Below are 115,343 nucleotides of genomic sequence, written 5' to 3' on the forward strand. Positions count from 1 at the left end.
AGTTGAAAACTTTTTGCACATGCCCAAGCGCGTACAGACTTTGCGCCAGCGTGTTCGGCAGCGGTTCTCCGGCGAGATTGACGACCCGCACGCTCGGCGGTATCGCGTTCATCCGCACCAGTTCCTTGGCCGCAGATGGCACGGTATTGATCAAAGTCACCTCTTTTGCCGCTGGCAGGCTTGGCAAATGCAAGGCGTTGTCCGCCAAAATCACTTTGCCGCCGCAGCTCAAGGTCACGAATATTTCATACACGGACAAGTCGAAGCAAATCGAAGTGGACGCGAGCACGCCGCTCATTTCTTCAGCCGAGAAGACGGTTTTCGCCCAGAAAATGAAGGCAATGACGCTGCTGTGCTGAATCGCCACCCCTTTTGGCAGACCTGTCGAGCCGGATGTGTAAATCACGTAAGAAAGGTTGGTTGGAGCAGCCAGATTCGGCACATTTGCTTCCGGCTGGGCCGCCATGCACGCCCAGTCGCGATCCAGGCAAATCACTTGTGCTGTATGCTCAGGCAACATCGCCAGCAAGCGTTCTTGCGTCAGCACGATCGCCGCCTGCGAATCATCCAGCGTGTAGCCAATCCTGTCTTGTGGATAGGCAGGATCAATCGGCACGTACGCACCGCCCGCCTTGATAATTCCCAGCAAGGCGACAATCATCTCGGCCGTCCGCTCCATCAGGACAGCGACCAATACTTCCGGTCCGACGCCCTGCGCCCGCAGGTAATGTGCCAGCTGGTTCGCCCGTTTGTTCAGTTCCGCATATGTCAACCGCTCGGTTCCGACGACCAGAGCTTGCGCGTCCGGCGTTGCCTCCACTTGCGCCTCGAACAGCTGGTGCATCACCAGGTTGCGCTCGTACGGCATGTCGGTCGCATTCCATTCCACCAACAGCTTGTGGCGCTCCGCTTCCGTGATGATGGACAAGTCTGCGAGCTGTTCGTGCGGCTCACGCATGATTGCTTCCAGCACACTGCTCAACTGGGCCAGCACCTTGTCCATGGCTGGCTGCTCGAATCGGCCCGTTTCATAAATCAGTTTGAGCATCAGTTCTTCGCCGGGCGCTACCACGAGCGTCAGCGGATAGCTCGTCTGCTCGACCGCTTTGACTTCCCCGAGCAACATGCCGGATTCGGAATCCACACTTGTGCCGGACAAGTAGTTCTCAAAGACGAAAATGCTGTCAAACAACGACTGGCCGCGCGGCACCTCGCTCCAGCTCTGGATGTCCACGAGCGGCGTAAACTCGTACTGGCGCATCTCGCTTTGGGCCTGCTGCAAGCTTTGCAGCCAGTCGATGACCGTCATCTGTTCCGGGAAAAGCACACGGACAGGCAACGTGTTGATAAACAGCCCCACCATCGCTTCTGCGTCAGGCAAGTCGGTTGGCCGTCCCAGATTGGTCGTGCCAAAAACGACTTCCGCTTCGCCTGCATAACGCGCCAGGATCAGCGCCCAAGCCCCTTGCACAACCGTATTCAGCGTCAACTGGTGCTTGCGGGCAAAAGCGAGCAAGTTCGCTGTCGCCCGTTCGGACAAAAGCAGCTTGTGGTCTGCGTATTCTTTTGGCTGACCCGCGCTGCCACCCGATTTCCCCATGCCAAGCGGCGTCGGCACGCCAAAGCCCTGCAAATAGTCGCGCCAATACTGCTGCGCTTCTTCCAGGTTTTGTCGTTTCAGCCAGGCAATATAGGCTGAAAACGGAGGAATGGCGGGCAAGCTCGCTTCCTTGCCATGCGAGGCTGCGGCATAAAACGCCTGCCAGTCCTGGAACACAATCGGCGTGCTCCAGCCATCGAGCAACATGTGATGGAAGCTCCATACAAACTGGAACGTGCTCGCATCCAGGCGAATCAACGTCCAGCGCATCAGCGGCGGACGGGCGAGATCAAAACCCCGCTTGCGATCTTGTTCCAAATACGTCTGCAAGCCCGCTTCCTGCTCAGCCGCTGTCAGATGACGCCAGTCCAGTCGCTCGACAAACGTTTTGACTTTCGCATGCACGACCTGATGTGGCTTCTCCAATCCGCTCCACAGGAAGGACGTTCGCAAAATCGCGTGGCGCTCGACGACTTTTTGCCAGGCTGCCGAAAATGCCTCTACATTCACATGCTCCAGTTTCAAAGCGAGCTGCACCACGTAATCCCCGCCTGCTTGCTCATACAAGGAATGGAACAGCATCCCTTCCTGCAACGGCGTAAGCGTATAAACGTTCTCGATCAGGCGATTGTGACCGATAAACTTGTCGAGACTGTTTTGATCCAGTTCCGCGAGCGGGAAGTCGGAAGGCGTATAGCCCCCTGCTTGCTCCGTGCGGCAATGGGCAATAATCGCTCGCAACGCTTGCACATAGTCATGAGCGAGCTTTTCAATCGTGCCCGGCTCGTACAGATCGCGGCTGAATGTCCAGCTCATCTCCAGCTGGTCTTGCGCCACCATGCTCATGACATCGAGTTTGTAAAGACGCGTCTCATCCTCGCTCACATTGGATGCCGACCAGTTCGGAATGATTTGGAACAACGCCGCGTCAGTCGTTTGGCCTTGGCCGAATTGTCCCAAGTAGTTGAAGCTGATCTCCGGCTGCGGCTTGGCTCGCAGCATTTCAGCCGTTTGCCCATCCCGGCTCAAATAGCGGTGAATACCGTAGCCAATCCCTTTGTCCGGGATCGCCCGCACTTGTTCTTTGATCGACTTCAGCAAGTCACCCCAGGCCAAATCCGGCTCCGTTTCCAGCAAGACGGGATACAGGCTCGTGAACCAGCCCACCGTACGCGACACGTCCACGCCATCCACGATCGGCTCGCGACCGTGTCCCTCTACCGAGACATACAATGCCCGCTTGTTCGTCCAATCCGTAATCGTGCGCGTCAAGGCACTGAGCAGCACATCGTTGATCTGCGTGCGATAAGCAGCTGGCACTTCTTGCAGCAGCGCCCGAGTCTCGTCCGCGCTCAGCTTTGCCTTAACTTGCACGGCCAGACCTTCCGTGTTCTTGCCTTGTGGATGATCAACAGGCAGCCCGCATGCCTGTTCGCTGTCCATGCCAGTCCAATACTCATCGACAGCGCTTTGCTCCGCGTACGTTGTCAGCTCCTCCGCCCAGCTTTTGAACGAAGTCGTCTTTTGCGGCCATGCAATCTTTTGCCCGGCTTTAACCTGTTCGTAAGCGGTTTGCAGGTCTTCCAAAATAATGCGCCAGGAGACGCCATCGACCACGAGATGGTGAATCACGATAAACAGCCGCTGTTCCGCTCCGAGTTGGAAATAGGCGGCACGGTGCAAAGGTCCTTTTTCGATATCCAGGCTTGCTTGCAGTTCGTCTGTGATGTGCCGCATCCGTGCTTCTCTCTCCGCCTCAGGAACGGACGACAAATCTGCGACCAGCAGCACATCTTCATCCGCAATCTCACCATGCGCTGCCTGCCATGTTCCGTTGACCTGCTGAAAGCGCAGGCGCAGGGCATCATGCTGGCGAGGCAGCGCGGCAAAAGCTTGCGTCAGCGCCGTCATATCGAGTTCTTCCCGCACTGCGAGCATGACCGACTGGTTCCAGTGATGAACGTGGCGGACATCCTGCTCGAAAAACCACGTCTGAATCGGCGTCAAAGGCAATTCGCCTGTCACGATTCCTTGTTCGGCCTGCATTTCCGGCGCTTTTTCCAGCACCACTGCGCTTGCCGCCAGCTCTGCCAATGTTTGCGCGTCAAACAAATGCTTCGGCGTTAACTGCAAACCAGCCTGATTGGCCCGCGAAACGATCTGAATGGTCAAAATCGAGTCGCCGCCCAGTTCGAAAAAGTTGTCGTGAACCCCGATCGTCTCTACGCCCAGCACCTCTTGCCAAATTTCGGCCAGCTTGCGTTCCACATCCGATTGCGGTTCGACAAAGCTGCCTTCCCACTCTGTCTGCGCGACATCCGGCAAGGGCAAGGCGCGACGGTCTACTTTTCCGTTTGGCGTGAGCGGCAGGGCTTCCATCAGCACGATGGCAGACGGCACCATGTAATCTGGCAACATTTCTTTCAAGGACTGGCGCAACTCGCTCGTCTGTCGCTCTTCTCCTTCATGGAGCACGGCGTACGCAACAAGCCGCTTCACTCCGGGGGTCACGTCTTCGCGGACGATCACCACCGACTCTGCAACCGCCGGATGAGCGTACAAGGCCGATTCAATCTCGCCCAGCTCAACCCGGAACCCGCGAATGCTTACTTGATCGTCGGCACGTCCGATAAACTCGATGCTGCCATCTGCTGCATAGCGCACCAGGTCACCAGTCCGGTACATCCGGGCACCTTCAATCGGAGAGAACGGATTCGGCACAAAGCTCGCTTCCGTCAAGTCAGGACGGTTCCGATAGCCGCGCGCCAGACTTTTTCCCCCGATGTACAGCTCTCCGACTACCCCTACAGGTACAGGCTGTCTGTTTTCATCCAACACGTAGACAGACACATTGTCGATCGGGCGACCAATCGTCGGCGCAGACTCGCGCTCGCCCAAAACAGGCACTGCCCCTGCTGTCGCAACCACCGTATTTTCTGTCGGCCCGTACTGGTTCACGAGCGTAAACGGCACGTCCGCAGTCGGGTATTGGTGCAGCGTATCACCGCCCGTCAGCATGTAGCGCAGCGCCGCTCCCGTCGGCCATGGCAGCGGAAGCAAGTTCTCAGCCAGCGGAGTCGGCAAAAAGCTGATGGTGATGCCTGTCTCGACCAGCCAGTCCCGCAGTTTTTCCGGCGATAGGCGAATCTCGTCCCGCGGCTGGCAAATCGTCGCACCTGCGGTCAAATACGGCCAAGTCTCCCATACGGAAGCGTCAAACGCCGTACCGGCAATTTGCGAAGCGCGATCTTCTGCCGACACGCTGTAGGTGCGCTGGTGCCAGTTGACCAGATTCAGGAGCGATCCGTGCTCGATCTCTACGCCTTTTGGTGTCCCCGTCGAGCCTGACGTATAAATGACGTAGGCAAGTTGATCCGCATTCGTCTTGATTGCAGGTGCAGCCGTGCTTTCCGCCGCAATCTCCTGCCAATCCCGATCCAGGCACAGAAGCGCCGCTGCTTCCTGCGGCAATGCGTCAAGCAAGCGCTCCTGGGTCAAAACGAGCGACATTCCCGCATCTTTGATCATGAAAGCGAGCCGTTCGCGCGGGTACGCCGGGTCCATCGGGACGTAAGCAGCACCTGCCTTGAGAATCGCCAGTTGACCGATCAGCATCTCGCTGGAACGCTCCACGCAAATGCCCACCAAATCCTCCGAACCAATCCCTCTTTTCAGCAAAGCATGCGCAAGCTGGTTGGCTTTCGCGTCGAGCTGTGCGTACGTCAGCGCCCCTTGCTCCCCGATCACGGCAAGCTGTTCCGGCAGCTGCTGCGCGATGCGCGCGACCCGTTCGTGCACTAGCAGGTCGAGGGAATAGGCGACATCCGTCTGGTTCCATTCGACGAGCATCCGGCTTTGTTCCGCATCGCCCAACAGGGGAAGCTCCACAATTTTTTGCCCCGGATCGGCAGCAATGGCTTGCAGCAGATTGCCAAAATGCTCGGCCATGCGCTCGATCGTCGTACGGTCAAACAAATCGGTGCTGTATTCAAACACGCCTTTCAATCCGTTGTCCGCAGCTTCAATCATCGTCAGAGTCAGATCGAACTTGGTCGTCTGGTTGAGCGTGACTTCATCGGGCGCAATCGCCAATGTCTCGCCTTCACGCACGCCTGTCGACATACCTTGCACAGCAAAAAGCACCTGAAACAGCGGCGAGTAGCTCAGACTGCGCTCGATTTGCAGCTCATCGACCAGTTTTTCAAAAGGCACATCTTCGTTGGCAAACGCATCGAACGCCGTCTCGCGCACGCGACGCAACAGCTCCACAAACGTAGGATCATCGGACAAATCAGTGCGCAGGACGAGCATGTTGACGAAAAAGCCGATCAAGTTTTCGATCTCTTGCCGATTGCGTCCGGCGACAGGGGTGCCAATCAAAATGTCGTTCGCATGCGTATAGCGGTACAAAAAGCTTTTGAATGCCGCAAGGAGCGTCATGAACAGCGTAGCGCCCTCTTGCCGTCCCAGCTCGCGCAGCTTTTGCCCGACCTCACCCGGCACGTAAAAAGACAAATGGTCACCGCGATAACTTTGAACGACCGCGCGTGGCCGATCTGTCGGAAGCGGCAACAGCGGCTCGCTGCCGTCCAGTTTGTTTTTCCAGTAACGGAGCTGTTCTTTCCATACGTTGTCTTGCGATTTCTCGCGCTGCCAGACGGCATAGTCCCGATACTGGATCGGCAAGGCGGCAAGCGGCAGCGCTTCTCCTTTGAGCAACGTTTCGTACACTTCGCTCAGTTCGTTCACCAGTACATCCATTGACCAGCCATCGGAGATGATGTGGTGCACGTTCAGCCAAAGGACAGACTCCTGCTCCTCCAAGCGAATCAGCATCGCCCGCAGCAGCGGCCATTGATCGAGGCGGAACGGCGTTGCTGCATCTTCCTCGGCCATTTGCTTCCACTCCGCGTCTTTTGCCGCGGCTGGCTTGTCGCGAAGATCGGTGACGCCAAGCGACAGATGCACATCCGTATGAATCACCTGCAACGCTCGCCCGTCCACATCGACGAACGTGGTGCGGAGCGATTCATGCCGCTGGATGATTTCATTCAAAGCGCGTTCCAGCACAAGCTCATCGACCGTTCCGCGCAGCCGGAAGCCGACGGGGATGTTGTACATGGCGCTGTCCGGGATGAGCCGATCGAGGAACCAGAGACGCTGCTGGGCGTAAGACAGCGGCAACTCGTCGGCACGCTGGAGCGCGGACGGCTGAATCGGGCTGTGCTTGTCCGCTTCTGCTCCATGCCGCAACGCTTGAATCCGCCGAGCCAATTCGGCTACTGTCTGATGGGTAAAAATTTCGCGCATCGGAAGCCGGACATGAAACAGCTTGGCTGTGCGGGAAAGCACCTGTGTCGCCAAAAGCGAGTGCCCGCCCAATTCAAAAAAGTTGTCGTGCACCCCGACCTGCGATACATTGAGCACTTCCTCCCAGATGCGGGCGACCAGTTCCTCAACCGGATTGCGCGGCGCAAGGTAGACGTTGCCTGTATGCACGCGGCCATCCGGGAGCGGCAGCGCTTTGCGATCAATTTTTCCGCTCGATGTCAGCGGGAACTCTTCCATCCGAATAAAATGGGACGGCACCATGTAGTCGGGCAATGCTTGGCGAAGCGCTTCACGCAGCGCGTTGACGGTCCACTGCTTGTCTGCGATGAAATACGCGCACAAATACGCTTGCCCGTTATGGTCTGTGCGAGCGATCACGACAGCGTCGCGAATCGAAGCTTCCTGAATCAGCTGCGCGCGAATTTCGTCCAGTTCAATCCGATAGCCGCGAATTTTTACTTGATGATCGATCCGTCCGAGGTACTCGATGTTGCCATCCTGACGGTAGCGTGCCAAATCGCCCGTGCGGTACATGCGTTGTCCCGCTGCAAACGGATGGGACACAAATTTTTCGTTCGTCAATGCTTCGTTGTTCCAATAGCCTCTCGCCAAGCTCGCTCCGGCGATGCACAATTCACCAGGCACGCCGACTGGCTGCAATTGTCCATGCTTGTTCACGATATGCGTCTGAATATTGGCAAGCGGCTTGCCGATTGGCACCAGCACGTCTTGCGAATCTTTTGCCAAGGAATACTTCGTGGCATAAATCGTCGATTCGGTCGGGCCGTAGATGTTTTCCAAAATGACGCCTGGCAGCGCCTCGTACACTTTGCCCACCAGTTCGGACGGCATCGCTTCCCCGGCGGCAAATATATAGCGCAATGGACTTTCTTGCTGTTGATCCCGGACATAGTCGACGAACGGAATCAACATCGACGGCACAAAATTGACATGTGTCACGCCGTGATTGACCATCGTCTCCCAGATGTGGGCAGGCTCCTTCTCCGCTCCGGGATCGAGAATGACCAATCTGCCGCTCCCCAAAATCCAGCCAAAAATTTCTGCGACCGAAACGTCAAAAGTGTAGGTCGTCTTCAGCAAATACGCATCGTTTTCCAGCAGCGGATACAGTTCCTGCAAGGCAAAAATGATGTTCAACAAGCTCGCATGCTCGATCATGACGCCCTTCGGCTTGCCCGTCGAACCCGATGTGTAGATGACGTAAGCCAAATGGTTCGCATGGGAGACGCACTCCAGATTGTCCGCTGCTCCCTGGTAAATCTCAGCCGCTTCCAGATCGATGATCCGATCCGCAAAGTCAACCGCTCCGAGAAAGCGATGGTTCACCAGCAACAATTCACTTCGGCTATCTTGCAAAATATATTCAATGCGTTCCTTCGGATGGGACGGATCAATCGGCAAGTACGCCCCGCCCGCCTTAAAAATGGCCAAAATCGCAATCATCATCTCTGCGGAACGCTCGGTAAGCAAACTGACCATGCTTTCCGGGCCGATTCCTCTCGCCCGCAACAGCTTCGCCAGTTGATTTGCCTTTTCATTCAGCTCCCGATAAGTAAGGACTTGTTCTCCCATGACCAGCGCGATGCGCTCTGGCTCCCTCTCGGCGCGCTCTTCAAAAATTTGGTGGATCAGCTTATCTGTAGGATAATGGCGGTACGTATCGTTAAAGGAATGCAGTTGCAGCTGTTTCTCTGCCGGATCAACCACTTCGAGCTTTTGCAAAAGGATGTCCGGCGCATTTGTCACTTGTGTCATGATGGTGATGAGTTGTCGACTGATGTGAAGGAGCTGTTCTTCGCTAAAAACAGCGGCATTGTATATATATTTGATGGTGATGACATCACTTGGGGTAACCATTACGTTCAGGTCGTAGTTGGTTTGTTCAAAAGCAGATAGATGAGTGAGGGTAAACTCTTCGTTGTACTGGTTCAGACGAGTCAGAAATTGCTGACCCATCGGATAGTTTTGGAACAGCAGAATATGGTCAATCAGTTGCTGGTTGCCCTGAATGTCAGCCAAGGAAAGATAATGGTATTTGGCAAGCGAGAGCGCTTCCTGCTGCACTTGCTTCACCAGCTCGGAAAACGTTTGCTCCGCTCCCGCCTGGACGCGGATCGGCACCGTGTTGATGAACAGTCCGACCATCTGTTCGACGTTCGGCAGGTGGCTCGGACGTCCGGAGACAACCGAGCCGAACACGACGTCTTCCGTGTTGCACTGGCGTTGCAGCATCAGCCCCCAAATCGCGCGGAACAAATTGTTGACCGTCACGTGCAATTGCTTGGCGAGCTTGTTCAAGCTATCCGTCAACGCCTGCTCAATCGCAAACACCAATTCCGCCTGTCTGTAGCTGTTTTTGCCGCCCTGCTTGTGTATAAAGCTGGTCGGTTCATAGCCGCTTATATACTCAGCCCAGCTCGCTTTTGCCTCTTCGGCGTCCTGCTCTCCCAGCCAACTGATATACGTGCTGTAAGGGTAAACCGGGCCAAGCTCGACGGGCAGGCCGCCTTTTCGCTGTTGATAAATTTGAAAAAAGTCGTTGAGGACAATCGGAATGCACCAACCGTCCAGCAAAATATGATGGTGACTCCAGAAAAGGGTATGCGTGTCAGCCGAAGTCCGGACAAGAGTGAGACGGATCAGTACGTCTTTGGCCAAATCGAAGCTTGCTTGGCGGTCTTTCTGCGCAAAGTCTTCCAGGTAGGCAGCTTGCTCCTCTTCAGAAAGGTGGGTAATATCCAGCACCTGAACCTTTGTCTTTCTTTCCCTGAGCACGATTTGCCGGGGCTTTTGCACTTTTTCCAGGAGAAAGACCGTTCGGAGAATATCGTGTCGTTCAATCAGCGCGTTCAAGCTTTGTTCCAGGATAGCTGGATCGATGAGCCCTTTGATCGTAAAGCGCATTTGTTCAAAATAGGACTCGCTTCCTTCGTCCAGGAGGGAATGAAACAACATTCCCTCTTGCATAGGAGTTAACGGGTATATATTGTCGACCTTTTTCCTTGACACGACTACTCTCCTCCTGAGTTCCAGTTACTTACAAATCGCTAATCAAGTCCATAATGTCGTCCAGCTCACTCCGCGAAAGGTTCTTGTCCACAAAATCGCTCGGTGTCAGCTCGGTTTCTGTCTTTTGCAGGCAGTGGGCAAGCAGCGCATTCAGATGCGCTTGATAAAGCTCCAGCAGCTTGTCGATCGTCGCTTTGCGGTACTCATCGCGATGGTACTGTATGTGAATAGTCAGCTCTCCGTTGCTGATTTTGGCAAATACATCCAGTTGCTGCATGCGCTCAGCATTTGCTCCGCGCACGCTTCCCTGCGGAAGATGCGAAAGCGTGAGCCAATCGGTTTCCAGTCCGGCATCGAGCTGCTCCCATGCATGGACGACGATCTTTGGCTGGAGCGTAAAATCGTCCGGATGCTTGTGTCGAAGGTCAGTGAGCTGCTTGAGGATGGAATACCCGCTTCCTTGATGCGGAATCGCCCGCAGCATTTCTTTGACCTGCTTGATCTGCTCCCCCGGATCGCCTGACCTCGCAGCGGAGAGGACAACCGGGAACAGCGAATGGAACCAGCCCACCGTCCGCGACACATCCAAGCCTTTTGCTGCCGACTCGCGCCCGTCTTTTTCCAAAAAAACGGTGACATCGTCTGCTCTTGTCCAGTCCCGCAATGCCATGCCCAAGGCGGCCAGCAAAAGCTCCTGCGCTTCCGTCTGATAGGCGTGATTGGCCTCGTGCAGCAGATTGGCTGTCTCTGCTTTCGCGAAACGAATGGCTGCTGTCGCCGTGCTTTGTTCCGTTCGGGAAAGCGGCTCCTGATCTTGTGGCAGCGGACGGGTCGGGCTGGACGCGATTTTTCTCCAATAGCCCAGTTCGCTCGTCAGCTTCTTGCTGTTGGCTGCGTTGTGCAGTTCTTCCGCCCAGCTCTGATACGAGTGGGTTTTGTTTGGCAAGGCGATTGGCTCGCCCGCAGCTTTTTGCTTGTAGGCGGTTTGGAAGTCTTCCAGAATGATCCGCCAGGAAGCTTCGTCTACAACCAGCTGATGAATCGCCAGGAGCAGATGGTCGCCTGTCCTCGTCATGAACAGCGCAGCCTGCACGAGCGGCCCTTCCTGCAAATTCATCCCGGATTGCAGTACGTTTGCTTGTTCCTCCACTTTTTCCGCTATATCCAGCTCCTCCGTGCAATCAAACACATGGAAGCCGAACAGCTTGCCTTCGTTCCCCTGATGGAACTGGACAATCCCCTGCTCTGTCTCGCGAAAACGCATGCGCAAGGCATCGTGCTGCAAAACGAGCGCGTTCAGCGTCTCGACGACCCACTCACGCTCCAGGCCATCCCGGCAAAACAGCATCCTCGCCTGGTTCCAGTGGTGTCGATCAGCTGTGATCCGTTCAAAGAAATCGCGCTGGATCGGCGTCAGCTTGACAAGCCCCTCTACCAGTCCCTGTTCGATGACGACCTGCTCGGACGTGACGAATGGGGCAATCTGTTCAATCGTCGGGTACAGGAACAGGTGGTTGATCACCATCGTCCAATTGATCCGTTGCAGTCGAGAGGCGATTTGCAACCCTTTGATCGAATCTCCGCCCAGTTCGAAAAAGTTGTCGCGAATCCCGACCCGTTCGATTCCGAGCACTTCGCCCCAGATGTGCGCCAAAGTCGCTTCCAGTTCCGTGCGCGGCGCTGCATATTCCGCTTCCGCTTTCACACTGCCGTCCGGTTCTGGCAAAGCCTTGCGATCGAGCTTGCCATTGGCTGTGAGCGGGAACTGTTTCAGCAAAACGAAATGGGCCGGAATCATGTATTCAGGCAGTTCACGGCGAAGCAACTCGCGCAGTTGACCGACTGTCCACTCCTGTTCGGACAGCAGGTAGGCGCACAAGTACGCTTGGCCGTTTTGATCGTTTCGGGCTACGACCACCGCGTCCTGAATCGTTTCCTCCTGAATCAGCTTGCTGCGGATTTCGTCCAGTTCGATCCGGTATCCGCGAATTTTCACCTGATGGTCCATGCGTCCGAGGTATTCGATGTTGCCATCCTCGCGATAACGGGCGAGATCACCCGTGCGATAAATCCGCTCGCCTTTCTCCAACGGATGAGGAGTGAATTTTTCTTCTGTCAGCGCTGGATTGTTCAAATACCCTCTCGCCAGACTTGCTCCTGCGATGCATAGCTCTCCTGGTACGCCGATTGGTTGCAGTTGTCCATGCCGATTGATGATATACATGCGATAGTTGGGCAGCGGCTTTCCGATTGGAACAGGACTTTCCTGCGAGCCTTTCGCGAGCGAGTAACGGGAAGCGTAAATCGTCGCTTCTGTCGGGCCGTAGATGTTTTCCAGCTTCACCTCTGGCAATACTTCGTACACTTTTGGCACGAGTTCATCCGGCATCGCTTCGCCGCAAGCCAAGATGTACCGCAAGCGATTTGCTTCTGTTCGCCCTTCCAAATACTCGACAAACGGGATCAGCATGGAGGGCACGAAGTTGATGTGGGTAATTCCCGCTCCGACTACCGCCTGCCAAATAGCCTTCGGGTTCTTTTCCGCCTCCGGTTCCAAAATCACCAGTTTGCCACGACCCGGAACCCACCCGAAAATTTCCGCGACTGAAATATCGAATATGTAGGTTGTCTTGAGCAAGAAGGCATCGTCCTGCAAAAGCGGGTACTCGTCCTGCATTCCGTGAAGCACATTGAGCAGCGCTCCGTGCTCGATCATCACGCCTTTTGGTTTTCCCGTTGAGCCGGAAGTGTACATGACATACACCAGGTCGCCTGGCTGGTTGACCAGTGGCGGGTTGCTCGTATCCGCCGCATAGCTGCTCGCACTGTTCAGATCAAGGACCACTTCCGCCACGCTTGCCTTTTCCACAAACGGCGACTGTGCCAGCACCAGCTTGGCTCCGCTGTCTGCGAAAATGTAGGCGATTCGCTCCGCCGGACTGTGCGGGTCGATGGGCAAGTACGCTCCGCCCGCTTTCAACACAGCGAAAATCGCCACCATCATCTCGACCGACCGCTCTGCCATCAGCATCACGAGATCGTCAGGTTGCACCCCTTTTTCGCGCAAAGTGTGTGCCAACTGGTTGACCCGCTCGTTCAGCTCGCGATACGTCACGCGTTGTTCGCGGAAGACTAGCGCTGTTTTGTCAGGGGTAGCCGCCGCCCAATCCTCCAGCATCGACATGATCAGCTTGTTCGGATACGCCTTGGCTGTATCGTTCACCCGCAAAAACAAATCGCGTTTTTCGTCTTCCGTTACCAGTTCAAACCTTTTCACCTGTTGGTCCAGCCCGTGCACGGCTTGCAAAAGCAGGTGCTCAAACTGCGCGACCATGCGGAGGATCATTCCCTCGTCAAACAGGTGCGTGTTGTATTCAAACACGATGTTCAGCCCGTTTTCCCGCTCCAGGACTTCGAGTGTCAGATCGAACTTGCTGATCCCGGCGTTTATATGGTGCATGTTGCTCTCCAGCTCGGTTTCCGGTGCGCCTTGCATCATGAACATCACATCGAACAACGGGTGACGGTTCCCTTCCCGCTTGACACGGGCAGCCTCAAGAATTTTGTCAAAAGGCACGTACTGGTTTTGCAAAGCCGGCAAAAGCTTTGCCTTGACCTGTTGCAAGTTATGTAAAAAGCTTTCTTCATGATCAATGGAGAGCAAAAGCGGCAGCGTATTGACGAACATCCCCAGCAGTTCTCGCGTATCTGGATGCTGTCTGCCGTCCGTAACGGTGCCGAGAATGACTTGATTGCTGTCGCTGTTCATTTTGGACAGCCAGATGGACACGATCGTGAGCATCAGCATGTACAGAGTCAAGTCATGCTTGGCCGCTGTCGCCTTGAGCTTTCGCGTAATTTCCGGGTTCACGCGATACATCTGGATCGCTCCGTCAAACGTCAACTGCGGCGGGCGTTTTTTCGTCGGAAGTTGGACGGCGGGAAGCTCTCCTTGCAAAAGCGTTTTCCAGTACGCTATCTGCTGTTCGTATTCGTCGCTTGCGAACCATTCATTTTGCCAGCGCGCAAACGACTTGTACGTTTTTTCCACAGGCGACAACACCTGCTGTCCGAGCAAAGCTTGCAGCTCGCGCGCCAGGATCGACTTGGACAGACCGTCCAGCAAAATGTGATGGGAATCGAACCAGAGAACCTTTTTGTCCGCCGTCTCAATGACTCCCGCCCGCAGCAACGGCGCTTTCGCCAGATCGAACGGCTTGATCTGCTCCGCAAGCAAGCTTTGTACCGACTCCTCCTCGCCAGTCTGGCGCACAAAGGACAGCTCTGCCCGAGGAACAATCCGTTTTACAATCTCGTCGCCGCGCATGTGATACGTGCTGCGCAAACCTTCGTGCCGCAGCACCAACTGCTCCAGGGCCACCCGAATTTGCTCCGTATCGACAGTCAGGGGGAAGTTGATCGTATAGACCACGTTGTAGGCAATCGACTCCACATCTTGCTGCTGGATGATGTACATTCGCTTCTCGACGGCGGAAGTCTCGTACTCCGCTTGCTCGTCCAGCTCTCGCAAAGGCTCCAGGCTCACCTGCTTTTGCTCCGTAAGCAGACGTTTCAACTGCCGGATGGTCGGATGCGTGAAAAGCTGGTCGTATCTGAGCGAAAGCCCGATGTTTTTGAGCTGGTGAATCAGCTGCATGACTTTGATCGAGTCTCCGCCTCGCTCCAGAAAATGGTCGTCGATCCCCATTTGCGGAATCCCCAGCACGTGGCTCCACACCTGTGCCAGTTGCTGTTCAAGCTCATCAGTTGGCGCGACATAATCTTCCCCCAGCAACTCCGCATCGGCCTGCACGTCTGGCAAGGCGCGCCTGTCTACTTTCCCATTCGCGGTCAACGGGAAAGCCTTCATGTGAACAAAGTACGTGGGGATCATGTAATCGGGGAGATCGTTCCCGAGCCATTCCCGCAGCTCGCCATGCGGAATTTCTTCAGGAGCAACGTAATAGCCAACCAAGTATTTGCGCCCGTCCGCTTGCTCCTTCGCCAATACCGTTGTCAGTTCAATCAGCGGATGATTCATCAAAAATGGCTCGATTTCTCCTGGCTCGATGCGGTATCCGCGAATTTTGACCAAATTGTCCAGGCGGCCGAGAAACTCGATGTTTCCGTCAGGCAAAAAGCGTGCCCGATCGCCCGTGCGGTACATTCGCTCGCCCGTCTGCGGATGGACGATGAACTTTTCCGCCGTCAGCTCCGGACGGTTCAAATATCCGCGCCCCAGCCCTTCCCCGACAATAAACAGCTCGCCTGCCACCCCGATCGGCTGCAACGCCAGCGCTTCGTCCAAAATCAGGATGCGGGTGCGGTCAATCGGCTTGCCAATCGGAATATTCGCATACGGCTTGTCCACCTCGAACATCGTCACCATGATGGTGCACTCTGTCGGCCCGTACCCGTTGTAGAGCTTGTACGTTCCGTTCCGCTCGATTTTTTTCAGCACATCCCCGCCCGTAATCACCACGCGAAACGACTGGTTGTCCATTTGCATGAACTGTTCAGCGGCACCCGTCGGCAAATAGCTGATCGTGATCCCTTCCTGGTTGCAGTAATCGTTTAAAGCGTCCAAATCGTACTTCCGTTCGGAAGGCACGATGTGCAGCGCAGCGCCAGCGAGCAAATGCGTAAATATATCCAGTGCAGACCCGTCAAAGGAAAAACTGGAATAAACCAACGCCTTGTCCGCAGGGGTTACGCCAAAGTACGGCCGATACCACTCGCAAAAGTTGACCAGATTGTGATGCTCGATCATGACGCCTTTTGCCAAACCTGTCGATCCTGATGTGTACATGACGTACACGAGGTCATCCGGGCGATTGACGTGCGGCAAATTGTTCGTGTTCTCGCTGTAGCTGTCAGGATCGTGCACGTCGATGATGTCGCAGGCACCGTTCGCTTTCTCCTCATGCAAAGCGTTTGTCAGCAAGATCGCGGCACTGCTGTCAGCCAGCATGTAGGCAATCCGCTCTCCCGGATAATCCGGGTCGATGGGCACATACGCCCCTCCTGCTTTCATTACCGCGAGAATGCTCACGATCATGTCCAGAGACTTGTCCAGCATGATCGCTACCTGATCGTCAGGCTTGACGCCTTTGCCCCTGAGATGGTGCGCCAGCTGATTGGCCCGTTCGTTTAGTTGCTTGTATGTCAAGGATTGGCCCCGATCGACGACAGCCACGTGGTCTGGCGTCATCTCCACCTGCTGTTCGAACAGCTGATGGAACGTTTTGTCGATCGGCTTTTCGCCCCGTTTTGGCTCTGCACAAAGCCGCTTTAATGCCAACAATTCTCGTACTGTCGTCATGTTCAGGTTTTTGTAAAAATCCCGGTCTGCTTTGAAGTGGAGCGTTCCGCCAGCAGTTTGCCGATACGGAGCGATCCGTCCATGCACGATATTTTCCCACTCGCGAATGAACAGTTCCTCGATCGCCTGATTGGCTTTGTTGTAACAATCGAGCAGAGTATCTTCGTCGGCAAACGCAATCTCTTCCTGCACGAGAATGTCGCCTGTATCTACATGCTCGTCGATGAGGTGGATCGTCACGCCCTTGGGTGTCTCGTCCCAAACGCTCCAGAAAACAGGATCTCGTCCCTTGTTCCAGGGCAAAAGAGAAGGATGAAGGTTGATGATGCGCCCGCGAAACCGGGAGACGATTTCTTTGTCCAAAATATACCCGTATGCATAGCTGACAATCCAGTCGATCTCTTGCAAATTGGCCGACTGCGCGTGCACTTTTTCCTGGCAGATGACGACTTCGTGGTGTAATGATTCCAAGTACCGTACAACTTTGTTTCCTTTGCTCATAAATGTTGTTAGGAATAGTATTCTCACAAAAACACCACCAGTACTTCCTAAAATTTCGTTGACAAAAAAGTAACTTCGAATGAAAATCTTTGGTAGATACCAATTTTGGTACTTTTTTACATAACACACAAAATCATGTTAATTTGTAAACAGTTAACGGTCAAGGTCTTATATTTGACAAATGAATGCAATCAGCGATGATAAACCTGGAAAAAACTTGATTTACGTAGGGATCGCGGCGTTTTCCGTTACGGAATAATTTGGTATAAAAATCCAAAAACCTGATTTTCTGGCTGGTTCTGCGCGCCAGAAGCTGACAGGAAAATGGACAGGCCAAACGTGGCGGAATGAGAGGAAGTGATCCAGCAAGCAATATGGAATTTTCGTGAACAATCACTGTGAAAGGAGGTTTTAGAATCGACCATCAAGAAGGAATGGTATATATGTAAAATAATTACAATTTTGTGAATGTCAAGCGAGGAAAACTTCAGAAAAAGGTGATACTTTGTGGAGCATGTAATCGAAATTAAAGATCTCAAAAAATCGTTTGGCGACAAAAAAGTTCTGAACGGTATTTCTCTCTCGATTGGCAAAGGGCGAATTTTTGGTCTGCTCGGCCCGAATGGCTCGGGAAAAACGACTACCATGCGCATCTTGTCCTGCCTCATCGAGCCTACCTCTGGGGATATCACCATCCTTGGCCGCCAAATCAGCACGCACAAAGAAGAGATTCGCAAAAAAATCGGTTGTGTCACAGAATCCCCCGGTGTTTACGACAAGCTTTCCCTGTTGGACAACCTGGAGTTTTTCGCCGCCTGCTACCAGATTCCCAAAGCCAAGCGCGCTTCCCGCATCGAATATTTGCTTCGCCAGTTCGACTTGTGGGACAGAAGAAATGATCCTGCCGGGCGACTGTCCAAAGGGATGAAGCAGAAGCTTTCGATCATTTGCGCGATTTTGCACGATCCCGAAATCTTGTTCCTCGACGAGGTGACCGCGAACCTCGACCCCGTCAGCATTCGCAAGCTGAAAGATTTGATTCGTGAATGGGCCGCCTCTGGCAAGACGATCATTTTTTGCTCGCATATCTTGACCGAGGTTGACGAGCTATGCCATGAGTTCGCCATTATCAAGGGGGAAGTCATTCGCTTGACCACTCCGCAGCAGTTCCGTGAAGAATGGACCACCTACAATGTGATCCTCGATGTCGGATCGGATGTGCAAAAGTCGGAACAGATTATCAGGGAAGCGAAGGAAGTCGAAGCCTACAAGCGTTCGGAAAATCAGTTCCACCTGAGAGTAACCGATCCGGAGACAGCCAACCCGCAGCTGATCAAAAAGCTGGTCGCAGCCGATGTCACTGTCAAATACATAACGCCTCTCTCTGTTTCGCTGGAAGACTCTTACCTGAGCTTGCTCGATCAAGAAAAGGAGGCGATCTAACATGCCGACATTCGTCATTCTCCGCGAGTGGAAAGAACTGTTTGCCAACCGTTCCGTGCTGATTACGAATCTGGCCGCGCCATTCGTGATCTTGATCATGGCTTTGATCACGACTGTGTTTGCCCAAAATGGCAAGATGGAGTTCGTCCTCACCTTGATGAAATTGACTAATCCGCTGCTGAATATGGCTGGAGACGATGGCCAGATCGCGATTGCCCGCTTCTACTTCCTCCTGTTTTTGATCGTCCCGGCGATGATCCCGCTGACCTTTGCCACCACGAGCATCATCACGGAAAAAATGACAGGGACATTGGAGAGCGTGCTGGTCACTCCCATCTCGACCAAGGAGTTCTTGCTTGGCAAAATTCTTGCCTTCGCCTTGCCGTCCGTTGCGCTGACTTGGGTCATCCAGCTCATCTTTTTAGGCTTCATCTTTGCGAGCTTTGACAACGCCAGTACCCATTTTTCCATCGTTTTCATTCTCGCGATGATCCTGCTCGTCCCGTTTGTCTCGATCATCAGCTTGTCCTTGAGCGTCGTAGTTTCCTCCAAAGTGGACAACGTCGCAGCAGCCCAGCAATTCGGTGCCTTGCTTGTACTGCCGATCATCGGACTCGCCATCAGCCAGGTGATTTTCCTCTCGATGATGAGCAATCCGCTGATCTATCTGGGCCTGGTGACAGGATGTGCCGTTCTCGCCCTGATTACGTTCCAGATCAGTGTCAAGCTGTTTGACCGCGAGCATATCATCAGCAAGTGGAAATAGCGAAAAAACCGCCTCCTGCAATCGTTGCCGTCCGCGATTGCAGGAGGTTTTTTCGTGCTCCCGCTTTTTCTTGCCATGCGAAAAAGGGCTACCCGAAGGCAGCCCGCAGTCGGCTACATGATTCGTTACCTCGCGCCAATGACGGCTTTGAGCGTCTGGGTAATCGTGTGCCAGTCTTCTTCTTGCATGTGCGAATCCAAAGGTCTTTGCAATTCCGTCAGCACATCATCCACATAATGCTCCCGTCTCATGCCTACGAGGACGCTGTGTACCTCTGGCGTAGCGCGCATCGTACGGATCGCCGTCTGGCTCAGCGTATCCGTCGCCACGAGATGCGGTCGCACTCTGGACAGCTCTGTGCGGATGTCTTGCGCCCGCTGGTAGTCTTTCGGCGTATAGTAATTCTTCAACGCCTGGGCGGCTTCCGTGAGCGCTTCCTTGTATGTATCCAGCCAGCGCAGCGTCTCTTCGCCTCCCCCGCCATGCTTCTCGATCGTTTTGCGAATATCCGTAATGACCGGATCAAACAGCATCGTTTGCACGTTGTTTACGTTTGCCGAGGAGTACAGCTTCTTCCAATACTTGCGCAGCATTGCGCCAGCTGATACTTTTTTCTTCAGCTCTTTCACTTCTTCTTTTTCCATTTTCAACGCAGGCAAAATGTGATAAACGATATGGTCTTCCACATCATCCACGCGATCCAGGCAGGCTTTGATTTGCTGGGTCGCTTCCTTCTCGTCGATGACCGTGTTCTGATCCAGGCGAATGTCTGTCAAACGGAAAATTTTGTCCTTCGCCGTGACGTCGAGCGTCCGGTTGGTCATCACTCCGAGTGCTTTTTCCTTGGCAAACAGCAAGGCACTCTTGCCCTGCGCATGGCTTTTTTCCAGCAAGGCACCCGACTCGTACATGTTCATCGGAAACTGGATCACGCGAAAATGGTGGTTCGGCGTGATCGCCTCCGCAATCTCCCAGAGCGTATCGAGCGCAACAAAGTCAAATTCCTTTGGATTGCTGCCAAACGAGTTGGCACTGACTCCGTAGCATTGGATTCGCCCTGCCTCGACTTCTTGTTCCAAGTGGCGAAAAGCTTTCCCGATTCGCTCCAGCAGCTCTTCGTACGCTTCCTGTTGCTTGATTTTGTTCATTTTCGCCCACAACATATACCATTCCGGATTGTGCAGCATGTAACAATCGATCATGTCCAGCTGCAAACGCTCCAGGCTGCGCGTCAGCTGATCTCTCAAATACTCGGGATGGATGCAAATCGACATCCCCTCATGCACGGTCGTGAAGTCCTGGTACGGCTTGCCTTCCGCCGTCCGCTTCATCGTCTCTTCAGAGTCCTCGCCGACCACAATGCCTGCCTTGGATACGATCACAAGCTCTTCCCGCTTGATTTTTGCTTCCTCCACAAGCTGTTTCAGGACGCTGCCGATGACTTTCTCCGCGCTGCCGTTCGCGTACATGCTGCTGGTGTCGATCAGGTTGATTCCTTCGAGCAGCGCTTTGCGCAAGGCGTGCTGATACTGTTCGTCCTGTTCATCAATGCGATACGTTCCGAATCCGACCTGGCTGATCCAAACCTCGAAGCTGCCAAACGGCTTGTAAGCCAGATGCGGATTGGCTTGTGCCAGTCGCTGTGTCCCTTCCAGTGTCGCTTTTCCTGTAATCATCCGATCCCCCTGTACCCAACCAGATAGCTTTGTAATGTTGATTCGATGATCGACAAAAGTTGTTCCTGTTCCGAATGGAGAAAGAAATGGTCGCCTTGCAGCATGTGCATTTGGAACGAAGCACTGGTGTGCTTTCTCCATGCTTCCATGTGCGCCACGGTAATGTCGGGGTCCTGCCAACCGCCAATCGCCGTCAATCCGCAACCGAGCGGCTCTTCCTCCTGGTATTGATACTGCTCGCAGATCGTAAAGTCCGCCCGCAGCATCGGCAGAAGCATTTGCAATATCTCTTCGTTTTCCTCGTTTTCAAAAAGCTCCTTCGGCGTGCCGTTCAGCGTGCGCAGCCCTTTCAGAAACTCGGCGTCAGGCAAGTGATGGATCGCTTCACCCGGATCAGGCAGATGGGGCGCATGCCGTCCTGAAGCGAACATATGCCGCGGCTTGATATCGTACTCGTTGCGCAAATATCTGGCCAGCTCGAAGCTGACCAGCGCTCCCATGCTATGTCCAAAAAAGGCAAACGGGCGATTCAGATGGGGCAAAAGCGCTTCCGCCAGCTCGCGGATCATCACGGACAAGTCGGTGTAGTACGGCTCCATAAACCGATTGCTCCTGCCTGGCAGCTGCACGGGGCACACCCCGATCTGCACAGGCAGCTTTTTTTGCCACTCGCGATAGATGCCGGCATGTCCGCCTGCATAGTGAAAGCTGAATAAAAGCACCTCTGCCTCCGCCGTCATTTTCGGGGAAAGCAGCCAACGGCTCGGGGAAACGTGTGTCTTTTGCATAAGAGATCCTCCTTGGATTGCTAGGGAACGATGTTGATTTTTGCGCCGTCTTTCAACTGGGACTGGCCTTTGATCACAACTTTGTCTCCCTGCTTCACACCAGACTCGATCAACGTCATCTCTGTTCCTTTCAGCGCGATCGAGATTTCCTGTTCGGCCACTCTTGTTTCATTCACGACGTAGACGACCGACTTCCCATTTCGCTCCACAATCGCGTCGGTCGGTACGAGAATACCAGCCTGTCCTTTTTTCGCAGACACTTCGGCCTTCATTCCGGGAAGCAGCGTGCCTTTCGGATTCGGCACTTCAATTTCCACAGGGAACAGCCTTGATTGCTCAGAAGCGCTCAGGCCGACGTAGGAGACACTTCCCTTGACCTTGACGCCCTGGGACGGGACTTGCAAATCCAGTTGCGTGCCTTTTGGCAAGCTGGGCAACGCTTTTTCGGAAACGTTTACCTTCACAATGACCGGATCGAGGTTAATGATCGTCGCAACAGGCTTTTGCAGGGTGATCGTATCCCCTTCCTGCACGAGGATTTCCGTGACAATGCCGTCGACGGTAGCCTTGATCAGCGTGTTGTCCAAAGCATTTCGGGCGATATTCACCTCGGCTTGCCCCTGCTGGACATTCGCTTTCGTGACCCGTCCGTTTTTATCTGCCTGATTTACTTGTGTGCGGGCATTGTTCAAAGCTGTTTCCGCCTGATCCAGCTGGCTCTGGTACTGATTTTTCGCCTGCAAAAACGCATTGTGGGCGTTTTCCAGCTCGCCCTTCGACATGGCGCGCTGCTCATACAGCTTTTTGGCCCGGTCGTAGTTCGCCTGTGCCAGCTCCATTCCTTGCGCAATCGAGCCTTTCGCATTCGCATACGTTTGTTCCGCCAGCTTCAACTGACTTTCGGCCAGTTGCGTGGACGTTCCCATCCGGTTTGCGCTTTCCAGATTGGCTTTGGCGACGGCCAAGCTCGCTTCTGCCTGTTGCAGCCTGAGCAGCGCCTCGGTATTGTCCAGCTTGGCGATGACTTGTCCTTTTTTGACGGCGTCCCCTTTTTTTACGAGGATTTGCGAGACGGTCCCGCTCGTTTTGGCGAGGATGCTCACATCCGTATTCGCGAAAATTTCCGCCAGCAGCTTGTCCGACTCTTTCAGCTCGCCCTCCGTCACTTCCGCTACTTTGACGTCGAGGGAATTTTCCGCTTTGATCATCTCGATCTCCGTACCGGACGGTTTTTCGCTTTGCGCCTGTCCTTTGCTGCTCTCTTCTGTTGCCGTGCTTTGTGCATTGCATCCTGTGATGATCGCAGCTCCGATCAGGCAAACCACACCTGCGTTGATTAGCTTCCTCTTCTTCATTCCCGAAAAGCCCTCCGTCTCTACCCAGACTTTTTCATATCGCGTAAACTTCGCAGCACTGAAATAAACATATCCTCACCTGGCTCCATATCTGGTTCTTGGGTATCAGGAGTAAAAAACTCTTTTTTGATCCGGTACAACAGTTCATACCCGATCGGGACGACGATCAAGGTCAGGATCGTCGAAGTAATCAGCCCGCCGATGACGACAATCGCCAAGCTTTTCGTCATCAAGGCCCCTTCTGAAAAGCCGAGGCAAAGCGGCAAAAGGGCACAGACCGTCGCAACTGCCGTCATGACAATCGGACGCAAGCGTGTCAGGCCCGCTTGGACAACCGCCTCGCGCATGGAAGCACCCGCCAGCCTCCGCTGCTGGATATTGTCCACATAGACGATCGCGTTGGTCACGACGATGCCTACGAGCATCAAAAAGCCGATGAGCGCTGTCGCATCGAGAACGGAGTCTGTCACGAACAAGCCGAACAAGCCGCCAATCGCAGCCAATGGCAGTGACAGCAAAATCGCAAGCGGCGCCGTCGCATTGCCAAACGTGATCAGCATGACGACGTACACGATGAAAATCGCAGCGCCGATGGCGAGCAGCATGTCTTTGAAGCTCTTTTCCATGTCGCTTGAGACGCCTTCGGATGACAGCGTGACGCCGTTCGGCAGCTTTTCCGCTTTGAGCATGGCAAACAGGAAACTGCTCGCGCCGCCTTTGTTATCGCTCGTAATATCAGCCGTAATCTGCACGAATTGTTGCTCATCCTTGCGATTGATCTGGGACTGCACTTTTTCCTGATCGATCTCGACGAAGTCCAGCAGTCGTACTTGCTGTTTGCTCGGCGTTTGAATGTAGACGTTTTTCAGCTCATCCAGCGTTCTCGCGTGATTGTCGCTCAGTCCAAAGGACAGATCGTAGTCTTTTTCGTTGATTTTGATTTTTCCGATTTTCGTGTCTGATACTAGGAGGTTCACTTCTTGCGCCACCTGGATCGGCGAGATTCCCAGTTCTGCGGCTGCGTCCCGGTTGACCTTGATGACGATCTCCTTGTTCACGTCGTTCAAATTGTCGCGCACGTTGGTCAACAGCGGACTTTCCTTCATTTTGGCCTTGACGATTTCGCGTGCCTCTTTCAACCGTTCCAGGTCCGGCCCGTGCAGGATGAGCTTGAACTGATTGCTTTCATTGCTGCCCGGCTTGGTCAACACCATTTCGGTTCCGATCGGAATATCGGGCTTGATGATGCCCTCCCATTTTTTAATGGCCTGATCGAGGTTCACGTCATCCCCTGTTTTGATCAGCAGAACGGCTTCGTTCGTCCGGCGGATGTCCGCTTCCTCTTCAGAACCAAGGCTGCTCTGTATCGAAGCGACTCCCGGCTGTTCGCGCAATTTGGCTTCGATCTGACTGACCGTTTGGTCGAGGGTGTTGAGCTGGGTCCCTTTTGGCATCGTTACTTGAACGAATATGTATTTGGCTTCCGAGTCAGGCAGCAACCCGTATTTCATATAAGGAAGCAAGGCCAGACTCGCTACGAACAGAACAAAAGACAAAAGTCCGACCGCTGGCTTGTGGTTGAGCGACCAGTGAAGCAGCTTCCGGTACAGATTCGTCCCTTTGCCCGGCTCATGTTCCTTGATATTGCGATTTTTCAGGATGATGAGCTTGGCCAGCAGCGGAACGATCGTCACGGCCACCAGCAACGAGGCGAACAACGAGCAGACGACGGTCAGGGCAAATGGCCGGAATACTTCTCCAATCATCCCGCCGACAAACACAATCGGCAAAAATACGGCAGTGGTGGTAAACGTCGATGAGGTAATCGCGTGGAGCATTTCATGGGTAGCCATCTGAATCAGGCTTTCTTTGCGTTCCTTGTTCAACTGCAAATGGCGGAAAATATTTTCGATCACGACGATGCTGTCATCCACGACCCGCCCGACAGCGACTGCCATCCCGAACAAGGTAATCATGTTGAGCGTGATCCCCATCCAGGACATGAAAATCAGGCTGACCAGGATCGAGGTCGGAATGGAAACGAGGACGATCATCGTCGCTTTCACATGGCGCAAAAACAAAAGGATGATCAGGGACGCCATCACGGCTCCGAGCAGCCCTTCCTTGAGCATGCCGTTAATCGAATTTTTGATATCGAGGGACGTGTCGTAAATCGTGGTAAAGGTCAAATTTGGGTACTCGGCTTGCAACCGGGCTATTTTCGCATGGATCGCATCGCCTGTTTCTACCGCATTGGCGTCCCGTGTTTTGTAGATGTTGATGCTGATGCCATTTTGGCCGTTAAAACGGCTGATCGAGTGAGCTACCTGGTCAAAGCGGACGTCCGCGATGTCGCCAAGCCTGACGTAAGCAAGCCCGTTTTTCGGATCTCCCGGGAGAAACAGCTTGGTGTCGCGAATATCTTCTACATGGAGGTAGCGGCTTACGACGCGAATGATTCGTTCTTCGCCGTCTTCGGTGAGCGTCCCGATCGGCATCGCCACGTGGCTGTCGAGCAACAGCTGCTTCAACTGGAGCGGAGAGATTCCGTAATAGTTGAGTGCATCGACGTTCGGCAACACTTTCATTTCTTGCCCTTGCCCGCCGACTGTCGACACTTTATCAACTCCGGCAATGCCTTCCAGCTCTTTTAGCACCGTCTCCTTTACTTCGCTGTCAAAGGAGTCCGATCCGCTGTTTTGCTCCTTGTCTGCCACATACAAATAGTAGACAGGCTGACTGCTGAATCCTTGGATCATGACTTGCGGTCGGCCTGCTTTGGCGGGAAGCGAGATGCCGGAGACTTTTCGTTCCAGCTCATCCCGGACAGCCTGTACGTCCGAGCCGGTCTCCAAATAAATTTTTAGCACGGAGCTATTGCTGTTCGAGTAAGATTCCAACGCCTTGATGCCTGATACATGACCCAGCTCTCGTTCCAACGGTTTCGTCACATCATCCAGAACGTCTTCCGGCGATGCCTCCGGGTAAGGAGTGCTGACAAGAAGCACAGGAAAAGACACATCCGGCATGTGCTCCACCTTGAGAGACATGGCAGCAACGATTCCACTTATGACGACCAGGAGGCTGATAATGATGATTGCTGTCGAGTTTCTAAGCGAAAAATTCGTGAGAAAGCGCAAGGAATGCCCCCCTTTATTGCTAATAAATTCCAATTACTATATTACGCTTAAACGATTTCCCTTTTCAATAAATTTCCATTAAAATTAAAAATTGCTTTTCATTACCTTTCAAAAAATTGTGCGTTTTGGGCAATGCTGCCCCTTCTCCCACGGCATTGCCCAAAAACAATCCCGCTCCCTTAGCTTAAAAAGCCGTGCAGCAGGATATCCCCGATCGCGTGAGCAATCATCGCATACTCCAGCCCGCGCTTCCAGTAAAGGTAGCCAAACAAAATTCCCGCCACTCCGTTAAGCGCAATAGTGCGAATGAACAACAGCGGAGTAATCTCGCCAAAATAAGTGGCGGCCGCTGGCAGATGGCCTAGCCCGAACAAAAAGGCTGCACCGACAATTCCGATCCAGTACATCCAAGCCTTGGGCGAGGAGTGACGCCCAAACAGCTTGCTCAAAATCCAGACGATCAGCGTCATCATGAACAGCCGCACCATGACTTCCTCGTACACCCCGCCCTGGATGGAGGTGAGGACACCTGCCCAAATTGGCGTATTCAAGGCTTGTGCCTTTTCCGTGAGAATCGGCAAGAGCGGTTGGAAAATCAGTCGTTCCAGCAGGTAGATCATGAACGTCCCGAGCAGCCCGAAAATGACCGCTTGCACGATGCCTTGCCTGTTAAAAGTCGCACCGCCAGTTTTGTACATCCAATTTCGCAGGATCGGAGCATCGAGTCCGACCTTTCCTGCCAGCGTCAGTCCAGCCCATGCCAGCAAAAACGCCGAGATGCTGCCCTGCACGACAAACAGCACGATCACGGCGGGCAACGGCAGCGGCACCACAGCGAGCGCATCCCCCACCATCGCTAACAAATAAGGCGTAGCCGCGATAAAACCGATCGCACTGATCCCTGCCAAGAGCAAGGCAATTTTCACATTTTTCATCGTACTCTCCCCTTCCGGATTTTTTTGGCGAAGTAGTAGCTGCTCCCGATAGTGATCACAATCGTCGCCACGACGACCAGCAGCAGCGCAAACGAGTGGATCGGCTGCGGCAAAAAGGCAGTGAGGACAATGAGAATCCCGCCGAGGAAAAACACGCGGGAACCGAAATGATGCGTCATTTTCCACACTTGTTCACTGCCCAGCGCCCATGGCGTGCGTATGCCGATCAAATAATTATGGCGAAAGCGCGGCATGAAATTGCCCATCGTGATAAACAGAACGCCCAAGATCAGCGTCACGAAAATGGATATGTTTACCATATATCCGTAACCATATGCGATGATCAAACCGTGGATGACGAGAAGCGCAAACATGAGCGTATTCAAGATCGCGTCTTTGCTGCTCTCGAACTTTTGGTAGTTCTGCCTGCGCCAGAGCGAGGACACGAAGATAACGACCATCATGATCGGAACAAACGAGACACCCAACAGTTTGGGCGCAAATCCATTCGGCTCGCCATTCATGCCCCAGTGAATGGTCATTTTGTCAGGCATGGATGGATAACAGATCAGCCCCATCGCCACGCTGATCAGAAAAAACAAAATCGTCAAACCCGAGATTTTCATGTTATGACTCCTCTTTCGCATGAAATTGGATAACCCATTTCAAGAGATCTTGAAACACGGTGGTATTTAAGGAATAGTAGATGTTTTGGCCTTTTCGCTCGTCGAAAACCATCTCCGCCTGCTTCAACAGATTGAGGTGATGGGAAATGCTCGGTTTCGTCATTGCAAAATGCTCGGCGATTTCGCCAGCCGTCATGTCTTTCTCCCGCAACAAGTCAAGCATCTTTCTCCTTGTCGGATCAGACAGCGCCTTAAACGCATGATTCATGGACATAGTTCATCGATCCTACTTTCGGAACATCTTTATTAGATATTTAGAAATTTATCGAAACAACTAACCAAAAAATACCATGGAAAATATACCCAGTCAATAGGTAAAAAGATTATCACTATCCATAAATTGTATGTTATAACTGCACAAAAACCCCGATCATCCAGCTTCCTGCGGGAACGAAGCATCGTTCCAGGAAGTTGGACGGTCGGGGTTTTACCGTTTTCTTCTGGCGCTTATCGCTTATTTCACCAGATCACGCATGATGTCTTCCACTTTCACATCGGTCGTGATCAGCTTTTCTTGTTTCATCCAGTCGATCAGCGTCTGCCACGACTCGGCTGTCATCGCACCGAACTTTTTGTCGCCTGCGTCCATCAGCGGAATCAAAATATCGAGGCTTTTTGTCTCGATGTCTTTTTCCAGCGGGAACTCCGCGGCTTGTTTGGCGAGCAGCAAATCGAGCGCTTTTTCCTTGTTGTTTTTCACGTAGTCTTGCCCTTTGGCAATCGCGCGCAGGAAGCCTTCTACAGCCTGTTGCTTTTTGCCCAATGTGTCGTCGCTCGTAGCCAGCACAAGCTCATAGTAGTCCGGCACGCCGAAGTCGGATGGCTTGATCACGTTGACAGGCACACCGTTTTTCTCCAAAATGAGCTGCTCGTGATTGATGTAGCCGCCTACTACCGCATCGACCTTCTTCGCGGTCAAAGCCGGAACGATGTCAAAGCCAATATCGGTGAAGGACAGGCCGGAATCGTCCGCGCCAGCATGCTTGACGACTTGGCGAACGATCGACTCGTCGAGTGGAATGGACGGATAGCCGATATTTTTGCCCGCCAGCTTTTGCGGACTGTCGATCTCGCCGTCTTTGCGCGTCATGATTACATTCAATGGATGGCGAACGAGCGCCGCTACAGAAACGACAGGAATGCCTTCCGCGCGCGCCTGAATGAGCTGCGGCTGGTAGCTGATCGCCAAATCTACTTTGCCTGCTGCCGCCATTTTCAGCGGATCGTTGCTGTCAGAAGGCATTTGCAGGTTGACCTTGAGGTTTTCTTCCTTGAAAAAGCCTTGTTCCTCTGCGGCGTACAAGAAAGAGTGCACGGCGTTCGGGTACCAGTCGAGAGCTACTGTCAGTTCGGCAGGCTCTGCCGCTTTTTGTCCCGGAGTAGCTGTTTCCGGCGCAGTCGTGCCTGCTCCAGACTGATTGCCGCACGCAGCAAGCCCGGTGGCAAGCGTCAGTGCCAAAAGCGTTTTGGTCCATGTACGAATTGGTTTCATCGTTGTTCTCCCTACTTTTCTCACTTGGATGATTGGTGTTTGTTTTTTGTGTGCGGGGAAAGCTGGCGCTCGATCCGGCCGACGAGCCAGAACAGGAGCATTCCCAGGACAGACAAGAGCAGCACAGAAGCGAACAAAGCTGGCGCCTGAAAATTGCCGGACGCCCGTCTGCCGAAGTAGCCAAGCCCTTCGCTCGCCCCCAGCCATTCGCCGATGGTTGCCCCCGCGACGCTGTAAGTCGCGGCTACCTTTAATCCGCTGAAAAAATGCGGCAAGCAGGACGGCAGTTGAAGCTTCGTGAATATTTGCCAGCGGTTGGCGCCCATCGTCTTGATCAGCTGCAGCATCTCTTGATCGGTGGAGCGCAGACCGTCATACGTGTTGACGACGATCGGAAAAAACGTAAACAAGATCGTCACCGCGATTTTTCCCGATAAATCGTACCCGAACCATAAAATAAATACGGGTGATAATGCTATAATTGGGATCGTTTGGGATATGACGATATACGGATAGACCAGTCGTTCGATCAGTTTGCTCATGCTCATGGCAAAAGCCAGCAGCACACCAAACACAATCGAGACGGACAGCCCGAGCAGCACTTCTTTCAAGGTCGCCCACAAGTGCACACCGAGCAGCGACTCGCGCAAATCCCAAAGCGCCACAACAACCGTGCTTGGCGGCGGCAAAATGAACGGAGGCACGGCAAATATGCGGCAAACGGCTTCCCACGCGGCGAAAAAGATCGCGATGGAGATGCCGAACCAAATTCCTCTGCTCATCTTGCCTCCCTCCCCAGCAATTGCAGCTTGGTCTGCTCAGCTCGCAGCAAGCCCCAAATTTCTTCGCGCAAAGCCAAAAAGGCTGGTTGATTCCTGCTCGTGACAGAGCGAGGACGCGGAATGGTGACATTCAACTCTACGGGTGTGCGGATCGGCTTGCCGAGCAGGACGATCACACGGTCTGCAAGCAGGATCGCTTCGTCGATGTCATGCGTAATCATCAGCATCGTGCTGCCTGTTTCCTGCCACTTGTCCATCAGCCACTCCTGCATGTCCAGGCGCGTAATTCCATCCAGCGCACTGAACGGCTCGTCGAGCAACATGAGATCGGTACCGGACAGCAAGGCACGCAAAAAGGAGACGCGCTGCCGCATGCCGCCGGAAAGCTGGGCCGGATAGGCATCCGCCCAATCTTGAAGTCCGTACCTGGGCAGCTCCTGCCGCACCCGCTGCTGCGCTTCCTTTTTGGACATCCCTTTGATTTCCAAGGGCAACGCCGCATTTTCCACAATCGTGCGCCACGGCATGAGCAAATCGCGTTGGGGCATATAGCCTACTTGCCCCAACCGCTCGTCCATCCGTGCCTCCCCTAGCCGGATTTCTCCCTGATCCGGCTGCAAAAGTCCTGCGATCAGCTGGAACAACGTGCTTTTTCCGATCCCGCTTGGCCCGATCATGCTGACGAACTCGCCTTTTTTCACCCGCAGATCAAAATCTTCGAGAATCGGCGTATGGCTGTACGAAAAGCGGACTTGGGAAAAAGCTAGTTGATCGCGCACGGCCACATTTCCTCTCTATAGGCCATATCCCAGAACATGTACTCCATCTTGGACGTATTGACGAAATACTCTTCCAGTCTCGCCAGCTCCTGCTCGTTTTTGCCCTCTGCCAGCTCGTTCATGATGTCGATCAGCCAGATTGCCAGCTGACCGAACTCATCCGAGCTGTACATGCGCACCCACTCGCCATAAAGCTCGTGATCGACTGCCCCTTCGACCTGGGCCAATCGCTTGCCGATCTCCCAATAGCTCCACGTGCACGGCAGCAGCGAGCTGACCAGTTCTGCCAGCGAGCCTTGATGCGCGACACGCAGCATGTAGCTGGTATAGCCGAGCATGACAAAAGACGGCTCTGTCGCTTCCAGCTCCTCGCGGGAAATTCCGAAGCGCGCTGCGTATTGGCGGTGCAGCTCCATCTCCGTGTTCAGCGTCGACTCCTGCAAAGCGGCAAAGCGCGCGCTTGTTTCCAGATCGTATGCTTTCACGCTTGCGAGCGCAAACATTTTGGCGTAGTCGATCAGGTAGATGTAGTCTTGCTTCATGTAAAATTTGAATGCGTCCACTGGCAATGTCCCGTCACCAAGTCCGGTAACAAACGGATGCTGGTGAACCTGCTCCCAGATCGGAGCCACACTGCGCAACAAACGGTCGGTAAAAGTCGCCATGCTTCCTCACTCCTTTGCTTCCTTCGGCGTATTGCACCAACTGGCGATGAAGCGGGCCATGATCTGGGCAAACTGGACGAGCTGGTCAGGATCGATCGATTCGTCTACGGCGTGCGCATGCTTCAGTTCGCCTGGCCCGAACAGGACAGCGGGGATTCCGGCATGGGCGAACCAGCCAGCGTCCGTGACCGTTGGAGACATGTCCACGACGGGTGCCGCGTGCAGCTCGCGCTCATAAGCCGCTTGCAGCTGGGCGAGTGCCGGATGATTGGCGTCCAGCTCCAGGGAAGGGAAAATTTCTCCCCGCTCCTCGATCATGGAGCGACCGCCCCAGCGAAACACGGGTGGATGTTCCCGCAGCCACACATCGGCCGCCGCCGCTCTTCTAATATGATCCTCGATCTCGCCAATCATTTGCTCATATGATTCGTTCGGATAAAAGTGAACCGTAATCCACAAGGCGCAACGGTCGGCGATAAAGGCCGCGTGTCGGCCTCCTTCGATGACGGCCGGGTTGATGGTGTTGCTGCCGGCAGGAAAACCGGGATACGCTTTCATCACAGCCCAGTCGCGCTCCAGCTCTTGCAGAGCCGAGATTACCTTCATCATTTTCTCAATCGCAGAAGCTCCGCGCACTCGTCCTCCGGCATGGATCGTCTGTGCCCGCATGCCGTCGTGCAACGTAGTCGGGCTTTCAATCGTAATCCAGCCAGTGATGACGCCACCCTGCCCTTGCATATGCAAGTTGCTCGTGTCGACGACGACTGCGTAGTCAGCCTGGTAGCCGCGTTCAATGGCAACGAGCGTCCCCGCCTCTCCGGCTTCCTCTCCGATCACGGATTGGAACAGCAGATCGCCTGCCAGCTCGACGCCATGCTCGCGAAGCATTTGGATGGCGAACAAACTCGCAGCGAGCCCGCCCTTCATGTCCGCGACCCCGCGTCCGTACAAGCGACCGTCTGCGCCGAGCGTCAGCGAAAAGGGCGGATACGTCCAGCCCGTTTCGTCTCCAACCTCGGCCACATCGATATGCCCATTGACAATCAGGCTGTTTGCCCGCGCCGAATCACGGCCCGAAAGACGACCTACCACGTTGTCGTCGCCGGGGTAAACCTGGAAGCGATCCACCGCAAAGCCCATGTCTGCAAGCTGGCTTGCGATGACGGATTGCGCCTCGTCGCTGTTTCGCGCGGGCGGACTGACGGTCGGCTGGGAAACGAGCTTTGCCAACAGGGCGAACAGCTCGTCCTTGCGATTGGCGATCGACTCTACCGCTTCTGTCAGACGATCCACGCTACTCAATCATCCCTTCCACTGGGCTGCTCGCTTGCGCGTAACGTTTTTTCGGGATGCGTCCTGCCAAAAAGCCTTTGCGTCCCGCTTCCACGCCCAGCTTCATCGCTTCTGCCATCAAAACCGGATTGTCCGCGAGAGCAACAGCCGTATTCAACAAGACACCGTCTGCGCCCAGCTCCATTGCTTTCGCGCAATCTGCCGGAGAACCGATTCCCGCATCGACGATGATCGGCACTTTGGCGTCCTCGATGATGAAGCGCAAGTTGTTTTCGTTGACGATTCCCTGGCCAGAACCGATCGGCGACGCTCCTGGCATGACGGCATGAACGCCTACATCCTGCAAGCGCTTGGCGAGAATCGGATCGTCGTTCGTGTAAGTCAACACGATGAAGCCTTCCTCGACCAAAATTTTCGACGCTTCCAATGTGCCGATCGGATCAGGCAGCAATGTTTTCGGGTCACCGATGACCTCTACCTTGATCATGTCGCACAAGCCGGACGCTTTCGCCAGGCGGGCGATGCGCACCGCTTCCTCGGCTGTATAGGCTCCTGCTGTATTTGGCAGCAGAGTGAATTTTTTCAGATCGAGCTGTTCCAAAAAGTTCGGTTCTTGCGGATTTTCCAAATTCAGTCGGCGAATGGCGAACGTCAAAATTTCCGCTTCCGACACTTCCACCGCTTTCCCTTGCGTTTCCAAGTCTGCGAATTTTCCAGTCCCTAGCAACAAACGGGAGCGAAACTCGTAAGGTCCAATTTTCAAAGTATCCATGATGATCATCCTCCTCCGACAAAATGAACGATTTCGATGCGGTCTCCATCGGCAATCGGCGTTTGTTCATACAGGGAGCGGTCGATAATTTCTCCGTTGCGCTCCACGACCACGATTTTCTCTTGCAGGGAATACGAAGCGAGCAAAGCGCGAACCGTATTGATTTCGGCCGAAAGCTCTGCTGTTTTTCCATTCAGCACAACAACCATTGTATTCCTCCTTCTTGGTGGCACTTGCCGAGGGACAAAAAACGGCTTCCCTCGCCTGCCGGAAGTCACTCCAGTCAAACGGTGGAAGCCGTATACGTATCCAAACGGACAGATGGAATAAAAAAAACATCCGCCGTGGGATGGTTGAGTTGATCTCATCAACTGGTGCGCATCCTCTGCGAAAAATCTCGCAAACGACCGCCCTAGTGAAATCGATTCATATACCTCTTCCTCCGCTGGCATGACCCAGGTCAGGTTCAACGGTCAGTAACACACTCGTTACAATCTCAGCCAACGACGCTCGGCCCCCGTTTGGTAGTAAACCTATGCAATTGTCGTACGTTCGAGTATTACAGTACCACTCTATTTCGGGTTTGTAAAGGTTTCCTTGTGCATTGCTTCCAGTTCCGTCAGGCAGCGCTGTGCCCAAGCCGCCATTTTTCTCAGCTTGTCCATCTCGCTCTCCATGGCGATGCGCACAGATTCTTTGTACTCGGGCACCTCGCCGTTGTAACGCATCACTGCCGACACCGGGGCCATGAATTTTTCCAGATAAGAAAGCGCTGGACGCTGGTGGAACAGCGGCACGTCTACTTCATAGGAAGTGTGCAGATCGCCCTGTTGCGGGTATTTCGTCACTGCCAGCACTTTGACCAAAAGTTTTGTATCGTGAATTTCCAGCACTTCGGCGATGTATTCTCCTGTCCGCTGTTTGACGCGGACTTTGTCTCCGGGATTCCAGAACATGATAGACTCCTCCTTGCATTGTCGTTATGGTTGCGCGTCGTATTAAGCCAGCAGCTGGGCAAGCAGCTTGCGCGCGTGGGCAATTACTTCGTCAGCATGCGGCTCGGACTGTCCGCCGCCTTGGGCCATCGCCGGGTTGCCGCCGCCTTTTCCGGCAATCAATGGCAAGGTGTCTTTGATCAGCTGATTCACGGCGACATTGACTTCTTGCCCGCGTGCAAACACAAGCTGGGTTTTGTCGTCTGTTGCAGCCGCGAGCAGGCAGACGGCATCTGGAGCTTCCGCGACCATCAACTGGGCAAACTGCTGCAATTGCTGGATTGATTTGTCCGGGAACACACGGGCGATCACGCGCGCGCCACCCTCCCGCTCAGCCGTGGCGAGCTGTTTTCGCACCTCGACCTCAAGCAATTGTTTTTCCACTTCGGCGAGCTTGGCTTTTAGCGAATCGCGCTCGGACAAAACACGCTCCGCCTGGACGATCAGCTCGGCCTCGCTCGTGACGAGCAGCTTGGCCAGTTCGCGGACAGTCGCCTGCTTGCGCGTGTAATCCCGCAAAGCGCGCAAACCGCAAATAAATTCCAGGCGGATGTTCCCGCGATGGCGCTCCCAGCCGAGAATTTTGATGGCGCCCACCTCACCCGTGCGCGCTGGATGGGTTCCCCCGCATGGATTGTAGTCGTATTCGGGGATGATGACGACCCGGACGTTTTCTGTCACGGTCGGCTGCTTTTTCAACGGCAAGCTGGCAAGCTCCTCGTCGTCCACAAAACGGGCGATGATCGGATGATTTTCCAGCACAACCTGATTGGCTCGCTGCTCGACAGCTTCCCATACATCAGCCGTCAGCTCATCCAGTCGCACGTCGATGGTCACGCGCTCTTTTCCCAAGTGAAACGCAACCGTCTCCGCCTGGGCGACTTCCAGAAACGCAGCGGACAAAATGTGCTGCCCGGCATGCTGCTGCATGTGATCAAAGCGGCGATCCCAGTCGATTTGTCCCGTTACTTCCGTGCACTCTTCCGGAAGGGGCACTTCCAGCCGATGGCGCACTTCGCCGTCTACTTCCTCCACATCCACGACCCGGCATTCGTTCAAGCTGCCGAGATCGGAGGGCTGTCCGCCTCCCGTCGGGTAAAAAGCCGTCTGGCTCAACACGACATATGGCGTGCCATCTGCTTCCTGACCGCGCTTTTGTACGTGTGCCGCAAACGTTCTCGTATACGCATCCTGGTAATAAAGTCTGTCTTCCATGTTTGCTCCTTGCCGCCGGAAGGAAAAGACAACTGCTTTTTTCGCATTCCGGCCGTTTTCTCCCGCCAGGGGTTCTTAGTATACTGGTACCATACAGATCGAGGAGGGGTTATCCTTGAACAAAAAAATGTTTACGCTTGCAGAAGCAAACGAATTGTTGCCATATGTACGCGAAGAGCTATCTTTTTTGCAAAAATCGAAGCGCTCTTTCTATGAACTGTATCAAAAACGCGAGCAGCTCAAAAAACAGCAGCCCCTCGATGAAGGGGCGATCTTTTCCCTGGAATGCCAGCTTGAGTTTCTCGAATTGGAAGCGAAAATGCACGTCACCCAATTAATCTCCAAAGGAATCCAGGTCAAAGACATCGATATCGGTCTGTTTGACTTTCCAGCGATGATCGACGGAGAGGAAGTGCTGCTGTGCTGGCGCGAAGGCGAGGAATCGATCACGCACTACCACGGCTTGCACGATGGCTTCATGGGCCGCAAGCCGATCGTGTAACGGCCACCTTTTCCTTTAGCCAAACAGCCGATCCATCTGCTGTTCGCGGACGAGCCGTTCCTCGGGGCTTGCCAAGTCGTATTTTTTCAACAGGTGAAACAGCTCGTTCAAACGCTCCTGGTCAAGCTCGCCTGCAAGCATGCTCTGAAATTGTCCGACCCGCTGTTCCGACAAATAGGGGGCTTGCTCGGCGAGCTTTTTTTGCACATCCTCTTTGCTGTGATCCAGTTTGCATTCTCCCATGGTTTCTCTCCTTTTCCGGTATTTACTCCCATCATACCACGATCATCCCCTTTCGAAAACGTATCCGCGCCGCCACAAGTGCCAGCTGGCGCATGTCCTGTGCCGCTGCGTCTGAGCGCATCTGCCCCCGGCTGCCCTGCATCTCGTTTTGTCAATAAAAAGGGGCTGTCCCAAAAGCCGATTTCCGACTGAGAGACGCCCTTTTTGTCTTTCAAAAACGTGGATACATCGATGCTTCCAATTGCTTGTTTGCCGTTAGCTAGTCTGCGCTTTTGGGACAGCCGCTTTCACCTACGCCCGCTTGCGGACACGGAAGTTGCTTTCGATCAGGAGCCAGTTCTGCGGAAACGGCAAGCCAAGCTTCCAGTAGCTGACTCCGCGCAGCCCCAGTTGTTTGACGAGGTCAAATTTGGCCTGGATAGATCGGGCATCCTCGAACCAAACCTCATGCTGCCTGCCTTCTTCATCCATATAAGTGAAAAACGGGGCTTGCGCGCGGTAGTCGTAGCGAATGACGGCGTTTTGCTGCGCCGCCAGCGCGATGGCAGCCTGCGGACTTAACGCTTTTGCCGTCGTCCCTTGCTGGAAAGGCAGCGTCCAGTCGTAGCCGTACAAATTTTGCCCCATTAAAATCTTCTCCGCCGGCATTTCCGTTATGGCGTACTGGAGAACGCGCCGCACCGGGCCAATCGGAGACACGGCCATCGGCGGTCCGCCGCTGTAGCCCCATTCATACGTCATGATCACGACGAAATCGGCAATTTCCCCAATCGCCCGATAGTCGTGCGCACTATACCATCTGCCCTGCTGCTCTGCACTCGTCTTTGGCGCCAAAGCGACGGAAACCATCATCCCCTGAGCATGTGCGCGATCGCGTGCGCGGCGCAAAAACCGGATGTACGCCTCCCGATCCTGGGCCGGAAGCGCCTCCATGTCAAAGTGGATGTCTCCCATGCCCAGCTCGCGCGCGGTGGCAAAAATGTTGTCCAGCAGCTTGTTTTGCAGCTCCTGGTTGTTCAAAACAAGACTGCCCAGTTCCGTGCTGAACTGCCCGCCCTCCAGGTTCGTGACGACGAGCATCAAGACGACCTGGTTTTCTTTGGCAATAGCCGGGAAGTCGTTCAACGTCGGACGGGCCAACGTGCCATCCCGTTTGATCCGGAAGCTGAACGGCGCCAAATAGGTCAAATGCGGTGCAGCGGTGCGCACATCGGCTTCCAATGCGGGCGGCACTGTCTGGCGCGGCTCCACATACGCATTGAAATCGGCCGCTCGGCGCGGGCGGGGTGGAATGTACAGGCGTTGCCCGATTTGCAGCGGGCGGTATTGCGATATCCCGTTAACGCGGGCCAGCTCGGCGGCACTGATCTGATAACGCTGCCCGATCGTGTACAAGGTGTCTCCCTGCCTGACCCAGTAGTAACTGCCAACAATCGGAATCACCATCGCCTGTCCCACGACAAGCTTGCCTGGATCGGGCAGCTCATTTGCTTTCGCAATCGCCTCGGCAGTCGTCCCGTACGTCGAGGCAATCCCGGTCAGTGTCTGTCCTTCTTCCACTACATGGATTTGCATGAGCCTCCCCCTTCGCAAAATGTCTCTCTTTCTTTTATTCAAGGCGAAGGGGATAGGTGTTTGTCTAGACGAGTGTTTTCAGCACATCGTACAAATAGCCGACAGAGTGCAAGGCATAATGCCTGCTTTCGACCGCCCCGCCGCGAAACACAAACAATGCGGGAACGCTGGTAATTTGCAACTGCTCCGCCAATGCCGGAGCCAGATTAATATTGAGCTGGTACAACGGAAGCTCGGGCCGCGCTGCGCTGATGACGGAAAGCATCCGCTCCGCCAGCTTGCAAGTGCCGCACATCGGTGTGTAAACAAACAGCGCCAAGACCGTTTTTTCCCGGCACAAACGGGCGAGCGTGCTTGTGTCTATGTCTTGCATGGTGCGGGAGTCTCCTTTTTTCTCGGATTCTTTATGCTAGGCAGGTCGCGGCTTTTTTGTCAATGGATGGGGGGAGGAAAGCTCATATCTATTATTCTGCGAGAAGGATTGATCGTGGTTCGTTTCTTGCTTACAATGTCCGTAATGAAGCAGCTCATCCTAGCTGTTAGTAAAGACGGGAGGTTTTTTATGATGGGAAAATACGGAGATACAGCACTTATGACCATGAAGCTGGTTGAATCCCAAGAAGCCAGTAGTCCACTGGAAGCTTGGGAGAGAGCGTCTATCCATATGTTTGGAGCAGGTACAGCTAGTCAGAAAAAGGGTTGCCCGAAAAGTGCATTTTTCGGACTTTGTGAAGAGGGATTCGTTCGTGGCATTGAGCCTGGAAGTTACACAACCTCAGTGGACAACAAAGCTTACGCCCTTCAAGCAGTTGAATGGCTAAAGAAAAACCCTTCTCTTTCACCAAAACCAACCCAGTTGTGGAAAGCGCTTCACATTCCGAAAAGCCACAACAATCAGATGGATGTTGTCCTCTCGCTGTGGAATCATGGCTATATCGATCGCTAGAAAAACGCGCGCCTCTTCTTCCTATGATCAAGAGAATCCCCCTCTCCTTGCAAAAGAAAAAGCACCCCGTCAGGTGCCATTTATCTGTTCCGCAATTTGCTCACGATAATCGGGATCGCGATTAGGGTAATAACGATCGGAAAAGAAACGTCACCGATTGCCGAGATGAGTTCCACTTGGTTCAAGCTCACTGCTTCCATGATTTCCCTCCTCTTTCCTCTATTAGACTTCCTATCCGGAGCAAAGTTGCGTAATCAGCATGATTCTGTCCATCGCCGTTCTTGCCCAAAACCTGGGGTAAGGTACTTTTGGGGCATCTCATCTATACGTATGATGGAGGAAAAACATAAGGTGGCTCTCATGAAAATCATCACTCTTTTCTTATCGCTTTTCCTGTTGGTTGATGAGCCGTATTTGTCATCGGGCAAAAAGACCGTCCACGAAGACAACCTCCCGTTTACAGCAGATTTTGGCCTGATCACGATTCCAAACGATGCCGCCTTTGTGATGGGAGATAATCGCTTGAACAGCTATGACAGCCGCTCTGTTGGACCTGTACCCATTGCACAAGTGATCGGGAAAGCAGCCAAAAAACTCGCAGAAAAGCGCTGATTTCAGGCATTGGTTCATTGGGCTTATATGCCTCTTTGAAAAAATAAATGGAATTAACATAATTTTTTTACATAAATTGGTGACTTTTCCCCTCTCTTTTACGACTTTTTAGTAGAGTGCTTGTTTCACTCTTCTATTCCTGTCAAAAGGAGGTGATCCTTGTGAAAAAGGTTGTTGCGATGATTTTTACCGCTGTGATGATCATGTCGATTTGCGGCAGTGCTCTCGCTTACCAGGGAACTGGATATTTGCCGCTGCTTCGCTAGAAATGCAACCCGGGTGCTGAAAAAGCACCCTTTCTTTTTTGGGAGATTTGACATGCGATTGCGATTATTTACCCGCTATATGGAAAAATGTGTAATATGCGTCTGAATCGGCGTCTCTTCCTGGCAAAATCATTTTGACATAATGAATATTATGTAAACAAAAACTTTACTGTATGCCTTCTCTCTCTTCCCCCGATTCCTCTACCGCGCGATATCCAGATGATGGTATTGTGCTACAAGTAAGCATACATTCGCTTTTCAAATTTTCATCGCAGAATTGACAAAAGGGAGAGAGCCTACTGAAATTCAGATTGCTATTTTTCCTGCCATTGCTCGTTTTACTACCCGCCACCTTCGTTGGTGCTTTGGCGATGAGCGTGCATGAAGTCCCGCCCTCGATATGGCTGCAAAATATAGTCGTATTCATCATTGGCGGGAGCGTATCCGCACTCATCCTTGCCAGAAACAGACACCCCCATGCAAATCGATCGCGGAACATTATCCTCACGATCGCAGTGCTCTTTCTTTTCCTGCTGCTAACCTTCTGGGACAGCGGCATCGACAATGTGCACCGCTGGATTGCGCTCGGTCCTTTGCGTTTTCATGTGGCCAGCATCGTCATCCCCTTTTTCATTATGCAATTATGGCGACTATTGAAAGCCGAAAACTGGTGGTTTTCCTTTCTGCTGACGGCAGCAACGTCCTTGCTGTTGTTTTTGCAACCAGATGCCTCGCAACTTACTGCCTTCACTGTCTCCATGGCTATTCTTTTATGGAGTCGAGCAGATCGAAGCATCCTTCGTTTTGTCGTTGTGGGCCTGCTCTTTATTTTCGCAGTTATATCGCGGATCAATCTCGATCGCTTATTGCCTGTTCCCTATGTCGAAAAAATTTTGTACCTGGTTGTTGACATGGGAATGGTTTGGCTGCTTGTCGAAGTCCTTTCCATTTTCGCACTGATTGCCCCTTTTCTGTTGCTGCATTCTGCGCATGCCAAAATCGTTTCCATCGCGCTCGGCGTGCATTTTGCTGTGCTTTTCCTGACAGCGCTTTTCGGCAATTTTCCTGTACCGATCATCGGATACGGCGTCTCGCCAATGATTGGGTATATCATCGCCTTGACATCGATCATACGCGCAAGAAATGACCTGCCTTGCTCATAGCGCAGGTCATTTTTTTGCTAAAAAGCATCGAGCAGTCAAGCAAGCTGACGTTTGGGTGCAAAGCCGCTCCCACTCCATGTAAAGCTAACTTGACACACCACCACCTGTAAAGTACACTTTACGTAAAGTTAGCTTTACAGGTGGTGTATGATGAAAAATCGCGTTCGTGAAAGACGTCTGGAGCAAGGCTGGTCACAAGATGCGTTATCGGAAAAGGTGGGTGTTTCACGACAAACGATCATTTCTTTGGAAAATGGAAAATACAACGCTTCCTTGATCCTCGCGCATAAGCTGGCACAAGTATTCGGCTGCATCATTGAAGAGCTGTTTATTTTTGAAGGAGATGAGAATATATGATCGATACCTATTTCGGTTTGTTCGGTTTGCTTGGCGGGCTGATCATCGGCTTATCCGGTCTATATTGGGGCAACAAACTGGCCGGGAAAAGGCGTGGATTGGACGAACGCCACCACCTGATCCGCACGAAGGCAAAATCGTCCTCGTGGATCATCACGCTGGCAGCCGTCTACGTTCTGTTTGCCGTTGCCATTTTGAATCCGGGCGTCTCGCTTGCTTTTGTCCTCGCGATGATCATACTGGTGCAGTTAGGCAGCTGGTGCTGCTTCATCTTTTATTACCAGACGAAATATTGAACAGGCGAACACTTGGGCATTGCCTATCCGCGACAAAACCCGCCGCTTGAACAAGAGGGACGGGTTTTGTTCTGAGAAGCGCCCCATATACAAGGCAGAGAACGTCTCGACTTTTTTCATAAAAGCGGGGGTTAGCGCCTGTAATCAGCACTTTTCCCCCGAAAAAGGGAACCACGCTCATGGCTGCTTCCATTTTTGCTTAATCTATCCCTCCTGCTCCTGCATCGTCTCCATCATCGTATAAAAATAGCGGCCATCGCCAGTCTGGAAGTAGCGATACCACGCCTCCAACGTGTCCTTTTTAAACAGATCGAGCAGCGCAATCACTTCCCGCGCCAATAGCAGACTGCCAGCAGCGCTGGTCGTGATCAGATTGCCGTCTACGACGATCTGCTCGTCCTGATAAAAGGCAGCGCCTTTGTATGTCGGACAAAACATCGTCAAATAATCCAAGCTGTTGCTCGTATGCTTACGCTTATCCAATAAACCGGCATTGGCAAGGGCGGCCGTCGCTCCACATATCGCTGCCACATTGCCGCCTGCATGCAGCAGTTGTTTTGCTGTCTCGACGATTGGAGCATGCTCGGGATCATTCCAACGGTCTGCTCCCGGCAAGAGCAAGATCGCGGCGGTTTTAAGCGTGATCTCATCGACCGTCACATCCGGTACAACCGTCATGCCGCCCTTTGTCGTGATCGGACGTTTGGAAGCCCCGACCGTTTTGACAGGAAGACGGCTCCCCCTGTTTTTAAAATATTGACCCGAGTTCAACTCGGCAATTACCAAGCCAAGCTCCCAATCTGCCATCGTATCCAGCACGTAAACGTAAGCGTACTTCATATGATCCTCCCGGGGTTTCTCTGATTTCTCCACTGATAAGGGCGTCGAATCCTTGTCTATACCGAATTGTAAACGTCCAATGTTGACAACAGCATGTCAATGATCTCTCACGTCTGCCCCCATTTTTTTATTGAGCTTGTCGGCTATATCCATATCAATCGGAGAAATGCAAAAAAGAGGAGGAAATCCCGTCAATCTATAACTTTAGTTAGGCCTTCAAAAACATAAAAATTGGTACAATCGAATAGCCCGTTGTACATTTTCTCTCTTTTACTGTTGATGGAACGCCGTGTGCGATGAAAGTCGCCCGCACGGTGTAGGCTCGAACGAACACCCTCACCCACAGAAGGGGATAAGTCGGGAATAGCTATCAAGTGATTATGAGACCTGCTCAAATTTTGGAACCTGCTGGACTTTCGATTAGCCAATCTCCAGTCATCATCAAATGCGGTGATTATACGTACTGGTCGTATACACCTTCGACGAATGACCTTGTACTGGTTGTCGTCGCCTTTGATTCCAACAACCAGGAAGTCAAACGCTGGGAAGTTCCAGGTTATCGGTATACGCTCGACATTGGGATCGACAACCAAAATCGAACCGTAGTGTTCTACATGTGGCAAAAAGCTCCCAACTATCCAAACGGCTCCTATCCTGTTTCTTTGACATGGGATGAGCTGCGGATTAACTAACTTGCCTTCAACGCCCCTCGGGATCACCCGGGGGTATTTTCTTATCTGAATAGGCGTACTGCTTTCATCCGGTGCCATTCCAGCAAAAAAGCCGACGCCCCTCCAACGGGAACATCGGCTTTTGCCAAAACCTTTATCTGGCGATCGTCGTACCAGCCAGCTCTTCCGTCACCGTGCACACAGCGGAAGAATCCCAGCTGCCTTTCCCTTGCGCCTTGGCTGCTTCATACATTTGCGCCACGGTGCCGCCGACGAGGACGGGAACGTGTTGCTCGCGAGCCGCAGCCGCGTACAGTTGCAAGTCTTTGTGCATATGATCGAGCGAAAAGATCGCATTTTCGTACGTGCCATACAAAATATTCGGGCCAAACACAGACAGCACGCGATTGTGGGCGGAGCCTTTCTCGATGACGGCGGCAAGCTTGTGCGGGTCCACTCCTGCTTTTGCCCCTACACTGAATGCTTCGCCAAGAGCGGCCGTGATGACAGCGACGACAGAGTTGTGACACAGCTTGGCTACCTGACCGGAACCGGACTCTCCGAGGTAAAAAATTTCTTTGCCGATTCCTTGCAAGTACGGCATGATCTCGGGCAGCTTGCTTTCATCTCCCCCGACCATGATCGTCAAGGTCCCTGCTGCCGAGCCTGCTGGCCCGCCGCTAACCGGGCAATCAAAGTAGGAAATGCCCCGCTCAAGCCCGGCCTGATTCAACCGTTTGGCCGTCGCCGGATCGATCGTGCTCGTGTCAAAGACGAAGCTGCCTGGGCGAAGCTCGGCAAAAAGTCCGGCCTGTCCCAGCACGACCTCCTCCACGACAGAAGGGCCAGGGAGCGAGGCGAAAACAACCTTTGCCACGCTCCCTATCGCTTGCACGCTGTCTACGACAACGGCCCCTTTTTCCGCAGCCCACTCTTTTGCCGCCGGACTTGGATCATACGCGTACACTTGATAGCCTTTTTGCAACAGGCTGCCGATCATCCCTTTGCCCATTGCACCGATGCCAATGACTCCAATCGTCGCTTCCATCTCTCTTCCCCCTATCTATCCAGAACTTATGGCCGGATGTAAACCGTCTTCGTTTCGACATAGAAATCGAGCGCGGATTCGCCCTGCTCTCTCGGCCCCAGGCCGGAGATTTTTTTGCCGCCAAACGGAAATTGCGATTCAAAATGGGTAGACGGCATATTGACGTGCGTCACGCCTGACTGGATTCCTTTTACAAACTGGAACGCTTTTTGCAGATCGTTGGTAAAGATCGTGGAAGATAAGCCGAACTCCACCTGGTTCGCGATTTCCATGGCGTGATCGAACGAATCGACGTCAATGACCGCGATCACGGGCGCGAAAATCTCTTCTTTGGCAATCGTCATCTCCTGCGTGATTCCGGTAAAGACGGTTGGAGCGACGAAGTAACCGTTCGCCAAATCTCCGTCTGTCAGCCGCTGGCCGCCGCATTCCAGCACGCCGCCTTCCTCGATGCCTTTTTGAACATAATGCAAATACAGGTTAAGCTGATGCTCGTCCACGACCGGGCCGTTATGGCTTTCCGGATCGAAGCCATTGCCAACTTTCAGGCTGCGTGCGCGCTCCACCAGCTTGCGCTTCACTTCCTCCGCCACTTCCGGTACGACCAGGACGCGGCTTGTTCCCGTGCACCGCTGTCCGTTGTCAAAAAAGCCGCTGGTCACGATGCAATCGATGGCAAGGTCAATATCTGCATCCGCCAAAATGATTGCCGGGTTTTTCCCGCCCATTTCCGCCTGAATTTTGCCGCCGCGGGCACCGACCGCTTTTCCTAACGCCAAACCGACCTCCGACGATCCCGTAAACGAAATCCCTTTGATCAGCGGATGATTGGACAGCTCGTCCCCGATTACCGAGCCAGGGCCAGTCACCAGATTGACAACGCCTTTTGGCACGCCGCTTTCGATCAGAAGTTCCGTCAGCTTGACGCTGATCAAGGAGGTGTTGCTGGCAGGTTTGAAAACGACTGTGTTGCCCGCGAGAATAGCCGGAACGATTTTCCACAGGCCGATTCCGAGCGGGAAGTTCCACGGCGCGATAATCGCGAAGACGCCAATCGGCTCGCGCACCGTGTAGCCCAGCACACGCTCATCAAACGAAGGGACGGTTTGCCCCGTCAAACGAGTGGCTTCTCCTGTCAACTGCTTCATGGAGGCAATCGTCTTGAGCACCTCGCCCCGCGCTTCCCGCAATGTTTTTCCTACTTCGCTTGTAATGATCGCAGCCAGTTCTTCTCTCTGCTCTTCCAGCAGTCGAATGAGCGTAAACAGAAACTCTCCGCGCACCGGAGCCGATTTTTTGGCCCAGTCAGGAAAAGCTTGTGCTGCCGCTTCGATGGCAGACCGCGCATCCAGTCCATCGGATTTTTGAAAATAGCCGAGCACCTCGCTCGTATTGGCAGGGTTCGTGCTAGGAAATACTTGTCCGGTATGGCTATCCACCCATTCACCGTTGATGTAGTTCTTGTGCGTTGTCGTCATGTATGACTCCCACCTTCCGTCTTCGATAACCATATTGTATAAATTCGAAATTGTTTATACAATGTAGAGGCACACACAAATAAAATGAATTTTATATACATTTCTCTACACGGAAGGTGCCTACATGCATACTCTTTCCTACTTGAACGAAAAGTTGAGTGCGTGGCTTGCCATTGCACCTATGTCGATCTGGGTTCGCCTCCCGCGCGACCGCCAATTTCGGCTGGCGTATACAGTGACGCCGTCAGCTGCCGTCGCTTTCGGGACCTTGCTGACCGCTCCCGCCACGCTCCCGGCTCATGAGCAAGAGCGCTACCGATATGAAGAAATCGAGGACAAACATTTGCTGCGGTTCTTTTTCGCTGAGGAAGGACAAGCGCTCATCTGGTTGGACTCGCCCTCGGAAGCGGCCTCCACGTTGACGGATGATCAATGGGAGCTATTGTGGCTCGGGTTGAAGCTACATCTCGCAGAAGAAGCGATTGCGAGCAAAAACGCCGAATGGAGCAAACTTTTGGCAGGCATCCGCTCGATTTCCGGTACGCTTGATACCGAAGCGATCATTCGCGACATCATCGGCAATGCCCTGTCCGTCATCCCTGCCGCTGACGCCGGACTGCTGCATTTGTACGATCCTGCCATCGACCGCCTCGTGCCGAAAGCGACCGTCGGCTTTCACGACACGCTGTTCAAAGACTTTCGCCTGAAAATCGGCGAGTCGATCGCCGGGAAAGTCTTTTTGGACGGACAACCCCGCCTGTATCGCTCCCATCCCGAGACGACGCAAGCGATGAGAGACATTTCCGCGGACAATTTTCACTCGTTGAACCACGCGAAAGACTTGCAAAATTTGAACGGGCTTTTATGTGTGCCGATCTCGATTGCCGAAAAGCGAATTGGCGTGCTCGTCCTGCACCAATTTCACCAAGACAACGAGTTTACCGACTACGACCTCGCCCTGTTGCAAGGCTTCGCCGATCAAACCTCTGTCGCGCTGCAAAATGCCGAGCTGTACGCCGAGACGAAGCAGGCGTATGAAAACATGGCGACACTCAGCGCCCAACTGCAAGCCCGGCATGATGATCTGATCAAGCGCAACAAAATTCACGAATCGATCAAGCAAATGTCCCTGCAAAACAAAGATGCGGCCACAATTGTGAAGGCACTGTCGCGCATGACCGCCAAGCCCATTCAGTTCGTAGACTGGCTGGAAGAGGGCCACGAAGCTTTTGCCCAGCTCCCCTACTTCAACCGCGACGAGCTGCACACTTTGCTGGCTGGACGTCGCCACCCGCTTTTTGTCCACTTGTATTCCGCAGGGCGTGCGGACAGCGAATACTGTTACCTGTATCCGCTGATCAACGGCAGCGTGCTGCTCGGCTGCCTGATCATCCCTTCCGCCAAAACAGGCTTGTCGGAGCTGGCGAGAATGACAATTGAGCAAGGGCGGTCCGTGCTCACTCTCGATTTGGTGAAAAAGCAGTCGATCAGCTCTGTCTTGTACAAGCGTGCCCACGACCTTTTCCAGGAAGTAATCGGCAGCAAAGGCAACGACCTGTTGGAACGCGCCCGCACACTCGGACTGGTGCCGCACGCCCACTACCTCGTGGTCTACGCTCATCTGAGTCACTGCCACGATCTCGCTCTGCTCGAAGCCAACATCCATCGGCTAGTGAACCGCTGGAAGCGCGATTTTGCCCCTGCACAAGTGCTGACCTACGGCTTTCACAATCACGTCACACTCCTGCTGCAAATGAATGGAACAGAGGAGCGAAAAGCTTTGAGCGAGCAACTGCAAACAGCCGTGGAGGAATGGGAGCGGGCCCAGGAAGCGTCCTTGTCGATTGGAGTAGGCAGCATGATCGAAGGCGTCGAGCATCTGGGCAAAAGCTTTGAGGAAGCGAGAAAAGCGGCGCACTACTTGGCGGCACGAAATCGCAGCGGTGTCATCCATTACGCCGACCTGGGCGTCAATCGCCTGATGCTCAACCAAAGCCAGGCTGACATTGACGCTTTTGTCGCCGACGTGTTTGCTCCCTTTTGGGCTGAGCCACAAAAATATCAGGAGTGGGAGCACACGCTTGTGACGTATATCAAATGCAGCCAGTCGCCGCAGCAAACCGCCCGCGAGCTGCACATCCACGTCAACACGCTCTATCAGCGGCTGAAAAAAGTGGAGGAACTGCTGGAAATCGACCTGCACCGTCCCGAAGACTTGCTCAAGGTCCAGCTCGCCTGCCATCTCCGCTACGAATAGCTTTTTCGCGCAAAGAAAAACCAGACTCACTTCGACGTGGGTCTGGTTTTTTCGTATCGTTTTACTTGCGCAAGGAACGGCGCAAAATTTTGCCTGTGGTGTTTTTCGGAAGCTCCGGCACGATTTCCACCTGGCGCGGCACCTTGTATTTCGCCAGCTTATCCTGGCAAAAGGCGACGATGTCTTCCTGCGAAACCGCCACTTCTTTTAGCGCGACAAAAGCTTTGACCGCTTCGCCGTGCACCTCGTCGGGAACTCCGATGACCGCCGCCTCGATCACGGCAGGGTGCTGGTACAGCACTTCCTCCACTTCACGCGGATAGACGTTGTAGCCATCGACGAGAATCATGTCCTTTTTGCGGTCGACGATGTAGACATACCCCTCCTCGTCCATCCGCGCCATATCCCCTGTGTACAGCCAGCCGTCCTTGAGCGCGGCCTTCGTATCTTCCGGCAGCCCCAGGTAGCCGAGCATGACATTCGGCCCTTGCACAGCCAGCTCGCCTACCTCGCCCCTCGGCAATTCGTTGCCTTCCGGGTCGACGACCTTGTTCAAGACATGCGGCAAGTTTATCCCGACCGAACCGGGCTTTCTCGTGCCGCGCAGCGGGTTGAAGGCTGTTGCCGGAGCAGCTTCGGACAGCCCGTAGCCTTCCAGTACCTTCACTTCGTACTTGGCTTCGAATTTGTGCAGCAGCTCGACAGGCATCGATGCGCCACCCGAGCAGCAGAGACGGATCGAAGCGAAATCTTCCTTCGTCGCATGCGGCAGTTGCAGCATGTAATTGTACATCGTCGGCACCCCGGCAAAGCAGGTCGCCTGTTGCTCGCGGATCGTATTGACCACTTCGACAGGGTGGAAACGCGGAATGATGATCATCGCCGCTCCGTAGCGAATCGGACCGTTCAGGCACACCGTCATGCAAAAGACGTGGAACATCGGCAATACCGCGACTACCCGATCTTCCGGGATCAGCTCGAACAAAATTCCCATCGCCTCTGCGTTGGAGGCCATGTTGCGGTGGGACAGCATTGCCCCTTTTGGCTGCCCGGTCGTACCGGACGTGTACAAAATGACCGCCAAATCGTCTTCGTTTCGCTCCGGCTCCACAAAGCTGCCGTCTCCCGCTTGTGCTACCTGCGCCAATGTCAGCTCGTCGCCTGTCGCTTCGTTGTAGATGAGATGTGTCAAATGCTCCAGTTGTTCCTTCAGGGGTGTCAGGACAGGTTCGAGCGTAGCAAGGGCAATGACCGCTTTTGTCTGGCTGTTGGCGAGAATGAAGCTGATTTCTCGCGGCGTGTAGATCGGGTTCATCGGGACAACGGCCGCACCCACGCGCAAAATCGCGTAGTAAGCGCTTACAAAATCGGGTCGATTGTCCATGATCAGCGCTACAGCGTCTCCCTTGCCAATCCCGAGCTTGGACAAGCCTTGCGCCAGCTCATCGACCCGGCGGTTCAGCTCCTGGAAGGTAGTCGTCTCCCCCAAAAATATGTAGGCGGGATGGTCTGGGAAATTTTGCGCGCTTTGCAGCAAATTTTCGTTCAAATGATACATCGCTCATCTACCCCCTTTTCAGAAAATTTTAACACCTGAGACGAGCATGATAAAGCTTTTCTTTTAGGAAATCGTGGGGATTTGCGCTGCTGTCGCTGTCTTGTTTTCTTCCCGTTTGGCAAAGAGCAGGAACAGCACGCCGCAACCGACAAACAACAAGGCATTTACGATCATCGCCTGGCCAAAACCGATGCCCACATTGGGCGCTGCTTGCACAATCGAGCCTGTGACGAGCGGAGAAATGATTCCGGCGAGCGTAACGAGGCTGGAGAGCGTGCCCACCAGCAAACCTGTGCGCTCCGGCAACATGCTGCTGACGATGACAGAGGCAGCCGTCCCTACGGAAAAAGCAAACCCTTTTCCCAAGCAAAGCGCAATCAGCACGAGCGGCAAAGACTGTACCAGCGTCACGGCGTAGAAGCAAATTCCGCCCAGGATGATGGACGCTCCTCCCACCAGCACGTACGATTTGCGATAACTCCGATGTTTTTTGTACAGACGATCGCCTGTCCAGGAGATCAAGATCGTCATCAATCCGGCCAAAAGTCCCATGCCAGCAATCGCGTAAGCCATTTGTTGATTCGTCAGGTGAATCACTTGCACCAGGTAGACAGGTTCCCACACAGCGGCAAAGGTTGTGCCCCACATTTGTGCGAAATAAATCAAAAAGCTGAACAAAAAGGTGGATGACAGAAAAACTTTGGATAAGTCCGACCATTTTGCCTTGGGCAGTGCTTGCACAGTCTTCGCCGCCTCGATGCTGACTTGCGGCCTGTCTTTGCCGACCCACAGCCAGATCAAAAGCCAGATCAGGCTGAGCGCACCCATGAACGCCCAGGCAAACCGCCATCCGTTGCTGTCAATGAGCGAAACGATGAGCGGTGCCGAAGCGACTGCCCCTACAAACGCGCCGAAGTTGACCGTGGAGTAAACAAGCCCGCGCTTTTCTTCGGGAAACCATTTGTTCAAGTGGCTGACGACTGTCGCCCAAAATGGTCCTTCGCCAATTCCGAGCAACACCCTGGCGATCACAAGCATCGGCAATCCGGCAATGGCGTAGGCGCCAAACTGGATAACCGTCCAGGACAAGGCCATGATGGCGAGCATCTTTTTCGTCCCGATCCGGTCGGACAACGCCGCTCCCAAAATACCAGCGATCGAGAAAAACCAGAAGAAACTGCTACCGACAAGTCCCCATTCTTTCTGGGACAAAGAAAATTCCGCCATAATAGGAACAGCCGAATAACCCGCAATCGTTTTATCGGCGTAGTTAATCATGTATAGCACGAACAGCATGATCATGGTGATTCTCGCCATCATCTGAATCACTCCATTCCAATAGGTGGGGGCAAGGCAATTACTCAGTCTTTTCTCAACCTCACGCGGCCGATTCCATCCTCGATCTCAATCACGGTTCCATACGCTTCACTCATCGTTTTCAGTCCTTGCAATATCTCGGGATCTGCACTCAACCTCGGCCAGCCCATCCGGTAGACAGGCTCCTCGAAGCCGAGTTCAATCGGGTGCAGCTCCAGCTCGCTTAGCTCGCCACCCTCCATTTTCCAAAGCGGGATGACGGACTGCCACACTTCTTTGTGCACGCACAGTCCGCGCGTATAGCCAGCGCTCATCGCTTCCAGCGCATCAGCGACGTTGTGCGAATGGTCCAGTCCGTATTGCTCGTAAAAGTCCGCTGGCTGCGAAGTGACAAGCTCGGTTTGGAACACGAAGTCTCCCAGACTGTAGAAGATCGGGCGGTTTTTGTAGATTTCAATGCCGCGCAACAGATGCGGGCCGTGTCCGACGACCGCGTGTGCCCCGGCGTCGATGCACGCTTTGGCAAAAGTCGGCAAAAAGTCGGCAGGCACTTCTTTGTCCAAGCCTTTCATCTCGTGCGCGTGGATGCTTACGACGACGTAATCCGCGCGCCGCTTCGCTTCCCCGATTCGTCTGACCATCCTGTCCAGATCGCGTGGGTGCGGCTGTGTCGATGTTCCCGCCTCTTCCCCTGCCATAAACCGGGAGGCACCGAACAAAAACACGTCTTTGCCCGGATGATTCATGAAGCCTTCCTCGATCAGCACTTTGCTGAAAGCGTTAATGTCTGTCGAATCGGCCAGTTCTTGCAGTTGGGCGAGCTTTTCTGGCGGCAGATGATGGGTCATGACATAGCGCATCGGGTTGACGCCAGGCCGTCCGATGCTGTCTGCACGCTGCTCTCCCGCCGCCCACCACGGATGAAAGGTCGATGTCGCCGCGATCAGCGCGACTCGCGCCGACTCGCATTCGAGATAGCGGGGAGCAGAAGCCTCCGCCAGATTTTTGCCAGCTCCGGCATGGACAAATCCGTATTCGTTCAGGTGGCGCTCTGTCGCTTCCAGCCCGCCGTACAAATAGTCGAGGGTGTGATTGTTCGCCCATCCGATCATGTTGAAGCCGTAGTCTTTCATCACTTGCAGCGATGACGGCGGCGACATGGCCCAGGTTCCGCCGCTTTGCGCACTCGGATACCCTTCGTTGTCATGGACGGTCGTCTCCAGATTGGCAATGCGCACATCAGCGCGCTGAAGCAAGCTGGCGATCTCGCGAAAAGCATTGTCTCGATAGGGCAGGTCGCGGGTGATGAAGCTGTCTCCCGTCGCTGCAAACCAAACAGGCACAGACATGAAAAGTTCCTCCTTTATGAGTTGCGTAATGGCTGTTTCAATAAATCGTGAAGTCGTCCTCCCCCTCTCCCACGAACGAATAAAGCGTCGAGCTGATTTCGTCATAGTGCTGGAGCCTTTTTTGCACAGAGACGGGGTCGTGGATCATGACGCCTTTGACAAGGGCATTCAGCACAGAGAACAAGGTAGGCATGCCGCTGGTGGCGACCGGCTGCGGCGTAGAGATTTTCAACAACAAGTCTGCCGCCTGGCTGATCGGGGCCAGCTCGCCTTCGGTAATCGCCAGCACCTTCGCGCCCAAAGCTTTTGCCGAGTTCACCATCGCTACTGTTTCACTCGGATGGCGAGGAAAGGACAGCGCAATCACAAGCCACTCCTGATCCCGCTCGGTCAAAAAATAGTCGGCATTGTCTACCGCTCCTGTGTATAAATGGGTGTTGCCCTTGATCGCGTTTAAGGTAGAAAACAGCCACTTCGCCGGGATGTGGCACCAGCGAAAACCGACGACAACGATGCGGTTGGCAGAAATGATGCTCTGCACGGCCTGGTGCAACAACTCGTAGTCGATCTGGTGCAAAGCTTGCTGGAGGTAGGCGATATCGGTTTCCATGACTTGGTGGGCGTAATTGTTGCGCGTCAGTGCGGCCTCCGTGTCGCGGTACTTCTGGATCGGCCCTTTCGTCTGCTCGCTGGTCAAGAGCGATTTCTTGATCTCCTGCTGCAGCTCGGTATAGCCGGAATAACCTAGCGCGTAGCAAAAACGAATGACCGTCGCTTCGCTCGTATTGGTCAGCTCGGCGATTTTTTTGGCTGTGTGGATCGCGAGCAGGCTCGGCTTTTCGAGGGCGATTTTGGAGATGATTTTTTGGCTGGCTGTCAAGTTTCCATACTGCTTGCGAATCCGTTCCGTTATGAGCTGATCCATGCCGGAAAACTCCTTTGCAGTTGCTTTGCGAACCTATTTTCAAGAATAGTATATATCTTGAAATAATTCACTTCAATACATCTTAGAAAATGTAGTTTATCCTTCATTTTGAAGCGAAAAAACGCATTTTGACAGGAGTTATTGCACTTTTCGCAAGGCAAGATTGCAGGCGGAAAAACCGGGGTGGTTTGCATGTCGCCTCCTTTTTCAACCGGGCAAAAGTTGATTGAAAAAGAAAAAGACCGTCGCATCCGGCATGGAGTGCGGCGATCTTGCGGTTGCCTGTTGTGCTAATATAACCTCAAAATTTGAATCTGCTGATCTTCCACTGTCGCGTTGTACTCATGTGTCCATGTTCGTTCCAGCTCGCTTGGGCTGGAGAGCTTTTGCTCGATTCCTTCCGTCAACTCCGCACAGGAACGTCCCAGCACGCCTTCGACCGCTTCTTCAACCGTTCCCTGCTCGTTCATGGAAATCCGCAGCTTCCGCGCATCTGTTCCGATCGTCAGCACATAGGAAATCACTTGTCCGCTCTTTTCCTCGCTTACCGTCACCGTTCCTCCCGCAGCCACAATCGAGTCGCGCAGAGCTTCGACGGTTCCCTGCAAATACCCCTCCCTGATTTCGGAGAGCAGCGATGCGGAGCGCTGGCGAAGGAGGCCAGGCGACAAATCATGCGATTCAAAGTAAGGGATAAGCCCGTCTTTTGTCTCCTCGAAATAGACGTGAATCCCATCCTTGAACCCGGTCAGCAGCTTGCCGAGCACGGTTCCGCCAATCATCAATTCTTTACTGAACATGTTTTTGTATTCTGTCCAGACAACGTTCTCCGGCTGGTAGCCCAAAGTTCGCAACGCTCGAAAAAGCGTACGTTTGTCCTGGAATGACATCGAAAATGTCGTGCAGTGGCTCAAGCGAATCCCTCCCTGGGCTAAAAATCGATATTTCTGCCGACTGCCTCCTCGCGAGCGACTCCATCTGCCACGGCATTTGCCGGGCTTGCTGGGCTTGCCAGGCTGGCGCGGACGGCAAACTCTTTTGCCCACGAACGCAGCTTCTCGATTTCCTCCCGCCTGGCTTTAGCCAAGGGAACTGTGCGCTGCATGGCCAGCAAAATATCTTCCGTGTCGATATCCCGATCTTTTTCCTCGGGATTACTGCGCTTCGCAAAGGCATCGATCAGCCCTTCATGGAGCGAAGCCTCAATCTCGGCACCCGTCAGGCGTATGCCTTCCCCCCAGTATTTCTCGCCCGATACTTCGACGAGCCTATCGATGTCAAAACGGGCCGGGTTGCGCTTCAGCCGCTCCAGGTGGATTTTGAGAATTTCTTCGCGCTCTTCCGGTGTAGGCAAGTCCACGAAAAAGATTTCGTCAAACCTTCCTTTTCGCAAAAGCTCTGCTGGAAGCTGCTCGATCTTGTTGGCAGTCGCGAAGACAAATACAGGACTCTTTTTCTCCTGCATCCAGGTCAACAACGTTCCAAAAATGCGCGTGGCGACTCCCCCGTCGGAAAAACCGCTGCCCACGCCGGACAAGCCTTTCTCGATTTCATCGATCCAGACGATCGACGGCGATACGGCTTCACACATCATGAGCGCCGAGCGAATATTCGCTTCGGACGAACCGACGATGCCCGCGAATACCCGTCCCAAGTCCAGGCGGAGCAGCGGCATTTGCCAAGCAGCCGCCACACTTTTCGCACACAAGCTTTTTCCGCAACCGGGAACGCCGACCAGCATGACCCCTTTTGGCCACTGGATGCCGAACTGTCTCGCTTCCTCCGAGTACGACGCTTTTCGTCTCAGCAGCCAGCGCTTCAAGTTTTCCAGTCCGCCGATCTGCTCCAGGTTCAGTGATTCTGTCGAGATGTATTCCAGAACCCCCGATTTTCGCACAATCTGCTTCTTCTCTTCCAAAATGGTAGAAACATCGCTTGCGGATATTCCGCGATTTTTTACCAGCGCCTTCGCCAAACAGTTCTCGATCTCGTTGCGCCCCAAACCTACGGCGGCCCGGGCCAGCGCTTCTATGACTTCTGGGGATTGGTCGATCACGACGCCCGGACGGCCGACGTACGCATCAGTAAAGCTGCGGATGATTTGCTTTACTTCATCCAGGTCAGGCAGAGGGAGGTCGAGAATCGTGATCTCATGCTGCAGCTCTACAGGAATTTCCAGGGAAGGAGCGATGATAATCGAATTGGAAGGGAAGCCTGTCCGCGTCTTTTGCGCAAATTCGCGAAACGTTCTGATGTTTACATGCGATCCGCGCAGCAGCGGGTGCAGATCAAACCATAAAAACAGCGTAGGCTCTTTCGCCAAATCTTCGGCCATCGTCAGAGCGATGCGAAAATCTGTGCTCTTGTGGTCAAGCTCTTCCCCGTTCAGCACAAGACCTTTTGTCGCTGTCCACGTCACAATCCGCTTGTTCAGGCTGGCGCCAATCCCTTGGAACACATCGAGCGCCCGCTCCTCTTCCGATGTAAAAATGTACAGGATGCTGTATCTGGCGCGAATCAGATACTCCACTTCCTTGACAAAATCTTGCAGCATGTATGTACTCCTCCTACAGCCATGTGTACAGGCTCGATTGAATATTCGCGGTAGGAAAACCAGTCAGATGCAAGGAACTCTCCCCTTGAACCAGTTCGACTTTTCGTTGGGGAATCAACTCTTCCGGCGTGATCCGGTTCGTCAGCACAATCAGTTTCTTGCCATGCCAAATCTCCTCCGACTGCGCCTGATAAGGCCCCGCAATCGCCACGTCAAACAGAAGCAAGGCTTTGCGCTTTTCCTCGCAACGCAAAATTGCTTCCGCTGTATAGCCTGTGAACAAAAGGACGGTGCCCGAGTGAACCTGGCGAAACGACTGAACCAGCCGCCTTACTTGCTCCGGCTGATCCAGCGGTTCTCCTCCGGAAACGGTCAGTCCGTCAACTGGCAGCCGTCCCAGTTCTTGCCCTAAAGAGTCTGGTTCATAGAGCCGACCGCCTTGCTTGTCCGGGTGCGTATTCGGATTAAAGCAGCCGCGGCAGCCGATGGAGCAGCCTTGCACCCAGACGACAGCACGGTTGCCAGGTCCGTTTACCCTGCTTTGCTTGCATATTTCATGGACTCGCAATGACTGCGCCAACATGCTCTCCCTCCTACAAGTCCAACTGCCTTCCTGTCGCACCTGTCTTTCTCGGTACTTGCCCGCTGTCGTTGTTGCTGGCCGCACTTGACGGAAGCTCAATTTCCCGAATGACCACCCTTGGCTTTTCACTAGATGCGTGTTCCTGAAGTTCGGGACGCGGCATCATCCGCCCATCGCGAATAAGAGCGGGTGTACCGGGTGAAGCAGTCTGAAGAGCTTCATCCAACGCTTGCAAAAAATGCGAGACAAACTCTTCGGGGGAATCCTGAAAGCTTTTTCCGTCCAGCTTCAGGCGAACAGCGTTATCATGGACGGTCCCGATCAGCAGAAGCAAGCCTTCGCCATTCTTTCCGCTGCCGACGATGCCAAGCTTTTGGATATCGCGCAGCCGACATTCCATCCGCACGGCTTCGTGCCGCTCCTGCATGACGATGCAGACGAGCGCGTCCTGTTTGACCAAAAAGATTTTGTTGTTGGGCTGCACATGTCGCCAGCTCTCGAAATCTTTGTACAGCGCCTTCACGATATCTTTTGGCGTAATAATCCCGATTTCCTCCAGCTCAAACAAGGTGGCATCGTCAATTTTCGTATGTACCTTGATCCGGCGCTTCATTACGAACTGCAAGTAAACAAGCGCGGAAAGGCCGATAAACAGCGTAGGCCCGACAGAAAGCTTTGTGATCAGGCTGAACAAAATCAAGCCAGCCATGCCAATTTGGGTGTACGTGATCACTTTGATTTTTTGTTCTCCTGTCTTGCGAAAAAACGAGAACCCTTTTCCGGGCTGATAGTCGGCAAGCTGGTTTTGCAGCATTCTTTTAAATTTTCCAATCGCCCAAATGCCAGGTACAACAAACACCAACCCCAACAGGAGCAGAAGAAAATTGCCCGTCATGATGCCGAACAGTGACATCAATCCGAAAAAGGCGCTGGTGATCCAAAGTGTCCTGATTTTCTTGTGAATCTCTGCAACTGCTTCGTTCTGGTTTTGCAAGTTTGTGCCCAACCTCCACTCCATTATTTACTACTTTTTTCCTATGCCTATTATAGTAGAGACAAGAAGGTGAGTAAATAAATCGGTGCCAGCAAAAAACCCCCACCAAAGTGAGGGTTTTGCTGCAAAATTCTATTGTTCCGCTTTGCGCTGTTTTCTCAATGCGTAGCGGTGCTTTGCCTTTTCATGCTGGATGCGCTCTTCTTCCGTCTCGGGAATGACAGCCGGCACTAACGTTGGCTTTCCTTGGTCGTCGAGCGCGATCATCGTCAAGTACGCCCTCGCTGTCATTTTCTTTTCGCCCGTCAGCAAATTTTCCGACTCGACCTTGACGAACACTTCCATCGACGTGTTGTGTGTCCAGGTGACGTATGCTTCCAGATTGATCGCTTCGCCCGTTTTGATCGGCGCGAGAAAATCAAAGGAATCGCTGGAAGCAGTGACGACGGGCTTCCGGCAATGACGCATCGCCGCTATGCAGGCGATTTTGTCGACGTACGCCATGACTTTTCCGCCAAAAATCGTATTGTGATGGTTCGTATCCGGCGGGAACACGAGATCAGTCAAATAGGTTCGGGATTGTCCGGTCGGGCATGCTTCTGTTGCCATCTGTGCTGCTCCTCTCGTTGCCATCATGCGATTATGCTTTTTGTGTCAAACGGTCACGCACAGCATGCGTCGCCGCCACCATGTTTTTCAAAGCTTCCACTGTCTCTGCTCTTCCGCGCGTCTTCAGACCGCAATCCGGGTTGATCCAGAATTGGGCTGGTGGCAATACTTGCACGCCGCGCGACACCATCTCTTCGATCTCCGCGACAGCCGGAACGCGCGGGCTGTGGATGTCGTATACGCCCAGGCCGATTCCTTTATCGTACGTGCAAGTCTCGAAGACGGAGACAAGCTCGCCGTGGCTGCGGGACGTCTCGATCGAGATGACGTCGGCATCCAGCTCGCTGATGACGTCGATGAAGTCGTGAAATTCGCAATAGCACATATGCGTGTGAATTTGTGTGCTCGCGGCAACTGTCGAGGTAGCCACGCGGAACGATTTGACGGCCCAGTCCAGATACGCCGCCCTGTCTGCCTGCTTGAGCGGCAAGCCTTCCCGCAGCGCAGGCTCATCCACCTGAATCATGCGGATTCCCGCCGCTTCCAGCGCCTCCACTTCTGCTTGCAGCGCCAGGGCGATCTGTTCGCACACCTCTTGGCGGGACACGTCATCGCGGACAAATGACCAGTTCAAAATGGTCGCCGGGCCTGTCAGCATGCCTTTTACTGGTTTTTCCGTCAACGACTTGGCGTATACGCTCTCTTTGACAGTCATGGGAGCGACGAACTGCACATCGCCGTAGATGACAGGTGGCTTGACGCAACGGGAACCGTACGACTGAACCCAGCCATTTTTCGTGAAGACGAAGCCGTCGAGCTTTTCCCCGAAATATTCGACCATGTCTGTCCGTTCAAACTCGCCGTGGACAAGCACGTCCAGCCCGATCTCTTCCTGAATCGCAATCCACTGCTTGATTTGCTCCGCGATGAAGGCATCGTACTGCTCGACTGTCCAGTTCCCTTTTTTGTACTGCTGTCTGGCCTGACGAACCTCTGTCGTCTGCGGGAAACTGCCGATCGTCGTTGTAGGCAAAAGCGGCAGCTTCCAGGCGGCTTGCTGGATATCGCGGCGCTCGTGGAACGGCACGTCGCGTTTGGCTTCTGTCGTCTCCAGCGCTTTTCGAGCCTGCTGTACTTTCTCCCGGTTTCTCGCCGGAGACTCGGCCAGGCGGAGCAAGTCCTTTTCGTTCTGGGCAATTTCCTTCGATATAACATACTTTCCAAATCGGAATCCTTGGACTAAAAGCTGCACTTCTCCCAATTTTTCGTCCGCAAAGGCTAATGCCGCTTGAACTTCCCCAGGCAAATCGGTTTCTGCTTCAACAGTGACGGGAACATGCAACAGGCTGCTCGATGGCTGTAGCCAAATCCGGTCCGGGTCGACCACATTGCTGATCGTCTTGACCAGCTCCCACTTTTCCTCCAGAGCCGAGCGCCAAATGTTGCGGCCATCGACGATTCCTGCGCCGAGCACTTTTTCCTGCGGGAAGCCATGTGCCGTCAGGTTGGCCAAATTCGCTTTTCCTCCGTGGACAAAGTCCAGGCCCAAGCCTTCCACTGGCAGCGCGATCAGCTCCTCGTACCAATCCACCGCTTCGAAATACGTCTGAACCATCAGCTTGAGGTGTGGCAGCGCCTGACTGAACTGTTCGTACACCCGGCGAATAAGCGCTCTGTCCTGCTCGGAAATATCTTGGACGAAAGCCGGCTCATCGATTTGCACCCATTCCACACCATGCAGTTCCAGTTCACGAAGCACGTCCACGTAAAGCGGCACGATCTGATCGACAACGCGTTCGAACTCGTCTTTCGCATATCCTTTCGCCAGCTTGACAAACGTGTACGGCCCGACAATCACCGGCTTCCCGACGATGCCCAGCTGATCCCTGGCCTCCAGGTACGCTTTCAGCGGCCTGTTCTCTGCCAGCACTGGCGGGCGTTCGCCAAACTCAGGAACGATGTAGTGATAGTTCGTATTGAACCACTTGGTCATTTCGCTTGCGACAGCTTCTTTGTTTCCCCGCGCCATGGCGAAGTACGTATCGAGCGGAACCGGGCCGCCATCATAGGCAAAACGCTTCGGAACGAGTCCGAACATGACAGCCATGTCCAGCATGTGATCGTAGTAAGTAAAGTCGTTGACGGGAATCCACTCGATGCCTTTGTCTTTTTGCTTGATCAGATGCTGCTGACGGATTTGCTCCATTTGCGCAAGAAACGCTGACTCTTCCAATTTGCCTGCCCAAAAGGACTCCAATGCTTTTTTCCACTCCCGGTCTTTGCCGATTCGCGGATATCCCAGGTTGCTGCTTTTCATGAGCTTTCTCTCCCATCCATTGAAGGTATTTGTAAAGCCAATCAAAAAAGGCACTTCCAACGGTCAAAAAGAACGTTAGAAATGCCAAATAAGCACTGAGATCACAGCATCCTAACACCTCCCTATCTCCCGTAGGTTAAGCAGTGTTGTCGAAACAGGCAGGTCTCCTGACTTGAGGATCACGATCTGCACAACGCCTTCCCAGTCCGTCTCGACCAGTGGCTTATCGCTGTGCAAACTCCCCTCATACAGTGGCGGGACCGTGTCGGATTCTCACCGACTTCCCTTTTCATCCTTGCGCCGATTTTCGCGGCCAAGGAACCTGTTCCCACTCATATGAAATTGTCGGTATGAGTGCATGTGCTCTCGCATCTAGCAAAAGAGCACCTTTCTCCTTACAGTAACACGTAAACCAGTTTTTGTCATGCTAAACTATTTCCACTCACCAAAATTATTTCAAAGTTCAGCCTGATTGCCTCTACTCTGCCAGCTTTCCGGTTTACTGCTTGGTCAGTCGCAGCTCCTGTGCCCGCAGAGAAGGTTTGCGAATCATGTAAATAGTGTAGCCGATCACAGCGCCTGCAACAGCGGGCAGCATCCAGCCAAGCCCGATCGTATACATCGGCAAGTAGCGAGTAAAGAAGTCGTTGATGACGGGAAGCTGGGCACCTGCCGCGTTCAGTCCGTCAAACAGGCTGATCAGAAAAGTAGCGAGCAAGCTTCCCTGATACACCTCTGGTCGTCCGCCAAATCCTTTGTGCATAAACGTTAAAAAGACGAGGGAAATCGCAATCGGGTACATGGTCATCAAGATCGGAACCGACACTTTGATCAGCGCCGTCAAGCCGATATTGGCGACGAGTGTACTGAACACAGCCAGAATGACGGCAAACTTTTTATACGAGATCGCCGGAAACAGCGAATGGAAAAACGAAGAGCACGCTGTAATGAGGCCGACGCTAGTGGTCAGGCATGCGATCGTAATCATGAGGCCGAGCAAAACGGCGCCGTAAGATCCGAAGTAGTAATTGGACACCTTGGCCAAAATTTGCGCCCCGTTTTCCAGATGACCAAGCTTCTCCACACTGGAAGCGCCCATATAGGCAAGCACCGTGTAAAAGAACGCCAGAAGTGCGCCCGCGATCATCGTTGCTTTTGCGCACGTGAGCAAAATTTGCTTTTTCGCCGTGATGCCTCTTTGCTTGATCGCATTCACGATGATGATTCCAAACACAAATGCCCCCAAAGCGTCCAAGGTTAAATAGCCGTCCTGAAAGCCTTTGTAAAACGCTTTGGACTGATAGTCCGTCACAGGTGCTTGCAGCGCGCCAATCGGGAACAAAATCGCCGTCAACACAATCACGCCGATAAAAGTCAGCTTGATCGGTGTCAAGACTTTTCCGACTACATTGATAATTTTCCCAGGATTGAGAGATAACAGGCAAGCGAGTGTAAAGAACAAGACGGTGAAGACGATCAGTGGAACCGGACCAGCTTGCTCGGACAAAAATGGCTTGATTCCGATCTCAAACGAGACGTTCCCGGATCGCGGAATGGCGAAAAACGGCCCGATTGCCAAGTAGAGCAAAATCGTAAACACAAGACCAAATACCGGATGCACACGACTCGCCAACGAACGCAAATCATCCATTCCCGAATAAACCAGAGCGATAATCGCCAGCAGCGGCAGCCCGACTCCCGTCACCAGGAAGCCCGCATTGGCCGTCCATACGTTCGTTCCAGCCATTTGCCCCAGCATTGGTGGAAAAATCAGATTCCCCGCTCCGAAGAACAGAGCGAACAGCATAAAGCCGATGATGAGGATGAACGAAGAAGAACCTTTTTGATGCATGACACAAACCCTCCTGTAATTCCAAAGCAAAGGTGCTTTTCAGCAACCCTCTGATTAGTGAAAAAATTCACACAATCACTCCGCCCGCTCATGCCCCAACAACCGGGATCAGATCGAGCGGGAATAATTGTCAGATAAATCAGTCGACCAAATCGGTAATCGATGACCAGATCGCTTCTCGCTTGCCACTTCCGCGCTGATCACGATTCTATCTGGACAACCAGAAGTAAAACAGCTCGTTACGTCATTTATTTATAACATAAATATAAATGAAAAGATATTGAAAATAGGCGATTCATTTCCTTCCCATCTATTAAAATATTATTTATCGAGCAAACCTCACGTATATTCTACTGGCGCATTTTCGGATCGGAATCGAAAAAAGACTGCCAGCGAGCGGCAGTCTTTTTAAACATACGTTTAACTTTTTACTCAAAGCGGAAATCATCATCTGTCAGCGGCTCGACGTTGAGCGTGCGGACATAGCCATTTCCTTTTTTCGAGAAGAAATCATGCTGCTTCGTATGCGTCCGAATCCCGTTCAAAACGATCGGATTGACTTCTTCCTCCGGGAAGAACGGGTCCAGTCCCAGGTTCATCAACGCTTTGTTCGCGTTGTAACGCACGTAAGCCAGCACTTCGTCCGCCAAGCCAATTTCCGTATATAGAGACACGGTATACGCCTCTTCGTTCTCATGCAGCTCGTGCAGCAACGCGTACAGCTCCTCTTTCACAGCTGTCTGCTCGACGACGCTGAGGCGTTGATACACTTCTTGCGCAAGCACGCCGACGTACAGGCCGTGAATGCTTTCGTCGCGCACAATCAGGTCGATGATCTCGCCACTGCTCGTCATCTTGCCCTGTCCAGCCAAAAAGAGCGGGTAGAAGAAGCCGCTGTAAAACAAATAGCTTTCCAGAAAAACAGAGGCAACCATCGCCATGTACAAGTCTTTCGCTGTCTCGATGCTTTGATAGCGTTGCGAGATCAATGCCGCTTTCTTTTGCAGATGCGGATTGCGCTCCACCCAGGCAAAAATCTCGTCGATTTCTTCGGTGGCAGCCAAAGTCGTGAAAATGCTGCTGTAAGACTTGGCGTGAATTTGCTCCATCATGCCCATGAAAGCCAGGACGGCTTTTCGCTGCAATCCGTCCACATGCTCCATGATTTTCGGCATCCCGACGCCGCCTTGCACCGTATCGAGCAAGGTAAGGCCACCGAGCACTTTTTTATACGTGTCCCGCTCGGTAGCGCTCAGTTCCATCCAGGACATTTTGTCGTCCGACAGCGGAATCTCGTCATCGGTCCAGAACTGCATGATGTTCTGATTCCAAAACGTCATCGTAAAATCGTCGTCCGGCCTGTTCCAATTGACTGCTTTCATAAGGCGTTCCTCTTCTCTATCAACTTGTTCCAATGACCTACATCTGTTGTTAAACGGCGCAGCTAATGCACTCTTCTACCGTCAGATGCTTGGTGCGCGTGTAGTAGAGCGACTTCAAGCCTTTTTTCGCCGCGTAAATATAGTAGCGAGCCAGCTCTCTTGTCGAGATGTTGCTGTTGACGTGCAGCACGGTAGAAATCCCTTGATCCACATGCTCCTGGATTTCGGCAATCAGATCGATGACTTTGAACTGGTCGATCACATAGGCAGACTTGTAGTAAAAATAGTTCTCTTGCGTCAAGTACGGCATCGGGTAGTACGTGGTCGAGTTCGCATACGTTCTCGTCTCGATATGCTCCACGATCGGCATTACGCTCGATGTCGCATTCTGAATGTAGGAAATGCTCTGTGTCGGAGCAATCGCCAGACGATAGGCATGATACAGCCCGTTCTCCTGCACTTTTTGCTTGAGAGAAGCCCAGTCCTCTGGCGTCGGAATGTGCACGCCCTCGAACAGCTGCTTGCCTTTTTCCGTACGCGGACGGTAATCGGTTGCGAGATATTTGTCAAAATAAGTGCCCTTGGCGTACTCCGACTGCTCAAAGCCCATGAAGGTTTCCCCTTTTGCCTTGGCAATCTCGGCGCTCATTTCCAGCGAGTAAAAGTTCATCATCATGAAGAACGTGCGGGCAAAATCTTTTGCTTCTTCACTCTCATACGCGATTTTGTTTTTCGCGAGGTAGCCGTTGAGGTTCATCGCACCCAATCCGACAGAATGCAGCTCGCGGTTCGCTTTTTGCACGCCCGGCGCATTTTCCACACGGGTTACATCGCTGACGGACGTAATCGCTTCGATGCCTTCGCGCACGGATTCACGGATTTTTTTGTGCTCCATCACGTTGACGATGTTCAGGGAAGCCAGATTGCAGCTGATGTCGCGGCGGATAATGTCTTCCTCGCCGTAATTCGTGATCGTAGTAGTCTCCTGCAACTGGAAAATTTCCGTGCACAGGTTGGACATTTTGACCGCTCCAATATCTTTGAGCGCGTGATTTTTGTTCGCATTCGTCTTGTTCATGATGTACGGATAACCCGATTCCATCTGGATCATCGCGATCTTGGTAAGCATCTCGCGGGCGCTCATGACGATCTTTTTCTTGATGCGCTCGTTTGCGACCAACTCGTCGTACATCTGATCGAGATCCAGATCATCCAGATGAACGCCGTATTCCTTGTAGACCGAGTAAGGAGCGAACACGGTCAGAGGCTTGTTCTCCTCTGCCAGCTTGTAAAACACATTCGGCACAATCAGGCCGATCGACAATGTCTTGATCCGCGATTTTTCGTCAGCGTTGATCTTTTTGCAATCGAGAAACTCGTTGATGTCCCAGCCAAAAATGTTGTAATAAGCTGCCCCGGAGCCTTTGCGCTGTCCCATCTGGTCGGCGTAGGAAAACGCATCTTCCAAAAGCTTGAGTACAGGCATGACGCCTTTGGCTGCGCCCTCGACGCCTTTGATCGGCTCTCCCCGCCCGCGAAGCTTGGACAGATTGACCGCTACGCCGCCGCCGATTTTCGAGAGCTGCATGCAAGTTCCGAGCACGTAGTTGATCGAGTTCAGGGAGTCGTCCATTTCCAGCAAGAAGCAGGAGACCATTTCCCCGCGGCGGCTTTTCCCTGCATTGAGGAATGTCGGTGTAGCCGGCTGGAGACGCTGCTCCATCATGGAAACAGTCAGGCGCTTCGCAAGCTCGAAGTCTCCGCGGCCGAGCGAGAGAGCAACAATCGCTACCCGATCCGGGTACTGTTCCAAATACGTGGATTTGTCGTCCGTTTTCAGAGCGTAGTCTTTGTAAAACTTGGAGATGGCCATGTACGACGCGAATTGAAAACCAGTGTCATGCGCCAGTCGGAAAACTTCGTCGACCTGTTCAACGGTGTAGTCCTCATACACATTTTCATAAAAATCATGCTGGATCAAATAGTCCATCCGCTCTTTGACACTGTTGAAGGTCATGGTCTTCGCCTGCACTTCCTCCATGAAGACGGCGACTGCCTCTCTGTCTTTTTCCAATTGGTAAAACCCGTCGTTTCCACGCTGCATTAGTTGGTTGTTCAATTCAATGTGCCGCAATTGCTGCCACCCCACTCGTAAATTGTTCCACGTCACGGCCGGTACCGGACAATTCAAACTTGGAAATCACCGGAACGCCATACTGGATCGCGATTGTATCTGCGCTTTTGGCAAAGCTGGTGCCCCAGTTGCGATTGCCGCTGGCAGACACTCCGCGCAAATAGACATGATTTCGCTTCAGGAAACGGTCCACCTTCTCTGGCACCTGCCCGAAGCCTGTCGTGTACGTCACCAGGATGAACGGCTCATCTAGCACCATCTCCGAATCGATTTCCACGCGCGGCAGATCGATTTTGTTTACGAATCGTCTCACGTTTCCTGTTTTTGAATCAAAAGCGATTATCATGTCCCTCATCCTTTACTGCAATTGTATACTTTTTAGCCAAAGTAAAAGCGCATTCGACGCCAAAATGTCGAATGCGCATGATGATTCCCATCGTATCCATTCAGCATGACAAACGAATGGAGCGCTCGAACACTTCCCTATCTTCCGTAGGTTACACAGTGCTTGCAGTCAGGCAGGTCTCCTGGCTTGGGGTCATTGCTCCATTTGGCCTTCCCGATTGGCTCAATCAGTGGCGATCACAAGCAAATGGAACTCTCTCATCACAGTGGCGGGACCGCGTCGGAATCTCACCGACTTCCCTATTAAGTCTACCAAATATAGCGTGGTAAACACCTGTCCGCATCAATATGTAGTTGGTAAAACTTACTTTACCTCAATATATCGTAGGAGTCAAGCTTGGCATGTTCAATTTTCGTAGTGATAATCTCTCTCATTTCTCTATTGCCAATCTCTGGTTTTCGTCCATATAATAGGTTTCGTGTACATAAAAGTTGACGCCTACGGACGAATGGAGAGTGACCCATGATGGACAGTACGACTTACGAGGCAGTAGCGATTCCCCGTTCCCAAACGAGAAAAATAACATACAACGAGCGTACGTTCCACCTATTTGTGAGCACGCCAGACACAGCCCCGCCGCCAACAGGCTTTCCTGTCATCTATTTGCTGGACGCCAACTCGGTTTTCGGCACGATGACCGAAGCCATTCGCCTGCAATGCCGCGCTCCTGAAAAAACAGGCGTGCAACCAGCCATCGTCGTCGGCATCGGCTATCCGACGGAAGCGCCCTTCCATCCGTCCCGCTACTACGACTTCACGCATGTCGTTCCGCAAGACGAGCTGCCCGCTCATCCGCGCGGCGGAGAATGGCCGGAAATGGGCGGCGCCGAAAGGTTTCTTTCGTTTATCGAGAAAACGGTGAAGCCTGCTATCGAAAAAGATTTTCCTATCGATCGTACCCGCCAGACGATCTTCGGTCATTCTCTCGGCGGCTTGCTGGTGCTGCACGCCCTGTTGACGCGGCCGCACGAGTACCAATGCTATATCGCCGGCAGCCCGTCCATTCACTGGAACGAAAGCGTCCTGCTCGAAGAAGAGCGGCGCTTGCCTGAACGGCTTACAGACGAGCTGAAAGTCAGAGCGCTCCTGACGATCGGGGAACTGGAGAACGACGGGCGCTTCCACGTCAACGTCAAAGCAGAGGCCATGGCAAAAAGGCTGTCCGCTCTCGGCACAGGCCAGATTCAAGCCACGTTCCGTCAATTCCCGGACGAAAATCACACCTCTGTCTTGCACGTCCTGATCAGCCACGCGATCCGCTTCGCTTCCAAAACCGCTGCCCGCTAACCAGGGCAGCTTTTTCTTTTCCCAAAACCGGCCAACAACCGCTCCACGCACGCAAAAAACCGCCCATACGAAACATATGAGCGGTCATGCACGCATTTCTGCTCTTTTTCGGCTTACTGGAGGGACAACACCTTGTTGATCTGCGGCAGCTCTTCAATCGCCGCTACAACTGTTGGCGTAATCTCTTCATCCGTGACGCAAACAAGCAGGGCGTTCTTCCCTTTTTGCTCGCGCGACACGTTCAGCTTGGAAATATTGATTTCGTGGTCAGCCAGTTTGCGGGATACGTCGTAAATGACCCCGGGATAGTCGGTATGGTGCACCAAAAGACCGTGACCGCCCGGCGGAATCCGACAGGCGCAGTAATTGATCTCACTGATGTACACCTCGCGCCAGTCCTGGGCGAACGTATATTTGTTCGCGCCCACGCGCAAATTCGCCAAATGGTTGGCGTATTCGCCAGAGCTGTTTTGCACGGAAACGCCGCTGCCCAGCCCTTCCAGAAGCAAGGATGCGATCTGCTCTTTGTTTTCATGGGCCAAAATGCTCAAGGTTGCCCCTGCAAGCTGCGGCTCCAGTCTGCTAATCAATTGGGCCAACTCACGAAGTCCAGCGTATTGGGTCATGTAATGCCCTCACTCTCCCAGTCAAGGTTATTCTTCATTTCGGAAGAATCCACTCTTCCGGCTCTTTGATGATGGAGGAATGGTTTTCGGAACGGTACCAGGCTGTCAGGCTTTCCCCGTCCTTTTTGTACACAATGCGGTAAATCGTATTGCCTTTTCCGCTTTTGGCAAAAGGGCTTTCATCGGCAGGAACAGCGGTCACGCCGCCCGGTTCAATCACGCCGCCTTTTTCCTTGATGACAGCCTGGATCGTCGCCATGTGCTCACTGCTCGTAGCCGACATTCCCATGTAAGCGAGAAACCCCAAGAGGAGTGCTCCCGCCAAAAACGAAACGATAATCACTTTGGATTTTTTCGTTGCATCCACCAAGCGCTTCCCCCGTATATTAATTCTCTTTATCTATCGAACGCACCTTGTCGATCGTTCCTCCGCCGAGACAAACTTCGCCATCGTAGAAGACGACGGCCTGTCCAGGAGTAACGGCTTTTTGCGGCTGAGCGAAAACGACCTCTACGGTGTTGCCTTCCTGCACGTGTACCGTCACTTGCTGATCCGGCTGACGATAACGGAACTTCGCGGTGCAGACAAACGATCCGGTTGGCTTGTTGGCGCTAACCCAGCTCACGTCTGTCGCCAAAAGACTGCTTGAGTACAGGCGGGGATGATCAGAGCCTTCCCCGACAATCAGTGCGTTGCGTTCCAGATCCTTGTCCACGACAAACCACGGTTGACCGCTCGTGCCGTGTCCGCCGCCGATTCCAAGCCCTTGGCGCTGACCGAGCGTGTAGTACATCAGTCCATCGTGCTGCCCGATCACGGTTCCCTCGACAGTCTCGATATTGCCGGGCTTCGCTGGCAAGTAGTTTTGCAAAAACTCGCGGAAGTTGCGTTCGCCAATGAAGCAAATCCCTGTGCTGTCCTTTTTCTTTGCGGTGTAAAGCCCTGCTTCCTCGGCAATTTTGCGCACCTCGGGCTTTGGCAAATGTCCGATGGGAAACATCGTTTTGGACAACTGCTCCTGGCCGAGCACGTTGAGGAAATACGTCTGGTCCTTGTTGTTGTCCGCGCCTCGGATCAGCTTGTACTCCCCGTCGATGAATTTCACCTGCGCATAGTGGCCTGTCGCGATGTAATCGGCTCCCAGGTCCATCACTTTTGCCAGCAGTTCGCCAAACTTGATTTCGCGGTTGCACATGACGTCCGGGTTCGGAGTGCGCCCGCGTTTATATTCATCCAAAAAATACTGGAATACTTTATCCATGTATTCTTTTTCAAAATTGACGGTGTAATATGGAATGCCGATCTGTTCACAGACGCGCCGGACATCCTGGAAGTCTTCTTCCGCCGTGCAGTGGCCGAATTCATCGGTATCATCCCAGTTTTTCATGAAGATGCCGATGACGTCATATCCCTGTTGCTTGAGCAGGTAAGCCGTCACGGAGGAGTCGACTCCGCCGGACATGCCGACAACGACGCGTGTGTCTTCTGGTCGTTTCATAGTCTTTCTCCTCTTGATTCAATTTGTTCTTCTACAGATTACCATGTTTCGCAAAACAATTCATGTTTTGTTGCACTTTTCCCCGCTCCATGCCAAAAACACCTGCCGCAACTCTTGTGGCAGGTGTCGATGCGAGATGATTTTCAGCTCACTGGGACGTCTCATCCTCGATTTCCGAACGGAAGCCTTCTGCACTTTCTGCACGACGCTCGTTCTTCGCCTCGATGTCCGCACGTTCCTTGGCGGAAATCTCCCCCGCGTGCGCAGCCAGATAGTCATTCGCCTCGTTGATATTTTCCTCTGTATTTCGCGCCATTTCTTGCAGCTTGGCAGCGTTGTCAGAGCGATCATCCGGTTTTGCCATCACAATTCCTCCTCTGGTTCCAACTAGATTCACTACCTGTACCATTGTTCTCCGTTCACGCCAGAAGTATGTATGATAAACTGGTAGCATCTGATTTTGGACGAAGAGGAGTTTGACCGATGGCTTCCCTTGATTTTCTGGAACGAAAGCTGTTAAAAATCATCGCGGAGACAGACCCGGTGCGGCTCAAGCGCCAATGGGTGAGCAGACATGCCGAGCCGTTCCCCGAAATCGAGCAGCGCAAAAGGATCGCGCTATTGCTGCGCAGACTCGACAAGCTGCCTGCATCCAAGCGCGAGGAAGTGCGCGATTTGCTGAATCAGTTCAACTGGAACGGATAAACCGGATAAACGACTAGCGAATAGATTCGCCGATGCGCCAATGCCCGTCCACTTTTTCCATCCGGCGAATATCGGCAATGGCATCGTGATTGAGCGGACCGTAAATATGCGGATAAAGCAGTCCGTCGCTCGCCTGCTCGTATTTGATCGGAGAAGCGGATTTGCTCTCGTCGACTACGAGGACGAACAACTCCCCTTCAAATGCGCCGTATACCCGGTCCGCTACCTTCCCCAACAGCTCGTCGCCTTTTGTGGCATGAATAAAACCTTCCTGCTCGTAGTCGCGGGGCAGGTAATGCTCCTTCTCTTTCCACTGTTCCCAGTAAGCTTTTGGCACCATGCAATAAATGATCGATTCCTGCATCGAAAGTATGTCTCCTTTTTCGCTTGCGCTTTATTTGTTTCCCATCGCTTTGTTGACATGCCGCATGGCTTTATCGAAAAACATCCGGTCAAATGCCCCTTGATCGAACTTCCATTCAATGAAGTTTTTCAATGAATGCAAATCCACCCACGCATCCTTCGCTTGCGGATTGCGGTTAGGCACTTCACCCGTAATTTCTCCCTCGTAAACCAGCTTGGCCATCTCGTTTGGGTGCATCCCGATTTGATAGGCGATCTGGTGCAGCGCTATTTTCATCGAACTCCCCCTGCTCGGTAAGTCAATCCATACGTACGCTCTATTCTGCCAGTCTTTTTTCCCCGTGCCAAGTCCCTCTTGCGCACAGAGACATGTTTTCCTCCTGGCGCCTGCTTTGGTAAAATAACGGTAGAAAAACAGGTCATACATCACCGGAGGCCGCTCCATCTATGGAAAACATCAAATCGGCACCGAAAAAGAAGCGGTTGCGCCGCATCTTCTTTTGGGCATTCCTGACGCTCCTTCTCTATATGTGGGTCGTCAACAGCTCTTTTTTGGCGAGTCCGCCTGACGGCTCTCCTTTTTTGCTGGCTCACCGCGGAGTGGCGCAAACCTTTCATATGGAAGGAATCACAAACGAAACGTGCACAGCCGAGCAAATTTACCCGCCAGAACATCCTTACCTGGAAAATACGCTTCCTTCCATGCGCGCGGCTTTCGCAGCCGGAGCCGATGCCGTTGAGCTCGATGTCCACTGGACGAAAGATTCTCAATTCGCCGTCTTTCACGACTGGACGCTCGGATGTCGCACCAATGGCGAAGGGGTGACGAGAGACTTCACCATGTCCGAGCTGAAAAAGCTGGACGTGGGCTACAACTACACGGCAGACGGCGGGCGCACGTATCCTTTTCGCGGCAAAGGTGTCGGACTGATGCCTTCTCTCGACGAGGTTCTGACGGAATTTCCGACGGAGTCATTGTTGATCCACATCAAAAGCAACGATCCAAACGAAGGCAAAGCGCTTGCCGCCTTTTTGCAGCCCTTGCCGAAAGAACGGCTGGCGAAGCTCGCTGTATACGGCGGCGACGAGCCTGTTGCCACGCTGAAGCAAGCAATGCCGGAGCTGCGCGTCATGTCGATGAGCACGATGAAAAGCTGCCTGATTCCTTACATCGCTGTCGGCTGGTCCGGATACGTTCCGGACGCCTGCGCCGGGACCCAGCTGCATATTCCCGATCAAATCGCTCCCTGGCTGTGGGGTTGGCCCAATCGCTTCATGGAAAGAATGGAAGCAGCGGATACTCGCGTCATCCTGGTGGCAGGAAGCGGCGACTTCTCCCAAGGCTTCGATACCCCGGCCGATTTGAACCGGGTTCCCGAGAAGTTCAACGGAGGAATCTGGACAAATCGGATTGATCGCATCGGACCGCTTTTGCATAAAAAAAGCGAAACAAAGTGAAACTGTCTCCAGACATATGCGTATATACGAATACGCAGCCGAATCTGACAAGACAATTGGGAGTGATGGGGATGTTCAAAAAGCTTTTGAAAAATTTACTGGGTAATCACTCGAATGCTTCCCACAAATACCGGAAATACAGCAGCAGCGACCGCAAATACCGGAAAGGTTACGGGTCCAGCCACAGGGGGCACGGACACTCTCATTACGGCAGTTCCCACTACAAAAGAAAACATTCCAGCAGGAGCTTTTTCAGCAGCTAAACGACCTGCTCTTGGTACGCAAAAACACTCTGCCAGCTTCTGCAGCAGAGTGTTTCTTGTTTACGTATGCTACAATATGGAAAAGGAGCGTGCTGAAATGAACCCTTCCAAATCGTTTTATTATACCGTTGATCACTCCATGGTAGATGAATACAAAAAAATGCTCGATTTGATGAAAATCCCCTACACGATTGAAGCGCCAGTCGCTTTGCTCAAGGAAGGGGCCAATCAGTATTCCTTTGTGTTCCCGGATATGTCCGGCCGTTTGTATCAAATGGTAAGCAAGCTCTTTCAAGGGGAAGGCAAGCCCTATCCGCAATAATCGATGGCCTCGGGCAAAAAAAGGGACCCATTTCTGGGCCGAAGATAGGAAGTGGAGAGAATGCATGCTATGTAATATATACTAACATGAAACGAGTGATTGTCAACTTGTTTTGTCATTTTTCTGAGTTTTTATGTTAGTTTTTCTTACACCATTTCTTTCCGTTATCATTCTCTATCTGTTCGCACGCAAAAAGGAGGGACTTCGCGCCCCTCCTTTTCTTGTTTTTTCGGTCGTTTCGTTTATCCAAGAACGTTCACGATCTGCTCCAAACCGATCCACTCGCTTCTCGCTTCATTGACCAGTTGAACCTTGCGTGCCTTGGGGTCAACCCACTTGACTACGCCCCACATGCTGTGCGTATTCCCGCGCTCGCCATCCATGGACACCCACCAGCTGACTGTCACGCCATAATCTTCCCTGCCGGAATCACGGAGCATGTACAAAAACGATTCACGCTCCTGCTTTGTGATCACTGGCTGAGCCATGTCTTGCGGAAAAAGCTGACGTCCTCCGCCGTTACGAATACCGCTCATCACTTGATTTCACCCACCCTAGCCTGTACAAATCGTTTACTGCCCGTCTCATTTGACGATTGGACGCGATCGTATGAATCTCTGTTCCATTTTCCAGCATTCTGTAGACGCGAAGATGTACGGCTGTAAGCACGGGAACCCGCTGCATCTCCTTGTTCACAGGAACGAGAATGGTCTCCAGCATAAACATCACCCTCGAACGTACGTTTGCTTCATTATATACGAACAATATGCGAACAGGCAATATGAAAAAGCAGAATCTTCCTGCTTTCTACTGGGCGACTTCCTTCCCGATTGGTTGCGGCCGCTTTTCCACCACATCCAAAAACTTGCCGAACGTAGAGGCGAGCGTCTGCTGAAACAGCATCCCGAGCACGACAGGCAGGGCCACTGTAGCAGGGAAATACGTAATCGCCATAACCGCTCCGGCACTAATATTGCGCATCCCGCTATTAAAAGTCAGCGCGACGATTACGTCCCGTTCCCAGCCAAACAGTCTTGCCATCCACCAGCCTAGCAAGTAACCGAGAATGGCGAGCAAAAGCACCAACACAGCCATCCCGAACAGCTTGGCGTCCCATGCCTGGAAATAATTCGACACCATCGAGCTGTTAATCGCGACGACCACACCCATGCCCAGTTTGGAAAACGGAGAAAGCTTGGGAGCCAGCGTCTGTTTTACTCTCCCCCGCGACAGATGATGCAACAGCATACCGGCAAGCGACGGCAGCACGATCATGAAAAAGAGTCCCTGCATCATGTCCCATGTATCCATCTCTACTTTCGCCCCGAGCAACACGTACATGCCGAAAGGAACCACAAGCGGCGAAATCATCGTGTCGAGCAAAATAATCGACAGCGTCAGCGCGACGTTTCCCATGTAAATCGAAGACCACAAAAAACTGGAGATGCCCGTCGGAATGAGCGCCGCCAGCAAAAAGCCGGTAATGACATGGACATCGTCGGGATAGAACAGATGCGCCACTCCCCAGGCAATGAACGGCATGATGACATGCAAAATCATCAAATTGACCAGCAGCGGCAACGGACGTGCCAGCACTTTGGCAAACTCCTTGAACCCAGATCCCAGGCTCCCTGCAAAGGTCATAAAAGCGAAAACCCACGGAGACAAAAACGCGAACGGCTGCAGGTGCGATCCCGCAAGCACGCCAATCGCCACACTGCTCGGGGTCAACAACGGCATGATTTTTTCCAGCGACTTGTTTACTTTTGCGAATACATCCATTTCCTGCACCTCATTTGCTTTTGCGAACGCCTGATGAAAACCCATCTTTCTATATTACGTACTGGACAACTTTATTTCTAGAGAAAATGACGGGCGCCGCACTTTGACGGGCAAACAAAGGCACACTTGCATACTTTTTGGCGAACGGGTAAAGCCTAAGCTTTAGAAAGGAGGTATTTTTATGAACGGCATGGATTGGGTAGAATTTATCCGAAAAACCGAAGATAAAATGTTTCACCTCCATCGGGCGATTGATGGGATTTGTAACGAACCGGATTATAAAGAATCCGTCTCCGCTCTGACCGAAGTGGTCAGAGATTATCAAGTATTGGTTGAAAAAGCAAAAAGCGAGCTGCGTGGCATCGACTTGCATCGTGATCGTGGCGAACGCGATCGCGACCATCACGATCATGACCGTTACTAGAAGAAACTCAACTCCCCAATCGGGAGTTTTTCTTTTTTTACACGAAGCAAAAAACCTCAATCCATCCGCTTGCGATGGTGAGGTCTTCGTCCCAGTTACCCTTTCATTTTCTTTTCCAGCTCTTTTGCAGCTTTTTTCTTCTGGCACGCCTCTTTTACATCCGTCGGCCATGGCGTACCGCTCATCGATTGCAAGTCCATAAACAGTTTCTTATCAGAAGTGACGTGAACTTTCGAATCGGGAAATGCCGTTTTCAGCTTGCCCGCCACTTCTTTTTCAATCGATTGCAGTTTAAAGCGATTGAAGTTGCTAACCTTGATGGCGAGGTTCAAATCGTTGTCAATCTGGACAGCAACCACTTCATCGATCCCATCCACTTTAGCGGCAATCGCTTTCGCCTGCTCTTCCCACTCCGCATGCCGGACAGGCACAGGTGTGCACAACGGCTCTGCCTTGTTCTGTTGCTGTGTCTGCGCATTGTTTTTCCCCGAGCATCCTGTCATGACCAGCGCGATCGCCAAAATTGCCAGTATCGTACGCATGCAAACACCTCCTGACAAGTTATCCTTACTTTAGGATGACCGGAAATGGAGCATGTATGAGTGCGGGTTCTTTCCAATATAGAGACGCAGGAGACCGATTTGACCGTCCAGGACTATGTAACTATTTATCCCCGCCTGCGATTTTGGCATAAAAAAATGCGGCGGCTCATCTGCATTATTGAGCCGCCGCAGACCCCAAGAACATTGCGAGTCCTCCAATAGGATATACCAAATATGGCTTTGTAAGCGATAGGAGATCACTGGATGGCTTTTGGTGAACAAAAAAAAATCCCAGCCGCTGCTTCCGGCCGGGGCGTACGGGGTAGTACGCATATGTCATACGTGAATGATTTCATGATATAGGACAATAGAACTCGCAACAACCATCACTTTTAGGTAATAATACCTATGAATGGAACAAAAAAATAGCGCCGACCTATCTGCCTGAATTAAGTCGAACGCATTCAATCCCCAAGTTGGATTATACTAGCTAGCTTGGATTACTTTTCTATTATCTACGGAATTGGTCGATCATACCATGCGAAAATTATGGTAACAAACGCAATACTTTCCGCTTGATTTTGTTTCGTGTCGCTTTGAATCGTAGCGCTTTTCCAATATTTTCGGCAAAGATGCTTTTATGGTATGCTAGTTTTGCCATAAAAAGGAGTGAGACGATGAATCGCGATCAATGGACAGCTGTAGATGAATATTTTACGACGAAACTGGTTTCAGCAGATCCTGTACTGGACGCCGTTTTGGAACACAACGCAGCATCTGGCCTTCCGCCAATCGACGTGGCCCCCAACCAGGGGAAGTTCCTGCACTTGCTCGCCCAGATTCAAGGGGCACGCTCCATTCTGGAGATTGGTACACTCGGTGGCTACAGCACGATTTGGCTCGCTCGCGCCTTGCCTCAAGACGGCCGCCTGATCACGCTCGAAGCCGCACCGAAGCATGCAGAGGTAGCAAAAGCGAACATTGCTCGTGCCGGACTCGAATCGCTGGTGGAAATCCGCCTTGGCGACGCTCTGGACAGCCTCTCCGCTCTCGATCGCGAAAATCAAGGACCGTTCGACCTGATCTTTATTGATGCAGACAAGAAGAACAACCCGGACTACTTCCGCTATGCGCTCAAATTCTCGCGCAAAGGCAGTGTGATCATCACGGATAATGTCGTGAGAAAAGGTGCGGTCATCGACGAAACGAGCACCGATCCTAACATCCTCGGCGTTCGCCAGTTCGCCGATCTCGTTGCCGCAGAGCCAAGAGTGAGTGCGACTGCCATTCAAACAGTCGGCAGCAAAGGCTACGACGGTTTTGCCATCGCCCTGGTGACAGCAGATCCTAACTAACACACATCTCCCAATAAAAACCCGTCCGATGCTGAGCGCACAGACGGGTTTCGTTCATTGCAGACCGATTTGGGATTTGACTTGCAGTTTGCCATCCAGGAATGCCAAACTGGCACTGCTTCCGAGCGTTTCTCCTTCATACATGTAGACGACAGCATGATGCTGCTCCCCTTTGTTCCCTGCTTCCGACAGCAGCTCGCCTTCTCCCCCAATGATCCCCGTTGCTTCCTCATACGTCATGCCGTTTTCGATCTTGTCAAAGGCAGCCTTGGAAATCTTCGTTTTTTCATTGGCAGCAGAAGCCGACGCTGCATTGGTCGGCGAGGAAGTTTCCGAAGAACTTGCCTGTGTTCCCGCAGCGGGTGTTTCTGCTGGTGCAGCGGCAGTCGAAGTCGCATTGGTCGGTGCGGAACTTTCAGAAGAGCTTGCCTGCGTTCCCGCAGTTGGCGTTTCCGCTGGTGCAGAAGCGCAACCTGTCAGTCCCAGTCCGATACTGAGTAGCAATGCACATATTTTTTTCACGGTAACCAATCCCCCTTTTCATCTCTACACCTTAATCCAAAATATTACCAGTTTCATGAGAATATTTTCCTAATTGGCGACCTTTTTCCAAGCAGAGACAAGCAGGGAATACAATCGGAATAATTGTTGACAAAAATTTATTTTTGTGTTATATTAAAATATTTAATCATTTACATCAGCTTTTAAACCTTTCATACTATTCTTTACGCAAGGGACAGCGAAGAACTGGATGAAAGGATGTGCTGTAATGAACACATTGCCATGTCAGGGCTGCAAAGGCTTATGCTGTGGCCCGGTACCCATCACTGACAAGGAACGAAAGCTCATACATAAAAAGCTGAAAGCCATGCCGAAAAAGCTCCGCGAAGGCTTGGCGCATCAGCAGCGCTTTCCCGGCACCTGCATTTTCTACGACGTCAATCACGATCGTTGCGGCATTCATTCGTTTCGTCCAGACGTTTGCCGCCTGTTTGGCTATCACGAAGACCTCGTCTGTTTTCGCAAACCGGAACTGGCGACAAAAGGGAAAGCGCCGATCAAAGAACGACATGTCGGCTACCTCTCGATCGATTTTACGTGGAAAGATTTTCAGTGACGTATCTAGGCTGGACGTAAGGTGACACGGCGCAGGGATTGCAAGCATGGAAGTGCCAGGAAATATTCGGGAGGTGCCAGTCAAATGGAACCGTTCATCGGGTTTGTCATTCTCGCCTTTCTTGCCATCCTGCTGTTTCTCGTACTGGAAAGGCTGGTCGAACGCGCCGTGCATCCCCAGCATTTTTGGGCGGGTGCGATCATGAAAACGGTCATTTTCTTGTTGGTTTGTGCAAGCGTCTATTTGTCGCTGCCTTGGTTTAGCGACCTGTTCTCATCCTGATTTGGCAAGTCCAACAAAAACCCGCCCTTTGCACAGGACGGGTTTGGATCGCAAGCAGACCATGTCGGGCTTGCCTGCTGCTTTTTAGGAAGCTGCTTTTATTTCCAATGCTGCTGAATGTACGCATCGCGGCCGGACTTTTCCCGGTCTTCCTTGTAATGCTTCGGGTTTTTCTTGTGGTAGCCTTGGTGATATTCTTCGGCGGGATAAAAAACGGACGCAGGCAAAATATCCGTGACGATTGGCTTGGAGAAGCGACCGCTCGCCGCCAGCGCTTGTTTCGATGCGACCGCCAGCTCATGCTGCTTTTCGTTATGGGTAAAAATCGCGGTGCGATATTGGCTGCCCCGATCGTGAAACTGTCCATCCGGGTCAGTCGGATCGATTTGCTGCCAAAACAGCTCCAGCAGTCTTTCATATGGAAACAACTCGGGATCGAACGTAATCTCGACCGCTTCCCAGTGTCCGGTTTCGCCTGTTTTTACTTGTTCATAGGTCGGGTTTTCCACCGTTCCCCCGGTATACCCGGAGATGATGCCTCCGATGCCCGGCAGCTCATCAAACGGTGTCACCATGCACCAGAAGCATCCGCCTGCAAATGTCGCTTTTTCCATCTGTATTTCCTCCAGTCCCAGCTACAGGTAGTCTCCATGTTCTGCTCTCATTCATTGTACAAGAGCTTTCGGCTCGCTTCTAGGAAAAAGTGGGCAACAAATCTGCTCGTCCATAGAATCTCGTGAAGCCAATGCCCTCAGGATGTTTTATAATATCTGAGTAAAGCCATAGACAATTAGCTGTTAGGAGGACCATCCATGTTCCAAGTCGAAAAATTTCAAGGAAATAGAGAAGAGCAATACGAACTGGTCATCAAGCAGTTGGAAGCCTTGCTCGCTGGCGAGTCCAATCAGGTTGCCAATCTGGCCAATGCCGCAGCGCTGCTGAACCAGTTTTTTGAGGAAGTCAACTGGGTGGGCTTTTATCTGAACGACGGAAATGAACTCGTGCTCGGTCCGTTCCAAGGACTGCCTGCATGCGTGCGCATCCCGTTCGGAAAAGGCGTATGCGGCACCGCCGCGCAGAAGCAGGAAACGGTTCGCGTAGAGGATGTGCACTTGTTTCCAGGGCATATCGCGTGCGATGCAGCTTCCGAGTCGGAGATCGTCGTCCCGATCGTAAAAGACGGACAACTGCTCGGCGTCCTCGACATCGACAGCCCGCGCAAAAACCGTTTTGACGAAATCGATCAAGCTTATTTGGAAAAGTTCGTCCAGGCGCTCGTGCGTTTTTTGTGATCGCGCCTTCTTTTCCACGCGAAAAAAGAGCAGGCTTCCTTCTGCTCTTTTTTTCATGGCGATTTGTTATTTTCGGTAGTAGTGCTTGGCCCATTCGTTTTGGATTTGCTTTTTTGACTTTGCTCTCACTCGCGGCACCTGGCTCGTTTCCCATTCGCGGATGGCAGCCGCAAGAGTTCGGTAGAAGCGAAAATCGTTGATGTCCCAGGAGCAAAACAGCTTGCGATACATCGCGCCGATAGAAATGCCTTTCTGGTATCTGCGAACAGCCTTGCTCGCCAACCTTTTGGCATATCGCTTGCCTGGTCCCGTCTGATCTTTGACAACTGGAAAGTGCTTGTAGCTTCTGCTCATCATTAACCTCCTTTTGGAAGCTAATGACCGTAATTTGTCTCCTTCATCGACGCCCTCCTTTCCAGACGCTCCTGGTTCTTACGTGCCCGTTGCTAGTACCGCCTACAGTCTCAGCGGGCAAACAGCTTCCCGCATCACTTGCGCAAATGCTCCGACAGCTGCGTAAGCAGAGTGCCCCATTCTAAAGAAACAGCGCCAAAATCGAGCACACTTCTCGTCTCCTTTCTCCCCTTTTTGCGTTTTCCGTCGCACATCGTTGGATGCAAAGCGTAAAGAAGTTCTTTTTATATTACCACCATCTTCCACGTTTTCAAAATAAACAGACCGCGATAAGCAAAAGGAAGCTTTTTATGATCATCATGAAAATATTTCGCTGTCGCTGGAAAATAGAGATGATTTTCGATCGCTCTTGTTGTAATATTATCCCAACTCCAAATCAACTGACAAAGGAATGATGCTGACGCCATTCGCTCTGCTACTAGGCGTTCTTTTGCCTTCCCGGCTGACAGCCACACTACTTCGGATGTAAAAAGGAGACTGCCATGTCCAATCCATTGACCAGCCAACACTTGACTCTCACCAAACTGGCTCCGCCCGACTGGGAATTGATTCGCTCCATTTACACCAATCCGGTCCTCATGCAGCATATCGGCTCCCCTATGAGCGAGGAAGCGATCCGAAGCAACTTTGCGAAAGAGTTGGCTCCGTGGACTCTCGACTCCACCCACTGGCTCACCTGGATCATTCGCGAAACAGACACCGGAAACGACGTTGGCTTGATCAGCATCTGCACCCGTGATCGTGACGTGCTCACTGCGGAAGTAGGCTTTATTATTTTGGATACGCACAAAGGCAAAGGCTATGCAACCGAAGCGCTTGCTTTTGTCCTGGACCACGCCGCCCATGCATATGGCTTCCGAAAATTCACAGCTGTTTGTTCCGAAGAGCACGCAGCTTCCAGAAAGGTGTTGGAAAAGGCGGGAATGAAGCTGGATAAAATCGTGCCGGAACATACTGAAATTGCTGGCACCATGGTGAATGACTGTTTTTATTCGTTGGAAAAATGAATGGTTGTTGAAAAGATAACGGCCCCGTTCGCATAAGGAGAGGTACTAATGAAGCTCTGGCAACAAATGATCATCGTCATTGGCTTACTGCTATTTGGCAGCCTGCCTGTCTTCGCTGCATTCGAAAACGAGCCAGCAGACAGGAGTGCGTACGAAAGCTATCGTCCATATGAATCTTCCGCAAATGCACAAAAATTCCTTGCCCATACCGTGAAACATCTGTCTGAGGGAACCATGGGCGGCAGCATCCCTTTACAGACGACGCGCGACGAGCTGCAAGCAAACTATGGTTTGCAGGAAAGCGAAATCGTATCGCCAGTCCCGAACGCCCATTTTTTTGAGTGGGACGGCTACCGTTACTTCCTCAATCGGATCAATGGCGAATCGACTGTCATGGTCATCCAAGCTCCCTTTGCCCCGCTGACAAAAGAGGAAATTTTTGAAGTGGTTGGCGATCAGCCTTGGTATGGCGGCAAAAGGCAACACCAGATCATTTACAAGCTGGATCGCTACATGCTCATATTTACCCACACGGATTCCAAGGAGCAAGTCTACTATAATAGCGTTATGATCAGCCCTCTGGACCCTACCAAAAAATAAGCATGAAACGTGACCAACCCCCGTGCTGTTGACGGGGGTTTCTTGTACTTTACATTTGTTTCCACGCACGCCGCCCCATCCATCTGATGCTTGTATAGCCTGCAAACACTCAGTAAAGATAAGCACGGTCATGTGTTGATTCAGCTCTCCGCTTCCCATTCTCGCTTAAACGCAATTGCCTTGCTCTATTTCTTTAATCGGTTCGGGACTGTTTCAGGTTCACCCCACCACGAACCGATTGGACGGGCGCGGCACGCCCAGATGCTCACGCAGCGTACTTCCGCTGTACTCCGTGCGAAAAATGCCACGATTTTGCAGTTCGGGGATGACAAAATGAACGAGATCGTGCAGCGATTGCGGCAGCAGGTGCGGAATGAAAGTGAATCCGTCCGCAGCATCGTTCGTCAGCCATTCTTCCAAGCGATCGGCAATTTGCGCTGGAGTGCCTGTGATCGAAAAATGCCCGCTCTGCTGCCTCACATGCTCGTACAACTGGCGAATCGTAACCAAACCGAGCTGATCCGCTGTTTGCTTCCACTGTCTGTACGAAGCCGTTCCAGCGTCAGCCAGATCCGGTTCGGGAAGCGGATCGTCGAGCGAGTACCCAGAGATGTCGAGTCCAAGCGAGGATGAAACGATATCCTTGCGCGCCTCCGGAAGCAACAAACGCTCCTGATGCTCCCGCTTCTCCTTCGCCTCGGCTTCCGTTGCGCCGACTACCACATTCAAGCCCGGCATCAGCAGCAAATCAGACGTGGCCCGGCCGTATTTGGCCAAGCGCCGTTTCAGGTCGAAATAAAAAGCTTGTGCTTCCGGCAAGGTGCGTAAAGCGGTGAACACGACGTCCCCCTGCTGGGCCGCCCGTTCCCTGAAAGTATCAGACCGTCCGGCTTGGATAATGACGGGATGACCCTGAATCGGCCTTGCCACATTCAGCGGCCCGCGCACGGAAAACCACGCCCCTTCATGATGCAACGTGTGAATTTTGGCAGGATCGGCAAAATCGCCCGTTTCCCGGTCAATCTTGATCGCATCGTCCTCCCAGCTGTCCCACAGCGCCTTAACCACATCAAGAAATTCCTCAGAATGCGCATGCCGCTGCTCGTGCAACGGACGGTGATCGTTGCGAAAGTTGTGCGCATCCAGATCGCCGATCGAGGTGACGACGTTCCAGGAAGCGCGGCCGCCGCTCAGATGATCGAGCGTCGCCAGCATGCGCGCGACATGAAACGGTTCATGGTAGGTCGTCGATATCGTCGCGGACAAACCGATATGCGAGGTCGCCCCTGCAAGAGCAGACAGCAACGTCACAGGCTCGGGCCAAACGTTAATCCCCCGGCGAAGTTCTTCCGGGCTGTTTGCTGATATCGTATATTTATCCGGTTGAAAAATATAATCGAGCTTGCCTTCCTCTGCCGTTCGCGCCAGCTCGCGATAAAAGGCAAAGTCCAGTATCCGTTCCGGCTGCGCCGTCTGATCCCGCCATCCCCCGCCAGACGAACCCGGCGTTATAAGCAAGGTAGACAGCTTCAACTGCTTTTTACAATGGAGCATGATCGGCCCACTCCTGTCGTTGGTAAATGGGATAGTAGACGGTCAACCTGGTCCAGCTGCCATTCCAATGTGATCGCTTCATAGGAAGCCCAGCGATGCTCAAGCACATGCACCTGACCCCTCCGTACTGCTTCATGGTTTTTCCAGCCTTTCGTACGCTGCAATTCGTCGAACCATTCCTGAAATTGTTGTTCTCTCCCGCGGATGACGATCAGCTTATCTGCCTGCAAATCCGCGAATCGAGCAAAGTCAATCGGCACTCGGCGAATGTGTTCATCCTGCTGGACATGGTTCACCAGCAAGCTTGGAGCAGAAAAACCGAGCACCTCGTAGACGGTCGGAAAAAAACGCGGGGCGTGCAGCCACACCTTGCCATTGTCTATGCGCAGAACAGCAGCCGTTATTTCCGGAGCGACCAATGGACGCACTCGCTTCTGAACAACCTTTTTCTTCAACTCGTAGCGCTCCAGCCACTGGTTGGCTTCCGCCTCTTTGCCGAGCACCCGGGCGATTCGCTGAAGGCGCTCGAACGGCCGTTCGTCCCAAGGTACGACGATAACAGGTGCCAGTCGGGAAATGACGGAAAACTCCGAGCTTACCATAAAATCTGAAGCCACGATCAAATCCGGCTGCAGAGGTTCAATTCTCGCCAGCTCCACTTGGTTGTCGCCGATACTCTTGATACTGCTCGCGATTTCCCGAAGCGAATCGAGCGAAATGTCGAGCGCGCCAATCGGCTTAACGCCAAGCGCCAGCATGTCCCCAACATAGTGCGGCGTGACGATTTTCGTATCGCAGCCACGACTGCACGCATATTGTTTCGGGGGAAGGCCGACGATTTGTTTGAATCGCCGATTGAAATAATGCGTGTCTTTGAACCCGCTGTTGCGCGAGATGGTATGCAGCAGCTCGCCACCGATAAGGAGTTCCTCCTTCGACCGATTGATCCGATAGGTGGTCAAGTAATCGATCGGGCTTTTTCCCGTCGTCCTTTTGAACAAACGGGTATACTGGCGAACACCGAGATTCGCTTGCTTCGCCAATTGCTGCACGGTCAGTTCGTCGGCATAATGATCGTGCAAATATGCAATCGAACGCTCGATTGCAGCGGCCGAGTTCTCCTCCGCATCGACCGTTCGCGTTTGCTCCAAAAGGAAGCAAAGCAACTGCTGAAAGGCGATCTGCATTTTGAATTGCTCGATATCATCCTCCGCCGGCCAACGCCGCAGCAAAGCTTGACAGTCGACGAGCACGCGATGAGCCGGCTTCATGTTGAAAACGTGATCGAAACGGAACCGGAACGTTTCCCCGCCCTTATTCCCTTTACTGCGCTCCACTGTCCGAAATAACAGGCGGTACAGCCGCAGCTCCTTTTGCCCCGTATTAGCTATTTCGCAAAAGGTTGCAGGCTCCACCATCCAGCAGGCTCCCTTGGCAATCTGCTCAGCGTTTTCCTGAAGCCAGAGCTTGCCTTGTCCATCTGCCACAGCCATAAAACTAAAGCTGCTTTCCGCCCGAAACCGCCTAGTATCCTTCGCAAGTACGCAAACTTTTTCGACCTCTTCAAGTACGAACAAGGGGAACTGATTCCTCGTGTTTTCATCCGGTGCATTTCCCATGTCCGAACCCCCTTTCGCTTTCGTGCTTATTTCAGCAAGAGCCTTTCTACTTCACCAAACGCCCAATCCAACGTGCTGGCATCGGCTATAGATAACCGTTTGTCAATCACATACACCTGGTTATTTTGAACGGCAGGCAAGTTTTTCCAAACAGCACCTTTCTTCGCGTCTTCAAACGTCTGTTGCGATTCCTCGTCATTCACGATGACGAAAATACGATCTGCCGCAAACTCCGGCAACACCTCCTCCGCCAGCGGTACAACTCCCTTGAAATTCTCTTGCTGCTCCAATTCCTGCAGCTTTTTCGGCGGAATCAGGCCCAACACCTGATAGACGGTCGGAAACGTGCTTGTCCGATATGTATAGATTTGCTTTAAGGCAAATTGAATGACGACACCTGTTTCCCCTTGCTTGAACATTGGCTTGACTTTGTCCTGCAACTGTTTGGCTTTCGTTTCATAGCGCTCGATCCATGCCTTCTCCTCCTGCTCCTTTCCCAAAATGTCTGCGGCGAGATGCAGCGATTCAAATGCGTCCCCGAAGAAAGGGACCGCCACGACTGGCGCGATTTTGCTGTAGGCTTCGATTTCTTCTGGCGCCATGCGGGCGGAGACGAGAATCAAGTCGGGATTTAGCGCCAATACGGCTTCCTTGCTCGCTGTGTCCACAGCGATGTTGGCAATGCCTTGCTTCTCCTCGGCAGAAAAAAATCGCAGTAACTGGTCTGTCGCTCCGATCGGTTTTTGCCCGAGGGCCAACATTTCGCCGACAAAGGCCAAAGCGACCACCCTTTGGGGCCGAACGGGAATCACCACTTCCCGATTCAACGAATCTTTAAACGTTCTCATTTCTCCTTTTTCCGCCTCGGAAGCGGACTGCGCGCTTGAACTCAAGCTTTGCGCTGCCCCAGACTGAGAACTTCTGTTACCATCTGCATTGCTTCCGCAAGCGGACAGTACAACTGTTAGGCTCAAAAGCAAAGCGGCCGCACCGATCATTGTCTTGTAACGAAACAACTACAACCCCTCCGATAATATTGATTATCATTTTCACTTGGCTATTATAATCGGATAACAAAGGCTATTCAATGGAGGAACAGGACTTGTTTCGATTAAACAATTGCGACATGCAATTGGCGCTACCAGGGCGACGTCCCAGTCACTAGCTCCAGTTGCCCATCAATCACCTGCCCCTCTCCTGCTCTGGTGAGACGAAAACATATCATCGTTTTCCCATTTGAGCACTGCCTTCGTCACTCGGGATTTGAACCGTAACCCCAATCACGCAGAAGCGAACCGCGCCAACCCAGTCGCCGACCGATTTATCCAGCGGTTTGCCTACGAAAAGAGCAAGCACCCCTGAAAGGAAGGCACTTGCTCTGATTCAACTGCCTATTTTTTCGCTCCCGTGCTCACCAACCAATCCGCCAGCTCTTCCGTTTGCGACAAGGTGGCGATCGGGTCGAAATACCATGATTTCGCTTTTTTCCAAATGTAGACGCGATCGTTTTTCACAGCGTCGAGCGTGCGCCAGATCGGATCGGCTTTCAGATCAGCCATCGTCCGCTCTTCGGAGGTCAAGATGATATAGTCACCCGCGTAGGTCGGCAACCTCTCGCTGGAAACTTCCACTTCCTGCTTCTCCATAATCTCCTTGGCGATGGCAGCCGGAGGTTTCAAGCCGAGCCCGCCATAGACGGCTTGGCCGCCGCGTCCGAAGTTGTCGCCGAAGACGCCTGTTTGCTTGCCCCAATCTTGCATGATGGAAACGGTGGCATCTGCCGGAACGACTTTGGCTATCTTTTCCCGCGCCTGCGCGATTCGCTGGTCATACTCCGTGAGCCATGCCTTTGCTTCCGCCTCTTTGCCCAACAACTGTCCGACAAACGTAATCTCTTCGTGCACATTTTTCAGCTGTCCAAACGGAACGACAACCGTCGGCGCGATTTTCTGGTACTGCTCAAAAGCGGCCTTGTTTCCGGTGAAGATCAAGTCAGGTTGAAGTTCCAGCATTTTCTCCAGGGAAATATTTTCGTAATCCCCGATGTTCTCCACTCCGACAAGGGACTCCGCAAAGTACGGGTTTTTCAAATTCAGCTCCGGCGTGCCGATCGGCTTGAACTGCAAGGCTATGAAGCTGCCGAGGTACAAATCGACGATCACTCGCTTCGGCGCTGAAGGAATCTCAATCTCTCCTTTGATCGTTTTCATGATGCGCACCTGTTTTTGGCTATCTGCGCTCGCGGCACTTTGCTCTTTGACCGCAACCGCTTGCGGATTGCCGGAAGCAGCGCCTGCCCCGCCACCAGTACCTGCACCGCATGCGCTCAACACCAGGGCGAAGCAGACCAGCATCGTCGCGACGATTGACAACTTGCGACTGTTCATCGATGTTTCATTCCTTCCTTTATATCGATAATGATTCTCATAACCACTATCAATATAACGGCGGACGGAAAGCGGAACAATGGACGAACGGCGCAAAGCGTATGGACAAATTTCCGTCCCGAGCGCTTCCCCCTGTTTTTTGAAGCGGATCGGCGACATCCCCACGTATTTCGCAAACAGTCGCGAAAAATAAAAGCGATCGGCGTAGCCGACTTTTTCGGCAATTTCCTGCACAGTGGCATCCGAATGCAGCAAAAACGCTTTGGCTTGCTCCATCCTGACCTGGATCACAAACTCCATCAAGCTGTGCCCCGTCTGTTTTTTAAACAGCTTGGACAGATGCTTGGCGCTATAGCCGAAGCGCTGCGAGATCGTCTCCACTGACAGAGGCTCCGCGTACTTGTCTTGTATGTATAAAATCGCTTGCTCGACAACAGAAAGCGCCCCCGTCTTCCCGTCCTGCTCCTGGAGCTGCTGCAAAATCTGGTGCACCCACAGCTGAAACAGCGTTTTGACGTGAAATCGCTGCAAAGGTGTGGACGACTGCCATTCCTCGTACATGGCGACAAGCAAGTCTAGCAGTTCGAGCGGGGCTTTCGGCTTGACTTCGTACGTGCGAGCGAAAGGATTGGCTGTCTCAAGCAGGACGCGAAGCTCTTTTCGCCAAGGCAGAAACACTTTTGCCTGATAGAGGATCAAATAAAAGACGACGGCATCGTCCAGGCAATAAATCTCCACCCGCGAGCCTTTTCCGCTGTGCAAGACGTGGAAAGGACGGGCGTCGTAAAAACGCCCATCCAAGTAGACATGGGCGTGCCCGATCGTCGTGTACAAAAATGCGCTGGCTGGCAAGCGGTAGGAAAACGGGGCTTCATCGCCTCGCAGACGATGCTGCCGAACATCGATCATTTTGATTGTCGCCTGGTTCCACAAGGCGATGTACTGTTCCAGTTGCAGATGAATCTCCCCCTCTTTTTTCCAGCAGACTGGACTGTTCTCTACAACACTCTATCGATAACCATTCTCACTGTCAATTCACGCATCGCACTAAAGGGCCATGAATGCTGCGTGAACGGCAAGCGGCTCTATCCCCTTTTCTTTTCTGGAAAAACAGCGACACGTTTCTCACAAAAAAAAGAGAGATTCGCAATCGAACCTCTCTTCATGAACAGTTCCTAGGAGACGCTGGCTGGCTGACCTCCGCGATGCTTGGCAAACACGAGCAAAGCAACGCACGCCAGCGACAGCGAGCAAACGAGATACGGAATGGACATCTGCCAGCTGTACAGCATCGTCCCCGCCAGCGGGCCGACAAACGAGCCGACACCCTGCGCCGCCCCTGTGTAAGAAGCCACAGCCGACTGTTCTTCCGCCGAAACGGCCAGAGACGCTGCCGTAATATAGCCGGGCAATGTAAATCCGATCCCGATTCCGTGGAAAAGAAAAGCGACGATGTACCAGGCCGGAGCGAGCATAAACAAAGTAAAGGCGACAAACAGCGAGCTCAACCCGATTTTCAGCAGGCGGGCGGGCTGCCATCTGAGATAACGCCCAACCAAAAGCTGCACGACAACGACAATCACACCCGCAACAGACAGGCCGACACCGATCGATTGCGCCGCTGCCTTATCGCTTAATTGAAGCTGATCTTGCATGTAAATCCCGCACGTTACTTGCAGCATGATCATGACGGTGGACAGCAACAGGCCGATCAAGATGTACAAGCGAATGCGCGGATCGGTCATCGAGAGCTTGACCGCTGCTTTCTTCACCTGACCGCCCTTGCTATCCGGCAAAATGATCCCGCTCAAAATAGCGACAGCGACAAGCAACGCGGTCGATACATACATCGGGGAAGTGAACCCGATCGGCGTCAAAGCCGCCCCGAGAGCTGGCCCGAGAACAAAGCCCATCCCGCTCGCCCCTCCGAATAACGCCATGCCGGAAGCGCGATTTTGCGCGGTCGTCCATTCCATCAAGTAGCCTTGGGCCATCGTCGGAATCGCCCCGAAGAAAAAGCCGCCAACGGCGCGCAGCGCGAACAACTCCCAATACAGGACAACGGCATTGCCGGGAGTTGCTTTTGCCCAGTCAGCGAGTAAGGCAAAGCTCGCCAAGGTCAGCGTATACCCGAGAATCGCAATGACCATCAAGCGCTTGCGATTGGTGCGCGACCATTTCTCCCATAAAAAACTGCCGACGATCCAGAACAATCCGGTAATCGTCACCAGACTGCCCGACTGGATTTCGCTAAAGCCCAGCGTTCGCGCCAAAAGTCCCAAAATCGGATTGAAGGTAGCGATCGACGTCATCGCGACTAGGACGGTAGCGAAGATCATCCAAAAATGTTTTTTCAATCTGCTTCTCTCCTCTCATTCCTTTGCAAGCTGCAACAACTTGACGCTGCCGCCCATCTGATAGTGATTATCACCCGCGAAGCCGTCGCGCCTCTACCTGTAGCGGTTGTTTTTCTGCCTGCAAAAGAAGAAAAACAACCCGAACGTCGCTCGGGTTGTTTTTAGGAGAACTGCCGTCTTACGTATTCACTTGGGTTCATGCCGTATTGCTTGCGAAAAGCTGCCGTAAAATTGCTCGCATTGCTGTACCCGACAGCAGCGGCTGCCTGCCCGATGGTGAGCTGTTCCGTCTCCATGAGCGCCAGCGCTTTTTCCATCCGCGCCTGCCGAACCTGTTCGAAAATGCTCATGCCGTACATCTCGCGAAAGCCTTGCTTGAGCTTGCTCTCATTCATCCCCGCCATGCGGGACAGCTGGCGAATGCTGTACGGGTTCTCCAAGTTTTGCACAATCGTTGCCTGCACGCGAGCCAGCATCTCCACATCCTGCTTGCGCAAGTTGACGCTGCTGCGCGCTTTTGCCGTGCCGGGACTTTGGCTGACCAGCGCGATGATTTCCATCGCCTTGCTCTCCATGTACAACCGTTTGAGCGGCCCCTGGTACGTGCAAAAGAACATATCGTGGATGCATTTCTGAATCGCTGGTGACGTGTCATAAGGCTCTACGCCGCCCTGATGCCGATTCAAAAACGCTTCGAAAATCGAGCCATCCTCGCTTTGTTCGGAATAGCTGAGAAAATGCTCGGGACTCATGCGAATCTCCACGTGCTGGTTGCGAATCCCTGCTTTTCGTTCCAGGTACACCTTCTCGTCTGCCAAAAAGACGACGCTGCCTTCCTTGCTTGCGATCTGCTTTTCCTTGCCGTTCCAGGCGCAATACGTCTGGCCGCTCAAGCTGTAATTCAACTCCAGCAGCTGGAAGTTTTCCTGAATCGTGTACTTCATGTCTTCTTCCAGCAACAAGTCGGTCATGACGATCTCCATGCCAGGGCGAATCCGCAGCCGAGTGATGCCGCCCGAGCCGATATGCGCGGGAGCGATCGCCTGTTGTTCCCAGGAACGGTCAAGCAAAGTCGCCTGCATGGACGCCAGAAACTGCGGGAAATATTCTTGCATATCCGATAACTGTATATGGAATTTCATCGTCATCTATCCTTCCCCGTAACGGAAGGGAGCGGCTGGTCGTGCCCCTTCAGTCTGCCACTGCTTGTGACAGAGGCTTTTTCATCATGTTGACGTATTGTACCATATACAAATATCGTTCGGTCAACAACTCAACTCCCGCTTTTGCGTCGCGCATATAGTGGCCGCCCGCCTCGGCCAGACGTGCGATCAGCTCGGCAAGAAAGTCCATCCCGTATTCCCGCGCACTCGCTTCGAGGCGGGCGAGCGTTGCCAGGTCAGCAGACTCGAATTTGCGGATGCCTTTGAGCAGCATGCGCTCTACCCAATCTTCCAGTTTTTCGCGAAAAGCAAAAATCTCCTCCATGTGCGAATCCTCACACTCCACTGCCGTTATAAATCAAGCTTCAAGCTCGTCAATGATTTGCCTTGCAGCATGCTGATCGGGTACAGCTCATCCCCTCTGACTTGAACAAGCCAATACACGTCCCGCAGCTCCAGCAGCCGCTTGTTGTTTTCCAGATAGCGAATCGTTTTGTCGAACTCGCCCTGGTATGGAATGACAAGCGGGATGCTCTCGCCGTCGTGCGCTTCGACCGTAATGATCAGCTGCTGCGTGGCTGCTTCATAAAACACTTGCAGAACGGACTTCGTTGGGAGCAAAAAGACGTGCTCTGTCGCCTGCTCAAACAGGACGCCTGCTCCCTCGCCCATGCGCTCGGCCAAATCGCGGCACAGCGTCTCGCCCAGATCGAGTTCCTCGATATTTTCCCTCGGCAACACGACAAGCTTCGTCTCATCGCTCGATGACAGCCGCTGCTCCCGGTTCGTCTTCGCACTCGTCAGGCTCACCTGGGAATGGGACAGCTCCTCCATCGTCACCAGTCCGCCCCATGGCGCCTTGCTTTTGTAGCTCGTCGCATACGTAAAGCTCGTTCCCTCGTAGTAGACAGGCCGGGCCTCGGTATACGTGTAAATGCGCTTGTCTGCCAGCGAGAAAAAGTAATACGTCACACCCTTGTAGCCGGAGCGCGTCTCCCATGGATTGGCCCCCAGCGCGTACAGCGTCAGGTGCGGCACTGTGTGGTATTTGCTTTTAAAGCTGCCCAGCAACTGTTTTTTCAGCTCTGGACGCTCGCTTTTTTCCAGGGCAGCCAGCCCCAGGTAGACGCGGGCCAGTCTGTCTAACAGCACGTCTTGCGAAAACTTCACGTGGCGCTGGAAAAACAGGCCAAGCTCTCCTTTGATCCCGCGCAAATCTTTTTCCAAGGCAGGCAAGTTCCCGTTATGGGCCGCAATCGCCAAAAGCTCGAAGCGCGTACAAACCGTCTCCGGCAGCTTCGCCAATCCGATTCCGAGCACTTCGGCCAGCAAAGCTCTCGCCTCCGCCGCCACCTCTGCGTCATAGCTGACATCCGTGATGTCTGCCTGCAACGCTTCCCGGTCGTCGATCTCATGGACGAGACGATAGCGCAAGAGGCATTCCAGCTTGTGAATGCAGTTGCCTTTTGCCTTGCAACTGCACATCGCCCGGCTCAGATCGGCTTCCTGGTCGAACGAAACCTCGACCTGTTGAAGCTGCAGCGTCACGGTCAAAAAGGACGTTTCCGCAACTTCCAGCGCCTCGCCGTACTCTAAGCGGAACAGCACTTCCTCGATCTGTGCCGCGGTAAAAGCCTGCAAAAAATCGGACGGATGAAGCTGCAACAACCAGCCAAAGTCAGGCTTGAATACGGCAGGCTCATCACCCGCGTCACCCATGCCAGCTGCTGGCTGATGCTGTGTGGCGTAAGCGACGATCGCCAGGATGACATGCTTGCATATTTTATCTGACGGGCACGAGCAGGAAAAACGCTCGATGTCTCCGTACAACAGGCACACGCTGTCATCCGACAGCGCGCACCTGACATGATCATCCATGAACTCATACGAAACCGTAACGCCCTTCTCGATTTCCTTGCATGCGCGATTGTAAAGGCCCTTGTTGGCGTACTTGATCAAATATTCCTCGTTGCACAGTCCGATCCATCGCTGAAAATCGCTTTTGAAATCTGCCATGATTACTTCCCGGTAGCACGCACGACATCGTAGAGCGTTTCACTGAAAATCCGCGCCGGAAGCGTCGCCAGCTTCAAACGGTCGATCGGCTTGAAGTACATGTACTTGTACTGGCTGTCGTCATTCGGGTAAAAAGCGAGGCTCTCCAAAGTGACGTCATCCATGCCGTCGTAGTACGAAATGCTCGCTCCGCTGATTTTCAGCTCGGCCACGACATTGCCGTACAGCTTGTAAAACTCGTAGTAGAAGCCCGCATCCTGCGGAGTGCCTTTGATCCAGCCGTATTTCTCCATCGTTTTGGCAAAAGCGGTTGGCGTGTAGGCGCCGTCCGGGAGCCGCAGCACTTCGTCCGCTTTCAGTTCTTCTTCTGTCGGCAGGAACAGTTCGCGGTTCAATTGGTCAAACGGCTGGGAAATTTCGTAATCTTCCAGCTGAGTGCGCCAGCCTGCCAGCGTCTCTTCGTCCAGCTCCAGCGGATGCACCAGGCCGATTTGCGCTTGTTCTGGCAACTCGTATTCGTCCTCGTCAACGGTGTTGAACGTTCCGTCATCCATATAGCGGAAAGTGGCCGCGAGCGAACCGTCCTCGTAAACGCCCCAGATCAGGCCAATCGCGAATTTTTGCATCAGCACATTTTCCACAAACAGGCGGTTCCACGCTTCTGTCGTCCAGTAGCGCGACTTGGACAACGATTCTTCCAGTCGCAGCGCCTGCAGCTTGACCATGCTTTTCAGGTCTTTTTTCAACTGGGCAAAAGTCGCTCGTGCCTCTTCCGCCAGCTGCTGATCGTCTTTTTGCGTCGGAGCAGGCAAATTTTTGACCGCCTTGCCCGTGCTGTCGTTGGTCACTTCCAGCTCCAGCTCGTTGCTGACTTTTACCGTAAACGTGCGTTCGCCATAAGAGAAAACTTGCTTGCCGGACGCATCGAAGCCAAGCTGGGTAACCAGCCGATCTTCCAGTTCTTCCGCTGAAATTTTCAGGTTGGCCGCCGCCATGCCCAGCGCTTCCTCTGCCGCAGAGCGGACTTGCTTGTTTTTGATCGTCCGTTTGATCGAATCGATCTGCCGCAGCGCTGCCAAATCTTCCGAGAAGGACAACGCCCGCACTCCTTCTGCGGCGAGCGCTCCGCGGGAGTAGTCCGTCCATTCCTTGATCATCTGGCTGATCGTATCGACCGTCCGTCTGTCACCGAGCGCAATCGCGAGCGGCATGACCCATTTTTCTTTTGCCACCGCTCCCTGGTCGAGCCACGCACGAAGCACTTCGGCAACAAAATCGGCGGCCGACGCGGCGGTGAACTGAGCTTTCAGCAGCAACACGTGCGGAGATGGGGCCGTTGGCGATTCCAGCGATTGCGTCAAAATGTACTCGATCAGCTCTTTGCCCAGCTCGTTGCCTTGCTCGTCGCGCAGTTGCGGGAGCAGTTCGATCGGCAGCCATTTGATCCGGGCGAGCTTGCGCTTGTCGATCAGATTGCCCAAGTTGGCGATGCTGGCATCTGGCCCTTGGCCGTCTGCCTCGATCAAGTTTTCGAGCAGCGCCTTGAATTTGCTGTTTTTCTCCTTTTGCAACAGGTCCGCAAAAATGTCTTTGCGGTTATCCAAGGTGCGAATCGCATCAAGCGCCCACTCCTTGACTTTCGCTTTCTTTTCCGTGGTGTACACTTCTACGCACAGTTCCTCGTCCTTCGCGTGCAACAAAGCCGCATTGGCGAGTCCCGTCACTTTTTTCGACGAATCGGACAGACCGAGGCGAATGGCCTGGTTGCGCACCTCGCGCGACACAGGCTGGTTGGCGTCCAGAAGCGTTTCCAGCACAAACAGGCGAACTTCTGTATCAAACTTGTCGAATGCGTCGAGGCATATTTGCGGATAGGCGCGAACGAGCGACTGATAGTGCTCTGCTTTGACTTCTACGTGGTAGTAGAGAGAATTTTTGATCGCCAAAATTTGGTGAACAAGCTGTTTGATATCTGTCTCAGGATCTTGTTCGTACATGCCTACCAGCTTGATCAAGTCGTTCTGGAAAGCATGGACGTAGCACATATGTCCAACCATGCGCCCCGACTTGCCGACGAATTTGCTCATCGCCGCCGTGAGTCGAGCTACAAAAGGATGCTCCACTGGCAAGAAGCTGAGCAAAATCATTTGCTGTCTGACGCGGTCGAAATCTTCCAGATGGACGTTTGCCAGCGCTTCTTCCAGCGTGTCTTTGCCCTCCAAATAATTGGCCAGCTTTTGCGTTCCTTTCATCCGGCGCAGCGCATCCAGCGCAATCGCTTCCAGCGTCGTGTCCGCAGTGGACAGGTCGACTCCCTGATCGGTCAGCTTTTTGTACAAATACCCTTTCACAATCGGAATCGCAGCGATGTCCAGGGCGCGTCTGGATTTTCCGAGGTCAGCCAGCACGACCTTTTCCAGCTGCTCCCAATTGGTAGGCGGCTGGAGCAAGTGGCTTCGCATGGCTAAAAGCAAGTCGTATGGCTCCTCCATCTTCACGAGCTCGCGCAGGCGGACGTCGTGATCCAAAATGTCGAGCGGGTACAGCTCGAACATCACTTGCAAAGCCGCGAGCAGCTCGCGGTCGCTCTCTTCAGGCTCCGCGAGAAACGCTGTCATTCCGCCCTTGACATGCATCCGGTAATACGCCAGGCTGAGCATGATTTCGAAGTAGCGCTTCAAATGCCTCTGATTAAGCAAAGAGCTTTCCGGTGTAGATTCATCCGGGAAATGCGTCTCGCGCAATTGCGCTTTTTTCTCCTTGCAGTACGCCGGATAGAGCGACTCGCTGGTCAACGTGTTGCTGTTGACTGGCAGCACGGCAACTTTTTTGGCCATTTGCCATATTTCCGCGACGTATGCACGGGTATCGCCCGTCACCAGGTGGTAGTAAACAGGCTCAAGCTTCTCTCCCAATGATTCCAGCAGGTTTGGCGAGATAGCGTAGGCGTAGGCGAGCAAAAGGATGTGCTTGGAGCGCGCAAAGACAGAAGTGTAGTCCCGGCTGATGCTTGCCCGGTAGTCTTCCACCGTTTTGCGCAAAAACTCGCGGAACAACGGCATACCGAACTGCTCCACAGTCTTTTTCATCGCGTCATACGATTTTTGCTCGACAGCCAGAAGCTCTTGCAGGCGGCTTGCATCCACGTCGACGTCGCGCAACTCAATCGCATCCAGGAAGCAGCGCTCCATGACGTTTTGCTTTTCGTAAAAGCGGTGGCTGGTCTTGTACAATACTTCCGCGGCACGATAAAAAGCGGTCTCGTCTCCGCGCTTTTTCAGTTTGTCCAACTGCGGCATGAGCGCATATCCGTAATAGCGCTGATCTTCGACAATCGGCGGGCATTCGTTTGTCTCTTGCGTCAAGTAGTCCGAGATGCTGTCGATCAAATGAGCGTTCTGCGGGCTGTCTGATTTGTAGCGCTCCAAAAATGTCCCAATGATCGGATGGGCGTCGAGTTTTTTCAGTACCATCTGGCTTCCTCCCTTGTCTTCCCCGTTTATTTGATGATCTTGCCAATCCATTGCGATAGCTGGTCAGGCGTAAGCGCAGCGACGTGCGCGCCCATGTCCGCAAGCACGCGGGCAGCATGCTTGTTGTATGTAGCGTTTCCGTTGAAATCAAGCGCGGTCAGCACGAGAAACTTGCAGCCTGAATCGATGATCTCTTTGCTTTGGCGGTACATCTCTTTGATCGGATAACCTTCCTCCAGGTCGCTGACCAAAATGAAGATCGTCTTGGACGGATTCTCCAAAAGCGACTTGCCGTAGCGGAGCGCCTGCGCAATGTGAGTCCCCCCGCCCAGTTGCACGCTCATCAGCACATCGACCGGGTCATCCAGCCTGTCGCTCAAATCGACGACCTTGGTGTCGAAAATGACCAGGTTCGTTTTCAGCGCCGCCAGCTTGTAAAAAATGCTCGCCATCACGGCGCTGTAAATGACCGAGTCCATCATGCTGCCGCTCTCGTCGACGACGATCACGATGTTCCATTTGTTGTGGTGCTGGATGTTGCTGTGAAAATACAGCTCGTCGATCACAAAGCGCTTGTTGGCCCGGTCGTAGTTTTTCAAGTTTTTGCGAATCGTTTTGTGGACGTCCAGATTGCGCATCGTTTTCGTGTAGCCGCGCCGGAAACGGTTGCGCTTGCCCACGATGCTCGTCTGGATTTCCGCTTCCAGTTGGCGGCGCAGCTCCTCGACGACTTTGCGGACGATTTCCTTGGCGCTTCTGACGACCTCGCCCTTCATCCTGCCCTTGAACTGGAGGATGTTTTTCAGCAGGGTCATGTTTGGCTCAAGGCTTTCCAGCACTTTTTTGTCTGTAAGCAGCTCGGTCATGTTGTAGCGCTCCAGCGCCTGCTTTTCCAAAATTTCCACCGTTTCTTTCGGGAATAGCTTGCGGATTTTTTGCAGCCAGGTCGGCACCGTCAGCGTGGAGCCTTCCCGGCCGCCTTCTTTGCGGTAGCCTTGCTCTTCGCCGTGCTCCCGGCCGTACAGGAAATCGAGGATCGAATCCAGCTCGCGGTAGGCAAAATCGGAGCGGCTGTAGTCACCGCACTCTTCCAGCGCATCTTCTGCCTGCGCGCCTAACAGAAGCCGCCAGCGGTTCATGGCTTCCCGCTTCAAATGAGGTTCCATCTGGCAAACTCCCCCCTGATCCTGTCGTCAAGCAACCGCGCCCGCTGCAAAACTGGCTCGGCAACGGCTGGAGCCGTCATTTCTTCGGCTGTCGTCTCGAACAACGCCCCGACTTTTTCCGCCAGCATGCTGATTTCCATTGGTCCGAAAAACGCGAAAGCCAGCCGAAGCTGCGGCACAAGCTGCAAAAAACTGTCGTAGTCGAGCCTGATAATCATCTGGTTCAAATCGGACAAGATGCTGTCATCGTCAAACAAATAATCCCGGCCGACGAGGAAAACACCGTGCAAGTAGGCGGCGGTGTGCTGCATCTTTTCCGGTGTGCCGAACATGTAAGCCCGTGCCCTGACGCTGATCTCCCCGCGCTCCAAGGCACCAAGATTGCACAAAATCGCGGCGGCGGCCCCTTCCAGCATCGCTGGCAACGTCGGAACCGCAAGCAGCGTCTCCAGTTGGTCGAGAAAAATGTCACGGGAAGCTTCCGCCTGTTTTTGCTCGCTGATCATGTACAAAAATTTGAACTGCTCGGCGATTTCCGGGCATTCGTCAGGGTTGGGGCTGCTCAGCTCGGAAATTTTCGCCACAGCCTGGTAGTACACCTCATCGACAAGCGACTCCAGCCGTGCCGTGTCTGTCAATCCGAACAAGCGCCTTTGCTCGTGCAAAATCGAAAGTGTTTTCAACGTTTTGCACAAGGACAAAAAGTGTCCGTCTTCCCTGACTGCCGACACGACAGCTGCAAACAACCGCTCGCCAAGCTTCTCCAGTCCCATGACAACCGCCATGAGCAGCCATTTCGCCAACATGTGGCTTTGGTGCTGCGGCAGTTCCTTCATCATTTCTTCCAGCTTTTGCGCCGCCGCTTCTTTCACGGTTCCGCCGTAGACAGAAGCCTCGATCAACCGCGCCTCCACGTAGGAAGAATAGCTGTAGCGCCACGTCTCGCGCACGAGATTGACGTACTTGTCGTTCAGCCAGTCCGGCCCGGCTTCCTTCGTGCAAAACTCTGTGCCCAAAAAGTGGACACAGTGCAAAAAACGGCTCGCTTCCCTGTGCGATCGCTTGGCGTACAGTTCCAACACTTTTTGGTTGCGCCCCGTTGTCGTAATCGTCAGTTTGAACGCTTTGCACGTTTCCTTAAAATCGCGGACAATCGGGACGTCGAGGTCGTTGGGCGCCACTTCGCCGATGCCTTCGCCTGTCATCAGCTCGCGCAGTGTCTCGATCGGCTTCGCGGTGGCGATGGAACGCTCGCCTTTTGTAAAGGCAGACAGCACGGAGTCTTGCAGCTCATACGCCCCGCCCTCCGACTTTTCGCGCATCACGGCAAGTCCGCTGATCAGGCTGTACGCCTCAATCGCATCTGCCGTCGAGACGATCTCGCCCTTTTCGCGCAGCCGCTTCACGAGTTGCGCCAAGTACGACAGCGCGCTTTTTGAAAAAGGCGTCTGCTCCTTTTTCCCCATGGCATTCCATACCGTCTCGTAATAGTGGACGTACGGCATGCCGCTGGCGTAGCCATTCAACTGGTCGGCTTCCTGGTAGGTGTACACCATCGGATATATTTTTTCGTCTTTGACTTTTTGAATCTTGTAAGCCGTCTTTCGGCTCTCCAAAAGCCCGTATGTATGAAACCCGCCCGTCACCACGAGAATTTTTTGATACTTCGCTTTGGCTTCTGCAATTTTTTGGCGCATATGCGCTTCGCGGATCAAGTCTCCCTCTGCTTCGAGCGTGGCGTCGTCGTAACATTTTCGCGACAAATAGCAGTAGGCGAACACGTCTTTGACAAACTCTCGCGTCGGCTTGCGAATGCCTTCGACCTCGAAAACCCGCTCCCACAGTTCGTCGAAGTTGCGGCATCTCATCGTTTCGCACAGCCGGGCAATAAACTGCGACCCGGCCAGCATCCGCTCATCGTGGTAGGAGAGCTTCTGGTTCTGCTTTTTCAGATCGTGTCCGTCTTCCATGCTCTCCAGCCGGCTGCCGTAGCCAAGATCGATGAAAGCGGCGGGAATCTCCCTGCGCTTTGCCTCGACGAGGGCGACATACTCCGGCGAATAGGTGAGAAACGGGAAATAGCAGACGTATTTTTTCTCGCCCGAAGCGTAGGCGTAGTAGATGCTTACGGGCGGCTTCGTCTGCTCAGCCGTCAATATCGGGATGAGATGGTTGCTGTTGTCCGGCCCTTCGATCAAGATGATCTGCGGCTCGTATTCCGCAATCGTCTTTTGCAGATGAAAGGCGCAAGCAGGACTGTGGTGCCTGATCGGAAAATAGACGACCTGCTTCGCCAGATCGTATACTTCCTGCTCGACCAGCCTGTTTATTTGATCCATTTCTTCTCGTTGTAGTACGCTCCCCATAGGCCCTCTTCCTTTGCCCGTTCTTTGACCACCTTCGTGAAGTACGTTTTCAGCACGCCAGCATCCTTCTGGTTCTCCTTGACGACAGCTCCCTGCAAATTTTGCACGAGTCGCTCCATCGTCATCGGCTTGCCTTCGTAGTAATGAGCGGTCATCGCGCTTTGCACGTACACCGATACAGCTTCAGCCGTGCTCATCACCGATTGCGGCGAGTCGATTTTGTAGCCTTCCTTCGTCTGCCCTGTGCGCAGTTCCATGAAAGTCGTCGCCAAAATTTCCACGACATCGCGGTCGATCTCGATATCCACGCCGCTGCGCTGCAAGATCATTTTCGCCTGCGATTCGATAATTTGCGCTTCCATTTTCACGTGATTGATCGGCGCAATCGTCTCGAAGTTGAACCGACGCTTGAGGGCGCTGCTCATCTCGTTGACGCCCTTGTCTCTCAGGTTGGCGGTAGCAATAATATTGAATCCGGGCTTGGCAAACAAAATGCCGTCCGCAAGCTCGGGAATGTTCATGACTTTGTCGCTCAAAATACTGATCAACACGTCTTGCACTTCAAAAGGGCAGCGAGTGATTTCCTCAAACCGGGTAATAATGCCTTTGTTCATCCCCGTGTACAAAGGCGATGGAACCAAAGCTTGCAAAGAAGGACCTTTGTCCAGCAGCATGGCGTAGTTCCACGAGTATTTGATCATGTCTTCGGTCGTGCCTGCCGTACCTTGAATCGTGTTGGTGCTCGTGCCGCTAATGGCAGCAGACAGCAGTTCGCTCAGCATGGTCTTGGCTGTTCCCGGTTCGCCGACCAGCATCAGGCCGCGGTTTCCAGCAAGTGTCACAATCGCTCTTTCGATCAGGGCATCGTCGCCGTAAAACTTCTTCGTGATCTCGATTGCCTCTCCCTCGTAGGGAAGCGGTTTGTCAGCACCCAAGATAAAGTCGCGGACCGCTCGTGGCGACATTTGCCAGTTTGGCGGCTTTGCTCCCGTATCGTTGGCCCGCAACGCATTAAGCTGCGCTGCGTACAAGACTTCCATAGGCGGCTTCATCGTTTCCATCCAAATGCCCACTCCGTTTCCGCTTTTTGTCGTGCAATCATTTCTCGACGTTCTTCTGAAAATGGGACTGCGACTGCTTACAGTCCACAAAATGGCTCATCTAAAAAATAATAAGCAAAATGATCTTGGTAAATGAAGGGTATTTGTGCCCAATATTAGGAAGAATATGTGAAAATTTGCGCTTGGAGTCCTGTTGCGCGGTAATTTGGGGTGGGATGTTTGCACTTCGCGGAGCAGCTCTTCCGGTGAGGTCGCGGTCCATTGCTCTACTGTCAAGTCGGGATGATCATGCAAAAACGTCTGCACCAGCCTGTAGCCTTCGCTGTAGCCGAACACTTGCGGAATGCCATCCTGGCCGCCAAACATGATCTTTTGCTGCAACGCAAGCTGGGTGGAGTCCAGATGCTGTAGCATGGTGCGCCTGCTTTCTACCTGTTCGTCGTCCGGGAAGTTATCGATGATATTGAAAAGAGCCGTTTCAATAGAAACAAGCGTGATCGAACACATCTGTCCGCACGCCTGTATGGTGTAGCCTTTTACAGTTATCTCCTGGTTTGTCCTACAGCTGCGTGCGCAAGCTCCACAGCTCAGGGAAGAAACGATGGTCCAGCGCTCTGCGCAAATAGCCGACGCCGGAAGAACCGCCTGTACCCTGCTTTTGTCCAATAATCCGCTCAACAGTCGTCATATGATTGAAGCGCCACTGCTGCTGCTGGCTGGCGATATCGACAAGCTTTTCCGCCAACTCGTACAAATCCCAATATTGATTCACATTGCGGTACACGGTCAGCCATGCCTGCTCGACACTATGGTTCGGCTGGTACGGCTGCGACCAGTCGCGTTCCAGGCACTCGGCGTCAATCGGCAAGCCCCGCGCCGCCATCTCCTTGATCGCCGCATCGTAAATGCTGGGAGCATGCAAAACCGCGTCCAGCTTGGCATGAAGCTCAGGCTGATGCTCGTACACAGCCAGCACATGGCCGTTCTTGTAGCCGAGCGTAAATTCGATCAGCCTGTTTTGAAACGATTGAAACCCGGACGAATGCCCCAACTTGTCGCGGAACTGCAAGTAATCCGCAGGTGTGAGCGTCGAGAGCACGTCCCACGATTTGATCAGCTGCTGCTGAATCCGCGACACCCGGGAAAACATTTTGAAGGCAGGCTCCAGCTCGTGCTTCGAAATACAGTCCATGGCAGCGCCCAATTCATGCAAAATTTGCTTCATCCACAGCTCGCTTACCTGGTGAATAATGATGAACAGCATCTCGTCATGATGAGTGGAGAGCCGCTCCTGACTCGCCAAAATCTTGTCCAGATGCAAATAGTCGCCGTACGTCATTTCTTTTTGAAAATCGGTATGGATTTCCTTTTCCAGCGAGGTCTTGTCTTGTTCGTTGCTTTCGTGTTGGTGGGGATTCATCTGTGATGGCCTCCTTTTTTGGGTGGAGAGGGAATGGATGTGATGTATGCGCTTTCATAAGTTGTGTTTAACCTCTGGTAGCGCTTGTTCTTTCTATAAAGTTTTATTTCTTCTTGGGCGGGTTTGTTCCTGCTGGTTTTGGCGGATTTTTGCCGAGTGGACTTTCTGGAGGTACTAGGTAGCATGCGTCTTGCAAAAAATTGGTCTTAGACGTTACAGGAAGCGATAAAACCGTTTTTAATGAAGCGAGTATCTTCCATAAAGAAGAAATCGGCATAAAACTTCATTTTCTTGGCTGTTTGCAGTTTATTTAATCTGCCAGTTATCATTCGCTTTATTCCAAGAGAGCTACGTTCGCCAGCCGCGTGAACTTCTACGTAAATCTCCCAGTAATCATAGTTCGGAAAATCCTCTTCCCAAATTTTCGAGATTTGTTTACCTTCTCGCGCTAATCGAATTATTTTTTCAGAATCTCTTTGATCCATTCTGATCCCTCCAAGGAGTCGTTTCTGTATCTCTTGTACTATTCGTTGAATATTTCCAAATACCTACATCATTCGACTGATATAAAACGACAAAACCTCCTGATCAGATGATCAAGAGGCATGGTAAGACCTGCTGCGCACTAGCTACCCAAATATAGTTGGTCGATCAGCTTCAAACTGATGAATGAGCGTCTCTCCAAACAAACTAATGGAATGTTCCCACGGGTGCCCTAAATATCCCCACTTAAAATCTTTTTGCAAAAAGAAACAATAGTCCCCATCTGGGTAAAACCCTATCCTTGCCCCGACATCGCCGCGCTCCCGATGCGGATAATAGAGGTAGCATTGGTGCTGCCAATCCAGTGCGTAGATATATTCTTCCGGCACAGTGATCGCTCTTAGACAGCTAATGCACTTTTCCTCAAGATCATCGATATCTGCATCCGTATATTCAGTAACATCATAAGTAACGAAAGGGGACGGTAACCGAAAGGAAGGCCAATCACTGCTATGGATACTTGGTTTGAATTTGAAATCCTCGTACATTTTATCCCAAGCCAGACGATACTGATCACTCGTCATAGGAATCCAACTATTCATGTTACATCCCCCCAAAATCGATTCTCCCGCAACAACAAGAAAAGTGGCTCTTAACCAACAACCAAACAACTCCCCAAACCCAACCACTCACCCTCCACTCCGACGCTTCCGCACAAACACCACCAAAAAACCCACCCCTACTACACCAATCCCTATGTACACAAACTTCGAATACACATCCATCACGTGCAAAACCTGCTCCCACGACTCGCCAAGCAGCGCCCCCACCAGCACCAGGGCAATATTCCACAGCAACGTCCCGATCGTCGTAAACAGCAAAAACAACGGCAAGCCCATCCCGGTCATGCCAGCCGGGATGGAAATGAGACTGCGCACGAGCGGAATCATCCGGCAGAACAGGATCGTCCAGTAGCCGTATTTGTCAAACCAGGCGTCCGCCTTCTGGATGTCTGTCTTCTTGATCCGCAGCAAGTGCCCGTACCGCTCCACGACCTTTTCGATTTTGCTCACATCCAGATAGCGGCCAATTGCGTACAGCAGGACCGCCCCCAGCACCGAGCCCAATGTCGCTGCCAAAATGACACCAGGCACCGTCAAGGTCGTGCGCGTCGTCATAAAGCCGCCGAACGTCAAAATGACTTCTGACGGGATCGGCGGAAACACGTTTTCCAGCGCCATCATCAGGAAAATGCCCAGATAGCTGTATTGTTCAATAAAATGCGTCAGCCAGTTTTGCATGCTACCCCTCTTTTATCTCATCCGAAGCTTTTTCTTCAAGTATAGAGACGATTTCCTTCCAGTTCAAATGGAAAGCGAACCGAAGGAAGCAAAAGTTTGCCCGCCTGAATCAGACCTCAAATGAAATGTGTCATATTTTTTGCAAACTGTTTCGAAATGTAGACTTTTCGCATCATTTAAGTATATGATTATATTAGCAAACAATTATTTGTTTGTCGAAATTAGTGGATTCCACTTTTAGGAGGCGTACACAATGTTGAATATCAGGGAATCGGATTTGCCGGGAATCGGGCGCAAATACCAGGTGGAGACAAGAAACGGCGACAAGCTGATTATTATCCTCCACGACGACGGACAAAGGGAGATTTACCATTTTGACAAAGACGACTGGGATGAAAGCATCTCCATGGTCACTCTGGATGATCAGGAATCGCGCCAGCTGGCCGGAATTATTGGCGGGATGACCTACAAGCCAAAAGCGCTGGAAACGATTGAGATGGCTCTCGACCAGCTCGTGATTGAATGGTACAAAATCGAGCCGGGGGCCGCGTGCATCGGAAAATCCATCGGGGAACTGGACATTCGCCAGCGAACAGGGGCTACGATCATCGCCATTATCGAGAAAAACCAAAAGCAAAAAGTGAGTCCGGGACCGGAATGCGTCCTGACGGCAGGCGTTACGTTAGTTGTGGCAGGCGAGAGAGGGCAGGTGAAAGTGTTAAAATCTACACTCATAACAGGGGGGGCTTGATTTGGAACACATCGTCTTTGAAATTGGTCTGGCTATCGGTTTAATTGCAATTGCCGGGTTTATCTCGCAAAAACTCCGCTTTTCCATCGTACCGTTCTACATCCTCATCGGCATGGCCGTAGGGCCGCACGCCGCCTCGATCGGCTTGATCGATTTTCGATTTATTGAAAGCGAACCGCTCATTGACTTCATGGGTCGGATGGGTGTTTTGTTCCTCTTGTTTTACGTCGGGCTTGAATTTTCGGTTGGCCGTCTGATCAAGGCAGGACGCTCTATTGCGATCGGCGGCACTATCTATATAGGCATCAACTTTACGCTTGGTCTGCTCTTCGGCTACTTTGCCGGGGTTCCGTTCAAAGAAATCCTCATCATTGCCGGAATTACGACCATCTCCTCTACCGCCATCGTGGCAAAAGTGCTGGTCGATCTCAAACGGACCGCCAATCCGGAGACGGAAATGATTCTCGGAATGATCATGTTTGACGATTTGTTCCTCGCTGTTTACTTGTCGATCATGTCCGGTCTCGTGCTCAGCGGTGCAACTTCTGTCGTTGGCGTGCTCACCTCTGCGCTGATTGCACTCGGCTATATGCTTCTGTTCATCATTGTCGGGCGCAAGCTGGTTCCGTTGCTCAATCGCGGGCTCAATATCAAATCGAATGAACTTTTCATGTTGACGGTCTTTGCAGGTCTGTTCCTCGTAGCCGGCTTCTCGGAAACCATCCACGTAGCCGAGGCGATTGGAGCCTTGCTCGTCGGTCTGGTCCTTGCAGAAACGGTCCATATGAAGAGAATTGAGCACATGATTCTCCCCTTCCGCGACTTTTTTGGCGCCATGTTCTTTTTCAGCTTCGGCTTATCCATTGATCCGCTTCAACTTGGCGGAGCGGTCTGGCTTTCCCTGGCAGCCGTCGCCATTACCCTGATCGGGAACTACACGGCAGGGCTTTTGGCTGGCCGCAGCGCAGGCTTGTCGGCGCGCGCCTCCTCGAATATCGGGTTGACGATTACCGCACGCGGGGAATTTTCCATTCTCATTGCAAATATGGGCAAGGCAGGCGGACTGTTGGAAATTTTGCAGCCATTTACGGCGCTTTACGTACTCATTCTGGCGATTCTTGGCCCCGTATTGACCAAAGAGTCCAAGCATATCCACAATTTGCTGTGCAAAGTGGTTCCTCTGGAGAAAATGTTTCAAAAAAGGGGCGCAACCGCTCCGGCTGCCGCGCAAAAAACGGAGAACCATTCGGGATAACCACACTTTGACGCCAGCACTCTGCAACTAGCTGTACACAAAAAAACAGGATGCCCCCGCTGCGAACATACACGTCACGGGAGTGATCCTGTTTTTTTGACTTCTCCTTTTCTAGCCATGCAAGCTCCCCTGCAACCGCGCCCGCTGGCGGTAAAAGCCGACAGGCACTTGGATGAGACACGTCTTGCTTTCCTGCGGCAAGCCGTAAATCTCGTCGCTGCTCGCCACATCGTACCCAAGCAGCGGATGTCCGCCCAATCCGCAGGAAAAGGCAGCGAGCAATAGCGCGTGCAAGGCGATCCCCGCCTGCATCTGCTGAATACGATAGCCGCGATACCCCCAGCGCTCCAGCAGATGGCTGCTTTCCCCTGCGATATGAAAGCAAAGCGGCACCTGGTACAGACTGACATTGTCGAGGGTCATTCCGGCTTGCAGCTCTGCCCGCTGGTCGCCGTGCCGCCGCTGTGTCAACAAGCCGCTTGCGGGATCGCAAAAGTACGCCCCGTCCTCCATTTCGTCCACCTGGTGAAGACAGACGCAATACGCCAAACATCCGTTGTTCTCGTGTCCCAGGTCATGCTGGTAGTGCAAGGCTGTATACGCACGCCGCACAAGCGTTTCCAACTCTTCTCGCGTCAGCTTGCCCGCGACAAAATCCAGCTCCGGCGAAATTCGGCTGCGGCAAAATTCCGCGAAATCCAGCGCTGGCAGCCTGTCTTTTGCCGCTTCTGTCTCTCCGGGCTTTCCCCGCAGTTTTCCGCCGTCTTTTTCCGCACCAAACGGTCTTTCAGACACAGTCTCCCTGACAAAACAGTCCGTTGACTCATACAGCGCAGCCTGGTGCATCTGGCGTAGCAAAGGGTAGTCTTTTCGCGCGTTCGAACCGATCTGATGGCGGTGGCTCAACGGCTGTAGCGATTGCACGAGCTGTTCCGCCGAGACAGGCTCTTGCGCATCCGCGCTGCTCTCAGTCAATGTTAATACCGAGGCTGCCGTTGTCTCGCCTGTCTGCTGCGGACTCAGCGCCAGCGGCAGGATTGCATACACGCTTTCTTCGTTCCCGTCCAAGCCGAGCAACCCGTTGACAGCCCGATCCAGAAACAAGTAGTGGACACTGGCCTGAATGCCATACTTATCGGCCAAAGCCAGCCATTGCCCGAGCAGCACACCCGTATCCACCCCTTGCAAACGGTACGAGAAAAGATCGTATTTAAAAGCATTTTTCCAAAAGTAAGTGGACACGAAAACAACTCCAAAGCAGTCGCGGAGCGCAAAACGCTGGCCGAGCGAGCTGGTTACATAATCAGCGAAGTCTCCCTCGCGCAACAGAACGAGGCGATGATGCGCCACATCGTAATGATAAATCCCTTGCCTCAAATAGGAGAGCTTCAGATACAAATACACCTCGTTCGGGTACAGCGCTCCGCCGGAAGGAATCGCCCTGCGGTACGACTGAACGAAAAAGCTCTCTTCTTCCGGGGCCCCTTGCCCGAAAGTCATCTGGCTGACTTTTGTCAATCCGTAGGCGTAATAAAGCATGCAGCCCAGTTGGACAAGCGACGGCTCCCCTGTGATCTGTTCGCCTGTGAGCGACAAAGCGACTTCCCCGGGCAGCGTTACGGCAGGCAAGCCTTTGTACAGCTTGTATGGCAGTGGCGCATCGTCCCAATTCACTTCCAGATCGGGCGGCCGGACTTTTTCGGTAGCAAAATGCAAGTCGTGCAAAAACGTCGCAAGCTTCATCACTCGCCCTCCCTTTGTGCCATGCTTTTACGGAAACGGGTGAGGATGCGGGTTCAACTGATCTAGAGCAAGCGGTTGTTTGGCATAGCCTAGCGTGACTGGCACGTGCAGCACGCGTTTCAGATTGGTCACTCGCGTCTGATGCTGTCCGAACGTCATGGGCAGCATTCCCGGAATCAGTACGCGCACGCAGGACAACCCGATGCGGCTCACTTCCGGTGTCGTCTGGTCGATGACAATGACGTCGAGCTCTAGCTTGCGAAACACTTGCAAAATGTCCTTCAGATCGTCTGTCAAATCGGTATGGCCGCCTTGCCAGGAAAAAGCTTCCGCAAAAGTCTGCATCGGTCTGTTGTTCCCAAGCAAAAAGTCGAGACGCTCTGCCGCCTCTGGCAAGCCGTAAAGCATGGCGTGGTCATCCATTTTTTTCACCAGCGACGAGTCGTGGTACATCCGCAAATACGCGGAGCGATTCGCTTCAAATTTGTCGTGCAGCGTATTCAGCATGGCAGCCGTCTCGTGAAGGGCGCCCTTGACGGCGCGAACCGGATCAGGGTGCGCACCACCCGCGCAGACGAGATGCAGTCCTGTCTGTTTCTTATTTTTCGCGATCGTCCACACGCTGGGAATCCCGTTTTCCATCGTCGCGTTGTACAAAAACAGCTCGTAGTCGGTGACAGACTGGAGCCGTGCGATCATCAGTTCCAGCTCCGTATCGCCAGATGTGTGCGGATCGAGTCGCGGCAGCGGCAGTTGCGCATACCACGTCAGCAAAAACGCATCGCGCTCCACCACTTCCATGATTCCGTAAAAGATCGCTTCCTCCAGACTGCCGCCGATCGCACAGCCATTCGACGTCTCAAATACGGTGCCGTCACCGAAGCCAAGGCTGTAGTAAGCCATCCGTTCGGGAACGAGCACGGGCCGCTCGCGGATGCAGGAATAGCCCCAAACCCAGTTTAACGGCCGTTTCGGATCAAACGGTTGAAAAGGAAATCCCGGCAGCGCATACTGCTCTTTTGAATGGACGCCGGCAGTGACCGGATTGAGCGCCTGCTCCCCCAGGTTGGCGTAACAATCGTAGACGACTGTCTTTTTGCCGCGCGGCGTCAGTCCGCAATATCGTTCCAGCCCTTCCAAAATCGCCGTCCCTTCACTATGGACGTAAGAATGGGAGCGGCCTGCCGTCGCTTCGTCATGGGGGAACAAAGGCAAATTGACGCTGACATCGGAAAAGACGGAGACAAGGTCGCGCATTTTCCCGTTAAAAAAGCCTGTTCTCGCATCTACATAGTCGGAGCGGAGCGCTTGCTTCCAATCGTCCAGCGACTTCACGCGGTAGCTTGTCGGGGAAGGCTTGGGATTCGGCTGCCAAGTAAATGTGGCCAGTTCTGGCGCGTCATCCGGCAGACACCCGCAATGACCGCAAAGCGGATCAGCCAGGAAAAAGTGCCGGGAGCTTGCCAGCGTCTGTAGATCGAGCAATTGGATATGTTCGTGCAGACGGGCTTGCTGGCGGCTGGCTATTCGCTGTACCTCGTCAATTACATAGTGACACACCTGCCATAATCCCGTTCGCGACGACCACACGTCGACTGCCGTTCCGCCTTCCTCTGTAAGCTGGAACTGGTACTCCCACATTTCTTTGCGATCGCGCCCAGCCATGAGCCGCCGCATGTCCGCGCACTGGGAACAGCCAGGCACGCCCGGACGAACGAGCGGCCCGATCACGGCTTCGCCAAACGAAACGAACGCCCTCAGCCACGGAATCCCGGATGCTTGGAAAAGCTTTTCGGCTTCCGTATGCTCATGCGGCCGCCATCCGTCTTGCAGCACAAGCGCCAAATCAATCTGTTCGTCGATCGGTTTCAGCACGCGCTGGCGCTGCACGCGATATTGTTTCGGAAGCTGCATGAAGACGAGATCAGCCAGCAGTCCTTCGCCCACAATCATAATCTCCATGCTCATGTCCCTCCTCCGCTCGCAATGCAAGGGCGATCACCCTTGACAAATCTTCCTGCAAAAACGTCTCTACAGCCGCATTGCGCAGCACAGGCACCAGCCGTTCCTTGGCAAGGACGTCCCGCGCCTGCTGCCAAAGTGTTTCCTCGCTCTCCGGAAAAGGCGGAAGTTCCACTTGCTGTTCACGCTCATCCAGAGCAACCTCCAGAGCCTTTACCGCATAGGCGATTTGCTCATCCGGCACTCCTTGGCTGTTTTGCAGCGCCGTTTGCAGTGCCTTGCGCAACGCGAGCGTATCGTGCAAGCCTACGCTGCCGTACCAACCGTTCTCCGTCCCTACCCAGTACACCGGAAATCCGCACAAATTCGCTCCTTTGGCGATTTTATGCCCTTGCTTCTGGAGCGCCAGCGCACGCGCGTAAAACAAACACGGCTCGTCTTGCCCCGTCCACTGCACGAGAGCGGCGGCTGGCGGCTGCTCCCGCACTTCTTTTGCCAATACAGCTTGCAAATAGTGCTCCAAAGCCCGGCACGCTGCTTCTGCCGCCGATTCTCCCGCGCCAATCGCAAAACCGATCTCCCCCGCACTGTCCGGCACAGAGGGGGCATCATCGTGCAGATGAATGCCAGCCGCCTGGATGCCGCATGCGCTCATCAGGCGCGAAACGTACATCTCCGTCCCTGTCAATCCCGCTTCCTTGCGCGCTTCCTCATGCGTATACCCCGGGCAAATGCGGACAGGCAACAGCTCGGCGGGGCCAACTGCAACGGGATCGACCGCCTGCACCTGACACTGGGAGAGCGGAAGTTGCATCAGCTCGCCTTCCTCCCACGTGTGAAAAATGCCGACGTCAGGCGAGGTCCATGACTGAAAAGCCGCAAGCAAGCCGTCCTTTGGCGATGTAGTCTCTGCGAAAAACGACTGTTCATCAACAGGCAAAAAGCGCGGTTTGCTTTTGACGAGAGGATGCGGCATGGCCGTTCGCCAGCTCCCCGTGAGCGTATCCAGATCGAGCAGAAAAAGCTTGCCCGCCGACTCTGCCTTCACCACGCCAGTCACATGCTTGAACCATTCCATGACCGCCGCGTTTGCCAACAGAGCGGCTGACGTAGCTGTAAAAGGATGATCTTCTGCATTCCCGCTCAAAAAGACCCGGTGGAAGCGGCGTACGACCGAATCGAGGCACACGGGCGAAGACGGCTGCATCACCGGGCCTGCAATGCCCTTTTGCAAAAGCAAAAACACAGGAATGAACACAATGCCCCGCTCCTGGCAAAGCGCATACACCAGCTCCATCTCGCTGCGATCCCCGGAATCTGAGCCGTACAGCACCGCAGAAACTGGCGCCAGCGTCTTTTCCCAGCAGGCCCGGCTTTGCTCGCGCACGGTTAGCTCTGTCAGCTTTGCCTCGTCATCTTTTTGCCGGACATGTGCATGCAGCTCGGTCAGGCGAGCTTTGTTGACCAGGCTCGCGTCCGTGACGGCGTAATGAACATGCGGGCACCCCGATTCCCACAGCGCATGGATCAGCGCGGGCACAAAGCTCCCGCTCCCTGCAACGAGCGGCTTTTGCTGCCGATACGTCTGGAAAGCATGACCGCCCGAGCCAATCAGGTGATCCAAAAAGGCAATTTGTGCCGAAAACTGCTCCACCACCGCGGGAGAAAGCTCATGCGGCAAGCGCTGGCTGACATCTTGGGCAAACCCGTTTTCCAGCAAAAGACTGGCGATTTTATGAATCTGAGCCTGGTACTCCGCTGGCAAATCGTCCGTAATTTCCGCCAGCGTGTGCTCTCCGTTGAAAATGGGCACCAGCTGCGAAACCCATTGATCGATCATTTCTCCTTCCATCCGAAACGTCCCGACGTTATTGCGAAAATACACGCTGCCATCGGGATTGGGCAAAAAGAACGTATCCCGCTTCACTGCAAGACGCATCGCTCGGTTCAGTTTGACCATGCTCCTCCTCCTTGCTTGGCTGCGCTCGCCACTTTATGTGCCATGAAGGTGTCACCGTCATTGTATGAGCGGCTCTTTGTCCGACATGCTATTGCAAATAATGCCGGGAGCACGCTAAAAAAGCCCCAGCCTGGCGCAAGCCAAACCGGAGCTTTGGTTGTGTTGTTGCCGCTGCCAGGATGAGATTCCCCGGCTAAACGCAACGCGCACACGACGTACACGGAAAAAAGCACGGGAAGAAACACGTACCGAAGCAACTGCATGAACAGCTGCACGAACAACTGCAAGAGCAGTTGCACCTTGCACAACCGCCACATCGACCGCAACCGCCGCAGCCTCCACATCGGCCATGACCGCATCGGCCGCGCACCAGCATCGTTTCTTTCTCACTGTTTTTATCCCAGGGGGTCACTCGATCCGCCTTAAATTCAGAAGCTTTCAGTTTCTTCAGCTCTTTTTTGAACTCATTCATTACCAATCACCTCCGCCACTGCATGTAGCTACTCTACATTTATGTGGGGACACTAGGTATTCGTTCCATCCACGACCGCCCATTTTTCGGGTGTGCTGTCGATCCAGGCACAGGCCATGCGTATGCTTCCACACGGACAAGGTGTAAAAATCGGGTCGCTGGCTATAATGTTGTTGATTACCATGCGCTTTCTTTCAAGTGCACGGGAGCGAGGAAAGGGGATCATCATGAAAAAGTGGCTGCTCTTGTTCCTGTATGCGCTCATTTTTGCCATCGGCTTTGTATACAGAGACGTTTTGCTGAACTGGCTCTCCAGCGATTCGCCCGACCTGTTGCCGTTCATGTTTTTGGCTGCCGTTTTTCTCGGCTTGTTTCCCGTTATTCCGTTTGGGATTTTCGCAGGCATGATGGGAGCCAAATTCGGGCCATTTTGGGGAACGCTGATCAACTGGACAGGCTCTGTCGGCTCGGCGTTCCTGTTTTTTCTGTTCATACGCTACGGCTACCAGAAAGCCGGGCGCGATTATTTGACGAAATCTCCCCGGTTGGCTCTGTTTACGCGTGCATTTGAGCAAAACGCCTTCATCGCCGTGCTGTTCGCCCGACTCATCCCGATCATTCCCTCTCCGGTGATCAATATATATGCGGGAATCAGTGCCATCCCGATTTTGTCCTTTGCGCTGGCTACCGCCATCGGAAAAATCCCGACCATGCTGGTGTTCGCCTTTTTGGGCGACCAGCTGTTTCATAATGCCCAGCGCTCGTTCTGGACGCTGTTGTGTTACGCTGGCTTTCTCGGTCTTGCCTATCTTCTCTACCGCGTCTGGCAGGGGCGCAGCAAGAAAGTGAAGGCTCCTTCCTAGTCGTACAGGGCGGCCCACAGGAAACAGACTGATTTCCAAAGACGAAACCAGAATCTCGGGCAGTAAGTGATTGGGGCACCGCCACCCTCATCAGAGCAGAATGGCAGGCAAGCGGCTTTTGCGCTAGTACATATTCTTTTCCCGGCGTAACGCCGACATCATGGACGAGTCTCGCTAAACGACATTCCTTTGTCAGCGAGCGCACGTCTGAGCTGTTCAAGTGCTTTTGGCCCCATCCCGTGCAGCTTGCGCACATCTGCCTCGCTCACTGCCGTCAACTGTTTCAACTGATGGTAGCCTGCGCTCGCAAGCGCTCTTTTCGCAGGCTTCGCCAGCTCTTTTGGCAAATCGCTTTCCCAGTCTTCCGCATTTGTGCCCGTCATCTCTGCGCCCCCTTCCCCTCGTTATGGATATTTGCCAGAAAGCTCCGCCAAATAGCTTCTCATGCTTGCCAAAAGCTCCGGTGAATGAGTAACCGTCGCTTCTCGCCCCAGGCCGATGAAAAAGGTGGCGAAAAAATCGCGGTCGCTCTCTGCAATCTGGCCCGAAAGCGATCCTGTTCCATCCGGGCGAATCGTCAGCATCGGGGCAGACCAACGCTCCGCTTCGCACTTTTGCACTCCCACCCTTGTCAGTTCCGCACGGATCGCGATGCTGTTCTTTTCTTCTCCCGCAAGTCTGGACTCCCGATTGTCCAAATGAATATCCCGCAAATCAAGCGGTTCTGTCTCTGCACACTCGACAGCCGTTTGAATCCGGTCGCAGCGAAAGACGCGATAGCTGCTGGTGTAAAAACAATAGGCTGGACAGTACCACAGGCCATTTTGCGTGTAAATCCCGATTGGCTGAATGCGACGATTGGTTTGTTTTTCCCGGGATTCGTATGCGATCGCGAGCACCTTTTGGTTCACGGCTGCATCCAAAAGAATCGACAAGTGCGGAGAATCTGCCTGCCTTTTCGGTGTGACAAAATCAACGCGGTGTCTCATCTCGTCGATCCGCTCGCGGACATCTGGCGGCATGTAAGCGTAAAACTTGCTCGTGGCCGACGCCGCTTCCGCTGCAAAAGGCAAGGCGGAGTAATGGCGAAGCGATTGGATCGCAAAAAAGATGGCGACGGCTTCTTCCTCGGAAAAGGCGATAGGCGGCAAAATTCGCTCTTTCAGGACGCGGTAGCCGCCGTGCGGCCCTACTTCGGAATAAAGCGGCACGCCCCACTCGGATAATTCCTGCAAATCTCGCAAAATCGTTCGCTGCGACACGCCAAATTCTTGCGCCAGCTCGCCGACGGTAAATTTGCGTTTCCGGTTGACCGTCATTAATAGTTCCAGCAGTCTTTGTGTTTTCGCCATATCGGTTTCGTCCTTTTTATCTATGACAGCTTTTGTCATGATTATCTGTTATCGTCAAGATAAAGTCCAGTCAGGTGCTCTTTTGGGCACACCATAAGGAGGAATATGCCTTGACCACACAACACCAAGCAGCAACCCGCAAATACTTTTCATCGCAAAACTTGCGGCTCTCTTATCTCGACTTTGGCGGCGACAGCCCCAACGTGCTGCTTTGCTTGCACGGTCACATGAATGATGGGCGTGTGTTTGCGGAATTTGCCAGCAAACTGAGCGGCTGGCGCGTCATTAGCCTGGATCAGCGCGGCCATGGCTGGAGTGGGCATTCGCCGGAACAAGACTACTCCCGCAACGCCTACGTGCAGGACATTCTCGCTTTCGTCCAAAACGAACTTGGCGGGCAGCAAATCGCCTTGCTCGGCCATTCTCTTGGCGGCCTCAATGCTTATCAATTCGCTGCGCGTTACCCGGCGTATGTAAAAGCGCTGATCGTGGAAGATATCGGAACCGAAATCCATGTTGACCTGTCCTTTGTCGAGCGCCTGCCGCAACGCTCCGCTTCCCTCGAAGAACTGAAACAATCGCTGCGGCAAGTTGGCGTGCGCGCCGTGGATTATTTTGCGGAAAGCGTGTTGGAGGACGAGCACGGCTTCGCTTTTCGCTCTGATCTGTCTGGCATGCGCATCTCGCAGGAGCATTGCAACGGCGAATGGTGGACAGATTGGCTGGCCTCTGCATGCCCCGCTCTGCTCATTCACGGCAAACACAGCTTTGTGATGGACGAAGCACATGCCAAGCTGATGGCCGAACGCAGAGCGAACACCCGGCTTGCCGTGTTTGCCGAGTGCGGGCACGATATTCATTCGTCTGATCCAGACGGGTTTCAGCGGGAAGTGCAAGTATTTCTGGACGAGATCGCCCGCTCATAAAAAGGATTTGCGCCTCCTCAAACGAAATCGTATGGAGTTCATCCAAGGACGGGAGGCGCTCCATGAACAACCATTCCCACTCGCCCGCTGCCGCAGAAGCGATTTTGGCTGACCTGACAGCAGCGGTTCAGCACTATTTCGGCTTGCACATCCGGGAAGCCACACCGATCAACCGGGGTTGGCTCAATTTGAAATGGCACATTCGGACAGAGGAAGGCACATATTTGTTGAAGCAATACAACCAAAAAAGGTTTGCTTTATACGATCCGGCTGATTTGGCTGTCGCTTTTTCCGAGCAAGCGAGACTGCATGCCGCGGGCCTGCCCTGTCCGATGCTGTTCGCCCATGACGGACGATTTTTGCTGGAATCCGCTCACGGAGAGCGCTTTCTGGTCATGGAATTTTGCGAGGGGCAGTTGGTGTCGCCGGGGAAAGCTTCACAGGCGCAGATGTACGATCTGGGCCGAGTGACCGGGCGGATGCACCATTTGCTGAACGACGGATCGATTGCGATTGCAGGCCAGAAACAGCCGCAGTTCGTTCCCCCGGAGCGGG

The 115,343-nt window shown here is 53.1% G+C and carries 101 protein-coding genes and 3 riboswitches (2 of these 104 cut by a window edge); of the genes, 27 read left to right on the top strand and 74 right to left on the bottom strand.

Going from position 1 to position 115,343, the window contains the following annotated elements; genetic code table 11:
• Both EDM60_RS06760 and lgrA read right to left on the bottom strand, forming a co-directional pair.
• Positions 1-9,961: the 5' portion of a non-ribosomal peptide synthetase gene (locus tag EDM60_RS06760; protein ID WP_141254152.1), read on the bottom strand. 5,528 nt of this gene lie to the left of the window's left edge; the window shows 9,961 of its 15,489 coding nt (coding positions 1-9,961); the start codon lies at positions 9,959-9,961; its stop codon lies beyond the left edge, outside the window.
• A gap of 28 nt (positions 9,962-9,989) precedes the next feature.
• Positions 9,990-16,811, bottom strand: coding sequence for a linear gramicidin non-ribosomal peptide synthetase LgrA (lgrA, locus tag EDM60_RS06765; RefSeq protein WP_122963283.1), 6,822 nt, complete (start codon positions 16,809-16,811; stop codon positions 9,990-9,992).
• Positions 16,812-17,291: 480 nt separating this feature from the next.
• Between lgrA and EDM60_RS06770 the strand changes: the two genes are divergently transcribed.
• Positions 17,292-18,227 (top strand): ABC transporter ATP-binding protein, encoded by a 936-nt coding sequence (locus tag EDM60_RS06770; RefSeq protein WP_122963284.1) that lies wholly within the window; start codon positions 17,292-17,294, stop codon positions 18,225-18,227.
• Position 18,228: 1 nt separating this feature from the next.
• Positions 18,229-18,993 (top strand): ABC transporter permease, encoded by a 765-nt coding sequence (locus EDM60_RS06775; RefSeq protein WP_122963285.1) that lies wholly within the window; start codon positions 18,229-18,231, stop codon positions 18,991-18,993.
• Between the two features lie 125 nt (positions 18,994-19,118).
• Here EDM60_RS06775 and EDM60_RS06780 read toward each other — a convergent pair whose 3' ends face one another.
• From EDM60_RS06780 to EDM60_RS06855, 16 genes are all read right to left on the bottom strand, one after another.
• A complete protein-coding gene (locus tag EDM60_RS06780) occupies positions 19,119-20,669 on the bottom strand; it encodes an aldo/keto reductase (protein ID WP_122963286.1) in 1,551 nt (516 codons plus the stop codon).
• Positions 20,666-21,457, bottom strand: coding sequence for a linear gramicidin aldoreductase LgrE (lgrE, locus tag EDM60_RS06785; RefSeq protein WP_122963287.1), 792 nt, complete (start codon positions 21,455-21,457; stop codon positions 20,666-20,668). The genes EDM60_RS06780 and lgrE overlap by 4 nt, the downstream gene beginning before the upstream one ends.
• Before the next feature lie 20 nt (positions 21,458-21,477).
• Positions 21,478-22,812, bottom strand: coding sequence for an efflux RND transporter periplasmic adaptor subunit (locus EDM60_RS06790; protein WP_122963288.1), 1,335 nt, complete (start codon positions 22,810-22,812; stop codon positions 21,478-21,480).
• Between the two features lie 20 nt (positions 22,813-22,832).
• Positions 22,833-25,952, bottom strand: a complete 3,120-nt coding sequence (locus tag EDM60_RS06795) for an efflux RND transporter permease subunit (protein ID WP_122963289.1) — start codon at positions 25,950-25,952, stop codon at positions 22,833-22,835.
• A gap of 179 nt (positions 25,953-26,131) precedes the next feature.
• Positions 26,132-26,887: a CPBP family intramembrane glutamic endopeptidase gene (locus EDM60_RS06800; RefSeq protein ID WP_122963290.1), complete on the bottom strand. Its 756-nt coding sequence runs from the start codon at positions 26,885-26,887 to the stop codon at positions 26,132-26,134.
• Complete coding sequence (locus EDM60_RS06805) at positions 26,884-27,513, bottom strand: SdpI family protein (RefSeq protein ID WP_122963291.1); 630 nt, start codon at positions 27,511-27,513, stop codon at positions 26,884-26,886. Before EDM60_RS06805 ends, EDM60_RS06800 begins: the two co-directional genes overlap by 4 nt.
• Position 27,514: 1 nt before the next feature.
• A complete protein-coding gene (locus EDM60_RS06810; protein WP_173596005.1) occupies positions 27,515-27,781 on the bottom strand; it encodes an autorepressor SdpR family transcription factor in 267 nt (88 codons plus the stop codon).
• A gap of 246 nt (positions 27,782-28,027) precedes the next feature.
• Entirely contained in the window at positions 28,028-29,065 is a 1,038-nt protein-coding gene (locus tag EDM60_RS06815) for an ABC transporter substrate-binding protein (RefSeq protein ID WP_122963293.1), read from the bottom strand.
• 20 nt (positions 29,066-29,085) lie between these two features.
• Entirely contained in the window at positions 29,086-29,847 is a 762-nt protein-coding gene (locus EDM60_RS06820; RefSeq protein ID WP_122963294.1) for an ABC transporter permease, read from the bottom strand.
• Positions 29,844-30,626 carry an ABC transporter ATP-binding protein gene (locus tag EDM60_RS06825; protein WP_122963295.1) on the bottom strand — a complete coding sequence of 261 codons (783 nt, stop codon included), beginning with the start codon at positions 30,624-30,626 and terminating at the stop codon, positions 29,844-29,846. Before EDM60_RS06825 ends, EDM60_RS06820 begins: the two co-directional genes overlap by 4 nt.
• Positions 30,611-31,291 carry a thiaminase II gene (gene tenA / locus EDM60_RS06830; RefSeq protein ID WP_122963296.1) on the bottom strand — a complete coding sequence of 227 codons (681 nt, stop codon included), beginning with the start codon at positions 31,289-31,291 and terminating at the stop codon, positions 30,611-30,613. Before tenA ends, EDM60_RS06825 begins: the two co-directional genes overlap by 16 nt.
• 6 nt (positions 31,292-31,297) lie before the next feature.
• Positions 31,298-32,593, bottom strand: coding sequence for an acetylornithine deacetylase (locus EDM60_RS06835; RefSeq protein WP_122963297.1), 1,296 nt, complete (start codon positions 32,591-32,593; stop codon positions 31,298-31,300).
• A complete protein-coding gene (locus tag EDM60_RS06840; RefSeq protein ID WP_122963637.1) occupies positions 32,586-33,356 on the bottom strand; it encodes a thiazole synthase in 771 nt (256 codons plus the stop codon). Before EDM60_RS06840 ends, EDM60_RS06835 begins: the two co-directional genes overlap by 8 nt.
• Before the next feature lie 5 nt (positions 33,357-33,361).
• Complete coding sequence (thiS, locus tag EDM60_RS06845; protein WP_063231021.1) at positions 33,362-33,565, bottom strand: sulfur carrier protein ThiS; 204 nt, start codon at positions 33,563-33,565, stop codon at positions 33,362-33,364.
• Positions 33,566-33,776: 211 nt separating this feature from the next.
• Positions 33,777-33,887: riboswitch (TPP riboswitch) on the bottom strand.
• Between the two features lie 41 nt (positions 33,888-33,928).
• Positions 33,929-34,312 (bottom strand): kinase-associated lipoprotein KapB, encoded by a 384-nt coding sequence (kapB, locus tag EDM60_RS06850; protein WP_063231022.1) that lies wholly within the window; start codon positions 34,310-34,312, stop codon positions 33,929-33,931.
• Positions 34,313-34,354: 42 nt separating this feature from the next.
• Positions 34,355-35,566: an alanyl-tRNA editing protein gene (locus EDM60_RS06855; protein WP_122963298.1), complete on the bottom strand. Its 1,212-nt coding sequence runs from the start codon at positions 35,564-35,566 to the stop codon at positions 34,355-34,357.
• Positions 35,567-35,681: 115 nt separating this feature from the next.
• Here EDM60_RS06855 and EDM60_RS06860 point away from each other — a divergent pair, with 115 nt between their 5' ends.
• Positions 35,682-36,068, top strand: a complete 387-nt coding sequence (locus tag EDM60_RS06860) for a DUF2203 domain-containing protein (protein WP_063231024.1) — start codon at positions 35,682-35,684, stop codon at positions 36,066-36,068.
• A 15-nt stretch (positions 36,069-36,083) separates the two neighbouring features.
• Here the strand turns inward: EDM60_RS06860 and EDM60_RS06865 are convergent, their stop codons facing one another.
• The 3 genes from EDM60_RS06865 to EDM60_RS06875 all read right to left on the bottom strand — a co-directional run bounded on the left by EDM60_RS06865 (position 36,084) and on the right by EDM60_RS06875 (position 38,259).
• Positions 36,084-36,311: a hypothetical protein gene (locus EDM60_RS06865; RefSeq protein ID WP_063231025.1), complete on the bottom strand. Its 228-nt coding sequence runs from the start codon at positions 36,309-36,311 to the stop codon at positions 36,084-36,086.
• 291 nt (positions 36,312-36,602) lie between these two features.
• Positions 36,603-37,886: a glycoside hydrolase family 18 protein gene (locus tag EDM60_RS06870; RefSeq protein WP_122963299.1), complete on the bottom strand. Its 1,284-nt coding sequence runs from the start codon at positions 37,884-37,886 to the stop codon at positions 36,603-36,605.
• A gap of 64 nt (positions 37,887-37,950) precedes the next feature.
• Complete coding sequence (locus EDM60_RS06875) at positions 37,951-38,259, bottom strand: thioredoxin family protein (protein ID WP_122963300.1); 309 nt, start codon at positions 38,257-38,259, stop codon at positions 37,951-37,953.
• Positions 38,260-38,448: 189 nt separating this feature from the next.
• On the opposite strand from EDM60_RS06875, the gene EDM60_RS06880 reads away from it, so the two are divergent.
• The 5 genes from EDM60_RS06880 (at position 38,449) to EDM60_RS06900 (ending at position 41,526) form a co-directional block, all read left to right on the top strand.
• Complete coding sequence (locus EDM60_RS06880) at positions 38,449-38,832, top strand: DUF6979 family protein (protein WP_208715194.1); 384 nt, start codon at positions 38,449-38,451, stop codon at positions 38,830-38,832.
• 360 nt (positions 38,833-39,192) lie between these two features.
• Positions 39,193-39,444 (top strand): signal peptidase I, encoded by a 252-nt coding sequence (lepB, locus tag EDM60_RS29070; RefSeq protein WP_233454088.1) that lies wholly within the window; start codon positions 39,193-39,195, stop codon positions 39,442-39,444.
• Between the two features lie 577 nt (positions 39,445-40,021).
• Positions 40,022-40,873, top strand: a complete 852-nt coding sequence (locus EDM60_RS06890; RefSeq protein ID WP_167470245.1) for a cell division protein — start codon at positions 40,022-40,024, stop codon at positions 40,871-40,873.
• Between the two features lie 150 nt (positions 40,874-41,023).
• Positions 41,024-41,230: a helix-turn-helix transcriptional regulator gene (locus tag EDM60_RS06895; protein ID WP_122963302.1), complete on the top strand. Its 207-nt coding sequence runs from the start codon at positions 41,024-41,026 to the stop codon at positions 41,228-41,230.
• A complete protein-coding gene (locus tag EDM60_RS06900; RefSeq protein WP_122963303.1) occupies positions 41,227-41,526 on the top strand; it encodes a hypothetical protein in 300 nt (99 codons plus the stop codon). Before EDM60_RS06895 ends, EDM60_RS06900 begins: the two co-directional genes overlap by 4 nt.
• 204 nt (positions 41,527-41,730) lie before the next feature.
• On the opposite strand, the gene EDM60_RS06905 is transcribed toward EDM60_RS06900, so the two are convergent.
• Entirely contained in the window at positions 41,731-42,366 is a 636-nt protein-coding gene (locus EDM60_RS06905) for a type 1 glutamine amidotransferase family protein (RefSeq protein WP_122963304.1), read from the bottom strand.
• 374 nt (positions 42,367-42,740) lie between these two features.
• On the opposite strand from EDM60_RS06905, the gene EDM60_RS06910 reads away from it, so the two are divergent.
• Positions 42,741-43,058, top strand: a complete 318-nt coding sequence (locus EDM60_RS06910; RefSeq protein WP_141254150.1) for a hypothetical protein — start codon at positions 42,741-42,743, stop codon at positions 43,056-43,058.
• A 133-nt stretch (positions 43,059-43,191) separates the two neighbouring features.
• On the opposite strand, the gene EDM60_RS06915 is transcribed toward EDM60_RS06910, so the two are convergent.
• A complete protein-coding gene (locus tag EDM60_RS06915) occupies positions 43,192-44,085 on the bottom strand; it encodes an NAD(P)-dependent oxidoreductase (RefSeq protein WP_122963306.1) in 894 nt (297 codons plus the stop codon).
• Between the two features lie 26 nt (positions 44,086-44,111).
• Positions 44,112-45,563 carry an aldehyde dehydrogenase family protein gene (locus EDM60_RS06920; protein WP_122963307.1) on the bottom strand — a complete coding sequence of 484 codons (1,452 nt, stop codon included), beginning with the start codon at positions 45,561-45,563 and terminating at the stop codon, positions 44,112-44,114.
• A gap of 124 nt (positions 45,564-45,687) precedes the next feature.
• Here EDM60_RS06920 and EDM60_RS06925 point away from each other — a divergent pair, with 124 nt between their 5' ends.
• Positions 45,688-47,820: a helix-turn-helix domain-containing protein gene (locus tag EDM60_RS06925; RefSeq protein WP_122963308.1), complete on the top strand. Its 2,133-nt coding sequence runs from the start codon at positions 45,688-45,690 to the stop codon at positions 47,818-47,820.
• A 61-nt stretch (positions 47,821-47,881) separates the two neighbouring features.
• Here EDM60_RS06925 and EDM60_RS06930 read toward each other — a convergent pair whose 3' ends face one another.
• From EDM60_RS06930 to nrdI, 14 genes are all read right to left on the bottom strand, one after another.
• The gene (locus EDM60_RS06930) at positions 47,882-49,378 is read right to left on the bottom strand and encodes a long-chain-fatty-acid--CoA ligase (protein WP_122963309.1); all 1,497 of its coding nucleotides are present in this window, start codon (positions 49,376-49,378) and stop codon (positions 47,882-47,884) included.
• A gap of 63 nt (positions 49,379-49,441) precedes the next feature.
• Complete coding sequence (locus EDM60_RS06935; protein WP_122963310.1) at positions 49,442-50,698, bottom strand: MFS transporter; 1,257 nt, start codon at positions 50,696-50,698, stop codon at positions 49,442-49,444.
• A gap of 41 nt (positions 50,699-50,739) precedes the next feature.
• The gene (locus tag EDM60_RS06940; RefSeq protein WP_122963311.1) at positions 50,740-52,044 is read right to left on the bottom strand and encodes a CapA family protein; all 1,305 of its coding nucleotides are present in this window, start codon (positions 52,042-52,044) and stop codon (positions 50,740-50,742) included.
• A gap of 37 nt (positions 52,045-52,081) precedes the next feature.
• Positions 52,082-52,969 (bottom strand): MurR/RpiR family transcriptional regulator, encoded by an 888-nt coding sequence (locus EDM60_RS06945; protein WP_063231037.1) that lies wholly within the window; start codon positions 52,967-52,969, stop codon positions 52,082-52,084.
• Between the two features lie 290 nt (positions 52,970-53,259).
• Positions 53,260-53,883, bottom strand: coding sequence for a DUF2997 domain-containing protein (locus EDM60_RS06955; protein ID WP_122963313.1), 624 nt, complete (start codon positions 53,881-53,883; stop codon positions 53,260-53,262).
• A gap of 17 nt (positions 53,884-53,900) precedes the next feature.
• On the bottom strand, positions 53,901-55,523 hold the full coding sequence (locus EDM60_RS06960; RefSeq protein WP_122963314.1) for an AAA family ATPase: 1,623 nt from the start codon (positions 55,521-55,523) through the stop codon (positions 53,901-53,903).
• 13 nt (positions 55,524-55,536) lie between these two features.
• Positions 55,537-56,106, bottom strand: a complete 570-nt coding sequence (locus EDM60_RS06965) for a 4Fe-4S single cluster domain-containing protein (RefSeq protein WP_122963315.1) — start codon at positions 56,104-56,106, stop codon at positions 55,537-55,539.
• Between the two features lie 10 nt (positions 56,107-56,116).
• Positions 56,117-57,100, bottom strand: a complete 984-nt coding sequence (locus tag EDM60_RS06970) for a hypothetical protein (RefSeq protein ID WP_141254148.1) — start codon at positions 57,098-57,100, stop codon at positions 56,117-56,119.
• A 132-nt stretch (positions 57,101-57,232) separates the two neighbouring features.
• Complete coding sequence (locus EDM60_RS06975) at positions 57,233-57,709, bottom strand: acyl-CoA thioesterase (RefSeq protein ID WP_229049910.1); 477 nt, start codon at positions 57,707-57,709, stop codon at positions 57,233-57,235.
• Positions 57,710-57,740: 31 nt separating this feature from the next.
• Positions 57,741-60,026 (bottom strand): 5-methyltetrahydropteroyltriglutamate--homocysteine S-methyltransferase, encoded by a 2,286-nt coding sequence (gene metE / locus EDM60_RS06980; RefSeq protein ID WP_122963317.1) that lies wholly within the window; start codon positions 60,024-60,026, stop codon positions 57,741-57,743.
• A gap of 140 nt (positions 60,027-60,166) precedes the next feature.
• Positions 60,167-60,367: riboswitch (cobalamin riboswitch) on the bottom strand.
• A 158-nt stretch (positions 60,368-60,525) separates the two neighbouring features.
• A complete protein-coding gene (gene brnQ, locus EDM60_RS06985) occupies positions 60,526-61,878 on the bottom strand; it encodes a branched-chain amino acid transport system II carrier protein (RefSeq protein ID WP_122963318.1) in 1,353 nt (450 codons plus the stop codon).
• Positions 61,879-62,306: 428 nt separating this feature from the next.
• A complete protein-coding gene (gene nrdF / locus EDM60_RS06990; RefSeq protein ID WP_122963319.1) occupies positions 62,307-63,260 on the bottom strand; it encodes a class 1b ribonucleoside-diphosphate reductase subunit beta in 954 nt (317 codons plus the stop codon).
• A gap of 49 nt (positions 63,261-63,309) precedes the next feature.
• Positions 63,310-65,394, bottom strand: coding sequence for a class 1b ribonucleoside-diphosphate reductase subunit alpha (gene nrdE, locus EDM60_RS06995; protein ID WP_063231041.1), 2,085 nt, complete (start codon positions 65,392-65,394; stop codon positions 63,310-63,312).
• Positions 65,381-65,740 carry a class Ib ribonucleoside-diphosphate reductase assembly flavoprotein NrdI gene (gene nrdI / locus EDM60_RS07000; RefSeq protein ID WP_122963320.1) on the bottom strand — a complete coding sequence of 120 codons (360 nt, stop codon included), beginning with the start codon at positions 65,738-65,740 and terminating at the stop codon, positions 65,381-65,383. The genes nrdE and nrdI overlap by 14 nt, the downstream gene beginning before the upstream one ends.
• A 154-nt stretch (positions 65,741-65,894) precedes the next feature.
• Positions 65,895-66,092: riboswitch (cobalamin riboswitch) on the bottom strand.
• A gap of 173 nt (positions 66,093-66,265) precedes the next feature.
• Between nrdI and EDM60_RS07005 the strand changes: the two genes are divergently transcribed.
• The gene (locus EDM60_RS07005; RefSeq protein WP_122963641.1) at positions 66,266-67,087 is read left to right on the top strand and encodes an alpha/beta hydrolase; all 822 of its coding nucleotides are present in this window, start codon (positions 66,266-66,268) and stop codon (positions 67,085-67,087) included.
• Between the two features lie 113 nt (positions 67,088-67,200).
• Here EDM60_RS07005 and EDM60_RS07010 read toward each other — a convergent pair whose 3' ends face one another.
• The 4 genes from EDM60_RS07010 to tlp all read right to left on the bottom strand — a co-directional run bounded on the left by EDM60_RS07010 (position 67,201) and on the right by tlp (position 69,576).
• A complete protein-coding gene (locus EDM60_RS07010; RefSeq protein WP_063231043.1) occupies positions 67,201-67,713 on the bottom strand; it encodes an ACT domain-containing protein in 513 nt (170 codons plus the stop codon).
• A 34-nt stretch (positions 67,714-67,747) separates the two neighbouring features.
• Positions 67,748-68,080 (bottom strand): hypothetical protein, encoded by a 333-nt coding sequence (locus tag EDM60_RS07015; RefSeq protein ID WP_122963321.1) that lies wholly within the window; start codon positions 68,078-68,080, stop codon positions 67,748-67,750.
• 19 nt (positions 68,081-68,099) lie between these two features.
• The gene (gene mnmA / locus EDM60_RS07020) at positions 68,100-69,212 is read right to left on the bottom strand and encodes a tRNA 2-thiouridine(34) synthase MnmA (RefSeq protein ID WP_122963322.1); all 1,113 of its coding nucleotides are present in this window, start codon (positions 69,210-69,212) and stop codon (positions 68,100-68,102) included.
• A 148-nt stretch (positions 69,213-69,360) separates the two neighbouring features.
• Positions 69,361-69,576, bottom strand: coding sequence for a small acid-soluble spore protein Tlp (gene tlp / locus EDM60_RS07025; RefSeq protein WP_122963323.1), 216 nt, complete (start codon positions 69,574-69,576; stop codon positions 69,361-69,363).
• Between the two features lie 119 nt (positions 69,577-69,695).
• Here tlp and EDM60_RS07030 point away from each other — a divergent pair, with 119 nt between their 5' ends.
• Positions 69,696-69,917, top strand: coding sequence for a hypothetical protein (locus EDM60_RS07030; RefSeq protein WP_122963324.1), 222 nt, complete (start codon positions 69,696-69,698; stop codon positions 69,915-69,917).
• 13 nt (positions 69,918-69,930) lie between these two features.
• Here EDM60_RS07030 and EDM60_RS07035 read toward each other — a convergent pair whose 3' ends face one another.
• Positions 69,931-70,281 carry a DUF952 domain-containing protein gene (locus EDM60_RS07035; RefSeq protein WP_122963325.1) on the bottom strand — a complete coding sequence of 117 codons (351 nt, stop codon included), beginning with the start codon at positions 70,279-70,281 and terminating at the stop codon, positions 69,931-69,933.
• 30 nt (positions 70,282-70,311) lie between these two features.
• Entirely contained in the window at positions 70,312-70,557 is a 246-nt protein-coding gene (locus EDM60_RS07040; protein WP_063231049.1) for a hypothetical protein, read from the bottom strand.
• 170 nt (positions 70,558-70,727) lie between these two features.
• On the opposite strand from EDM60_RS07040, the gene EDM60_RS07045 reads away from it, so the two are divergent.
• The 3 genes from EDM60_RS07045 to EDM60_RS07055 all read left to right on the top strand — a co-directional run bounded on the left by EDM60_RS07045 (position 70,728) and on the right by EDM60_RS07055 (position 72,323).
• On the top strand, positions 70,728-71,738 hold the full coding sequence (locus EDM60_RS07045) for a glycerophosphodiester phosphodiesterase family protein (RefSeq protein ID WP_122963326.1): 1,011 nt from the start codon (positions 70,728-70,730) through the stop codon (positions 71,736-71,738).
• A 71-nt stretch (positions 71,739-71,809) separates the two neighbouring features.
• On the top strand, positions 71,810-72,001 hold the full coding sequence (locus EDM60_RS07050; RefSeq protein ID WP_122963327.1) for a hypothetical protein: 192 nt from the start codon (positions 71,810-71,812) through the stop codon (positions 71,999-72,001).
• Between the two features lie 97 nt (positions 72,002-72,098).
• The gene (locus EDM60_RS07055; RefSeq protein WP_122963328.1) at positions 72,099-72,323 is read left to right on the top strand and encodes a hypothetical protein; all 225 of its coding nucleotides are present in this window, start codon (positions 72,099-72,101) and stop codon (positions 72,321-72,323) included.
• 242 nt (positions 72,324-72,565) lie between these two features.
• On the opposite strand, the gene EDM60_RS07060 is transcribed toward EDM60_RS07055, so the two are convergent.
• From EDM60_RS07060 to EDM60_RS07070, 3 genes are all read right to left on the bottom strand, one after another.
• Positions 72,566-72,859 (bottom strand): YolD-like family protein, encoded by a 294-nt coding sequence (locus EDM60_RS07060; protein ID WP_122963329.1) that lies wholly within the window; start codon positions 72,857-72,859, stop codon positions 72,566-72,568.
• Entirely contained in the window at positions 72,843-73,043 is a 201-nt protein-coding gene (locus EDM60_RS07065; protein ID WP_122963330.1) for a hypothetical protein, read from the bottom strand. The genes EDM60_RS07060 and EDM60_RS07065 overlap by 17 nt, the downstream gene beginning before the upstream one ends.
• A gap of 87 nt (positions 73,044-73,130) precedes the next feature.
• Positions 73,131-74,105 carry a bile acid:sodium symporter family protein gene (locus EDM60_RS07070; RefSeq protein WP_122963331.1) on the bottom strand — a complete coding sequence of 325 codons (975 nt, stop codon included), beginning with the start codon at positions 74,103-74,105 and terminating at the stop codon, positions 73,131-73,133.
• 181 nt (positions 74,106-74,286) lie between these two features.
• On the opposite strand from EDM60_RS07070, the gene EDM60_RS07075 reads away from it, so the two are divergent.
• Complete coding sequence (locus EDM60_RS07075; RefSeq protein ID WP_063231054.1) at positions 74,287-74,529, top strand: hypothetical protein; 243 nt, start codon at positions 74,287-74,289, stop codon at positions 74,527-74,529.
• 95 nt (positions 74,530-74,624) lie between these two features.
• Here the strand turns inward: EDM60_RS07075 and EDM60_RS07080 are convergent, their stop codons facing one another.
• The gene (locus tag EDM60_RS07080) at positions 74,625-75,071 is read right to left on the bottom strand and encodes a YhcN/YlaJ family sporulation lipoprotein (RefSeq protein WP_122963332.1); all 447 of its coding nucleotides are present in this window, start codon (positions 75,069-75,071) and stop codon (positions 74,625-74,627) included.
• Between the two features lie 677 nt (positions 75,072-75,748).
• Between EDM60_RS07080 and EDM60_RS07085 the strand changes: the two genes are divergently transcribed.
• Positions 75,749-76,426 carry an O-methyltransferase gene (locus EDM60_RS07085; protein ID WP_122963333.1) on the top strand — a complete coding sequence of 226 codons (678 nt, stop codon included), beginning with the start codon at positions 75,749-75,751 and terminating at the stop codon, positions 76,424-76,426.
• Positions 76,427-76,480: 54 nt separating this feature from the next.
• Here EDM60_RS07085 and EDM60_RS07090 read toward each other — a convergent pair whose 3' ends face one another.
• Positions 76,481-76,948, bottom strand: coding sequence for a DUF3862 domain-containing protein (locus EDM60_RS07090; protein ID WP_122963334.1), 468 nt, complete (start codon positions 76,946-76,948; stop codon positions 76,481-76,483).
• Positions 76,949-77,195: 247 nt separating this feature from the next.
• Between EDM60_RS07090 and EDM60_RS07095 the strand changes: the two genes are divergently transcribed.
• Entirely contained in the window at positions 77,196-77,543 is a 348-nt protein-coding gene (locus tag EDM60_RS07095) for a YkgJ family cysteine cluster protein (protein ID WP_122963335.1), read from the top strand.
• 84 nt (positions 77,544-77,627) lie between these two features.
• Positions 77,628-77,825: a hypothetical protein gene (locus tag EDM60_RS07100; RefSeq protein WP_122963336.1), complete on the top strand. Its 198-nt coding sequence runs from the start codon at positions 77,628-77,630 to the stop codon at positions 77,823-77,825.
• A 98-nt stretch (positions 77,826-77,923) separates the two neighbouring features.
• Here the strand turns inward: EDM60_RS07100 and msrA are convergent, their stop codons facing one another.
• Positions 77,924-78,439: a peptide-methionine (S)-S-oxide reductase MsrA gene (msrA, locus tag EDM60_RS07105; protein ID WP_122963337.1), complete on the bottom strand. Its 516-nt coding sequence runs from the start codon at positions 78,437-78,439 to the stop codon at positions 77,924-77,926.
• 198 nt (positions 78,440-78,637) lie between these two features.
• Here msrA and EDM60_RS07110 point away from each other — a divergent pair, with 198 nt between their 5' ends.
• Positions 78,638-79,117 (top strand): GAF domain-containing protein, encoded by a 480-nt coding sequence (locus EDM60_RS07110; protein ID WP_122963338.1) that lies wholly within the window; start codon positions 78,638-78,640, stop codon positions 79,115-79,117.
• 66 nt (positions 79,118-79,183) lie between these two features.
• Here EDM60_RS07110 and EDM60_RS07115 read toward each other — a convergent pair whose 3' ends face one another.
• Positions 79,184-79,471, bottom strand: a complete 288-nt coding sequence (locus EDM60_RS07115) for a hypothetical protein (protein ID WP_122963339.1) — start codon at positions 79,469-79,471, stop codon at positions 79,184-79,186.
• A gap of 542 nt (positions 79,472-80,013) precedes the next feature.
• On the opposite strand from EDM60_RS07115, the gene EDM60_RS07120 reads away from it, so the two are divergent.
• Complete coding sequence (locus EDM60_RS07120) at positions 80,014-80,538, top strand: GNAT family N-acetyltransferase (RefSeq protein ID WP_122963340.1); 525 nt, start codon at positions 80,014-80,016, stop codon at positions 80,536-80,538.
• A gap of 48 nt (positions 80,539-80,586) precedes the next feature.
• A complete protein-coding gene (locus tag EDM60_RS07125; protein ID WP_122963341.1) occupies positions 80,587-81,138 on the top strand; it encodes a hypothetical protein in 552 nt (183 codons plus the stop codon).
• A 219-nt stretch (positions 81,139-81,357) separates the two neighbouring features.
• Here the strand turns inward: EDM60_RS07125 and EDM60_RS07130 are convergent, their stop codons facing one another.
• From EDM60_RS07130 to EDM60_RS07210, 17 genes are all read right to left on the bottom strand, one after another.
• The gene (locus EDM60_RS07130; RefSeq protein WP_122963342.1) at positions 81,358-82,692 is read right to left on the bottom strand and encodes an LLM class flavin-dependent oxidoreductase; all 1,335 of its coding nucleotides are present in this window, start codon (positions 82,690-82,692) and stop codon (positions 81,358-81,360) included.
• Complete coding sequence (locus EDM60_RS07135; RefSeq protein ID WP_174769206.1) at positions 82,668-84,311, bottom strand: AraC family transcriptional regulator; 1,644 nt, start codon at positions 84,309-84,311, stop codon at positions 82,668-82,670. The genes EDM60_RS07130 and EDM60_RS07135 overlap by 25 nt, the downstream gene beginning before the upstream one ends.
• Positions 84,312-84,337: 26 nt before the next feature.
• Positions 84,338-85,204 (bottom strand): ABC transporter substrate-binding protein, encoded by an 867-nt coding sequence (locus tag EDM60_RS07140; RefSeq protein WP_167470246.1) that lies wholly within the window; start codon positions 85,202-85,204, stop codon positions 84,338-84,340.
• A 498-nt stretch (positions 85,205-85,702) separates the two neighbouring features.
• Positions 85,703-87,607, bottom strand: coding sequence for an AraC family transcriptional regulator (locus EDM60_RS07145; RefSeq protein ID WP_122963643.1), 1,905 nt, complete (start codon positions 87,605-87,607; stop codon positions 85,703-85,705).
• Positions 87,608-87,873: 266 nt separating this feature from the next.
• A complete protein-coding gene (locus tag EDM60_RS07150) occupies positions 87,874-89,055 on the bottom strand; it encodes an MFS transporter (RefSeq protein ID WP_122963344.1) in 1,182 nt (393 codons plus the stop codon).
• A gap of 161 nt (positions 89,056-89,216) precedes the next feature.
• Positions 89,217-90,197: a helix-turn-helix transcriptional regulator gene (locus tag EDM60_RS07155; RefSeq protein ID WP_167470247.1), complete on the bottom strand. Its 981-nt coding sequence runs from the start codon at positions 90,195-90,197 to the stop codon at positions 89,217-89,219.
• 49 nt (positions 90,198-90,246) lie between these two features.
• Entirely contained in the window at positions 90,247-90,543 is a 297-nt protein-coding gene (locus EDM60_RS07160; RefSeq protein ID WP_122963346.1) for a hypothetical protein, read from the bottom strand.
• A gap of 26 nt (positions 90,544-90,569) precedes the next feature.
• Positions 90,570-92,234 (bottom strand): SWIM zinc finger family protein, encoded by a 1,665-nt coding sequence (locus tag EDM60_RS07165; protein ID WP_122963347.1) that lies wholly within the window; start codon positions 92,232-92,234, stop codon positions 90,570-90,572.
• 2 nt (positions 92,235-92,236) lie between these two features.
• Positions 92,237-95,707: a DUF4132 domain-containing protein gene (locus tag EDM60_RS07170; RefSeq protein ID WP_122963348.1), complete on the bottom strand. Its 3,471-nt coding sequence runs from the start codon at positions 95,705-95,707 to the stop codon at positions 92,237-92,239.
• 26 nt (positions 95,708-95,733) lie between these two features.
• Positions 95,734-96,873, bottom strand: coding sequence for a VWA domain-containing protein (locus EDM60_RS07175; protein WP_122963349.1), 1,140 nt, complete (start codon positions 96,871-96,873; stop codon positions 95,734-95,736).
• The gene (locus EDM60_RS07180; RefSeq protein ID WP_122963350.1) at positions 96,858-99,239 is read right to left on the bottom strand and encodes a DUF5682 family protein; all 2,382 of its coding nucleotides are present in this window, start codon (positions 99,237-99,239) and stop codon (positions 96,858-96,860) included. The genes EDM60_RS07175 and EDM60_RS07180 overlap by 16 nt, the downstream gene beginning before the upstream one ends.
• Positions 99,200-100,300: an ATP-binding protein gene (locus EDM60_RS07185; RefSeq protein WP_173595930.1), complete on the bottom strand. Its 1,101-nt coding sequence runs from the start codon at positions 100,298-100,300 to the stop codon at positions 99,200-99,202. The genes EDM60_RS07180 and EDM60_RS07185 overlap by 40 nt, the downstream gene beginning before the upstream one ends.
• 96 nt (positions 100,301-100,396) lie before the next feature.
• Positions 100,397-100,807, bottom strand: coding sequence for a DUF2268 domain-containing putative Zn-dependent protease (locus EDM60_RS07190; protein ID WP_122963352.1), 411 nt, complete (start codon positions 100,805-100,807; stop codon positions 100,397-100,399).
• 52 nt (positions 100,808-100,859) lie between these two features.
• A complete protein-coding gene (gene kynA, locus EDM60_RS07195) occupies positions 100,860-101,720 on the bottom strand; it encodes a tryptophan 2,3-dioxygenase (protein ID WP_122963353.1) in 861 nt (286 codons plus the stop codon).
• Positions 101,721-101,926: 206 nt separating this feature from the next.
• On the bottom strand, positions 101,927-102,205 hold the full coding sequence (locus EDM60_RS07200; protein ID WP_229049908.1) for a hypothetical protein: 279 nt from the start codon (positions 102,203-102,205) through the stop codon (positions 101,927-101,929).
• Positions 102,206-102,349: 144 nt separating this feature from the next.
• A complete protein-coding gene (locus EDM60_RS07205; RefSeq protein WP_122963644.1) occupies positions 102,350-102,805 on the bottom strand; it encodes a DUF2716 domain-containing protein in 456 nt (151 codons plus the stop codon).
• An 87-nt stretch (positions 102,806-102,892) separates the two neighbouring features.
• Entirely contained in the window at positions 102,893-103,504 is a 612-nt protein-coding gene (locus tag EDM60_RS07210) for a DedA family protein (RefSeq protein ID WP_122963354.1), read from the bottom strand.
• A gap of 253 nt (positions 103,505-103,757) precedes the next feature.
• Here EDM60_RS07210 and EDM60_RS07215 point away from each other — a divergent pair, with 253 nt between their 5' ends.
• Both EDM60_RS07215 and EDM60_RS07220 read left to right on the top strand, forming a co-directional pair.
• Positions 103,758-104,255, top strand: a complete 498-nt coding sequence (locus EDM60_RS07215) for a cation:proton antiporter regulatory subunit (protein WP_122963355.1) — start codon at positions 103,758-103,760, stop codon at positions 104,253-104,255.
• 1 nt (position 104,256) lies between these two features.
• On the top strand, positions 104,257-105,510 hold the full coding sequence (locus EDM60_RS07220) for a cation:proton antiporter (RefSeq protein ID WP_122963356.1): 1,254 nt from the start codon (positions 104,257-104,259) through the stop codon (positions 105,508-105,510).
• A gap of 111 nt (positions 105,511-105,621) precedes the next feature.
• Here the strand turns inward: EDM60_RS07220 and EDM60_RS07225 are convergent, their stop codons facing one another.
• The 4 genes from EDM60_RS07225 to EDM60_RS07240 form a co-directional block, all read right to left on the bottom strand.
• Positions 105,622-107,253 (bottom strand): SagB family peptide dehydrogenase, encoded by a 1,632-nt coding sequence (locus EDM60_RS07225; protein ID WP_122963357.1) that lies wholly within the window; start codon positions 107,251-107,253, stop codon positions 105,622-105,624.
• 27 nt (positions 107,254-107,280) lie between these two features.
• Positions 107,281-109,221: a TOMM precursor leader peptide-binding protein gene (locus tag EDM60_RS07230; RefSeq protein WP_122963358.1), complete on the bottom strand. Its 1,941-nt coding sequence runs from the start codon at positions 109,219-109,221 to the stop codon at positions 107,281-107,283.
• Positions 109,178-111,175, bottom strand: coding sequence for a putative thiazole-containing bacteriocin maturation protein (locus EDM60_RS07235; protein ID WP_122963359.1), 1,998 nt, complete (start codon positions 111,173-111,175; stop codon positions 109,178-109,180). The genes EDM60_RS07230 and EDM60_RS07235 overlap by 44 nt, the downstream gene beginning before the upstream one ends.
• 193 nt (positions 111,176-111,368) lie before the next feature.
• Positions 111,369-111,647: a heterocycloanthracin/sonorensin family bacteriocin gene (locus EDM60_RS07240; protein ID WP_122963360.1), complete on the bottom strand. Its 279-nt coding sequence runs from the start codon at positions 111,645-111,647 to the stop codon at positions 111,369-111,371.
• A 227-nt stretch (positions 111,648-111,874) separates the two neighbouring features.
• On the opposite strand from EDM60_RS07240, the gene EDM60_RS07245 reads away from it, so the two are divergent.
• Positions 111,875-112,510, top strand: coding sequence for a TVP38/TMEM64 family protein (locus tag EDM60_RS07245; RefSeq protein WP_167470248.1), 636 nt, complete (start codon positions 111,875-111,877; stop codon positions 112,508-112,510).
• Positions 112,511-112,668: 158 nt separating this feature from the next.
• Here EDM60_RS07245 and EDM60_RS07250 read toward each other — a convergent pair whose 3' ends face one another.
• Together EDM60_RS07250 and EDM60_RS07255 are read right to left on the bottom strand one after the other, a co-directional pair.
• Entirely contained in the window at positions 112,669-112,893 is a 225-nt protein-coding gene (locus EDM60_RS07250) for a helix-hairpin-helix domain-containing protein (protein WP_122963362.1), read from the bottom strand.
• A gap of 21 nt (positions 112,894-112,914) precedes the next feature.
• Complete coding sequence (locus EDM60_RS07255) at positions 112,915-113,862, bottom strand: helix-turn-helix transcriptional regulator (protein ID WP_122963363.1); 948 nt, start codon at positions 113,860-113,862, stop codon at positions 112,915-112,917.
• Positions 113,863-113,972: 110 nt separating this feature from the next.
• Between EDM60_RS07255 and EDM60_RS07260 the strand changes: the two genes are divergently transcribed.
• A complete protein-coding gene (locus tag EDM60_RS07260) occupies positions 113,973-114,788 on the top strand; it encodes an alpha/beta fold hydrolase (RefSeq protein WP_122963364.1) in 816 nt (271 codons plus the stop codon).
• A gap of 62 nt (positions 114,789-114,850) precedes the next feature.
• Positions 114,851-115,343: the 5' portion of a phosphotransferase gene (locus EDM60_RS07265; RefSeq protein WP_122963365.1), read on the top strand. Its footprint extends 512 nt past the window's final position; only the first 493 of its 1,005 coding nucleotides appear in the window; the start codon lies at positions 114,851-114,853; its stop codon lies beyond the right edge, outside the window.

This window comes from Brevibacillus parabrevis (assembly GCF_003710905.1).
GTDB lineage: Bacteria > Bacillota > Bacilli > Brevibacillales > Brevibacillaceae > Brevibacillus > Brevibacillus parabrevis.

Excerpts from the sequence above, each read along its gene's own strand:
- EDM60_RS06805 (WP_122963291.1), bottom strand. The coding sequence starts at position 27,513 with ATGAAAATCTCGGGTTTGACGATTTTGTTTTTTCTGATCAGCGTGGCG.
- EDM60_RS07200 (WP_229049908.1), bottom strand. The coding sequence starts at position 102,205 with ATGGATCAAAGAGATTCTGAAAAAATAATTCGATTAGCGCGAGAAGGT.
- EDM60_RS07010 (WP_063231043.1), bottom strand. The coding sequence starts at position 67,713 with ATGACCCAATACGCTGGACTTCGTGAGTTGGCCCAATTGATTAGCAGA.
- EDM60_RS07175 (WP_122963349.1), bottom strand. The coding sequence starts at position 96,873 with ATGGAACCTCATTTGAAGCGGGAAGCCATGAACCGCTGGCGGCTTCTG.
- metE (WP_122963317.1), bottom strand. The coding sequence starts at position 60,026 with ATGAAAAGCAGCAACCTGGGATATCCGCGAATCGGCAAAGACCGGGAG.
- kynA (WP_122963353.1), bottom strand. The coding sequence starts at position 101,720 with ATGAATCCCCACCAACACGAAAGCAACGAACAAGACAAGACCTCGCTG.
- EDM60_RS06775 (WP_122963285.1), top strand. The coding sequence starts at position 18,229 with ATGCCGACATTCGTCATTCTCCGCGAGTGGAAAGAACTGTTTGCCAAC.
- EDM60_RS07135 (WP_174769206.1), bottom strand. The coding sequence starts at position 84,311 with ATGGGAAATGCACCGGATGAAAACACGAGGAATCAGTTCCCCTTGTTC.
- EDM60_RS07110 (WP_122963338.1), top strand. The coding sequence starts at position 78,638 with ATGTTCCAAGTCGAAAAATTTCAAGGAAATAGAGAAGAGCAATACGAA.
- EDM60_RS06900 (WP_122963303.1), top strand. The coding sequence starts at position 41,227 with ATGATCGATACCTATTTCGGTTTGTTCGGTTTGCTTGGCGGGCTGATC.
- EDM60_RS07180 (WP_122963350.1), bottom strand. The coding sequence starts at position 99,239 with ATGGGGAGCGTACTACAACGAGAAGAAATGGATCAAATAAACAGGCTG.
- EDM60_RS07120 (WP_122963340.1), top strand. The coding sequence starts at position 80,014 with ATGTCCAATCCATTGACCAGCCAACACTTGACTCTCACCAAACTGGCT.
- EDM60_RS06880 (WP_208715194.1), top strand. The coding sequence starts at position 38,449 with ATGATGGGAAAATACGGAGATACAGCACTTATGACCATGAAGCTGGTT.
- EDM60_RS06810 (WP_173596005.1), bottom strand. The coding sequence starts at position 27,781 with ATGAATCATGCGTTTAAGGCGCTGTCTGATCCGACAAGGAGAAAGATG.
- EDM60_RS07095 (WP_122963335.1), top strand. The coding sequence starts at position 77,196 with ATGAACACATTGCCATGTCAGGGCTGCAAAGGCTTATGCTGTGGCCCG.
- EDM60_RS07035 (WP_122963325.1), bottom strand. The coding sequence starts at position 70,281 with ATGCAGGAATCGATCATTTATTGCATGGTGCCAAAAGCTTACTGGGAA.
- EDM60_RS06935 (WP_122963310.1), bottom strand. The coding sequence starts at position 50,698 with ATGATGGCGAGAATCACCATGATCATGCTGTTCGTGCTATACATGATT.
- EDM60_RS06925 (WP_122963308.1), top strand. The coding sequence starts at position 45,688 with ATGCATACTCTTTCCTACTTGAACGAAAAGTTGAGTGCGTGGCTTGCC.
- EDM60_RS06790 (WP_122963288.1), bottom strand. The coding sequence starts at position 22,812 with ATGAAGAAGAGGAAGCTAATCAACGCAGGTGTGGTTTGCCTGATCGGA.
- EDM60_RS07130 (WP_122963342.1), bottom strand. The coding sequence starts at position 82,692 with ATGCTCCATTGTAAAAAGCAGTTGAAGCTGTCTACCTTGCTTATAACG.
- EDM60_RS06855 (WP_122963298.1), bottom strand. The coding sequence starts at position 35,566 with ATGGAAGACAGACTTTATTACCAGGATGCGTATACGAGAACGTTTGCG.
- EDM60_RS06905 (WP_122963304.1), bottom strand. The coding sequence starts at position 42,366 with ATGAAGTACGCTTACGTTTACGTGCTGGATACGATGGCAGATTGGGAG.
- EDM60_RS07155 (WP_167470247.1), bottom strand. The coding sequence starts at position 90,197 with ATGAAATTCCATATACAGTTATCGGATATGCAAGAATATTTCCCGCAG.
- EDM60_RS07060 (WP_122963329.1), bottom strand. The coding sequence starts at position 72,859 with ATGAGCGGTATTCGTAACGGCGGAGGACGTCAGCTTTTTCCGCAAGAC.
- EDM60_RS07170 (WP_122963348.1), bottom strand. The coding sequence starts at position 95,707 with ATGGTACTGAAAAAACTCGACGCCCATCCGATCATTGGGACATTTTTG.
- EDM60_RS07245 (WP_167470248.1), top strand. The coding sequence starts at position 111,875 with ATGAAAAAGTGGCTGCTCTTGTTCCTGTATGCGCTCATTTTTGCCATC.
- EDM60_RS06820 (WP_122963294.1), bottom strand. The coding sequence starts at position 29,847 with ATGAGCAGAGGAATTTGGTTCGGCATCTCCATCGCGATCTTTTTCGCC.
- EDM60_RS07235 (WP_122963359.1), bottom strand. The coding sequence starts at position 111,175 with ATGGTCAAACTGAACCGAGCGATGCGTCTTGCAGTGAAGCGGGATACG.
- EDM60_RS07215 (WP_122963355.1), top strand. The coding sequence starts at position 103,758 with ATGTTGAATATCAGGGAATCGGATTTGCCGGGAATCGGGCGCAAATAC.
- EDM60_RS07185 (WP_173595930.1), bottom strand. The coding sequence starts at position 100,300 with ATGGAAACGATGAAGCCGCCTATGGAAGTCTTGTACGCAGCGCAGCTT.
- EDM60_RS07050 (WP_122963327.1), top strand. The coding sequence starts at position 71,810 with ATGTTCAAAAAGCTTTTGAAAAATTTACTGGGTAATCACTCGAATGCT.
- brnQ (WP_122963318.1), bottom strand. The coding sequence starts at position 61,878 with ATGCATCAAAAAGGTTCTTCTTCGTTCATCCTCATCATCGGCTTTATG.
- mnmA (WP_122963322.1), bottom strand. The coding sequence starts at position 69,212 with ATGAAACGACCAGAAGACACACGCGTCGTTGTCGGCATGTCCGGCGGA.
- EDM60_RS07225 (WP_122963357.1), bottom strand. The coding sequence starts at position 107,253 with ATGAAGCTTGCGACGTTTTTGCACGACTTGCATTTTGCTACCGAAAAA.
- EDM60_RS07160 (WP_122963346.1), bottom strand. The coding sequence starts at position 90,543 with ATGGAGGAGATTTTTGCTTTTCGCGAAAAACTGGAAGATTGGGTAGAG.
- EDM60_RS07080 (WP_122963332.1), bottom strand. The coding sequence starts at position 75,071 with ATGCGTACGATACTGGCAATTTTGGCGATCGCGCTGGTCATGACAGGA.
- EDM60_RS07210 (WP_122963354.1), bottom strand. The coding sequence starts at position 103,504 with ATGCAAAACTGGCTGACGCATTTTATTGAACAATACAGCTATCTGGGC.
- tlp (WP_122963323.1), bottom strand. The coding sequence starts at position 69,576 with ATGGCAAAACCGGATGATCGCTCTGACAACGCTGCCAAGCTGCAAGAA.
- EDM60_RS07145 (WP_122963643.1), bottom strand. The coding sequence starts at position 87,607 with ATGATCGATGTTCGGCAGCATCGTCTGCGAGGCGATGAAGCCCCGTTT.
- EDM60_RS07205 (WP_122963644.1), bottom strand. The coding sequence starts at position 102,805 with ATGAATAGTTGGATTCCTATGACGAGTGATCAGTATCGTCTGGCTTGG.
- EDM60_RS06975 (WP_229049910.1), bottom strand. The coding sequence starts at position 57,709 with ATGGCAACAGAAGCATGCCCGACCGGACAATCCCGAACCTATTTGACT.
- EDM60_RS07045 (WP_122963326.1), top strand. The coding sequence starts at position 70,728 with ATGGAAAACATCAAATCGGCACCGAAAAAGAAGCGGTTGCGCCGCATC.
- EDM60_RS06895 (WP_122963302.1), top strand. The coding sequence starts at position 41,024 with ATGAAAAATCGCGTTCGTGAAAGACGTCTGGAGCAAGGCTGGTCACAA.
- EDM60_RS06915 (WP_122963306.1), bottom strand. The coding sequence starts at position 44,085 with ATGGAAGCGACGATTGGAGTCATTGGCATCGGTGCAATGGGCAAAGGG.
- EDM60_RS07165 (WP_122963347.1), bottom strand. The coding sequence starts at position 92,234 with ATGGCAGATTTCAAAAGCGATTTTCAGCGATGGATCGGACTGTGCAAC.
- lgrE (WP_122963287.1), bottom strand. The coding sequence starts at position 21,457 with ATGCAAAAGACACACGTTTCCCCGAGCCGTTGGCTGCTTTCCCCGAAA.
- EDM60_RS06930 (WP_122963309.1), bottom strand. The coding sequence starts at position 49,378 with ATGTATCATTTGAACGAAAATTTGCTGCAAAGCGCGCAAAATTTCCCA.
- EDM60_RS07065 (WP_122963330.1), bottom strand. The coding sequence starts at position 73,043 with ATGCTGGAGACCATTCTCGTTCCTGTGAACAAGGAGATGCAGCGGGTT.
- EDM60_RS07100 (WP_122963336.1), top strand. The coding sequence starts at position 77,628 with ATGGAACCGTTCATCGGGTTTGTCATTCTCGCCTTTCTTGCCATCCTG.
- nrdF (WP_122963319.1), bottom strand. The coding sequence starts at position 63,260 with ATGAAAGCAGTCAATTGGAACAGGCCGGACGACGATTTTACGATGACG.
- tenA (WP_122963296.1), bottom strand. The coding sequence starts at position 31,291 with ATGGCGACTTTTACCGACCGTTTGTTGCGCAGTGTGGCTCCGATCTGG.
- nrdI (WP_122963320.1), bottom strand. The coding sequence starts at position 65,740 with ATGATAATCGCTTTTGATTCAAAAACAGGAAACGTGAGACGATTCGTA.
- EDM60_RS07040 (WP_063231049.1), bottom strand. The coding sequence starts at position 70,557 with ATGAAAATAGCGCTGCACCAGATCGCCTATCAAATCGGGATGCACCCA.
- EDM60_RS06960 (WP_122963314.1), bottom strand. The coding sequence starts at position 55,523 with ATGCTGCAAGATTTTGTCAAGGAAGTGGAGTATCTGATTCGCGCCAGA.
- EDM60_RS07125 (WP_122963341.1), top strand. The coding sequence starts at position 80,587 with ATGAAGCTCTGGCAACAAATGATCATCGTCATTGGCTTACTGCTATTT.
- EDM60_RS06800 (WP_122963290.1), bottom strand. The coding sequence starts at position 26,887 with ATGAAAAATGTGAAAATTGCCTTGCTCTTGGCAGGGATCAGTGCGATC.
- EDM60_RS06940 (WP_122963311.1), bottom strand. The coding sequence starts at position 52,044 with ATGTCTGTGCCTGTTTGGTTTGCAGCGACGGGAGACAGCTTCATCACC.
- msrA (WP_122963337.1), bottom strand. The coding sequence starts at position 78,439 with ATGGAAAAAGCGACATTTGCAGGCGGATGCTTCTGGTGCATGGTGACA.
- EDM60_RS06840 (WP_122963637.1), bottom strand. The coding sequence starts at position 33,356 with ATGGATACTTTGAAAATTGGACCTTACGAGTTTCGCTCCCGTTTGTTG.
- EDM60_RS06920 (WP_122963307.1), bottom strand. The coding sequence starts at position 45,563 with ATGACGACAACGCACAAGAACTACATCAACGGTGAATGGGTGGATAGC.
- EDM60_RS07115 (WP_122963339.1), bottom strand. The coding sequence starts at position 79,471 with ATGAGCAGAAGCTACAAGCACTTTCCAGTTGTCAAAGATCAGACGGGA.
- lepB (WP_233454088.1), top strand. The coding sequence starts at position 39,193 with ATGAAAATCATCACTCTTTTCTTATCGCTTTTCCTGTTGGTTGATGAG.
- EDM60_RS07085 (WP_122963333.1), top strand. The coding sequence starts at position 75,749 with ATGAATCGCGATCAATGGACAGCTGTAGATGAATATTTTACGACGAAA.
- EDM60_RS06965 (WP_122963315.1), bottom strand. The coding sequence starts at position 56,106 with ATGTTGGCGCAGTCATTGCGAGTCCATGAAATATGCAAGCAAAGCAGG.
- EDM60_RS06815 (WP_122963293.1), bottom strand. The coding sequence starts at position 29,065 with ATGAAACCAATTCGTACATGGACCAAAACGCTTTTGGCACTGACGCTT.
- EDM60_RS07190 (WP_122963352.1), bottom strand. The coding sequence starts at position 100,807 with ATGTGTTCGATCACGCTTGTTTCTATTGAAACGGCTCTTTTCAATATC.
- EDM60_RS07075 (WP_063231054.1), top strand. The coding sequence starts at position 74,287 with ATGAACGGCATGGATTGGGTAGAATTTATCCGAAAAACCGAAGATAAA.
- EDM60_RS06945 (WP_063231037.1), bottom strand. The coding sequence starts at position 52,969 with ATGGATCAGCTCATAACGGAACGGATTCGCAAGCAGTATGGAAACTTG.
- EDM60_RS06865 (WP_063231025.1), bottom strand. The coding sequence starts at position 36,311 with ATGGGAGAATGCAAACTGGATCACAGCAAAGAGGATGTGCAAAAAAAG.
- EDM60_RS07250 (WP_122963362.1), bottom strand. The coding sequence starts at position 112,893 with ATGACGGGCACAAATGCGGAAGACTGGGAAAGCGATTTGCCAAAAGAG.
- EDM60_RS06875 (WP_122963300.1), bottom strand. The coding sequence starts at position 38,259 with ATGCAAGACATAGACACAAGCACGCTCGCCCGTTTGTGCCGGGAAAAA.
- thiS (WP_063231021.1), bottom strand. The coding sequence starts at position 33,565 with ATGGTTGTTGTGCTGAATGGAAAAACAGCAGAGCTTTCGGCCGAAATC.
- EDM60_RS06870 (WP_122963299.1), bottom strand. The coding sequence starts at position 37,886 with ATGCAAATCCATGTAGTGGAAGAAGGACAGACACTGACCGGGATTGCC.
- EDM60_RS07005 (WP_122963641.1), top strand. The coding sequence starts at position 66,266 with ATGGACAGTACGACTTACGAGGCAGTAGCGATTCCCCGTTCCCAAACG.
- EDM60_RS07255 (WP_122963363.1), bottom strand. The coding sequence starts at position 113,862 with ATGGCGAAAACACAAAGACTGCTGGAACTATTAATGACGGTCAACCGG.
- EDM60_RS07070 (WP_122963331.1), bottom strand. The coding sequence starts at position 74,105 with ATGGATGTATTCGCAAAAGTAAACAAGTCGCTGGAAAAAATCATGCCG.
- EDM60_RS07230 (WP_122963358.1), bottom strand. The coding sequence starts at position 109,221 with ATGAGCATGGAGATTATGATTGTGGGCGAAGGACTGCTGGCTGATCTC.
- EDM60_RS06780 (WP_122963286.1), bottom strand. The coding sequence starts at position 20,669 with ATGATTACAGGAAAAGCGACACTGGAAGGGACACAGCGACTGGCACAA.
- EDM60_RS07055 (WP_122963328.1), top strand. The coding sequence starts at position 72,099 with ATGAACCCTTCCAAATCGTTTTATTATACCGTTGATCACTCCATGGTA.
- EDM60_RS07030 (WP_122963324.1), top strand. The coding sequence starts at position 69,696 with ATGGCTTCCCTTGATTTTCTGGAACGAAAGCTGTTAAAAATCATCGCG.
- EDM60_RS07240 (WP_122963360.1), bottom strand. The coding sequence starts at position 111,647 with ATGAATGAGTTCAAAAAAGAGCTGAAGAAACTGAAAGCTTCTGAATTT.
- kapB (WP_063231022.1), bottom strand. The coding sequence starts at position 34,312 with ATGTTCTGGAATCCCGGAGACAAAGTCCGCGTCAAACAGCGGACAGGA.